The organism is Pseudomonas sp. BN414 (genome assembly GCF_029871275.1).
GTDB classification, from domain to species: domain Bacteria; phylum Pseudomonadota; class Gammaproteobacteria; order Pseudomonadales; family Pseudomonadaceae; genus Metapseudomonas; species Metapseudomonas resinovorans_C.
Genome location: NZ_SSOL01000017.1, coordinates 55,163 through 154,452, shown reverse-complemented (window position 1 = coordinate 154,452; position 99,290 = coordinate 55,163). Strand labels below are relative to the sequence as shown.

Annotated in this window: 86 protein-coding genes and 2 pseudogenes (1 of these 88 cut by a window edge); 34 read left to right on the top strand and 54 right to left on the bottom strand. The window is 59.2% G+C overall.

Going from position 1 to position 99,290, the window contains the following annotated elements:
* The 4 genes from E8E95_RS01005 to E8E95_RS00990 form a co-directional block, all read left to right on the top strand.
* The coding region (locus tag E8E95_RS01005) for an LLM class flavin-dependent oxidoreductase (protein WP_218649258.1) at positions 1-1,159 on the top strand (1,159 nt) is incomplete at its 5' end.
* Between the two features lie 62 nt (positions 1,160-1,221).
* Entirely contained in the window at positions 1,222-2,319 is a 1,098-nt protein-coding gene (locus E8E95_RS01000) for an LLM class flavin-dependent oxidoreductase (RefSeq protein ID WP_280347434.1), read from the top strand.
* 174 nt (positions 2,320-2,493) lie between these two features.
* Positions 2,494-3,288 carry an SDR family oxidoreductase gene (locus E8E95_RS00995; RefSeq protein WP_280283409.1) on the top strand — a complete coding sequence of 265 codons (795 nt, stop codon included), beginning with the start codon at positions 2,494-2,496 and terminating at the stop codon, positions 3,286-3,288.
* A gap of 306 nt (positions 3,289-3,594) precedes the next feature.
* Positions 3,595-4,545 (top strand): LysR family transcriptional regulator, encoded by a 951-nt coding sequence (locus E8E95_RS00990; RefSeq protein WP_280283410.1) that lies wholly within the window; start codon positions 3,595-3,597, stop codon positions 4,543-4,545.
* On the opposite strand, the gene E8E95_RS00985 is transcribed toward E8E95_RS00990, so the two are convergent.
* The 9 genes from E8E95_RS00985 to E8E95_RS00945 form a co-directional block, all read right to left on the bottom strand.
* A complete protein-coding gene (locus E8E95_RS00985; protein WP_280283512.1) occupies positions 4,527-5,192 on the bottom strand; it encodes a TetR/AcrR family transcriptional regulator in 666 nt (221 codons plus the stop codon). The two genes, E8E95_RS00990 and E8E95_RS00985, sit on opposite strands and share 19 nt — an antisense overlap.
* A gap of 160 nt (positions 5,193-5,352) precedes the next feature.
* Positions 5,353-6,504, bottom strand: a complete 1,152-nt coding sequence (locus tag E8E95_RS00980) for an acyl-CoA dehydrogenase family protein (RefSeq protein WP_280283411.1) — start codon at positions 6,502-6,504, stop codon at positions 5,353-5,355.
* Positions 6,505-6,540: 36 nt separating this feature from the next.
* Positions 6,541-7,641, bottom strand: coding sequence for an enoyl-CoA hydratase/isomerase family protein (locus E8E95_RS00975; protein ID WP_280347432.1), 1,101 nt, complete (start codon positions 7,639-7,641; stop codon positions 6,541-6,543).
* 2 nt (positions 7,642-7,643) lie between these two features.
* Positions 7,644-8,534 (bottom strand): 3-hydroxyisobutyrate dehydrogenase, encoded by an 891-nt coding sequence (gene mmsB / locus E8E95_RS00970; RefSeq protein ID WP_280283413.1) that lies wholly within the window; start codon positions 8,532-8,534, stop codon positions 7,644-7,646.
* 32 nt (positions 8,535-8,566) lie between these two features.
* The gene (locus E8E95_RS00965) at positions 8,567-9,340 is read right to left on the bottom strand and encodes an enoyl-CoA hydratase (RefSeq protein WP_280283414.1); all 774 of its coding nucleotides are present in this window, start codon (positions 9,338-9,340) and stop codon (positions 8,567-8,569) included.
* A gap of 48 nt (positions 9,341-9,388) precedes the next feature.
* Entirely contained in the window at positions 9,389-10,894 is a 1,506-nt protein-coding gene (locus E8E95_RS00960; RefSeq protein ID WP_280283415.1) for a CoA-acylating methylmalonate-semialdehyde dehydrogenase, read from the bottom strand.
* 46 nt (positions 10,895-10,940) lie between these two features.
* Positions 10,941-11,441, bottom strand: a complete 501-nt coding sequence (locus tag E8E95_RS00955) for a hypothetical protein (protein ID WP_280283416.1) — start codon at positions 11,439-11,441, stop codon at positions 10,941-10,943.
* A 439-nt stretch (positions 11,442-11,880) separates the two neighbouring features.
* Positions 11,881-13,212 carry a PAS domain-containing protein gene (locus E8E95_RS00950; RefSeq protein WP_280347430.1) on the bottom strand — a complete coding sequence of 444 codons (1,332 nt, stop codon included), beginning with the start codon at positions 13,210-13,212 and terminating at the stop codon, positions 11,881-11,883.
* Positions 13,213-13,278: 66 nt separating this feature from the next.
* On the bottom strand, positions 13,279-14,022 hold the full coding sequence (locus tag E8E95_RS00945) for a dienelactone hydrolase family protein (protein ID WP_280283418.1): 744 nt from the start codon (positions 14,020-14,022) through the stop codon (positions 13,279-13,281).
* 367 nt (positions 14,023-14,389) lie between these two features.
* Between E8E95_RS00945 and E8E95_RS00940 the strand changes: the two are divergent.
* A pseudogene (locus E8E95_RS00940) lies at positions 14,390-14,647 on the top strand (transposase); the annotation flags it as partial.
* A 529-nt stretch (positions 14,648-15,176) separates the two neighbouring features.
* On the opposite strand, the gene E8E95_RS00935 reads toward E8E95_RS00940, so the two are convergent.
* On the bottom strand, positions 15,177-15,785 hold the full coding sequence (locus E8E95_RS00935) for a TetR/AcrR family transcriptional regulator (RefSeq protein WP_280283419.1): 609 nt from the start codon (positions 15,783-15,785) through the stop codon (positions 15,177-15,179).
* Positions 15,786-16,090: 305 nt separating this feature from the next.
* Between E8E95_RS00935 and E8E95_RS00930 the strand changes: the two genes are divergently transcribed.
* The gene (locus E8E95_RS00930) at positions 16,091-17,227 is read left to right on the top strand and encodes an LLM class flavin-dependent oxidoreductase (RefSeq protein WP_280283420.1); all 1,137 of its coding nucleotides are present in this window, start codon (positions 16,091-16,093) and stop codon (positions 17,225-17,227) included.
* 238 nt (positions 17,228-17,465) lie between these two features.
* Here the strand turns inward: E8E95_RS00930 and E8E95_RS00925 are convergent, their stop codons facing one another.
* The 5 genes and pseudogenes from E8E95_RS00925 to E8E95_RS00905 all read right to left on the bottom strand — a co-directional run bounded on the left by E8E95_RS00925 (position 17,466) and on the right by E8E95_RS00905 (position 23,277).
* Positions 17,466-19,277: a GGDEF domain-containing protein gene (locus E8E95_RS00925; RefSeq protein ID WP_280283421.1), complete on the bottom strand. Its 1,812-nt coding sequence runs from the start codon at positions 19,275-19,277 to the stop codon at positions 17,466-17,468.
* Between the two features lie 431 nt (positions 19,278-19,708).
* Positions 19,709-19,912 (bottom strand): annotated as a pseudogene (locus tag E8E95_RS00920) (methyl-accepting chemotaxis protein); the annotation flags it as partial.
* A gap of 311 nt (positions 19,913-20,223) precedes the next feature.
* Positions 20,224-20,865 (bottom strand): hypothetical protein, encoded by a 642-nt coding sequence (locus tag E8E95_RS00915; RefSeq protein ID WP_280283422.1) that lies wholly within the window; start codon positions 20,863-20,865, stop codon positions 20,224-20,226.
* 1 nt (position 20,866) lies between these two features.
* Positions 20,867-22,102 carry a nucleotidyltransferase gene (locus tag E8E95_RS00910; RefSeq protein ID WP_280283423.1) on the bottom strand — a complete coding sequence of 412 codons (1,236 nt, stop codon included), beginning with the start codon at positions 22,100-22,102 and terminating at the stop codon, positions 20,867-20,869.
* A complete protein-coding gene (locus E8E95_RS00905) occupies positions 22,093-23,277 on the bottom strand; it encodes an SAVED domain-containing protein (RefSeq protein ID WP_280283424.1) in 1,185 nt (394 codons plus the stop codon). Before E8E95_RS00905 ends, E8E95_RS00910 begins: the two co-directional genes overlap by 10 nt.
* Before the next feature lie 266 nt (positions 23,278-23,543).
* Between E8E95_RS00905 and E8E95_RS00900 the strand changes: the two genes are divergently transcribed.
* Complete coding sequence (locus E8E95_RS00900) at positions 23,544-23,681, top strand: hypothetical protein (RefSeq protein ID WP_280347428.1); 138 nt, start codon at positions 23,544-23,546, stop codon at positions 23,679-23,681.
* Between the two features lie 283 nt (positions 23,682-23,964).
* Here the strand turns inward: E8E95_RS00900 and E8E95_RS00895 are convergent, their stop codons facing one another.
* The 7 genes from E8E95_RS00895 to E8E95_RS00865 form a co-directional block, all read right to left on the bottom strand.
* Positions 23,965-24,618 (bottom strand): TetR/AcrR family transcriptional regulator, encoded by a 654-nt coding sequence (locus tag E8E95_RS00895; protein ID WP_280347427.1) that lies wholly within the window; start codon positions 24,616-24,618, stop codon positions 23,965-23,967.
* Positions 24,619-24,795: 177 nt separating this feature from the next.
* Entirely contained in the window at positions 24,796-25,242 is a 447-nt protein-coding gene (locus tag E8E95_RS00890; protein WP_280347425.1) for a hypothetical protein, read from the bottom strand.
* A gap of 137 nt (positions 25,243-25,379) precedes the next feature.
* Positions 25,380-26,909 carry a DHA2 family efflux MFS transporter permease subunit gene (locus E8E95_RS00885; protein WP_280347423.1) on the bottom strand — a complete coding sequence of 510 codons (1,530 nt, stop codon included), beginning with the start codon at positions 26,907-26,909 and terminating at the stop codon, positions 25,380-25,382.
* A gap of 13 nt (positions 26,910-26,922) precedes the next feature.
* The gene (locus E8E95_RS00880) at positions 26,923-27,975 is read right to left on the bottom strand and encodes an HlyD family secretion protein (RefSeq protein WP_280347421.1); all 1,053 of its coding nucleotides are present in this window, start codon (positions 27,973-27,975) and stop codon (positions 26,923-26,925) included.
* An 8-nt stretch (positions 27,976-27,983) separates the two neighbouring features.
* A complete protein-coding gene (locus tag E8E95_RS00875; protein ID WP_280347418.1) occupies positions 27,984-28,409 on the bottom strand; it encodes a MarR family winged helix-turn-helix transcriptional regulator in 426 nt (141 codons plus the stop codon).
* 151 nt (positions 28,410-28,560) lie between these two features.
* On the bottom strand, positions 28,561-29,427 hold the full coding sequence (locus E8E95_RS00870; protein WP_280347416.1) for a cache domain-containing protein: 867 nt from the start codon (positions 29,425-29,427) through the stop codon (positions 28,561-28,563).
* A 29-nt stretch (positions 29,428-29,456) separates the two neighbouring features.
* Entirely contained in the window at positions 29,457-29,633 is a 177-nt protein-coding gene (locus E8E95_RS00865; protein WP_280347414.1) for a hypothetical protein, read from the bottom strand.
* A gap of 702 nt (positions 29,634-30,335) precedes the next feature.
* Between E8E95_RS00865 and E8E95_RS00860 the strand changes: the two genes are divergently transcribed.
* The 3 genes from E8E95_RS00860 to E8E95_RS00850 all read left to right on the top strand — a co-directional run bounded on the left by E8E95_RS00860 (position 30,336) and on the right by E8E95_RS00850 (position 34,730).
* Positions 30,336-31,958 carry a DUF1302 domain-containing protein gene (locus E8E95_RS00860; RefSeq protein WP_280347412.1) on the top strand — a complete coding sequence of 541 codons (1,623 nt, stop codon included), beginning with the start codon at positions 30,336-30,338 and terminating at the stop codon, positions 31,956-31,958.
* 24 nt (positions 31,959-31,982) lie between these two features.
* A complete protein-coding gene (locus E8E95_RS00855) occupies positions 31,983-33,350 on the top strand; it encodes a DUF1329 domain-containing protein (protein WP_280347410.1) in 1,368 nt (455 codons plus the stop codon).
* Positions 33,351-33,536: 186 nt separating this feature from the next.
* A complete protein-coding gene (locus E8E95_RS00850) occupies positions 33,537-34,730 on the top strand; it encodes an ABC transporter substrate-binding protein (RefSeq protein WP_280347408.1) in 1,194 nt (397 codons plus the stop codon).
* A 347-nt stretch (positions 34,731-35,077) separates the two neighbouring features.
* Here the strand turns inward: E8E95_RS00850 and E8E95_RS00845 are convergent, their stop codons facing one another.
* The 8 genes from E8E95_RS00845 to E8E95_RS00810 form a co-directional block, all read right to left on the bottom strand.
* The gene (locus E8E95_RS00845; RefSeq protein WP_280347406.1) at positions 35,078-37,609 is read right to left on the bottom strand and encodes an MMPL family transporter; all 2,532 of its coding nucleotides are present in this window, start codon (positions 37,607-37,609) and stop codon (positions 35,078-35,080) included.
* Positions 37,610-37,660: 51 nt separating this feature from the next.
* On the bottom strand, positions 37,661-38,725 hold the full coding sequence (locus E8E95_RS00840; RefSeq protein WP_280347403.1) for a YCF48-related protein: 1,065 nt from the start codon (positions 38,723-38,725) through the stop codon (positions 37,661-37,663).
* 171 nt (positions 38,726-38,896) lie between these two features.
* Complete coding sequence (gene lipA / locus E8E95_RS00835; RefSeq protein WP_280347401.1) at positions 38,897-39,871, bottom strand: lipoyl synthase; 975 nt, start codon at positions 39,869-39,871, stop codon at positions 38,897-38,899.
* Positions 39,872-39,916: 45 nt separating this feature from the next.
* Positions 39,917-40,702 carry an enoyl-CoA hydratase-related protein gene (locus E8E95_RS00830; protein WP_280347398.1) on the bottom strand — a complete coding sequence of 262 codons (786 nt, stop codon included), beginning with the start codon at positions 40,700-40,702 and terminating at the stop codon, positions 39,917-39,919.
* Between the two features lie 15 nt (positions 40,703-40,717).
* The gene (locus E8E95_RS00825) at positions 40,718-41,443 is read right to left on the bottom strand and encodes a TetR/AcrR family transcriptional regulator (RefSeq protein ID WP_280347396.1); all 726 of its coding nucleotides are present in this window, start codon (positions 41,441-41,443) and stop codon (positions 40,718-40,720) included.
* Positions 41,444-41,503: 60 nt separating this feature from the next.
* On the bottom strand, positions 41,504-42,748 hold the full coding sequence (locus E8E95_RS00820) for an FAD-dependent oxidoreductase (RefSeq protein ID WP_280347394.1): 1,245 nt from the start codon (positions 42,746-42,748) through the stop codon (positions 41,504-41,506).
* Positions 42,749-42,833: 85 nt separating this feature from the next.
* Complete coding sequence (locus tag E8E95_RS00815) at positions 42,834-43,061, bottom strand: lipoyl domain-containing protein (protein ID WP_280347392.1); 228 nt, start codon at positions 43,059-43,061, stop codon at positions 42,834-42,836.
* Entirely contained in the window at positions 43,058-45,031 is a 1,974-nt protein-coding gene (locus E8E95_RS00810; RefSeq protein WP_280347440.1) for an alpha-ketoacid dehydrogenase subunit alpha/beta, read from the bottom strand. Before E8E95_RS00810 ends, E8E95_RS00815 begins: the two co-directional genes overlap by 4 nt.
* Before the next feature lie 346 nt (positions 45,032-45,377).
* Here E8E95_RS00810 and E8E95_RS00805 point away from each other — a divergent pair, with 346 nt between their 5' ends.
* The 9 genes from E8E95_RS00805 to E8E95_RS00765 all read left to right on the top strand — a co-directional run bounded on the left by E8E95_RS00805 (position 45,378) and on the right by E8E95_RS00765 (position 54,365).
* Positions 45,378-46,736 (top strand): aromatic ring-hydroxylating dioxygenase subunit alpha, encoded by a 1,359-nt coding sequence (locus E8E95_RS00805; RefSeq protein WP_280347390.1) that lies wholly within the window; start codon positions 45,378-45,380, stop codon positions 46,734-46,736.
* 6 nt (positions 46,737-46,742) lie between these two features.
* On the top strand, positions 46,743-47,636 hold the full coding sequence (locus E8E95_RS00800; protein WP_280347388.1) for an enoyl-CoA hydratase/isomerase family protein: 894 nt from the start codon (positions 46,743-46,745) through the stop codon (positions 47,634-47,636).
* Positions 47,637-47,650: 14 nt separating this feature from the next.
* Positions 47,651-48,808 (top strand): acyl-CoA dehydrogenase family protein, encoded by a 1,158-nt coding sequence (locus E8E95_RS00795; RefSeq protein ID WP_280347386.1) that lies wholly within the window; start codon positions 47,651-47,653, stop codon positions 48,806-48,808.
* Positions 48,805-49,872 carry an acyl-CoA dehydrogenase family protein gene (locus E8E95_RS00790; protein WP_280347384.1) on the top strand — a complete coding sequence of 356 codons (1,068 nt, stop codon included), beginning with the start codon at positions 48,805-48,807 and terminating at the stop codon, positions 49,870-49,872. Before E8E95_RS00795 ends, E8E95_RS00790 begins: the two co-directional genes overlap by 4 nt.
* Before the next feature lie 12 nt (positions 49,873-49,884).
* Positions 49,885-50,667 (top strand): SDR family oxidoreductase, encoded by a 783-nt coding sequence (locus tag E8E95_RS00785; protein ID WP_280347382.1) that lies wholly within the window; start codon positions 49,885-49,887, stop codon positions 50,665-50,667.
* Between the two features lie 10 nt (positions 50,668-50,677).
* Positions 50,678-51,457, top strand: a complete 780-nt coding sequence (locus E8E95_RS00780; protein WP_280347380.1) for an enoyl-CoA hydratase/isomerase family protein — start codon at positions 50,678-50,680, stop codon at positions 51,455-51,457.
* On the top strand, positions 51,458-52,960 hold the full coding sequence (locus tag E8E95_RS00775) for a fatty acid--CoA ligase family protein (protein ID WP_280347379.1): 1,503 nt from the start codon (positions 51,458-51,460) through the stop codon (positions 52,958-52,960).
* Between the two features lie 44 nt (positions 52,961-53,004).
* Positions 53,005-53,847, top strand: a complete 843-nt coding sequence (locus tag E8E95_RS00770) for an SDR family oxidoreductase (RefSeq protein WP_280347378.1) — start codon at positions 53,005-53,007, stop codon at positions 53,845-53,847.
* Between the two features lie 125 nt (positions 53,848-53,972).
* Positions 53,973-54,365 (top strand): nuclear transport factor 2 family protein, encoded by a 393-nt coding sequence (locus tag E8E95_RS00765; RefSeq protein ID WP_280347377.1) that lies wholly within the window; start codon positions 53,973-53,975, stop codon positions 54,363-54,365.
* Positions 54,366-54,429: 64 nt separating this feature from the next.
* Here E8E95_RS00765 and E8E95_RS00760 read toward each other — a convergent pair whose 3' ends face one another.
* Positions 54,430-56,460 carry a methyl-accepting chemotaxis protein gene (locus E8E95_RS00760; RefSeq protein ID WP_280347375.1) on the bottom strand — a complete coding sequence of 677 codons (2,031 nt, stop codon included), beginning with the start codon at positions 56,458-56,460 and terminating at the stop codon, positions 54,430-54,432.
* 78 nt (positions 56,461-56,538) lie between these two features.
* Positions 56,539-57,333 carry an SDR family oxidoreductase gene (locus tag E8E95_RS00755; protein WP_280347373.1) on the bottom strand — a complete coding sequence of 265 codons (795 nt, stop codon included), beginning with the start codon at positions 57,331-57,333 and terminating at the stop codon, positions 56,539-56,541.
* A 91-nt stretch (positions 57,334-57,424) separates the two neighbouring features.
* Here E8E95_RS00755 and E8E95_RS00750 point away from each other — a divergent pair, with 91 nt between their 5' ends.
* A complete protein-coding gene (locus tag E8E95_RS00750) occupies positions 57,425-58,222 on the top strand; it encodes an SDR family NAD(P)-dependent oxidoreductase (protein WP_280347370.1) in 798 nt (265 codons plus the stop codon).
* A 1-nt stretch (position 58,223) separates the two neighbouring features.
* Here E8E95_RS00750 and E8E95_RS00745 read toward each other — a convergent pair whose 3' ends face one another.
* The 9 genes from E8E95_RS00745 to E8E95_RS00705 form a co-directional block, all read right to left on the bottom strand.
* Positions 58,224-59,705: an MFS transporter gene (locus E8E95_RS00745; protein ID WP_280347368.1), complete on the bottom strand. Its 1,482-nt coding sequence runs from the start codon at positions 59,703-59,705 to the stop codon at positions 58,224-58,226.
* Entirely contained in the window at positions 59,702-61,051 is a 1,350-nt protein-coding gene (locus E8E95_RS00740) for an MFS transporter (protein WP_280347366.1), read from the bottom strand. The genes E8E95_RS00745 and E8E95_RS00740 overlap by 4 nt, the downstream gene beginning before the upstream one ends.
* Before the next feature lie 39 nt (positions 61,052-61,090).
* Positions 61,091-62,410 carry an MFS transporter gene (locus E8E95_RS00735; RefSeq protein ID WP_280347364.1) on the bottom strand — a complete coding sequence of 440 codons (1,320 nt, stop codon included), beginning with the start codon at positions 62,408-62,410 and terminating at the stop codon, positions 61,091-61,093.
* A 106-nt stretch (positions 62,411-62,516) separates the two neighbouring features.
* A complete protein-coding gene (locus E8E95_RS00730) occupies positions 62,517-64,133 on the bottom strand; it encodes a GMC family oxidoreductase N-terminal domain-containing protein (RefSeq protein ID WP_280347362.1) in 1,617 nt (538 codons plus the stop codon).
* A 17-nt stretch (positions 64,134-64,150) separates the two neighbouring features.
* On the bottom strand, positions 64,151-65,638 hold the full coding sequence (locus tag E8E95_RS00725) for an aldehyde dehydrogenase (RefSeq protein ID WP_280347360.1): 1,488 nt from the start codon (positions 65,636-65,638) through the stop codon (positions 64,151-64,153).
* A gap of 50 nt (positions 65,639-65,688) precedes the next feature.
* Complete coding sequence (locus tag E8E95_RS00720) at positions 65,689-66,930, bottom strand: cytochrome P450 (RefSeq protein WP_280347358.1); 1,242 nt, start codon at positions 66,928-66,930, stop codon at positions 65,689-65,691.
* Positions 66,931-67,027: 97 nt separating this feature from the next.
* Positions 67,028-67,765: an enoyl-CoA hydratase/isomerase family protein gene (locus E8E95_RS00715; RefSeq protein WP_280347356.1), complete on the bottom strand. Its 738-nt coding sequence runs from the start codon at positions 67,763-67,765 to the stop codon at positions 67,028-67,030.
* Between the two features lie 9 nt (positions 67,766-67,774).
* Positions 67,775-68,560 (bottom strand): SDR family oxidoreductase, encoded by a 786-nt coding sequence (locus tag E8E95_RS00710; protein ID WP_280347355.1) that lies wholly within the window; start codon positions 68,558-68,560, stop codon positions 67,775-67,777.
* Complete coding sequence (locus E8E95_RS00705) at positions 68,557-69,336, bottom strand: glucose 1-dehydrogenase (RefSeq protein ID WP_280347353.1); 780 nt, start codon at positions 69,334-69,336, stop codon at positions 68,557-68,559. The genes E8E95_RS00710 and E8E95_RS00705 overlap by 4 nt, the downstream gene beginning before the upstream one ends.
* Before the next feature lie 238 nt (positions 69,337-69,574).
* Between E8E95_RS00705 and E8E95_RS00700 the strand changes: the two genes are divergently transcribed.
* From E8E95_RS00700 to E8E95_RS00680, 5 genes are all read left to right on the top strand, one after another.
* Positions 69,575-70,405, top strand: a complete 831-nt coding sequence (locus E8E95_RS00700; protein WP_280347351.1) for a GntR family transcriptional regulator — start codon at positions 69,575-69,577, stop codon at positions 70,403-70,405.
* Positions 70,406-71,328: 923 nt separating this feature from the next.
* Complete coding sequence (locus tag E8E95_RS00695; RefSeq protein ID WP_280347349.1) at positions 71,329-73,428, top strand: acetate--CoA ligase family protein; 2,100 nt, start codon at positions 71,329-71,331, stop codon at positions 73,426-73,428.
* Positions 73,429-73,442: 14 nt separating this feature from the next.
* Positions 73,443-74,567 (top strand): nitronate monooxygenase, encoded by a 1,125-nt coding sequence (locus E8E95_RS00690; RefSeq protein ID WP_280347347.1) that lies wholly within the window; start codon positions 73,443-73,445, stop codon positions 74,565-74,567.
* Between the two features lie 8 nt (positions 74,568-74,575).
* Positions 74,576-75,490, top strand: coding sequence for a hypothetical protein (locus E8E95_RS00685; RefSeq protein WP_280347345.1), 915 nt, complete (start codon positions 74,576-74,578; stop codon positions 75,488-75,490).
* Positions 75,491-75,598: 108 nt separating this feature from the next.
* Positions 75,599-75,817 (top strand): amidase family protein, encoded by a 219-nt coding sequence (locus E8E95_RS00680; protein WP_280347343.1) that lies wholly within the window; start codon positions 75,599-75,601, stop codon positions 75,815-75,817.
* A 437-nt stretch (positions 75,818-76,254) separates the two neighbouring features.
* Here E8E95_RS00680 and E8E95_RS00675 read toward each other — a convergent pair whose 3' ends face one another.
* Positions 76,255-77,043: a 2-oxo acid dehydrogenase subunit E2 gene (locus E8E95_RS00675; protein ID WP_280347341.1), complete on the bottom strand. Its 789-nt coding sequence runs from the start codon at positions 77,041-77,043 to the stop codon at positions 76,255-76,257.
* A 230-nt stretch (positions 77,044-77,273) separates the two neighbouring features.
* On the opposite strand from E8E95_RS00675, the gene E8E95_RS00670 reads away from it, so the two are divergent.
* The 4 genes from E8E95_RS00670 (at position 77,274) to E8E95_RS00655 (ending at position 80,990) form a co-directional block, all read left to right on the top strand.
* The gene (locus tag E8E95_RS00670; protein ID WP_280347339.1) at positions 77,274-77,408 is read left to right on the top strand and encodes a hypothetical protein; all 135 of its coding nucleotides are present in this window, start codon (positions 77,274-77,276) and stop codon (positions 77,406-77,408) included.
* A 284-nt stretch (positions 77,409-77,692) separates the two neighbouring features.
* Positions 77,693-78,793, top strand: a complete 1,101-nt coding sequence (locus E8E95_RS00665; protein ID WP_280347337.1) for a zinc-binding dehydrogenase — start codon at positions 77,693-77,695, stop codon at positions 78,791-78,793.
* A 214-nt stretch (positions 78,794-79,007) separates the two neighbouring features.
* The gene (locus E8E95_RS00660) at positions 79,008-80,156 is read left to right on the top strand and encodes a hypothetical protein (protein ID WP_280347335.1); all 1,149 of its coding nucleotides are present in this window, start codon (positions 79,008-79,010) and stop codon (positions 80,154-80,156) included.
* Positions 80,157-80,246: 90 nt separating this feature from the next.
* Entirely contained in the window at positions 80,247-80,990 is a 744-nt protein-coding gene (locus E8E95_RS00655; RefSeq protein WP_280347333.1) for an SDR family oxidoreductase, read from the top strand.
* A 166-nt stretch (positions 80,991-81,156) separates the two neighbouring features.
* Here E8E95_RS00655 and E8E95_RS00650 read toward each other — a convergent pair whose 3' ends face one another.
* Positions 81,157-81,864: a helix-turn-helix domain-containing protein gene (locus tag E8E95_RS00650; protein WP_280347331.1), complete on the bottom strand. Its 708-nt coding sequence runs from the start codon at positions 81,862-81,864 to the stop codon at positions 81,157-81,159.
* A gap of 298 nt (positions 81,865-82,162) precedes the next feature.
* Here E8E95_RS00650 and E8E95_RS00645 point away from each other — a divergent pair, with 298 nt between their 5' ends.
* Both E8E95_RS00645 and E8E95_RS00640 read left to right on the top strand, forming a co-directional pair.
* The gene (locus E8E95_RS00645; protein WP_280347438.1) at positions 82,163-83,026 is read left to right on the top strand and encodes an alpha/beta hydrolase; all 864 of its coding nucleotides are present in this window, start codon (positions 82,163-82,165) and stop codon (positions 83,024-83,026) included.
* 163 nt (positions 83,027-83,189) lie between these two features.
* Positions 83,190-84,821, top strand: a complete 1,632-nt coding sequence (locus E8E95_RS00640; protein WP_280347329.1) for an NAD(P)/FAD-dependent oxidoreductase — start codon at positions 83,190-83,192, stop codon at positions 84,819-84,821.
* Positions 84,822-85,303: 482 nt separating this feature from the next.
* On the opposite strand, the gene E8E95_RS00635 is transcribed toward E8E95_RS00640, so the two are convergent.
* Positions 85,304-86,794, bottom strand: a complete 1,491-nt coding sequence (locus E8E95_RS00635) for a hypothetical protein (protein ID WP_280347326.1) — start codon at positions 86,792-86,794, stop codon at positions 85,304-85,306.
* A gap of 85 nt (positions 86,795-86,879) precedes the next feature.
* Complete coding sequence (locus E8E95_RS00630; protein WP_280347324.1) at positions 86,880-88,349, bottom strand: aldehyde dehydrogenase family protein; 1,470 nt, start codon at positions 88,347-88,349, stop codon at positions 86,880-86,882.
* 105 nt (positions 88,350-88,454) lie between these two features.
* On the opposite strand from E8E95_RS00630, the gene E8E95_RS00625 reads away from it, so the two are divergent.
* Positions 88,455-89,228, top strand: a complete 774-nt coding sequence (locus tag E8E95_RS00625) for an enoyl-CoA hydratase-related protein (RefSeq protein WP_280347322.1) — start codon at positions 88,455-88,457, stop codon at positions 89,226-89,228.
* A gap of 43 nt (positions 89,229-89,271) precedes the next feature.
* Here the strand turns inward: E8E95_RS00625 and E8E95_RS00620 are convergent, their stop codons facing one another.
* Positions 89,272-91,452 carry an acyl-CoA dehydrogenase gene (locus E8E95_RS00620; RefSeq protein ID WP_280347320.1) on the bottom strand — a complete coding sequence of 727 codons (2,181 nt, stop codon included), beginning with the start codon at positions 91,450-91,452 and terminating at the stop codon, positions 89,272-89,274.
* 179 nt (positions 91,453-91,631) lie between these two features.
* On the opposite strand from E8E95_RS00620, the gene E8E95_RS00615 reads away from it, so the two are divergent.
* Positions 91,632-92,147, top strand: a complete 516-nt coding sequence (locus tag E8E95_RS00615) for a thioesterase family protein (RefSeq protein WP_280347318.1) — start codon at positions 91,632-91,634, stop codon at positions 92,145-92,147.
* Between the two features lie 349 nt (positions 92,148-92,496).
* Here E8E95_RS00615 and E8E95_RS00610 read toward each other — a convergent pair whose 3' ends face one another.
* From E8E95_RS00610 to E8E95_RS00575, 8 genes are all read right to left on the bottom strand, one after another.
* A complete protein-coding gene (locus tag E8E95_RS00610) occupies positions 92,497-92,622 on the bottom strand; it encodes a hypothetical protein (RefSeq protein WP_280347316.1) in 126 nt (41 codons plus the stop codon).
* Between the two features lie 137 nt (positions 92,623-92,759).
* The gene (locus tag E8E95_RS00605) at positions 92,760-93,026 is read right to left on the bottom strand and encodes a CoA transferase (protein ID WP_280347314.1); all 267 of its coding nucleotides are present in this window, start codon (positions 93,024-93,026) and stop codon (positions 92,760-92,762) included.
* 215 nt (positions 93,027-93,241) lie between these two features.
* Positions 93,242-94,189, bottom strand: coding sequence for an NADP-dependent oxidoreductase (locus tag E8E95_RS00600; RefSeq protein ID WP_280347312.1), 948 nt, complete (start codon positions 94,187-94,189; stop codon positions 93,242-93,244).
* A gap of 13 nt (positions 94,190-94,202) precedes the next feature.
* Positions 94,203-94,961 carry a hypothetical protein gene (locus tag E8E95_RS00595; protein WP_280347310.1) on the bottom strand — a complete coding sequence of 253 codons (759 nt, stop codon included), beginning with the start codon at positions 94,959-94,961 and terminating at the stop codon, positions 94,203-94,205.
* Between the two features lie 10 nt (positions 94,962-94,971).
* On the bottom strand, positions 94,972-95,820 hold the full coding sequence (locus E8E95_RS00590; RefSeq protein WP_280347308.1) for an SDR family oxidoreductase: 849 nt from the start codon (positions 95,818-95,820) through the stop codon (positions 94,972-94,974).
* 40 nt (positions 95,821-95,860) lie between these two features.
* Positions 95,861-97,105 carry a cytochrome P450 gene (locus tag E8E95_RS00585; protein ID WP_280347306.1) on the bottom strand — a complete coding sequence of 415 codons (1,245 nt, stop codon included), beginning with the start codon at positions 97,103-97,105 and terminating at the stop codon, positions 95,861-95,863.
* 133 nt (positions 97,106-97,238) lie between these two features.
* Positions 97,239-98,450, bottom strand: coding sequence for a CaiB/BaiF CoA-transferase family protein (locus tag E8E95_RS00580; RefSeq protein ID WP_280347304.1), 1,212 nt, complete (start codon positions 98,448-98,450; stop codon positions 97,239-97,241).
* Positions 98,451-98,467: 17 nt separating this feature from the next.
* Positions 98,468-98,788: a 2Fe-2S iron-sulfur cluster-binding protein gene (locus tag E8E95_RS00575; RefSeq protein WP_280347302.1), complete on the bottom strand. Its 321-nt coding sequence runs from the start codon at positions 98,786-98,788 to the stop codon at positions 98,468-98,470.
* A 294-nt stretch (positions 98,789-99,082) separates the two neighbouring features.
* Here E8E95_RS00575 and E8E95_RS00570 point away from each other — a divergent pair, with 294 nt between their 5' ends.
* Positions 99,083-99,290 carry the start of an acyl-CoA dehydrogenase family protein gene (locus tag E8E95_RS00570; RefSeq protein WP_280347300.1) on the top strand. It continues 947 nt past the right edge of the window, so the window shows 208 of its 1,155 coding nt (coding positions 1-208); it begins with the start codon at positions 99,083-99,085; its stop codon lies off the right edge, out of view.

Here is a 99,290-nt window from a genome sequence, read left to right as displayed (position 1 = left end):
CGCAATGAAGTTTCATTTGATGCAAACAGGTGTGATCGGTCGTCGTTATGAGCTGGAAGCGGGTATGGCTGGGCAGCGTCCTGAGTTGTATCAGCGCTTTCTATCCGAAGTGCGTGATTACGTTCGTCTGGCGGATGAGCTTGGTTATGCAGGCTATTGCCAGCCTGAGCATCACCTGCAGATCGAAGGTTTTGAGATCAACAACCATCCCGGCATGTTCAGTCTCTATGTGGGCCTGCATTCCAAGCGGATGAAGGCCGGCATCATGGGGTACACCCTGCCGACCCATAACCCGGTGCGTATCGCTGAAGAAATCGCCACCCTTGACCACATGCTCCAAGGGCGCCTGATGGTTGGTTTCACCCGTGGCTACCATGCGCGCTGGGTCGACTCCTATGCTGCGCGTCCGGGTGTCAGCGCCACTACGCCGGACAACGCCAAGGCCCGCGACGAGCAAGATGCGCTGAACCGCGAAGTCTTCGAGGAATCGCTGCAGGTCATCAAGAAGGCCTGGGCCAACGACGTGTTCAGCCACAAGGGCAAACACTGGGAGTTTCCGCCAAATGGCGGCTCTGCCGGTCACCCGGCCTATGCCAGCATGGGCAAGGGCATGGATGCAGATGGCATCGTGCGCCAGATCGGCATTGCGCCGAAGTGCTACCAGAGTCCCCACCCGAAAATTTACGGCGGCTTTGCCGGCAGCATGCGCACCGTCGACATGTGGGCCCGGGAAGGCGGCAAGCCAATCGTGCTGGCTTCCGACCTGGACTTCTGTGATGCCCTGTGGACCCGCTATGCCGATACCGCACGCCAGCACGAGCGGGAGGTTGCCCGTGAGGATGTTGCTGCCTGGGGTGGTTTCCTGATGCTGACCGATGACAAGGACAAGGCCAAGCAGTTGATGGCCGAGCACAAGTGGTTCTGGGACAAGTGGTTCATCCCGTTCGGCCAGAAAATGCCGAACGTGCTGATCGGCTCGGCTGACGAGATCGCCGATCAGATCGGCCGCGCCCACGACCGCCTGGGCTTCAACGAGCTGTTCCTGATGTTCGGTCAGGGTCACCTGGACCCGGAGCAGAACAACGAGGAACTGGAAAAGTTTGCCAGCCTGGTGGCTCCTCGCTTCGCGACCAAGGATGCCGAAGGCACGTTGGTTTAAGTGATTGCATGGCTGGTTTGCCTGGCAAGCCAGTCTGACAGGCTAAACAATAACAAGAGGTAATGACTATGCAATGCGGATTTTTCCATACTCCCTATAATCTTCCTCACCGCACTGCGCGGGAGATGTTCGATTGGTCTCTCAAGCTGGCACAAGTCTGTGATGAGGCGGGTTTTGCCGATTTCATGATCGGTGAGCATGCGACTCTGGCTTGGGAAAACATTCCCTGTCCGGAGATCATCATCGGTGCCGCAGCGCCGATCACCAAAAACATCCGTTTTGCGCCGATGGCGCACCTGCTGCCCTATCACAACCCGGCTAGTCTGGCGATTCAGGTTGGTTGGCTGTCACAGATTCTTGAAGGTCGCTATTTCCTTGGTGTGGCGCCCGGTGGACATCACACCGATGCCATCCTGCACGGTTTCGAAGGCATTGGCCCGCTGCAAGAGCAGATGTTTGAGGCGCTGGATCTTATGGAGAAGGTCTGGGCGCGCAAACCTTTCATGGAGAAGGGCAAGTTCTTCCAGGCCGGCTTCCCTGGGCCGGATACCATGCCCGAATATGATGTGGAGATCGCGGACAACAGCCCCTGGGGTGGCCGCGAGGCACTGGAAATTGCCGTTACCGGTCTGACCAAAAACTCCTCGTCGCTGAAGTGGGCCGGTGAGCGCAACTACAGCCCGATCTCCTTCTTCGGTGGTCATGAGGTTATGCGTTCTCATTACGACACTTGGGCCACAGCTATGCAGTCCAAGGGCTTTACTCCGGAAACGTCGCGCTTCCGTGTGACGCGGGAGATCTTCATTGCCGACTCCGATGCCGAGGCCCGCCGGCGCGCCAAGGCCAGTGGCATGGCCAAGACTTGGGAGCACTATCTGTTCCCGATCTACAAGAAGTTCAATCTGTTCCCAGGCATCATCGCGGATGCTGGTGTGGATATTGATCCCAGTCAGATAGATATGGACTTCCTTGCCGACCATGTCTGGCTCTGTGGTTCGCCGGAAACCGTGACGCGAAAGATCGAGGCAATGATCGAGCGCACTGGGGGTTGCGGTCAGGTCATCGTCAACTCGCATGACAATATCGACAACCCGGAACCCTATTTCGAGTCGCTGCAGCGACTGGCGCAAGAAGTGATACCCCGCGTCAAAACATCGTAAGAACGAAAGGCTAGGTGGTGGTCTCCTCCGCCTAGCTTTGCCAGTTCTAATCAAAGCAGGTCGCACTAAGGATCAAGTTGCGTTGTTTTTGCTGTATTGATCCGGCCGCAAATGGCTGCTGTTTGGCAGCCATTTCACATCTTGTAGTACTCAACTGACAAGGAGCTCAGATTTATGTCTTGGAATGACATATCTGGATTGTTTTCCGTCGCCGGAAAAACAGTATTGGTTACAGGTGGGGCCAAGGGCATCGGTGCAATGATTACCCGCTGTCTGGTAGCGGCAGGCTGCCGGGTGATGGTCGCTGGGCGCGACCGTGCTGCGGCAGACAGTCTGAACAATGAACTGGCAGAGTACGGGGGGTTCGAATTCATTGAGTGTGACCTTGTGCGCGATGATCATCTGGCCGATTTGTTTCGCACCGTGCAGGCCCGCTGCTCCCTGCTGGACGCGCTGGTTAACAATGCCGGTGTATTTCATGCGCCGCCACTGGGCTCTGTCACAGAGAAAAACTGGTCTGCGGTGATGAGCCTCAACCTGCAATCGCCGTTTCTCCTGATCCAGGCACTGTGTCCCCTGCTGGAGAAGGCCGGCACAGCTGACGATCCGGCGCGCATAATCAATATCGGTTCAGTGGGTGGCATTCTCGGAAAAAGTTTCGGGGGCGCCTATGCCTATGGTTGCAGCAAGGCTGCCATTCATCAGCTTAGCCGTACGCTGGCATCAGATTTACGTTCGCGGAACATCAACGTTAACGCCATTGCCCCGGGTTTTTTTCCAAGCGACCTGACCGCCGGGGTCATCGCTGATGCTGAAGTTGAGCGCGCAGTGTTGGATGGTATACCTGCTCATCGGTTTGGCAGTGCAACTGATATTGGCGGCACTGCCATCTATTTAATCTCCCGTGCAAGCGCCTATCTTACTGGGACGGTTATTCCCCTTGACGGTGGTCTGATAGTGGCCCCGTGAACCTTATACGGGGCGGTCAAGCGTTCGGATGGTCGAGCCCTAGTTCGGTAATGTGTGAGGGGGCGAGTCCCTGGCCTTGCCAAGAATACGGCGCAGCTAGTGATGCTGTTCAACGCCCTCAGAACATCTCAATCTGTTTGAACTCGCGTGTAGGTTCCCGCTGCGGCTGCCGCCGTTCGGTCGGACTTGATTTTTTGGTCTATATGGTGTAAAGGTTCTCTCTAGTCAACATAAGTGTTGATAAGGGAGGCGCGACTGCTGTCGGTCGTGCTAGCTAAGCCCCGATCGTGCGAACTGGAGGAAAATATGCCAAATCGCGCCAGCCTTGAGCGTCTAAATTGGGATGACCTGCGCTTTTTCTTAGAAGTGGCGCGCACCGGTACCGCCAGTGCTGCTTCTCGAAGGCTGGGCGTTGACTACACCACAGTCTCGCGTCGAATCCGTGTTCTGGAGCAGAACCTGGGTGCACTGCTATTCGAGAAATCTAGGTCTGCGGGTTTTGTGCTCACGCTCGAAGGGCAGCGCATGCTGAGTTACGCCGAGACTCTTGAAAGCACCCTACAGGCAGCCTGCGAGCAAGTTTCAGGCGCTGGCTTGGAACTGTCTGGGCATGTGCGTATCGGTTGCACTGAGGGATTCGGCTCCAGTTTCATTACTCAACATATGAGTCGATTCCAGGACCGCCATCCACACATCTCATTGGATATTCTCCCGGTGCCACACTTCGTGAGCTTGTCTAGGCGCGAGGCTGATATCGCTATCACGCTGGAGCGTCCGCAACGGGGGCCGTATGTCTGTTCTAAGCTTTGCGACTACCGTCTTCGCTTGTATGCCACTCCTGGGTACTTGGCCAATCATGCGCCGATTCTCAGCCTCGAAAGCTTGGCCGGGCACACGTTCATCTCCTACGTTGAAGACTTAGCCTTCAGCCCCAAGCTTCTCTACTTGAATGACCTTGTACCCGGAGCGGTACGCCAACTGCGTAGTACTAGTGTGATTGCTCATTACCATGCAGCGCTGGAGGGAAGAGCGCTTGCAATTCTTCCCTGCTTTCTAGCAGGACAGAATCAGGGTCTGTGCGAAGTTCTTCCGGGTGAGATCGAGGTAGTGCGGCAGTTCTGGATCTATTATAGCGAGGATCTACGTAAACTCCGCCGTATTACTCAGGTAGCCGAATATCTGCGGGGCTGCGTCGAGCTTAACCAGCCGCTACTGATGGGCGAGTCAACATCGATGAGCTATCTGCCACCGGTTTGAGCTACCGAGTTAGCTATACGCTGGGTGGCCTGGAGCACGCCTCGTATGGATCCAATAATCATTTCGCGTAGCATCTCAAACTTTGCCGTATTGCCAGTTGGTGCCTCTCCGAACCAAGCCGGTAACTGGTTAAGCTGTGAAACGATGCTAGCTAGGCCGGCACGTCGGAGCATGCATGCTGGCTCTCCAGTTAGTTGCTCCACGGTTTCTATTAGCACTGCCTCATAGAGTTGGCGCAACTTTAGGATCCGCTCCTGGTGATCGTTATTGAGGTAGTGTACGTCGTACTCCGCCAGACGGAAGTGTGCGCCCATACCGTTGTGTAGTTGGAGATGGGTTTCAGTGAGGAGAAGCAGTCGTGCTGTGGGGGAGACGTCCCGGTGGGTCAATTCCAGCGCGCCATCTAGCAACTGCTCATATAGTTCCTCGATTAGCTCGAACAGCAAGGCTTCTTTGCTTTCGATGTGGTTGTAGAGAGAGCCGGCACGAATGCCCATGAACTCTGCCAAATCGCGCATGCTAACTCGGCTATAGCCACGCTTAGCGAATAACTCCAGAGCTTTCTCACGTGTTTGGTGATAGCGTTTTGGGGAGCCAGTAGTACTTATAGTTTGGCTGAGAGTGGATGGCTGCAGCTCGTCAAACAAAGTAATGGACATGGACATTAGATCTTCATCGATGTGGCTACAGCTAACGTTGTTATTCGCCGCCAGAGGTACTGCTTCTAGCGACTCTTGGATATTTGTCATAATCGTGGGTGCATAGTTGGGGCGCTTGTGGGCACCGCTGAGGCGCCCACAAGAGGTTCTATAAAGTGTAATTAGCCATTTCCCGAGCGATCAGCAGCCGCTGCACTTCACTGGAGCCTTCGTAGATCTGGGTGATGCGCGCATCGCGGTAGTACTTCTCCACCGGGTAGTCCTCCAGGTAGCCGTAGCCGCCGTGGATCTGGATAGCGCTGGAGCACACCTGCTCGGCGATTTCCGAGGCGAACAGCTTGGCCTGGGACGCCTCCGAGAGGCAGGGCAGGCCGGCGCTCTTCAGGCGGGCGGCGTGGAGAATCATCAGCCGCGCGGCGTTGAGGCGGGTGTGCATGTCCGCCAACAGGTTGCCGATGCTCTGGTGCTCGATGATCGGCTTGCCGAACTGAACCCGCTCCCGCGCGTAGCCCAGCGCCGCCTCGAAGGCCGCACGGGCGATGCCGAGGGCCTGGGCGGCGATGCCGATGCGCCCGCCTTCGAGGTTGGACAGGGCGATGGCCAGGCCTTTGCCGCGCAGGCCCAGCAGGTTCTCTTCGGGGATGCGACAATCGCTCAGGGTGACGGCGCAGGTATCGGAGGCCTTGATCCCCATCTTGTGCTCGCTACGGTCCACCACGAAGCCGGGGGTGTCGGTGGGGACCAGGAAGGCGGAGAGGCCCTTCTTGCCCAGCTCCGGATCGGTCACGGCGAAGACGATGGCGAGCTTGGCACGCTTGCCATTGCTGACAAACTGTTTGGCGCCGTTCAGCACCCACTGGCCGTCCTTGAGCTCGGCGCGGGTGCGCAGGTTGTGCGCTTCCGAACCCGCCTGGGGTTCGGTGAGGCAGAAGCAACCGATGGCGGTTCCGCTGGCCAGCTGCGGCAGCCACAAGTCCTTCTGCGTCTGGCTTCCGTAGTTGAGGATGGGCCCGCAGCCCACGGAGTTGTGGATACTCATCAGGGCGCCGAGAGCACCGTCGCCGGCGGAGATTTCCTCCACCGCCAGGGCATAGGCCACATAGTCGATGTAGGTGCCGCCCCAGGTCTCGGGCACCACCATGCCGAGCAGGCCCAGTTCGCCCATCTGCCGCACCAGGTCGTCGTCGATCCAGCCGGCCTTTTCCCAGGCCTGCGCCTGAGGCGCGACTTCGGCGCGGGCGAAGTCCCGCGCCATGTCGCGGATCATGCGTTGTTCTTCGGTGAGTTCGATATCGTGCATTAAAGGTCTCCAGCGGATCGGTCGTGCCTGGCGCTATTAAGTTTCTGGCCGTTTAGCAGCTATTGCAGGGGTTCGACGGGTATGGAAGCCTGCAAAAAAGGCTTTCACCCGTTCATCCTGTAACTCCTCAAGGTTCGGTGGGTTCCAGCGTGGGTTTTTGTCCTTGTCGATGATCAGGGCGCGAATACCCTCTATCAGGTCGCCCTTGTCGAACCACTGGCGGTCAAGATGCAGCTCAAGATCGAAACAGTCAGCCAGACTAAGGCATCGACCGCAGCGCAGTAGCTTGAGGGTCACAGCCATGGCGAGGGGGGAATTTTTGTTGAGCAGGCGAAGCGTTTCCTCTGCCCAATCTTGTACACCGGGCCGGGTGTCGGACTGCAGCGCCGTGCGGATCTCCTTGAGATTGGGAAGTGAAAAAATTTCGTCGATAACTTGGCGATAGGCCTTCAGCTCCGATCCGGGAATGCGCTCGGTGGCTAGGCCGGCCAGCAGCTGGTGGAGGTTTTCCTGCGGCGCGTAGCTCCAGTGCAAGTTATCCAGCGCCCGGTCTAGTTCGACAATGCGCTCGCTCGGCAGACAGTAGTCGGCCAGTCCGGTGTAGAGGGCATCGGCGGCGCGCACCTGGCGGCCGGTGACGCCCAGGTAGACGCCCAGTTCACCGGGCAGGCGCGGCAGGAAGTAGCTGCCGCCTACATCCGGGAAGAAGCCGATGCCGACTTCCGGCATGCCCATCCGCGTGCGCTCGGTGATGACCCGCAACGAGGCGGACTGGGCCAGGCCCATGCCGCCGCCGAGGACGAAACCGTCCATCAGCGCCAGCACCGGCTTGGCGTAACCGTGCAGGTACTCGTCCAGGGCGTATTCCTCCTCGAGGAACAGCTCGTGCTGGTTGTCGCCGGCCGCATGGCTCTCGTAGAGCATGCGGATGTCGCCACCGGCACAGAAGGCCTTCTCGCCGGCACCACGGATCACCACTGCGACTATTTCCGGGTCCAGTTCCCAGGCCCAGAGGTGCCGATGAAGCAGGCGCACCATGGGCAGGGTCAGGGCGTTCAGCCCGTCCGGGCGGTTGAGGGTGAGGTGGCCGACGCGGTTGCGCACGCTGGCCAGGACCGGTGCCTCGTGCTCGCTCATGCTCAGGCTTCCCGACGGAACAGGTTGATGATCGCGGAGAAGTCCAGGCCGCCATGCCCCTGCAGGCTGAAGGTCTGGTAGAGCTGCTGGGCCGCGGCGCCGAGCACCACCGGCTGCTTCGCGTGGCGGGCAGCCTCGGTGGCCAGGCCCAGGTCCTTGAGCATCAGGTCGGTGCCGAAGCCGCCGCTGTAGCCGCGGGAGGCCGGTGCATTCTCCAGCACGCCGGGGAAGGGGTTGTTGATCTCCGAGCTCCAGCAGCGGCCGCTGGAGGTGTTGATGATGCCGGCCAGCACTTTAGCGTCCATGCCGAGGGAGACGCCCAGGGCCATGGCTTCGGCGACGCCGACCATGGAGATGCCCAGCAGCATGTTGTTGGCGATCTTGGCCACCTGGCCGTTGCCGGTGTCACCGCAGTGGACGATGTTCTTACCCATGGCGGCGAGCAGCAGGTGGGCCTGGTCGAAGGCGCTGACGGTGCCGCCGACCATGAAGGTCAGGGTGCCGGCTGCGGCGCCGCCAGTGCCACCGGAAACCGGCGCGTCGAGCATGGGATTGCCCTGGGCGGCAGCGGCCTTGGCCACTTCGCGGGCGCTGAGCGGGTCGATGGTGGAGCTGTCGATCAGCAGCACCCCCTGGCTGACGTTGGCCAGCAGGCCCTTGGCGCCCAGGTAGACATCCTTCACGTGGGCCGCGGTGGGCAGCATGGTGATGATTGCGGCGACGCCATCGCGGGCCAGCTCCGCCGGGCCGTTGGCGCTGCGGGCGCCGAGCTCCACGAGAGCGGCGGTGGCGATCGGCGAGGGATCAAACACGGTGAGGCTGTGGCCGGCCTTGAGCAGGTTGCGGGCCATGGGGCCGCCCATGTTGCCGAGGCCAAGGAATCCGATATGCATGTTGGCGTCCTCCAGAGGTCGGGCCAGAAATTTCAGCGGTGAATAAAGCGGGGAGCACGCTTTTCAACGAAGGCACTCATGCCTTCCCTTTGATCCGCGTTGGCAAAAGTGGAGTGGAATACTCGGCGCTCGAACCGGATACCTTCCGCCAAGCTGCCTTCGAAGGCGCGATTAACCGACTCCTTGATCAACATGGCTGCCGGCATAGATTTCTCTGCTATGGCTGCAGCGCTTTTCAGCGTTTCCTCGAGGAGGAGCTCAACCGGTAGTACGCGTGCAACCAAGCCAGCGCGCTCTGCCTCTTGGGCATCCATTTGTCGACCACTTAGGCACATCTCCATGGCCTTGGCCTTGCCAATGGCACGAGCCAAGCGTTGGGTTCCGCCGATCCCGGGTAAAACACCAAGGGTGATCTCTGGCAGGGCAAAACGAGCGTTGTCAGCTGCGTAGATGAAGTCGCACATCAGCGCCAGCTCGCAGCCGCCGCCCAGCGCATAGCCAGCAACAGCGGCGATCAGGGGTTTGCGCCGGGCTGCAATGCGATCTGCTGCAGAGAAGAAGTCATCAAGGAAAACTTGCGGATAGGCCATGTCGACCATTTCCTTGATGTCGGCGCCGGCCGCGAAGGCCTTGGAAGAACCGGTAATCACCATGCAACCGATGTTGGGATCGCTATCCAGGCCGTCTAATGCTCGGTTGATTTCGTCTATCAGATTGACGTTTAACGCATTGAGCGCTTTGGGTCGGTTTAGTGTAATCAGGCCAACGCGGCCATGGACTTCAACAAGTAGAGATTCGAATGCCATCTAGAGGTCTCCTGAATCAGGGGCGGTTCATAGCCCGCCCCTGAAGCCTCACTTGAGGGTAATGGTGGTGTTCACTGCGCCGCCGACATCGCTTTCGTCGAACCAGCGCTGGGTGATGGTCTTGGTCTGGGTGTAGAACAGCACGACCTGCTTGCCGTAGGGACCGAGGTCGCCCAGCTTGGAAGCGCGCGAACCGCTGAAGGAGAACAGCGGTACCGGCACCGGAATCGGTACGTTGATACCGACCTGGCCAACGTCGATTTCTTCCTGGAAGTGCCGTGCGGCGGCGCCGGAACGGGTGAACAGGGCGGTACCATTGCCGTTCGGGTTGGCATTGATGAAGGCGATGGCCTCGTCCAGGGTGGCGGCGTTCACCACGCAGAGCACCGGCCCGAAGATCTCTTCGCGGTAGATGGTCATCGAGGGGGTTACGCCGGAGAAGATGGTCGGGCCGACGAAGTTGCCTTCCTGGTAGCCGGGCACACTCGGGTTGCGGCCGTCCAGGACCAGCTTGGCGCCTTCCTCGATGCCGGTGGCGATCAGGCCGCTGATGCGGTCCAGCGCCGCGCAGGACACCACCGGGCCGATATCGGTACCCGGCTCGACGCCGGCATTGACCTTGAGGGTCTTGGCCTTTTCCACCAGCTCCGGCAGCCAGGTCTGCGCCTCGCCCACCAGGATCACCACCGGCAGGGCCATGCAGCGCTGGCCGGCGGCGCCGAAGGAAGCGCCTAGCAGGTTGTTCAGGGTCTGCTGCTTGTGGGCGTCGGGCAGGACGATGGCGTGGTTCTTGGCGCCCATCATGCATTGGGCGCGCTTGCCGTTCAGGGTGGCGCGGTTGTAGACGTGGGTGCCCACCTTGGTGGAGCCGACGAAGGACACGGCTTTGATGTCCGGGTGGTCGCAGATCAGGTTCACCGCATCGACGCCACCGTGGATCACGTTCAGCACGCCTTTCGGAATGCCGGCTTCCAGGGCCAGTTCGGCGAGGCGCATGGTCACCAGCGGGTCCTGCTCGGAGGGCTTGAGGACGAAGGTGTTGCCGCAGGCGATGGCCATGGGGAACATCCACAGCGGGATCATCGCTGGGAAGTTGAACGGGGTGATGCCGGCGCACACGCCGATCGGTTGCAGCAGGGTGTAGGTGTCCACGCCATTGGCCACGTTGTTGGCCAGCTCGCCCATCTGCAAGGTGCCGATGTTGGCCGCGTGCTCCACCACTTCCAGGCCACGGAACACGTCGCCTTCAGCATCCGGCAGGGTCTTGCCCTGTTCGGCGGTGAGCAAGGCGGCCAGCTCCTTCATGTTTTCGCGGATCAGCTGCTGGTACTTGAGGAAGATGCGGGCGCGGGCACCGATGGGGGTCTTGCGCCAGGTCTTGAAGGCTTCCTGGGCGGCGGCGACGGCAGCATTCATCTCATCCTGGGTGGCGAAGGGCACGCTGGCCAGGACTTCCTGGGTGGCTGGGTTGACCACGTCACGCCACTGGGTGGTTTTCGATTCAACAAATTCGCCGTTGATTAAGAGCTTTACTTTAGGAGTTGAAGCGCCCATGTATATGTTCCTGTGGGTGGTTTATAAAGAAGTTGATTGATCACTCTTACAGCCAGGTTTGACTTCGTGTACTTGGTAGAGAAGGGACTAGGTAAAAGGGGAGCGGTGAATCCGAGTAGGCCGGTAAGTTGTCGCTATCAATATAGCGATGAGGTTCGGCAATCGGCAGCACTTGTGAACGAAGGCTATTGTGATTGAGCTTTCCAAGGTCCGGAGACGTGACGAAGTTTGCTCGGAGAAGCAAGCCTAAAAGGCGCAGAGTGATCTTGGGCAGATATGGAAATTTCCACCCCCAAGTCAGCAGTCGTTGCTCATGAATGGAGGAGACCGTGCCTATCAGATGACCGATGACCTCATCTGCATAGGCGGCGAAGGCAGCTAAGGTACCTTGCAAAGGAATGGGGAGTTTTTTGAAGAATAGGGCGGCATCGGTGCTGAAAAGAAGGAATTCGTGCCATCCAATAGTCGTGCTCTCCATGCTGGAAAGGCCATCGCCGCGGTATTGCTTTGGATTACCCTGGGCACTATTAAGAGCTACGTCGCTCATGGCTGGTTCTCTTGTTGTTTTGCGTGGCCGGTACGTCATTCATCGACGAGCTAGCTGAATCGAGTATAGGGATGCAGGCATTTAGGATGAAATAAGCAAAAAAACCTGTGCGATGTGCATTAAAAAATACCCTGTCTGTAAATGCCGGTTGGGTGGCTCGATGCTATCCCTAAGCATGTGATGCGCTTAGATTGAAGGTCGCAGTCGATGTGATGAGTGAGTTTTGAGATTGCACAGCCAAGTGCTGGTTTTTTTTGGTGTTGGAGCGACGGTGTGCACCTTCGTCGTATAGTTTTGCGACATATGATTTATTCAGATAATTTGTTGTATAGGGTGCGCAATTTTGGCGCTAAGCAAGTCGCTAGCGTTGCTGTGATGCTTGGGGCGCCTTGTGGTAAAATTTTTACTGTTTCGGAATGTATTGCCCGTAAGAGGGGTTTTAATTGTTATTTTGCGTGGCAAGCATTTCGGCCGCCTGTTGAGTGGCCTCGCTTGTTCGTGTCGCAAGTTTTCGGACTTCATCAGCAACTACTGCAAATCCTCGTCCAGCCTCACCAGCGCGTGCGGCCTCAATTGCCGCATTGAGGGCGAGTAGATTTGTGCGGCTAGCGATGGCTTGGATAGCACTAACAATCTCGGTAAGCTTACTTAGGTTTCGTTCTATGAGTTTACCCTGCAGTTCCCGCTCCTCACGCAATTGTTCCTCTTGGTACTGGGAGTGCATGTCTACCAACGCTCCCGCTATCCGGAGCGGCTTTCCGTCAGTGCTTCGTAGTGTCTTGCAGCGGGAGCTGAACCAGCGATACTCGCCGCTTTTCAATTTTATCCGGTAGGTCGCCTCAAACGGGGTGCCACCGCTGCTGTCGTTTATGTGTGCGCCAAACAAATCGGACACATTTTGTCTGTCGTCTGGATGGATGCGAGAAACCCAGCTTTCGAGAACATTGGGAAATTCATCTGGATCTTCGAAACCAAGCATCTGAAGGAATTGTTGCGACCACCATAGGGGATTGTGAGGATTCAGTGGGTTGCCGCCTCTCACCTCCATATCCCAGAGGCCGTCGCTGATTATCTCCCTGGCAATCTCGAATCGCTCAAGCGTCCGCTCCAGTTCGCAATCACGTTCGCGCTGTACTTGTACGTCACGTATAGTGCCGGCCATGCGTATCAGTACACCTTTCGCGTCACGCCAGGCCCTTGCGTTTACCTCAACTTTTACATAATCGCCCGTGGCATTACGTAGTCGGTATTCAGTACGAAAAGTAACGTCGTCTCGGCTATCTTTCAGATATTTGCTCAATGCATCCGTTGTAGGTTTCAAATCTGCGGGATGTATGCGCTGAATCCAAGTTCCTAGTTGTACGGATAGATCATTTTCGTCATCCAGCCCAAGTAATGTGCGAAACCGTGTTGAGCACCAAAGGGAGTTATTTGGATTCACGGGGTCTCCATTTTTCACCGGAAGATCCCAAAGTCCTTCGTTGCTGGCTAGGCTAATTAGTTCGATGCGCTGATCGACATGAAATTTTTCGGTCGTGGTAGTGGTTTGCTGCTGAGTTAACGAAATTATCTGGCTGGCGAGGGCAATCTGTTGTTGCTGCTTATGATCTTGCGCTTGCACATGTTCGCGCAATGCGCGGTAAGCACGCTTAACTAGGGGAGGGGTAGTTAAATTCTCTTCTGGTGCGTTGGATGTGGAGTGTCCTTCCAGCGCATCAATTAGATGCATAAGGCATTCAGTTGTAGCTCTGCGGCTTTTAGATTTCAGCATGTGAGCGCCCGTTGCAATTAAGGTTGGTCGTCTTGTGCCTACTAAAAAATGATTACATTGTGGCTATTAAATAATAAGTGTCGTTTCAAGCAAGCCAAAAAGTTCGCGCCAATGGCGCTCGGCAGCTTCTTTCTTGAATTCTTGAAAGTCAGGTACGGCGAAACCGTGTAGGGCCCCTGCATAGGTTTCACATCGGTGATCTACGCCCGCCTCTAACAGCGCTTTCTCCAGACGCCTCGCCATTTGTGGTGAGTAGTAGTCGTCTCTATCGGCACTGGCGACATAGACTCGCGCCTTGATTGATGGCGCCAGTAAATGAGGGCTGGTTTCAGCATCCGTAGCAAGATTGCCTCCATGGAAGCTCGCTGCAGCCAAAATTCGATCCGGGTATGTGCCTGCAATGGAGAGAGAAATGCCACCACCCATGCAATATCCGGTTGTCCCGATATTGGGACTAGCAACATCGGTGCGGGTGTCCAAGTAGTCTATGAATGCCTGCGCATCTCGTGCCGCCTTGTGATTGTCCGTTGAGGCGAGGAGGTGGCCGATTGCGCCCATGACATCGCGGCTTCTGAAAATCTCTGCAGGCGCCAATGGCCCATAGCGGCCAGCTCGATAAAACAGGTCAGGTAGTAATACGACATAGCCGCCTTGTGCGAGCCGCCTAGCCATTTGGAACAATGTGGGACGGATGCCAAAGCCATCCATGCAAAAGATCACGGCGGGCCAGGGGCCCTGACCCTCTGGCTTGAAGATGTGCGCCTGACACTTGCCATCGTGTGTTTCTATTGAAACCTGTTCGTGATTCAAGGCGATGCAACCCTTGTTGTTATTTAATTGTCTGCATTCGAATCCGACCAACGCCAATTAACGCGTTGGTTCCAGGAATAGTGCCTTTAGCGAGCTTTTAAGGTGCTGCCGGAGAGCTGGATCAAATTGCTCGGGCAGGTTCGCTTACCATTCCGTTGAAGAGTTTTGCGACGACGGCCGCGTGTGGAATCTTCGTCGAGCACCCTAGCATCGACTTTCCTCCTTGGTCAACACGTGTGTTGATATGTGGCGCGTATCGAAGGGACGTGAACTCCGATCGTTGGCGGTGCTGGATGTGGGACGAAGCAGGCAGTCGATGGGGCCATTTCTTCGCATTTGCGTTGTACAAGGGCCATCGCTTCTCCGCGGCAACAGCCGTAAGGCGATCTTGCTGTTCTTCGAACTGCTCGGCGAGTGGTGCCAACAGTTCGAGTCAGTGGCTATGGACATGAACACCGCCTTCGATATGGAAGTGAGATGGCATTGCCCACGCGCGGAGGTGGTATGCGACCTGTTCTATGTCTTCGCCCGCTATGGCCGCGAGGTGCTCGACCGGATCCGCGTTGATCAGGCCAATGCCCTGTGCCATGACAAGCCGGCGCAACTAGTGGTCAAGGGCAGCCGCTAGTTGCCGCTGCGCAATCGGGAGATGCTAAAAGACAAGCAGGCTGCGCTGGTCGGCATGAAGCGCATCTTGAAACCGGAATGCTGTGCTAGCCACTCCTTAAGAGGGTGTAGACAAAATCAGGTAATCCATTGGTTCCTTCCCGAGGGCGAGCCGATGACCAGGGCTGGACGGCCGTCGAGAATTTCCGCGGAGAAACACCCACTTCTCGTTCAACTGGCCCTGACGCGCAAGCTTTCCAGTCAGGCTGAGTTAATGGAGCTTTTCTGGGCGGCAATCGGTATCGCCAGTCACCCAGCGACTTTAGGCCGTGCTGAAGTTAGCGGGATGGTGCGGGGCAAGCCCAAGCTCAGGCGTGAGTTCGAGCCACTGCCGCCACGCCGTTCGCGACGGCAAGATCCCGGTATCGACCAGTTTTAATACAATTGGCGTTACTGGCCGTGCCATGTAAGCGCTTAATCCATGATGAAAGTGCGCGCAGTAAAATAAAAAGTAAAACTATCCAGATGCTCAAAAGGTCCGTCTAAATCTATTGGATTTTATTTGAAAACAACGCGTTAAGGACTATATCCACCATCCTCTCTTGTAATGCTGGGTAACTTTCTTGCTCTTCATTTTTTTTGATGGATGTAAAGCAAGCTGTTCCCAGTGTACCTATCCATAATAATTGAACGGCTTCATGAGCGGGGCAATTCAGGACACCTTCTTCATTTAGCCGCGATAGGTCGTTCTCTACCGTGCGCAGCGTTTCCGCAACGGTAGCAGGAGGCTCGCCGGCTAGGATTTGTTGGATAACTATCCTGCACATAAGTGGCTCTTGATGAGCAAAGTGATTAAAAGCGCCCCAGCCGTTTCTCAACCCTTGCTGGGGGCCGCGCTCATTCGCTCCCTGTTGATAGGCTTCGGCTACTTGCACATAGGTTTCATCAATGGCAGCCCGGTGCAGCCCTGTCAGATCGCCGAAGTAATGATAGATCGTTGGTGCGCCGACCCCTGCCAGGGCGCAGATTGCGCGTGAGCTTGCCCCCTCGCGTCCCTCTGTACTCAGTAGGTGCCGAGCTACCTGCAGCAAGCGCTCCTTCACTTCGAGAGTGTCGCTGGGGCGATCCTTAATGCTGGGAGAAACCATCGATTTCATCTAATAAACCTGTGCATAAAACTCAATAAAATCCCTGAGCCGATTTGGGTTAATCCTGGTGGACAAAAGGTATCGTCAGGGTTCTTCCTCGTCGCTCCCGCTCGTGTGGTATTTGGCACCAGACACGATCTAGGAGCGCCAGGGGTCCAGCTTAGCGAATGCTGGGGTGACAAGCATTAAAAATTCATCAACGCGATGGTTGACTGGTCTCTATAACGCCGTTATAGTCGCCTCTGCTGGCACCTGCCGGCAGACAGAGGCTAATGCCTCCCTTGCCTATTCCCCATCTAGAGGAGACAACAATTATGGCAATGGAAACTGGTTTGATCTTTCATCCCTACATGCGTCCTGGCCGGACAGCCAAGCAGACCTTTGATTGGGGTATCCAGAGTGCCGTGCAGGCGGACAGCGTCGGTATCGATTCAATGATGATCTCCGAGCACGCCTCGCAAATCTGGGAAAACATCCCCAACCCTGAACTTTTAATCGCCGCTGCAGCCTTGCAAACCAAGAACATAAAGTTCGGGCCTATGGCCCACCTGCTGCCGCATCAGCATCCAGCAAAACTAGCGACCATGATCGGCTGGTTGTCACAGATTCTGGAAGGCCGTTACTTCCTCGGTATTGGTGCTGGCGCCTATCCGCAGGCCTCCTACATGCACGGAATTCGCAACGCCGGCCAGTCCAACACGGCTAGCGGTGGAGACGAAACCAAGGACCTGAACGACATGGTGCGAGAGTCGCTGTTTATCATGGAGAAGATCTGGAAGCGTGAGCCATTCTTCTATAAAGGTAAGTACTGGGATGCGGGGTATCCGGAAGAGCTTGAAGGTGCCGAGGGTGATGAACAGCATAAGTTGGCGGATTTCAGCCCTTGGGGGGCAAAGGCACCTGAGATCGCGGTAACCGGTTTCAGCTACAACTCGCCGTCCATGCGTCTGGCCGGTGAGCGCAACTTCAAGCCGGTTTCGATCTTTTCTGGTCTTGATGCATTGAAGAAACACTGGGAAGTCTATTCCGAAGCGGCCATTAAAGCGGGCCATACCCCGGAGCGTTCGCGTCATGCGGTATCCCACACTGTGTTTTGTGCTGAAACCGACAAGGAAGCCAAGCGCTTGGTGATGGAAGGACCGATCGGCTACTGCTTCCAGCACTACCTGATCCCCATCTGGCGTCGATTCGGCATGATGGATGGGTATGCCAAGGATGCAGGTATCGATCCGGCTAATGCTGATCTTGAGTTCTTGGTGGATCACGTCTTCCTGGTCGGTTCGCCAGATACCGTGAAGGAGAAGATCAATGCGCTGTTTGAAGCAACAGGTGGTTGGGGGACGCTACAGGTAGAAGCACATGATTACTATGATGATCCGGCGCCCTGGTTTCAGTCGCTAGAGTTGATCGCTAAAGAGGTCGCTCCCAAGATTGCGCTTCCTAATCGCTGAACCTAGCGCTAGCAGGCTATCCTAATCGTGTCCCCTGAGGCTTCGCTCAGGGGGCTTTTCGATTTGATGGACTGAGAGTTAAGAGCTACTTATTACCGCTCGAATTGTGGGCAATATCTTTATATCGAAACCATCCGGTTTCCAGAGTTGCGCCTTTCTTTCGAAAAAATTGCCACCTCTTCCGACTCTTCGGTCTCAGGGGGCAACGTCCCCTTTTCAAGCGACTTGGTTGTTACCTCTAAAATAACTTCCATTTAGAGTGCTCCAACCAATCTCCGAAAGCTTCCGCTGGCATTGGCGCTCCTATGTGGTAACCTTGAACTACATCGCACCCCATCTTCACGAGGCGCTCCCAAGCCTCTTGGTTTTCAACACCCTCAGCAATTACCTCTAAATTCAATCTGTGCGCTAACTCAATCGTAGAGTGAACAATAGCAGCTGCCTTCGGGTGCTCGGCCATTTGCTTAACGAAAGACTGATCGATCTTAATTGCATCTATCGGCAGATTTTGTAGGTAGCTCAAGCTGGAATAGCCAATTCCAAAATCATCGACAGCAAGCTGAACCCCTATTTCTTTCAATTTTCGCAGTGTTTCTAGCGCATTAGTTGGGTCCTCCATGAGCGCACTTTCAGTAACCTCAAACTGAATCCAATTCGACTTCGCCCCCCAAGTGGCCATCAACCCTTCGATCTTGGTGACTAGCCTAGTGTCGCATAAGTCTTGCGCCGAAAGATTTATGGACAATGGAATGTTTAAACCTGACTCATTCCATGCAAAGCATTGTCTAAATGCAGCTTCGAGAACCCAAAAGGTGAGTGTGGTAATCAGTCCGGTGAATTCAGCAAGTGTCACAAACTCGCTTGGAGGCACCATGCCTCTAACCGGATGCCGCCAACGCACTAGTGCCTCAGCTCCACATAGATGCGAGCAAGCTAAACTGAATTTAGGCTGGCAATAGAGTATTAGCTGGCCAAGCTTGATCGCTTCACGCAAGTCCGACGTCAGTAATAACCGGTTGGTGCATGCCTCATCAAGGCTATGCGCGAATACCACATAGTCGCGTCCTGTGCGCCTCGCCTCGGACATGGCAGCTCGTGCATGCCTAAATAATGCATCCGGCTCAACACCATGGCCGGGGAATAACGCAATTCCTATCGTCACCCTTGTATAGTGGGTTAGTCCAGAAGAGTCAGGCGCACAATGAAATAGTGTATTAAGCTTGTGCGCCATTTGAATAGCCAATTCTGCGTCCGCATGAGGATAAAGAATAGCAAATTCGGCCTCGCCTACGCGAGAAACAAATCCACTTGAGAGTATTGTCGCGCAGAGCTGGTTGGCGATCTCCTGTAGTAACTTGTCTCCCTGTATGTATCCAAAGGTGTCCTTGATTTCGTGATAATTTTTGGCCTTTAGAAGCAATACTGCGAGCGGGCGATTTTTCTCTCTGAGCTCTATAATGGCTGACTTGATTTTGTCATAAAACATCTCTCGATTAGGTAGTCCGGTAAGTGGGTCGTAGTAAGCCATTTGATGAATTTTTATTTCTGCAGCTTGATGCTTTGCACGTATGCGTAAATTTTCTATCCCGAACGCCAGATCATCAGCCAACTCACCTAACAAAGAAACTTCAGACTCATCAAATACGTCAGGTTCGGTAGCAGTGATGCACAGAGATCCTACGACAACTGAACCTACCCGTAATGGAAAGGCAGTAACCGATCCATAACCAAGACGAACCATGTCTTCGCGCCATTTAGCGTGGTCAGGGTCGGTAAGAAGGTTGCGGCCGACACAGGCTTTACCTGTAATGACAGCGATAGCTGCGGCTCCTCCCCTTTCTGGATTTGCCCACGAAAGCGAAATACTTTTAAAAAAATCAGCCTCCTGAAGGCTATGTGAAGAGCTGAGTGCATACGCCATATGGACTAGGGGATAGCCATCGTCGTTTAGCGCACTCCAAACACCGGCATAGCGATAATAGCCTTTTCCTACTATTACGCGGCACATGCCGTTCAGTAGTTCTTGCTCATTTGAGCAGCGCAGAAGCATACGATTGCCTGCACTAAGGGTCTCGAGCGTTCGGTTAAGTCGCTCCAGCTCCCGAAGACTGCAGCCTGCCTCCGCTGCCACTGAGGCACCATCTGCGCGAGTGTCTTTGCTAGGGGTAGCCATTAGAGATTGGCCCTAAGGGAATACACTCAGCTTAGACCCGTATGTGGCCCCTGCTACGTATCGATCGGCCGCCGCTCGTCATCAGCTTTCATTGCATCCGTAAAGACCTGGACTGGAGCAAGACCCCATTCTGTGCCAGGGACTACGCCGATGAATAGGGCGTGCGCCCATGACTTATCCACACCTAACCCCCCGGCGCGAACTGCGACTGCTTTGTCTGCTGGTCCCGTCGCGAACTCGCGAAGAGCGCTCCCTCCTGATCTTTGTCCTGCGAGCACTGCCACTCCGCTCGGATATCAAAGGTGGCTGACTTCGTCAGCCACTACTGCGAAGCCGCGTCCCTGCTCACCGGCGCGAGCCGCCTCGATAGCCGCGTTGAGTGCCAAAAGATTGGTCTGCTCGGCCACCATCTTGATGACGTCCAAGACTCCGCCAATGCGTTCACTGCTTTGGTGAAGGTCCCTGATTACATCAGTGGATGACTTCACGTCGTTCGCAAGGTGGCCAATTTGCTCCGCGCTTTGCCATTGCTCGGAAATATGTCATCACCGACGCTTCCATTTGCCCAGCAGGCATCTCAATGATGCCCAATTTGTAGAGTCGGAGAACAGTCAGTCTTGGAGTCGTAAGCTATCGTGTACCGCGAACTTTTCGGCGCCGGTGGCGAGCAGGGCGTAGGCCTTCAGGGTGGTGGTCACCTAGCGCGTGCGGGGTGCGGCAGGTTGCCCCGTCGTTACAGCCACTAGTTGCTGGATGATGCTGCTGCCCCCCTGGAAAGTTCAGACTCCGTGGTTGGTGGCCCATATCTCTAGAGGGTACCGGCCTAAATTTCTGCAAGTGTGTCCTTCAATAACCTCTTAGGAACAGCAACTCGGAGCGCTACCATTGTGTTGTGAGTTCGGCATTTCACTAACTTTCTGCCGCAGTTGCAGGGGCAGCGCTTCTTGTTTGCTAATCGTTTCTTTTGAATCAGAGTCTGGAGGTAGCGTTGCACCTCAGTCCTAGACGAGCAGCTGAATAGTTTGATGTAGTCCTCCACCAACCCCATGGCCCCATGTGCAAGTTCGCCAAGCTTGAATCTCTCGTGTCCCTTCTCGGCAAGCGATATTGCATAGAGAAATGGAATGACACATCGATCTATGAACTTGGCGAGCGTGAAGCTTTTGCCGAGAATCATGTGGAGTCGAATGGGGGCTCCAAGGCAAATGGTGCCGTTTGGATTGATATGGTGGTTGCCGTCGCTGGGTATTCTTCCTCCAATCTCATACACCTCTGGCAGTTGATCTTTGATCTGCTGCGAGATTTTGATATGCAGCTGAAAACTGTCGACTACCGTAGGGGACCCCTCGTATGAGGCAGAAAATCTCAGTCGGCCCTTGATATGGACACAGCCATCCTGAGATGGCTTAAGAGCCATCCCAGGTTGGCTGTGAAGGAAGGCCTCAAGATCGTCCAGCCGAGACATCTTAGTCGCGACCCCACGGGCGAGGCGCATCTTGGGGGATGTGCACATGTGGCGCCTGGATGATGCTGGCGGCATTCTGCAGGCCAACTTTGCTCTCCAGCGTTGTAGCGGAGAATCGGACACCCAACTTGTCTTCGAGCTGCTCAGACAGCTCGGTGCTGTTTACGAGATCGCCTAGTCGGGGGATGTCGATGGCTGCTTGGCGTACCCAGAGGTGGAAATTTTCCTTGAGATGGAGGCACTGTCCTTCGGGTGTGAACCAGCGATCGGCGAAATTCTCACTTGGGTTGGCAGGGTTCAGGACTTCATTGGAGTTTGATGCGCGGAAGTCGATAAGGCTCTGAAGCACCTGGTCCATTGCCCCGGCTAGGGCCGGACTGCCCGTATAGCCGCGCGCAGCAAGCGTCGTGATGATAATCGAGATCGGCTTGGACTCGGAATTTGCCTTGAACATCAGATCTCGATGTCGCTTGAGTAACTGGATGCAGCGTTGCAGGTGCGTTTTCCTGCGGTACAGAGGCACATCTTCAACCTGGGCGCGAGCTTCAACCAAGCCCATCAAACCCTCTCCCAGCTGGCGTGACTTGAACCACTCGATGTAGCCCTCGGGGTTGCTAACCTGCCAGCTCAGATCTCTGACTCTGTAGTTCGGCGCGCGGTCGTCGGTGATGTTCACCGAGTCGTCTGCTACCGTGCTGGCCAGGGCTTTATCTAGCCCCCGGCTCTCCAGTGCAGCAGTTAGCTGCTGCCTGTAGCCGAGATCAGTGGGAATGCAGGGCACGACATCCATGTGGAAGCTCAAGCCGTCCTGGTACTCAAGCCGCCAGCAACGGTGCTTTTCCTCAAGAGGGCAGGAGATACGGCGAGCCTCGCGGTAGCTCTCGAGCTCTTTCCCCACCATCTGCTTCAGGTTGTACTGACTGTGAGTCGCTTTGGTCACTCCTGTACGCAGTTTGCAAGCCAGATCGAGGTCATAGCTTTCACCATCGAGCAGCGGCCGGATGGCAGTGCCTAAGGCAAAGGACCCTTGGGCGAAAACATGCGGATCGTTAGCATCTATCGAGGACTCGGGGCGGCCGAACCATGCCCCCAGGTCTTGGTAGCGGCTGATCGCCTTTTCATAGGCACTTTCCGGGAGCTCCAGAGCTTCCACGGCCAGTTTGAGCGTCTTCTCGTAGCGGTCGGCAGCCATGTTCTCCACACTACCGCGCTTGGTCTGTTCGTTGCTCATGAGCATTGCTGGGCCTCCTGGGCATGCGGGCCCAAATGCAGTGTTGGCTTGAACTGGTTCTGGCTATCTCTATCCCGATCAAGGATCAGGTACGGATGCTGATGTTGCGTGGTGAGCAGGGCGCCAAACTCGATAGCAAGGGCGGCCGGAATCGCCGCAAAAACATGGATCGTTTTCGGGGTCTGAGCCTCGAGTTGGCTGAGATGTATCTGGAGCGCATCGCGGAACGCATGAATCACCCGCCGGTTCTGGACCATCGTGTAACTGGGCTCCGGAATGGTCAGCTCGGCGATGCGGGCGCCAGGTAGGGCTTCGTACACATCGCGATGCGGGATCTGGGCTGAGATGGACAGCACCAGCGCTAGCGGCGCATCGTCATCTGGTGGGGAAGTGAACAGAAACGCTGGCGGCTCAGCAGCTTGATCGGGCCAGCGCAGGCGATGCTCGCGATTGAAGGAAAAGAGCAGGCGTTTAGAGCGGTCGCCTATGGCCTGTCCCAATAGCATCAGCGCTGGAATGTCAGCCACACCCACCAAGGCCAGCGCAGGCGCGTCGCCATAGGCGCCCCCTCGGCGTTTCAGTTGCTGTTCCAAGTCGTGCTGGATGTCGTCCTTGATTTTCTGCCAATAGAACGTATCCCTGCCACGAGGTCCGGGAGGCGAGAACGTGATCTTGATGGGATGGTCGAAGGCCGTTAGTCCCTCGGAAGACATTGCAGTCAGCAGATCGCGAACGGAAATGTCATTGCTCGTTGCGAAATGCTGGCTCTGCACGATTACGGGTACTGCCCGGCCGCCATCGGGCGTTGTCGCAGCGAGGCGGATACGTTCGAGGTAGGCTTGATGCAGGCCACTCAAGTCATTTTCCGGGTAGCCATCCGCGTCACGATCAATCTTCTTGTGACAGCTTGGGCAGAGGAGCATGAGGTTGGCGCTGTCGTTGGTGAGCCCCTGCGCCTTTGCTTCGTCATGGTCCTTACGCCCCCGCGGACCTTGGGGGCTGGCCGGTAGGATGTGGGCTACCTCGCCCCACTTCATTGGCTTGCCTGCGCGGTAGTCGAATGTGAGATCGGTGCCGCATAGCTCGCAGTGACCGGCAGCCTGAGTCCAGACGATTCGTTTCGTTTCGTCGTTGGTGTCGTACCGCCCATTTGCGGGCTTGGTCTTTCCTTGTTCGTCCAATTCGGCGTACCCCCTGGTACATCGATGATCCTGGCTTGTGATGGCCAGACGGAATCAAACTGAGGTTGTAAGTTACACGGGAAGGTGACGGCTGCTTTTCCCCCAAGGCGGAACTGTCCCGCCAGTAAAAAAGGCCAGCGAGCAATGCTCGCCGGCCCTGTTGTTTACTCTTTGCTGCCCTCTATTCCTTCGGGGCCAATGGTCTCGACCTAACAGCGAAAGCCAGCCTTGGATGGCTGTCGCCGCTGCCTCCCCAGGCAGCGGCTATGCACCGTCTCGGTGCATTCGTTTCAACATTCAGTGAAAAAGTTTCAGTGTTTGTTGAAAAACTACGGCTGGCAGTTGCTATCGCTGCCAATAACAGCAGCTTCTTAATGGAAGAGACTCGTCCGCGTTGGCCATGATCTGCAGCAGATGATCGCGACAGCGTGGCGTTCTCTGTGTCAAACGGGGCCGGATTGAATGGGTTTTCGGGCATGGCGGTTTCCTCGATTTATTTGTATACGCGTATACTAATTAGCGAAAATCGTTACCGTCAACACCCTTTGCAGGATGGAGGAGATGTCAGGAGCCGCGGTGGTGGACAGTGATTCGATCAGGTCGGCTGGCGCGTCCGCAGTTGCGGCGTGGCAGTGGAGGCTTCAAGGCCGGGGGTTTACCGATTCGCAGCTGGAGTGGAAGAAGACATCAGGGGCGCCGATTGACGATCAGCAACTCGATCAGATCGGCGAGAAAGTCCACGGCCGCAACAACTGAAAAATCCATGTTGCGGGCAGCTTCAGTGGCACGGGCGAAAGTCGGATATTCGAGTTTATCTGGCGAGTGGCCTGGGACATCGCTAGCGTTGGCGCCGTCCCGGCGCTCGTTCATGTCGGCGAGAGCGCCGCGGTAGATCAGATGCGCAAGGTAAGTAACGCGAATCGCATCGGATTCATCTAGCCCGCGCTGCTTGAGACCAGAGAGCAGTCGCTCGACGCCGATGAAATTCCAGTCGGCTCGTGTCAACAGCGACGGAAAACGGGCAAGTTCCGGATGTTCGTGAAATAGGTCTTCGTAGAAGGTCGCACTACGATGGATGGTTTCACGCCAGTCGGATGGCGGTTTCTCCTCCCACGCTGCTCGATGCGTAGCGCTGAGTCGGCCGGCAATCAGAAGTTCGAGCTCCTCACGGTTACCGACGTGTTTGTACAGTGCCATCGGCGTCACGCTCAGGCGTTGCGCGACTGCGCGTAACGAAAGTTGCTCAGCCCCCTCGTCGTCAATGATCGCGATGGCTGCATCGACGATCTGCTCTGCGGTCAGTTTGGCTGGTCGGCCCACTCGCTTTTCGATTTTACTCATCGTCTCTGTAGGGCTTCGTTTCATTGCAACCTAGTTCGATGCTCATGACATACCGAACGCTCTGCACCATCGAGTGGCCGATACTAGCAAACTTCATGGCCACTCATTCGCCATGAGAACACGGTTACTGGAGACAAAGCCCTAGCGGATGATGGTCTCGGTTTCAGGGACGTGATGCTAGCCAATCTCCCCGCAGAAAATCTCTCGATTTCCGTCTGCTGGTCCCGTTCGCAGGACAATTGAGTACTGGCCTGAACGAAGCGTATCAAGGTCCACGTCGGCTCTGCGTGAGAGGGTCCAGCCCCGCTTACCGTCGTCTTTTTCAACCAGCACACGATCATTCATCGAATAGGCAGGAGCGGTGTCTGGATGCCTCTCGCAGGTGCCCGTGTAGATGTATGTGTAGATGTGGACTGGCCGCGTCGTTTCGCTAGGAACGCCGCTGATAAAAATCGACATGGAGGTGTCTTCGCCTGCAGCAGCCAGCGTGGCTTGGCCAATTTGCCCGGCATTCTGAGGGCTGGCGGTCAATCGCACATTGACTACTTGGCTATCGTCGATGGAGGTGCAACTGGCGAGGCATGTGAGAACTGTGATTAAGGGAGCATACAGTTTGTGCTTCATGGCTTGCCTCCCGTGCACGAGGCTTGCGGGTGGAGAACTGGCATGGTCATCGGGATGCTGGCTGCAGCAACTCGATGACTCATTCTCAAGTAAACGCCCAATTCCTGATCTTGTCTGCGCCCCGATCACTGGACTACTCAATCCATAACCAGCTCGGGCTTGCTTCTTCGGCCTGCGCGCAGAAACAGGGTCATAGGAATTGCTGCTAGGGTGATGAACATCATCAAACGGAAGTCCTGCAAATAGGCCAGCGTTGACGCTTGGCGCGTTACGTCTCGATCCAGCGTCATCAGTCCTGCAGGTGTATTGAGGTTGTAAGCGCCAGCCTGAACGGCCTGCTGAAGCGGCTGACTGAAGGGCGTCAGATAGCTTGAGAAGACCTCATGGTTGATTTGGGTTCGGTGACCCAGGTAGGTAATAACGATCGATATACCGATGCCGCTGCCCACATTGCGCAGCAAACTATATAGCGCCGTCCCGTCATTCCGGAAAGCCGGGGCAAGGGTGGAAAAGCTAATTGTCGTCAGTGGGGTGAAGATCAAGCCGAGACCAAAGCCCTGTATTACGCCCGAACGGATGAGCTCAGAGGTAGATGTCTCGGTCGTAAAAAGCGTCATGTCCCACAATGAGAGGCCAGTCAGTAGCAAGCCAGCGACGAGCAGCAGTCTTGGATCTACTCTGGCGATGAGTCGTCCCACCAGCAGCATCGCCAGCATGGTGCCCAGTCCTCGGGGCGCAAGTACGTAACCGACGTCGAGAACGGGGTACCCCATTAGGTTTTGCATGAAGGGTGGTAATAGCGCCATGGTGGCAAGCAGGACAATACCTACCAGAAAAATGAAGAAGAGCCCGACGCAAAAATTCCTATCCTTGAACAGCTTCGGGTTGATGAAAGGATCTTGGTGCGTCCAGGTGTGGACGATGAAAAGATAGAGACACAGCCCGGCCAGAAAGGCCTCCATCAAGATTTCACGACTGGCAAACCAGTCCAGCGATTCACCGCGGTCCAGCATCAACTGAAACGCGCCAATAGCGAGCGCCAGCAGCGAGAAGCCCAGCAGATCGAACTTCCTCGAGGTATCCATGATGGTTTCCTTCACGGAGGTCGCCATTCCCAGCCAGGCTAGAACGCCAAAAGGGAGATTGATGTAGAAGACCCAACGCCAGGAGTAGTACTCCGTCAGCCAGCCGCCCAGCGTCGGTCCGAGGATAGGGCCTACCATCACGCCGACTCCCCACATGGCCATGGCTGAACCGTGTTTTTCTCTAGGATAGGTATCCAGCAGGAGTGATTGGGATAAGGGCACCAGGCTGGCTCCGAAGATGCCCTGCAGGACTCGAAAGAGGACGATCTGCTCCAAGGTTTGCGCGGCACCGCAAAGCATGGACGTCAGGGTGAAGCCGATGATCGACCAGATGAAGATGCGCTTGCGCCCAAATCTTGATGCGAGAAACCCGGTGAGCGGCGTGAAAATCGCGGCTGCAATCACATATGAGGTCAGCACCCAGTTGATCTGCTCCTGGGTGGTTCCCATGGTTCCCTGCACGTGAGGGAGTGCGACGTTGGCAATGGTTGTGTCCAGCGCCTGCATGATGGTTGCTAGCATCACCGATAAGGTGATCACTCCGCGGCGAGAGTCATTCTGTTGGGGAAGAGGGGAGTCCATCGCGCATCTCCCGCTACAGCAGCAAATTGGACAAGCTACGACGATGATTCGTGTCGACCTCTACGATCGCACTCAGTCCTGCTCTCAGTGGCGGAGCCTCCGCCTGAGCTTCAAGGCGGATCCGAACTGGAATCCTTTGGCTCACTTTGACCCAGTTACCTGTCGCGTTCTGGGCTGGCAGGACCGAGAACTCAGAACCTGTCGCCGGACTGAGGCTCTCGACGACGCCGTTCCAGGATTTACTCGGATAGATGTCAAAACGCACCTCAACTCTCTGCCCCGGCTGCACATGCGTGAGGTCTTTCTCGGGAAAGTTCGCCTCGATCCAGAGATTGCCATCAACCACTAAGGTCATCGCGGTGGAGCCCGCTGACGCATACTGCCCAGGCTTTGGCAGATTGCTGACGCGACCTGGGAGAGGGGCGCGTACTTCCACTCGGGCTAGGTCCAGACGTGCTTGCTCGAGCTCGGCAAGTGCGGCGAGGTAACTCGGATGTTCCTCGATCGGCATGTTCACATCGCCGCCCAGTGACTCCGCGATGCGGGTCAGATCATGTTCCTTGGCAAGCTGCTCCTGTTCTGCGATCTGCTTGAGCTGTCGAGCTTCATCAAGCTTGGCGGCTGAGAGGAAGCCCTTTGATGCGAGGTTCTCCTGGCGCTGCCAATCCCGGGCAGAAAACTCAACACGGGTTCGCGTCAGCGCCAGCTCAGCCTTCTTCTCGTGATAGCTGGCCTTGAGTGAGGCAATGTCGGTACGAGTTTGGGCCAACTTGGCCTCAGCCTTGGCCGCGGCGATACGAAAGCTCGCCGGGTCTATCCGGAACAGCAGCTGCCCGGCCTGTACTTCCTGATTTTCCCTGGCCGACACTTCGAGAACGGTGCCCGAAACATCCGAACTTAGAGGCACTTTGTCCGCTTTCACGTAGGCATTGTCAGTCTCCACATAGCGACCGCCGTGGAGGTAGATGCCGATGGAGATTGCTATGACGCAGCATGGAGCTAACACCATCAGCACGAGGCGCCGGATCCGTTTTGATCTGATCGCGGAAATTGATTCGCTGTTCATCGTCTGCCTCAAGAGGAAAGATTGGTACGCACGCGTTGTAAGGCAGAGATCAGCGCCTGTGCTTCGTCCTCAGAGAGGTTGCGTAGCGCATCGATACGAGTCTGTTCGGCAACATGAGCGATCGTGGATAGCTCTGCGCCAGATTGCTGTCGCAGAAACAGAAGATGGGCTCGCCTATCACAAGGATCCCGGCGCCGCTCGACCAGACCAGCCTGTTCCAGTTGGTCGACCAGCCTGGCCAGAGTGATCGGCTTTATCTCGAGCATGTCTGCAAGATCTACCTGGCGACAGCCTTGGTTCTTCGACAGATAGACCAGGGTTCTTGCTTGGCTAAGGGTTAAGCTTTTATCTCGCAAGTGGCTTTCGAAGGAGCGCCGCATCAATTTGGCAACATCTGCGACCAGAAACCCCAGGCTGGCCATATCGGAACTCATGGCAAGGTATCCTCATAATAAGTATTGCTTACTATCTGCATGTGATTTTGCCTCACCGATCGTGTTCCCGGTGTTAGGAAAGTTCGTAAAGGAATGTCTTGGACGTGGTCAGGTGGCTACCTGAAGTTTGCGGGGCCAGGGTACTCGGACGTCATGGCCGTCCTTTGTAATAGCCGACAGCAACGATGAAGTTGCCCTCGCGCCTCATCAGCGTGTGTTTCAGCTCTTTGGCGCCCGTGACAGGGTTCCGCCATTCATAACTGGTTTCGCCTTCCTCCCGCCCTTGCACGGCGGAGAGGAGACGGGGGCCGATCAGTTCGCCATTCGCTCCCCGCAAGGAACTGACGTCATCGCCGACGAGCCGGTGATCCGCGCCATGGGCGACAAACGTATGGCTCTTCTCGTCAATGACAAACACATACAGATCGTCGCGATTGTAGAAGGCATCCAGGCGATTGATCTTCTCCAGGGTCGCATGCGTGTCGTGCCTCAGCGCGTCAACGGCATCATCGAGCAAACGGCGCGCTTCCTGAGGGGAGGAGCGGGGCATGTAGTAGCCGGCGGCAAATACTTTGTCCCCCACGCGCTGGAAGTACACGCGCTTTCGTTCGTGCTTGCCATCGCGCCAGTTCATCCAGTGGTACTCACGGCTATGAGTGACATCGTCTTCAGCGCTGGAGAGGGCGTCATTGAGCGCGGTTCTTAACTCATCGTCGAGCATGGGGCGAATATCTCGCCCGATGTAGATTGCCGAAGGCCCACCACTCGCCAGCATCACTCCTTGCGTGCTGACGACGTACACATAAGTGCTTGGTGTCGTGTAAGCGCCTTGCCGACTGAGCTGAGCAAGTACGGTATCGCCTTGTTTCCTGTATGCACTGACTGCCTTGGCAAGCAGTTCACGCGCTTGATTTGCCTCCACCTCGTAACCGCTAACCAGCTCGACGGCACCTGCGCCGAAAACAGGGCCGGTCATAGCTAGAAGGCAGGCAAAGCTGAGCGCGCTATGTTTGAACATGGAAATCCTTTGGCTGGCTGTAGGCGGAATCAGCGAAAAATATCGCCCAGGGATATGTGCATCGGGGGCGCACAGGCCGCATCGGTTTGATGGGGGCAGTAATCCTGCAAGGCTACGTGCCTGTCTGCGACGGTTGGTGCTGGCAATTCTGAACAGCCGACCAGTTGGTAGAACAGGCAGGTGAACAGCAGCATTTGTTTGCGCATGAGGAGGCCCTCGTTTTTTTTCTTGTTTTACTGCGCTGCCTCGAATCGGGCAGCATCAAGGGTAGCTGATGTAACCTAGTTACCTATGTAGATTAGGTTGTCCTTTCGGGCTCTGCAATAGCCACTTATCTTGTGTCGGATAAATGAACCCGGCTGGGAGCAACCGCTGAACGAGCGCTAGCCAGTATGGCGTTGTCGTGGTGGTTTCAATCCCGTTACGGGGCCGTGTGGTTGCAGGTTGGCATCGCCCCCCTTGTCGTGGAGAGGGGCGAGCCAAGCAGTTGCTCCTGGCTGATTGGCCAGGCGCGCATGCACGTGTGAGGAAGCAGCAAGCCTGCTGCAGTCCTCCGAAAATGAGCTTCATCTCACCGCTGGTGGCGGTGCCTCTACCGCAGAAGATGGCTGGAGGTAGGGTGACGAAGATAACGTAGTTATCTATCTTATGGCCTTCCTCCATTGTGTAGCAAGGGCATTTAGCCGTGGCACCACTGGTATAGATTTGCGGCGCCAGCATGGTGCCGTGACTGCCTATGGTTCGAGACGACGGAACCAGGGAAGCGAATGGAGAGGGGTGGGGTGCCGTCGAAGCGGACGAAGGGTGCAAGCAGAAAACGTTTTACAGATGCGATTTCCTGATGTAACTATGTTAACGTAGTTACCTAGGTAGCGACGCCCATGTTTGTAGAACAAGAACGAGACGACATGAAAATGACCGCACGCCAACACAAGCTCGCCATAAGCATTGCTGCAATCTGCGCCTCAATGACGGTAATCAGTCCGGCCTTCGCGATCGAGATCGACACCGGTAGCCCTGACTGGTCTGTTCGTTGGGACAACACCTTCCGCTACAACCTGCAGACCCGGGTAGAAGGTCGTGACCATCGCATCGGTGGAAACCCTGCTTTCGACGACGGTGATTACAAGTTCGATCGGGGCGACATTACCTCCAACCGCCTAGACGTCCTCAGTGAGTTGGAGGTTGGCTGGCGCAACACTCACGGCTTCCGTGTGTCCGCATCGGGATGGGTGGATCAGGCATACAACGACACGGATGTGGAGCAAAACCCCGCCCTCAAGAATGTTCCGTCCTCGTACTTCAACAACAAGTATTCGACGACTACCAAGCGTTTCTACCGTGGGCCGTCCGGCGAGATTCTTGATGCCTTCGTGTACGGCAACTTCGACATCGCCGAGATGCCGCTGTCTGTCAAAGCCGGTCAGCACGTCGTGTTCTGGGGGAACTCGATCTTTACTCAGTCGGGTATCGCTTACAGCCAGTCCCCAGTTGATGGTCGTAAAGGTGCAGCGACGCCTGGTACCGAGGTGCGTGAGCTTTTCCTGCCCTTGAACCAGATTTCTGCCACGATGCAGGTCAACGACAATCTTTCTGTGGCTGCCCAGTATTTCCTGGATTGGGAGCACGTTCGTTCGCCTGAGGGCGGTACTTTCCTCGGCCCCTCGGACTTTACTCTCGATGGTCCGGATCGCACTGGCGCTGGCTTGCCGTTCATTCGCGGTGATGCGCTGGAACCGGACGACAAGCGCGGCAACTGGGGTGTCAACGCGAAGTACAACTTCGTGGACTGGAACGCCACCACGGTAGGTCTCTACTACCGTGAATTCGATGAAAAGAACGGTCTCTGGCTGCTGCGTAATCCTACCAATCCGCTCCAGTATCGCGCCGTATTCCCCGAGAAGACCAAGCTCTACGGCCTGAGTGTGGACGCTACCATCGGTGTGTTCGCCGTCGGTGCCGAGTTTGCCTATCGCAAGAACGCGGGCCTCAACACCGTCGGCTTCGCCACTGCGAATGAAGGCGCCCGTGGCGATACCTACCACGTTGTCCTCAACACCATCTACGGCTTGACCCAAAACGCCATCTGGGACGCGGGTACGCTGTCCGCCGAATTGACCTACGACCATCTGATTGATGTCACCAAGAACGAGAATCTGTTCAACGGTGAGGACACTCGGAATTGCCCGCTCGGCAAATGGGCTGGTTGCGCTACGGATGACGCAATTGGCCTGGGTCTGCGTTTTGCCCCGCAGTGGTCGCAGATCATTCCCGGTGTAGACATGACCATTCCGGTCACTTACCAGGCCGGCCTGAAGGGAAACACGGCTGACTTCGGCGGCACCAACCAAGGCGCTGCGACCTATTCGATCGGTACGGAATTCAACATCCGCAACCAATGGACGGTCTCTCTGACCTATGCGGACTCCACAGCCCACATCTCTCGAAATGGGGCATCCTACTTTGGTAACGGTTCTTGGCAGACCACTGACCGCGGTCGTGTTGGCCTGACGGTCAAGACCAGCTTCTAACAATAACTAGAGGTAGTGTTCGTTATGAAAACCAAAGCTGCACTTTCCCTTGCGATACTGTCCGTGATGACCGTCGGGGCAAGCCACGCCACCGTGTCGTCGGAGGAAGTTGCCAAGCTCGGCACGAGCCTGACTGCCTGGGGCGCCGAGAAAGGCGGTAATGCCGATGGCACCATCCCTGAATACGCCGGTGGAATGACAAAGCCGCCGGCAAACTACCAGAACGGTACTGGCCGCTGGGTGGACCCGTTCCCGGATGAAAAGCCGCTCTTCACGATCGATGCGAAGAACGTGGCGCAATACGCCGATAAGCTGACTCCTGGCGCCCAGGAGCTCATTCGTCGCTGGCCGGATAGCTATCGCATCAATGTGTACCCGACTCACCGGACGTACCCACAGATGCCTGCGGAGCGAGCCGCTGCAACGGTAAAGAATGCGACCAACCCCGAATGCAAGACGACCGCCAACGGTGTTGGCCTGTCGGAAAGCTGCCTGGGAGGATTCCCGTTCCCGATCCCGAAGGATGGGTACGAGGTCATGTGGAACCACTCCGTAAGGGAGCGTGCGTTCGGCGGGTTCGAAGGGCGCGGTACTAACCTGGTGGTAGATGCCGCGGGCAACCTGGCGAACCCTCAGCAGTACTCGGTTTACACCAGCTACCCCTACTGGTCTGGGAACAAGGACTATTACTTCTACAGCGCTACCACCACGCTCTCGCCAGCGCGCGATTCCGGCAACAAGATCCTGTTGTGGTACCCGCTGCGCTATGACGAGAAAGACCAGCGCAGCTGGAGCTACTCGACTGGTCAGCGTCGTGTGCGCCTTGCCCCCGAGTTTTCCTATGACACACCCATCACTCCGCTGGGGGGGGTGCTGTACTTCGACGAGTCGAACATGTTCTCGGGGCGTATGGATCGCTTCGATTTCAAAGTGCTCGGCAAGAAAGAAATGTACGTACCCTACAACTCGTACAAGCAGGTGACCGCGCCGATCGATACCCTGATTGGCAAGAAACATGTCAATCCTGATGTAACCCGCTGGGAACTCCATCGCGTTTGGGTCGTTGAGGCGACGCTGAAAAACGGTATGCGCCACGCTGCCTCCAAGCGTAACTACTACGTAGATGAGGACAGCTGGAGCATTCTGGCGAGTGAAGGTTTCGATCAGTCGGGCAAAATCTTCCGCGTGCTGCTGGCGAATTTCGGCGCCAACTACATCTCCGGTGTGGGTGGGGTTGACTGGGCCTCGTCGATCGTCGGTTATGACTTGGCTCGCGGCGGCTACACCGCGGTGTCCAGCCAGGGTGATCCGAAGGCCTTCTTCAAACCCATCGATAAACTGCCGCCCAACGTATTCACGCCTGAAGCCATGGCTGGCCGGGGCGTTCGCTGATCCATCGCCTGGCGTGACCGCAGGAAGCAGCCACGCCAGGTTCCCGCTTCATCAATTGCTCCCTTTTCATGGCTACCGTTTTTGCACCGGCTTTCGAGCCGGTGTTTTTTTATCTGCTCTACGGCGGGCTGCTGTATCCAAAGGCATTCCATCGCTGGGAAAAGGGACGGACTTTCAAGGACAACCATGAAGAAGCTTTGGATGTTGATGCTGCTAACCGCCTTGGCCCCTGTCAGCCAGGCTGCTGAGCCAATAGTGATAGGACTCTCCTACCCGAAGTCTGGGGCTCAAAAGTGGTTGGGGTTGTCGCAAATGCGCGGTGCCCTGATGGCTGCGGACAAAATCAATGCAACAGGCGGATTACTGGGACGGCCCCTCGAGCTGCGCAGCCTGGATAGTGCCGGTAAGGCGAAAAAAGCTGTCGCCAATGTGGACGCGTTCCTGGACCAGGGCGCAGTTATGATTGTGGGCAGTGCAACCAGCGAAGAAGCAATTGCAGTAGGACAACGGGCCGAAGAGCGTGGAGTTCCATACTTCGTACCACTCGCTTACGGCAACGAGGTGACTTCGCGCTACGGACACTCGTACCTGTTCCGTGAGGGGCCAAGCGCACGCATGGCCAACAACGTATTGATGGAGTACCTCGGTACTCAAATGCCTAATCAGCGTTACTTCATCATCACTGGTGACGATGTCATCAGAAGTGGTGGGGTGGACTCTCTGGTGTCGGCGTCCCGGTCTGGGGAGGTTTCCAGTCCTGCGCACTATCGCGCAGCATTGAAGCTTGCCGCTGAAAGCGATGCGCAGATTCTCGTCTTGATGCTTTACGGCGAAGCCCTTACCGATGCCATGCGTATGGTGGAAAGGTTGCGACTCAAGGAACGCATGGCAGTCGTCGTCCCCAATCTGAGTGATGAGGCTGTGCTGCAAGCTGGTCCCACCGTAATGGAAGGGGTGATCGGGAGCACGCCCTGGACCTGGCGTTCGCCAGAAAGGGAGCAGAACGAGCAAGGCAAGGCCTTTGTCGATGCTTTCGTGAAGCAATACGGCGATTACCCGTCCAGTGTCGTTGCCTCAACCTACAGTGCAGTCATGCAATGGGCCGATGCAGTATCCCGCGCCAACACCACCAGCGCTGTTCCGGTCATCCAGGCACTGGAAGGGCATCGCTACCAACTGCTCAAGGACGAACAGGTTTGGCGCGCCTTGGATCACCAGAATATTCAGTCCATGTTTGTGGTGAAGGTTCGAAAGCGGGCCGACGTAATGCGCGACGAGCTGAAACAGGATTATTTCGAGGAGCTCTACTGGATGGAAAGCGAGGTCGCAGCGCCTACCGAAGCTGAAGTACGTTTAGAGCGATCACTGGGCACGCGCTAAGCGACTGAAGCGTTGGATCGCTGCGGAAGGACCGGACTCAGCCGGCGTCTGCAGCATCGTAAGTCCCCTTCGAAGTTCCTAAAGCGCGGATGGCCATATGCATTAGACGGCATAGTCGATGGCTTATGGCCTCCACGCATACCTCAAAGTCAGGTCGTGAGCATGACTTCGCCGCCCATCTGGCGGCTCTTGCTCGACCGAGATGCGTTTGCCCTGACGACCCGCGTTTCCATTTTGGGAGTTAGCTGGTCGATCTGATGACAAGAAAGGGAACGCTCAAGCCAACGTACGTGGACGAAAAAAAGGGCAGGGTAGCAATGCTACGCCTGCCCTTTTTAGTGGGCTCTTCAGTTGGGCTGTGGATTGGCCTCACAGCGTTTCTGATTACCGCTGGAGCAATGATGCTCCACTGTCGGATGCGGGGACACCTGGTCGAAATTAACGTCCTTAGCCGCTACCTTCCGGTCCTTGAGCAGGAAGTGCGATAGGGCGGGAATGAGTACCAACGCACCGAGCATGTTCCAGAGGAACATGAAGGTCAGCAGGATGCCCATGTCAGCTTGGAACTTGATGGGCGACCAGGCCCAGGTGACCACGCCTGCAGCCATCGTGATGCCGATGAGGGCGACCACCTTGCCGGTGAAGCCGAGGGCGAGCTCGTAAGATTCTGCCAATGTCGCGCCGAGACGCTGAGCGCGAATCTGCACGCTAAGCAGGTAAAGGGCGTAGTCGACGCCCACACCGACACCCAGGGCGATCACAGGTAGGGTTGCCACCTTGATCCCGATCCCGAGAAACACCATCAGCGCTTCACAGAGGAAGGAAGTGATCAGCAAGGGGACCATGGCCACAACTACGGCACGCCAGCTTCTGAACGTAATGAAGCAAAGCAGGATCACCGCCGCGTATAGCATCCCCAGGATCCGGTAGTTCGCCTCCTTAACGACGATATTGGTGGCAGCTTCGATACCTGCCGAGCCCGCTGCCAGGAGAAACTGGGTGTTCGGACTGTTGTGGGTGGCCGCAAAGGTTTCAACCGTGCGGCTCACCGCCGTCAACGTATCGGCTTTGTGGTCCTTCAGGTAGGCGATCATGGGCGTCACCGTACCATTGCCATTGATTGCCCCGGGGCTATCGACAATGGCTTGAGCAACCGCCTGGCTTACGGCGCTGGAGTTACGCGGGATGGTGCGCCACTTGGGATTGCCTTCGAATTGCCCAAAGGCAGTTTGTCGAATGCTATCCGGCAAGGAACTGGTAGCCAGCACTTCAGGTTGCTGCTTGAGTAGCCACGCCAAGCGGTCCTGCTCGACCAGTGATTGGAAGCTCGATACCCCATCCGGTGTGTTGGATTTGACGATCACCGCAAACTGGTCGCCGGAAAGTCCAAAGTGCTCGTTGATGTAGGCACTGTCCTGGTTGTACCGAGAGTCGGCGCGCAGTTCGGGGGCGCCTTTGTCCAGGTCACCCATCTTGAGGTACTTCAAGCTAACGGCGCATGCCGAGACGCCTACCGCAATTGACACTACCACCAGGGGGAGGGCAACGCGGCGCTCAGTGCAGCGGACGAGCAGCGACCAGAGGTTCACGCGCTTCTGGTGGGCTTTCTCCGCAGCCATGATGCTGCGCATGGCCGCTTTGGGGCTCACTCCCATGTAGGAAAGCGCGACCGGGATAAAGAATAGTTTGGTGAAGATCAGGATCAACACACCCAGGCTGGTGGTCAGCGCCAGGGTGCGGATCACGGGAATATCGATGATCATAAGGACGGCAAAGCCGACGACGTTGGCCAGCAGGGCTGTCAGCCCCGCCATGAACAACCGGCGGAAGGTGTAACGGGCCGCGACATACTTGTGGGTGCCCCTGCCGATGTCCTGCATTACCCCATTCATCTTCTGGGCGCCATGGGAAATGCCGATTGCGAACACCAAGAACGGTACGAGGATGGAGTAGGGGTTCAGGTCGTAGCCGAGCAGCTGCATGAGTCCCAGCAGCCATACCACTCCGCAGATCGAGGTCAGTACCAGCAGCGCAGTACTGCGTGCATCGCGGGTGTAAAGGAAGATGATCGCGGACGCGATGAGGGCCGAAAAGCCGAAGAACACAAAGACTTGTGTGAGGCCGCTGATGAGGTCGCCGGTGAGCTTCGCAAAGCCAATGATGTGAACCTTGTAGTTACCTTTGAGCTTTGCGTCCCCGCCGGCTTCGGGATGCTCGATGGGGTGGCGAATGTCACGCTCCAAGGTATCCGACAGTGCTTTGTAGTCGAGGACTTCATCTGTTTCGGGAATCTTGTCCAGCAATGGAACCATGATCATGCTCGACTTATAGTCCGAGCCGATCAAGCTGCCGCGAAGATTGGCTCGAATCGCATTGAGCTTGAACTTGTCGATGGATGCAGCGCTACCGTCATAGTCGAACGGCATCACCGGTCCGCCCTTGAATCCCTCTTCGGTGATTTCGGTCCAGCGCACAATCGGTGTCCAGACCGAGCGCATCAATGCGCGATCAACCCCCGGTGTGAGGAAGATCTTGTCATTGATACGTTTGACCACCTCCAGGTACTCGGGATCGAAGATATCGCCGTCTTTGGTTTCCACGACTACACGGATGGAGTTGCCGAGGCCCTTCAGTGAGTCCTTGTTCTCAAAGTAGTTTTTGATGAAGGGATGATTCTGCGGAATCATGTCGTCGAAGCTTGCATTGACTGTCAGCTGGGTCGCACGGTAGCCAAAGAAGATCGTGATGAGGGCGCAAATGATCAGAACCCAGATCCGATTGTTGAAAACCAGGCGCTCCAAACGATCACCCGAATTCTTGTCGAAGTCTTTCGGGTCTCGAATTACTGGTAGCGCGGTTTTGTGAGCATCTATGGCCACGGGGATACCTCATTCTTGTAATTGGACAAATAGCGGGAAATGCTCGGTGGATCAGGGGACGTGGCTGAGCGACTGCAAATTGGCGCCGGCCGTACCCACGATCACGACCTCATTCTTTTGTGCCTGAGCGATGCCGGTGAACATCGCGGGCCGCTCGACATTCAGCTTCTCAAAGGAAGAGTCGAGCGATCTGGCGCGCAGTAGTTGACCACCTTGGCTCACGACTAGAACTTGGTCGTCGTCGAGAATGGTCCCTCCGGTGATGGCGGTGTCGATGCCCGAGGCGGCGCGCTCCCAGGTAACGCCCTGGTCTCCGCTGCGGAAGAGGGACCCTCTCAAGCCGAATGCCAGGACCGCATGGTCTCTGGCAACTACACCGAAGAAACTACCGTTGTAGCCGGTGGCGAGCGCGCTGAAGTGATCACTGTCTTTGGGCTTCTTGAATACAATCCCGCGCTCGGAGGCGATATAGAGATCATCACCATCTAGGGCTATGGCATTCAGATGCAGGGCATCCGGATTGTCGACCAGCTCCATCTGGGGAACCCAGGACTTGCCACCGTCGGCGGTGTACATGATCTGATTGAAGGTTCCAACTACGTAGCCGTGCATGTCGTCCTTGAACGCGACATCCAGCCAGGGTTGCTCAGGGCCACCCTCTGTATTCAGGCGGACATCCTCGATGTACTTCTGGGCGGATTCATCGCCACGCTTTAGCTGACCTTCGTAGTACTCAAGCATCAGTGGACCGACGTCGCGCCCATCCAGTTGCTTAGTCCAGGTTGCACCAGCATCCACGGAATGCAGAATTACGCCGCCGTGCCCGACGGCCCAGCCCTTGGTCGCTGTGGGAAAGCTTAGTGCAGTCAGATCGATATCGACGGGGGTGCTTGCCTGATGCCAGGACACCCCTTTGTCGTCCGAGTACACGATATGGCCACGCCAACCAACAGCAACCAGCCGCTCACCCGCCTGGGCAACATCCAGAAGCTGTGTGCTGGCCGCCATTGGTGACATGGCTGCGTGACTGTCGAGCGGATCCTTGTATTCGGCGAAGGCGTGAACGGGGAGGGCGACAAGCAAGGCTGCAAGGAGAGCGGAACGGGTTGAGATCATGGCGATTCTTCTTGTTTTAACATGGATAACTAAGTTACATACTTTACCAAAAGCGGCGCGATGTAAATGCTTCTGATCGGAAGATTAGGGGAGCTTCCAGAGCGCCAAGCCGCAGCGCAGACGATGCGGCATTGTCCCGTCGGACATTCTGGCTGCGACGATCGCTCTCAGTTAGCGACTGTGGTGACCAAGCGCCTGCTGGTCGGCGTGGTAAGAGGAGCGCACCAAGGGGCCCGCGGCGACGTTCTTGAACCCCATTTCGGCACCTTTTTCGGCGAACCACGAAAAGACGTCGGGATGAACGAAACGCTGTACCGGAAGGTGATTGCGCGACGGCTGCAGGTACTGGCCGAGGGTCAGCATATCGATCTCGTGTTCACGCATACGCTGCATGACTTCGAGCACTTCGTCGTCGGTCTCGCCCAGGCCAAGCATCAGCCCGGATTTCGTTGGCACGTGGGGAACGCGCTTTTTGAAGTTCTGCAGCAGGTCCAGCGACCACTCAAAATCCGACCCTGGTCGCACTGCCTTGTACAGGCGCGGCACGGTTTCTAGGTTGTGGTTGAACACATCCGGCGGTTCCTGCTCGGTGATGGCGAGCGCCACGTCCATGCGTCCTCGATAGTCCGGTACCAGGGTTTCCAGTTGGATACCTGGTGACAATTCGCGGATCTCACGCAAGCAGTCGACGAAGTGCCGGGCGCCACCGTCGCGGAGGTCATCGCGGTCCACTGAGGTGATGACCACGTACTTCAAACGCAGGTCGGCAATAGCTACGGCTAGATTTTTCGGTTCGTCTGGGTCCAGAGGTTTCGGTCGGCCGTGGCCGACATCGCAGAAGGGGCAGCGACGGGTACAAATATCACCCATGATCATGAAGGTGGCGGTACCTCCGGAGAAGCACTCACCCAGGTTCGGGCAGGAGGCCTCTTCGCAAACGCTGTGCAGCTTGTGCTTACGCAGCAATTGCTTGATCCGCTCCACTTCGGGAGACGCCGATACGCGCGCGCGGATCCAGTCCGGTTTCTTCGGCGGCTCCTCGGTTGGAAGGATCTTCACCGGAATGCGCGCCACCTTCTCTGCGCCGCGAAGTTTCACGCCGGTTTCCACTTTGGTCGGCTTGCTGGTGAGCTCGGATGTATTCATCTGCATGCCTATCAAGTGCGTCCAGTGAGTGCCTCGGGCACCGCGTTAGCGGCCGCTGAACGAAGGCTTCTGCTTGTTCAGGAAAGCGTTTATGCCCGCCGTGAAGTCGCTGGATTGAGCGCAGGCACAAAAGCTGTCGCGCTCGGCATCCAGGTGTTGCTTGAGGTTTTGCTGGAGCGAGTCCCGAACCAGGCGCTTGGTCTGTCCGAGGGCAAAGGTAGGGGCCTTGGCTAGCTTCTGAACCATGGACTCACAGGCCTTGCTGAACTGCTCGACAGGGTGCACTTGATTGATCAGTCGCAGCTGCAGGGCCTCTGCGGCATCGAAGGGCTCGCTGAGTAACAGCAGTTCGAGGCTCTTGTTCAGGCCTACCAGTCGAGGGAGGTGCCAGGAGGCCGAAGCGTCTGGGCTCGTCCCGATGCCGGTGTAGGCTAGGTTGAAGCGCGTGCCCTCGGCGGCAAGGACGAAGTCGGACGCCAGGGCCAGGCTGACGCCGGCTCCGGCGACCACGCCGTGGACGGCGGCGATGACGGGTACGGGTAGCCGGGTCATGACCTCGATGCCTTCGTGCAGGGGATCGATCAGACGGCGGGCTTTCTCGGGCGTGGCACCGTCCAGATAGCTCAGGTCGCCACCTGCGCAGAAGGCCCGGCCGCGTCCATTGATGACGACGACGCGCACATCATCATTGCCCTGGATTTCCAGCATGGCTTGCAGGAAGCCCTGAGCGAGCTCTACGGTCATGGCGTTTAGCGCATCGGGCCGGTTCAGGCTGACTCGCGCAATCGATCCGTCGATTTCTAGTACAACGCTGCGGATTTCTGCTCCCATGGGTATTCGTCCTATTCAAGTAGCGGGATTCAAGGAAGGCGTCGCGAGTGCCAGTACTACGGCATTCTTGTCGAGGGGCGGATTGCCTTGCGGGATCGAGGTGAGTGACGCCTTTGACTGCAGGGCGCCATAGAGGGCGCCCAGTGCCATGTCGATCAGTAGCGTGCTGCGATTGGTGCAGGACAGGGGGCTCTTCTCCAGCCAGGCCGGCAGGTTGTTGAGGATGGCGACCAGTACCGGAGGGACGGCGCTTTTCAACGCTGCACTTTCTGCGCTCAGCAGGTACCCCAGCAGGGTGGAAAGGTGTTCCTCGTACTGGCGGCGAAGCAGAATGATTTCTTCCTGATGTGGCTCGCTAAGGCTGTGGAATTCGTGCTCGGCTAGTCGGAAGTGCTGGCTCTTGTCTTCGTGCAGCTTGAGATGCGCCTGCATCAGCTGGACCATGGCCGTTTCCGGCCGATCACGGTTGACTCGGAACGGTACGACCAGGTCCAGGAGATCTAGATAGATCGACTCGATCAGCTCGAAGAGCAACTGCTCCTTACCTTCGATATGGTTGTAGATGGAGCCGGGACTGATGCCTAGCCTTAAGGCCAGGTCACGCATGCTGACATTGCTGAAGCCGCGATCGGCGAACAGTTCAAGGGCGATGCTGCGAGTCAGGTTGTAGCGTGAGTCGTGCCGTTGGGGCGGTGATTCTGCGGCAACCTCAGTGCTCGATGGGGCTAATGCGTGAGGCATGCTTTTCTCCTGACAGCAACTGCGTCGTGCGTGAAACTTGGAACGACCCGCCGGAGCGGGTCAGGCTTTCGCCTCGGCAATGAGGGTTTTGAACGGAACTGACTCGTCGGCCAGCACCGCCGGATTCAACCGGGCACTTTCGGCGACCAGTTTCTTGGAGAGCATGAACTCCTGGGGCTTGTTGACCGCATCGACGGATAGCAGATGGCCGTCCCTGAAGTAGAACACTGCGAAGGAACGGGTAGCTGGATTTTCCAGGTCACCGCGCACAACGAACTCATCGAAGCCCGCGGAGAGACCCACCATTTGAAGCTTCAGATCGTATTGGTCGGACCAGAACCAGGGCACCGAGCGGTAAGGCACCTTGTTGCCGAGCAGCGTGTTGGCGGCAACCTTGCCTTGCTCCATGGCATTGGGGACGGACTCGAGACGGATCCGGCGGCCCAGGTACTCGCTGGGGTGATTGGTGCAGTCGCCGGCGGCGACGATGTCCGGGTCGGATGTGCAGGTGTATTCGTCTACCAGGATGCCGTTGTCTACGGCCAGGCCGGCGGCCTCCGCGAGTTCGGTGTTGGCGATCAGGCCAATGCCGACCACCACGAGATCCGCCTCGATGCGGCTGCCGTCGGTCAGGTGCACATGAGTAATCAGCTCATCGCCTTCGAGCGCCGCCACCTGGGCGCCGGTGCGTAGATCGACGCCGGCATCACGGTGTACGCGTTCGAAGAATGCGGACACTTCAGGAATAGTCACTCGGGCCAGCACGCGGGGCAGGCCCTCAAGGACTGTCACCCTGAGTCCGAGCTTCTGGGCAACAGCGGCAGTTTCCAGGCCGATGAAGCCGCCGCCGATGATGACCATGCGGGCGCCCAGCGTGGCACGCTCGCGAATGCGTTCGATGTCGTCGATGGTGCGCAGCAGGAAGACGTTGGGCCGGTCGGCACCTTCCAGCGGCAGCGGACGCGCCCGGCCACCGGTGGCGAGGACTAGCTTGTGATAGGGGATGGTGCGGCCATCGTCGAGGCTGACACGCTTGTGCTCGCGGTCGATACCCGTGGCGCGGACGCCACCGATGAACTCGATCCCCGCCTTTTCCAGGCTGGCGGCGGGCACGACATAAAGCTCTTCCGCGCTGACAGTGCCGGCGAAGTAGGCCTTGGACAGAGGCGGGCGTCGATAGGGTACGTGGGGCTCGTCGCCGATCATAGTCACGCGGCCGGTGTAGCCGAGTTTGCGTAGTTCGCTCGCGACCTCGCCGCCGGCCTGTCCGGCGCCAAGAATGACGATACCTGCATCTTCGCTCATGTTGCCTCCAGGCAATCCTTACTGCTTATCGCGTTCTTGTTCTGATTTCCGCCCCCGACCGGCGCCGGGGGGGAGGGTATAGCTATCAGTCGATGCGACCGACCAGGTGGCCGATGGGGAAAATCTCGCCGGCCGAGACCAGGATGGTAAGTACGCCGCTGGCCGGAGACTCCACATCAAGGACCGACTTGTCGCTTTCGATTGAGTAGATCACGTCGCCTTCGGCAACCGTGGCGCCGTTCTCGGCGATCCATTCGACCAGTTGCACTTCGGATACGGCATCACCAGCGGCGGGGATTCTGAGTTCAGTCATTTCATGATTTCCTGAGTGGCTTTTACGATGGCGTCAGCGCCTTTGTAGTGGAGTCCGAGCAGGCCCACGTGCTTCGGAACCGGGGCGTATGCGCCGGCGATTCGTTGCACAGGAGCCTTGAGCTTGCCGAAGAGCTCCTGGTGGAGCAGGGCGGAGATTTCGGCGGCCGGCCCCATGAAATCGGTGGCTCGATGCGCAATGACGGCGCGGCCGGTCTTGGCGACTGATTCGAGAATGGTTTGTCCATCCAGTGGCACCAAGCTGCGCAGGTCGATGACCTCGGCGCTGATCCCTTGGCTGGCCAGAGCATCGGCGGCCTTGAGGGCGTCACCCACGGCCGGGCCATAGGAAATGATCGACACGTCGCTGCCTTCCCGGCGAATGGCTGCCAGCCCCAGGGGGATGCGGTATTCGCCTTCGGGCATTTCCGAGGTACCGAACAGGTTCAGCATGGAGTGGATTAGCACTACCGGGTCCGGATCGAAGATCGCGGAGAGTAGGAGGCCCTTGGCATCGGTCGGGTTGTTCGGGTAGCAGACCTTGAGGCCGGGCGTATGCATCAGCCAGGCTTCGGTGGATTGCGAGTGCTGGGCACCGTTGCCGGCGCCGACCAGGGTCATCATGGTCATCGGCACGGACATCTGGCCGCCGGTCATGTAACGGGCCTTGGCGGCGTGGTTGATCATCTGGTCCATCGCAACCGGCAGGAAGTCCATCATCAGTAGTTCGCCAACGGGCTTCATGCCGGCGAGACCGGCGCCGACGCAAGCGCCGAAGATGCCTTGCTCGGCAATGGGAGTGGAACGGACGCGATCACCGAAACGAGTAGACAGGCCACGGCTAATGCCGACGACGCCGCTGGCCGGATCGGCGATGTCCTCACCCAGCATGATTACCTGCTTGTCCTGCTCCATGGCGATTGTGAGCGCTTCATTGAAGGCATCGCGCATGGTGGCCTTGCGCATCGGGCCAGTGGGTACGGGGGCCGCTTGCGGGCGAACACGGCTGATGGGTTGGAACGTGGGGTCCTGGTAGACGTCGCTGACCACATCGGCTTCGCTGAACGGAGCAACCGGGGTTTCCAGGACGGTCGAGATATCCCGCGTAACCTCCTCCGCAACGCCTGCTTCAAGGGCCTCCACATCGGTCTCGCTGGCATGGCCCTCGGCAATCAACTGGGCGCGCAGCGCCAGGATCGGATCGCGGGCCTTCTCGGCCGCCAACTCTTCCTGGTTCATATAGGCGCCCGCATCGGCGAAATAATGGCCGCTCAAGCGGTAGGTGACGGATTCGACAAAGGTCGGACCATTGCCACTGCGAGCTCGTTCGATCGCTTCATTGAACACGTTGGCCAGGGCTTGAGGGTCGCGGCCGCTCACGGTCACGCCGGGCATACGGTAACCGTCCGCACGCTCTGCCAGTTTTTCCAGTACCGAGTATTCGGACAGCGGGGTGGACTCGGCCCAGCCGTTGTTATGGCAGACGAAAATGATCGGCAGCTTCCAGAGGGAGGCGAACAGCATCGCTTCATGGACCGCACCAATGCTGGTGGCGCCGTCGCCGAAGCTGACGGTGACCACTTTGCCGGTCTTTTGCAGTTGGGAAGCGAGCGCGAGGCCGACGCCGACCGGGGCGCTGGAACCTACGATGCCAGTGGTCATCATCAGGCCAAGGTCTTCACGTGCTACGCCCATGCCGCCGCCCTTGCCGCCACAGACGCCGGAGGAATGGCCAATGCATTCGGCAAGCAGTTCGCGCAGCGGCAGGCCGCGGGCGAGGGTATCCGCCAGGCCACGATAGATGGTGACCATCTGGTCTTCGCTGCTAAGGCATTGGGCAAGTACTGAAGGGGCGAGCTCCTGGCCTGTCACTGGGTAGAAGCTGAAGGAAATCTTGCCAGCACGAAGCTGCTTGGCAATCGCCTGCTCGGCCGCGCGAATGAGAGCAACACGTCGATAGATCGCCTTCATTTCTGGGGAGGCAAGGGGGACCTTTTGCTGGGTAGTGGGCGTCGACACGCGGTTATCTCCTATCGGTAGCGGCTAGGTTTTGTGATTCGAGGGCGCCCGGTTGCGGGGTCGGCCTGAAACCTGTGAGAGGTAAAATACCTTCACTGATTTAACTTGTATACCTAATTTATCTATCTCTCTTCAAGGCGACTGGTTGCGGGGCGCCCAGATCCTTCCCTTCCAATGGCATGTCAGCGCAAATGGCTTGTGCTGTATAACTTAGTTAACTATATTTGCTACGTCAGTCATTTGAACGCGAAAGACAGTGGTCTGCCCGCCTGGGGGGGGGCGGCTTCTAGGAGGGAAAATGTCCAGCAGTGAAAAAACAAAAGAACCCACGCTCGGCATGCGCATGGCGGAAGATTCGGGGCGCCCCGTCGAGGGGGCGTTCGCCACCCGCTCCACGTTCGACATGGGCACCGATGACCTGCCCGTGGAGCGCTACATCTCGCGGCAGTTCCATGAGCGTGAAATGCAGGGGTTGTGGTCGCGGGTCTGGCAGATGGCCTGCCATGAAGGCGACATTCCGGAAGTCGGCGACTACATCACCTACGAGATCGGCAATCGCTCGTTCATCGTGGTGCGCACCGCTCCCGACGAGATCAAGTCCTACCCCAATGCCTGCCTGCACCGCGCCATGCGTCTGGTCAAAGGGCAGGGCAAGGCCGGTGCCTTCACCTGCCCGTTCCATGGCTGGTCCTGGGAGCTGGATGGCTGCAGCCGCCGGATCACTGAGGATTGGGATTTTCCGCAGACCTGCGAACGCAACATGAATCTACCCGAAGCCAAGGTCGGGACCTGGGGCGGCTTCGTCTTCATCAATCCGGATGCGGAGAACGCGGAGCCGTTTGAGGACTGGATCGGGGTGCTCCCGGACCACTTCAGCCGCCTGCCGCTGGAAGACTTCCGCGTTGCCGTACACGTGGCGCGCATCGTGCCGGGGAACTGGAAGGTGGCGATGGAGGCTTTCATCGAGTCCTACCACGTAATGCCGACCCATCCTCAGTCCGTGCCGGTATCTGAGTACGCAGAGACGCAGTACGACATTTTCGATCGCAACGTCAGCCGTCTGGCTACCGTATCGGTCGCGCAGGCCTCGGGCAGCACCAGGAAGATGTCCCAGCAGGAGTTCGCCGACTACGCAGCCAAGGGCACCGGTCGCGAACCGATTCAGGTGCCTGAGGGCATGACCTACCGCAGCGCTCTGGCCGACCAGCGTCGCCAGGCTGCCGCGGCGGCGATGGGCAAGTCGCTGGATCACCTGAACGATGTCGAGCTGCTCGATGCGATCGAGTATTTCCTCTTCCCGAACTTCATGCCCTGGTATGGCATGGGGCTGCCGATCGTCTACCGCTTCCGCCCCAATCGCGACCGCCACGACAGCTGCATCATGGAGGTCTACGTGATGACGCCGCGTGCCCTGTCGGAGCCCATGCCGAAGACGCCCGAAGTGCTGTGGTTGCCGGAGGACAAACCCTTCGTCGATTGCCCGGCTCTGGGACGCCTGGCGCCGATCTTCGACCAGGACTACGAAAACATCGAAGGCGTCTGGGTCGGCCTCCAGTCGACCGTGAAGAAAGGTCTGGTTCTGGCCAAGTACCAGGAAGCGCGCATTCGCCATTACCACCGTCGTATCGACGACTTCATCAATGCTCAAGAGAAGTAGAACGCCATGAACACCACGCCTGAAAGCACCGAGGAAGATCTCTCCCAGAGCATCCTGTATGAGGTCATCGATGGCCACATTGCCCGTATCACGCTCAACCGTCCGCACCGCAAGAACGCCATCCTGACGCCGGACATGAACGACATGCTGTCCGAAGCCTTCACCAAGGCCCAGGACGATGACGAGATCAAGGTCATCATCCTGGCCGGCAACGGCAGCGACTTCTGCTCGGGCGAAGACACCAAGAAGATGCCGGTGGAGGCTTTCGGCCTTAAGAAGGGCGGGCGTCTCGGCCAGTCCAAGCGTATGCGCGGTATCCGCAAACTGCTCGACAGTACCCTCACTGGCACCGTTTGGGGCGACAAAGTGGTGATCCTCGCCGCCCAGGGCGCAGTGCTCGGCCAGGGTTTCTCCTTCGCAATGACGGCCGACATCCTGATTCTTTCCGAAGACGCCTATGTAGCGCGTCGCCAGAGCCGTATCGGTTTTGCCGGATTCGAAACCCAGTTGCCGATGACCATGCTCCGCCTCGGTCTGAATCGCGGCATGGAGATCTTGCTGACCGGCCGCAAGATGAGCGCCCAGGAGCTGAAGGAGTGGGGTGTGGCCAACTCGGTAGTGCCCCGCGAGAAGCTCGAGGACGAAGCCCTTCGTTATGCCCGCGCGGTGGCTGCCCACAGCACCGACAACCTGATGCTCGGCAAGCGTGCTCTGCAGCAGTACTTCCATGGTCTGGGTGTTGGTGCGTTCCTCAATTTCGCGACCGTGGGGCACCCGCTGTTCTCCAACGTGGTGTGGCGCGAAGACGAGATCAACTTCCTGAAAGAACGTGACCGCGTGGGTGGACGCCAGGCGATGCAGAACCTCAACAAGGTCTGGGATGACCTGGGCTTCGACTGAGGCGGATCGACACCATGGAACTGAATTACGGACCAGAACACGACGAGTACCGCGAGCAGATTCGCGACTTCCTTCGCAGTGAGTGGAAGGAGGGCGCGAACGTAGCTGAGTTTCGTCAGAAGGCCATCGATGCGGGTTACCTGTACCGAGGTATTCCCAAGCGCTTCGGCGGCTCAGAGCAACCCTCGGATGTGATTCGCGCGCGGATCATTGCCGAGGAGTTCGCAACGGCCAAGGCCCCGGGCGAGATCAAGGGTAACGGCGTGCAGATGCTGGTGCCCACCTTGCTGGAGCGCGGCGCCGAGTGGCAAAAGGAACGCTTCATCGCCAAGACCCTGACCGGTGAATACCGTTGGGCTCAGGGCTTCAGCGAGCCGGGCTCGGGTAGCGACCTGGCCAGCCTGCGCACACGCGGCGAGCTCCGAGATGGGCAGTGGGTGATCAACGGGCAGAAGGTCTGGACGTCCTACGCCAAGGACTGCCAGTACATGTTCGCGTTGATTCGCACCGAGCCGGAGGCGAGCAAGCACCAGGGTATTTCCTATCTGCTACTCGACCTCGACCAGCCGGGTATCGACATCCGGCCGATGAAACAGATCAACGGGGGCAATGACTTCAACGAAGTCTTCTTCACCGATGCAGTGACCCCGGAGAACTGGATCGTCGGTGAGCGTGGTGAGGGCTGGAGCGTCTCCAAATCCCTGCTCAAGCACGAGCGCAACATGCTCGGCGGGATCGATCGCTCCGAGTCGCTGTTCGACAGCTTGCTTGGCCTGGCGAAGCGGACCGTGAAGAACGGTGCGCCGGCAATCAAGGACCCCTGGGTCCGCGACCGTCTGGCGTCTCTCAAGGCTGAGTTGGAGGTACAGCGGTGCTCCAGTTACATCCAGATGAGTCGTGAGTTGGCCGGGGAGGGCGGTGGCCTCCTGCAGATGATGAACAAGCTTGGCCAGTCCAACTACGCCGCGGCAGTGGCGGAGGTGGCGAATGCCATTCTCGAGGACGAGGGTCTGATTTCCCCCATCGGCAACCGCCGTCCGGGCAACGAGCGCTGGGTGAATCAGTACATGAACTCCTTGGCGGCGGCGATTGCCGGCGGCACTTCGAATATCCAGCGCAACATCATTGCCGAGCGTGGCCTCGGCTTGCCGCGGGAGAGCAGTCAAGAATGAGGTTCGATCTAGACGAACAGCAGCGGGCCTTCCAGGACGCGGTGGTGGATTACCTGCGTGCTGAATGCCCCATGAACCGGGCCCTGGCGCCCCATGAGAACGGTGAACCCGATTTCGCGCTCTGGCGCGGCCTGATGGAATTGGGTATCGGCGGCATGGTGGTGCCGGAAGAGTACGGCGGCCTTGGCCTTGGGCTGCTGGATCTGGCCGTGGTGGCCGAACCTGTCGGTCGCTACGCGATGCCCGGCCCCTTCTTCGAGCACGCCCTGGCGACCCTGGCGATCACTATCGCTGGTACTGATGAGCAAAAGGCCAGGTGGCTGCCCGCGCTGGTCACCGGCGAGCTGCGTGCCACTGTGGCATTCGCCGAAGCGAAGGGGGAATGGACGGCGGATTCCTGGAGCCTCGATGGCGACGGCGAGCTTTCCGGCCGCAAGCAGTACGTTCTGCATGCCGAAGGGGTCGATCTGATCCTGGTTGGCCTGAAGGGCGGAGCCCTGGGTGTCGTGGAAGGCAATGCCGCCGGTGTCGAACTCACCCCGGTACCCTCAACTGATGCCGGGCGAACCTTGGCGCATGTGGCCTTCAACCAGGTTAGGTTCGAGCGCCTGGCACTGGCCGCTGGCGAAAACGTGGTAGATGCCGGCTTGATCCTGCTGGCTGCCGATGCTTTCGGCGGTGCTTCCCATTCTGTTCATCTCGCCGTGGAGTACTCCAAGGAGCGTGAGCAGTTCGGCCAGGCGATCGGCGCATTCCAGGCGGTGAAACACCAGTTGGCCGACATGGCGCTGATGGTGGAGCCCTGCATAGGTCTCTACTGGTACGCCGCTCACATGTTCGACACCGCCCCGGTCGCGGCCCACGAAGCCGCGGCGCTGGCGAAGGCGCACATCACAGAGGTCTACCCGAAGATCACCCGGCGCATGATCGAGGCCCACGGTGGCATTGGTTATACCTGGGAATACGGCGCACATGTCTGGCTCAAGCGCGCTCTGTTCGATCAGGCCTACCTGGGCATGCCCCAGTCACACCGTGCGCGTATCGCCACCATGTCCGGTTGGTAAAAGGGGTTTCACATGACAGGCAAGACCGTATTCATTTCCGGCGGCACCAGCGGCATCAATCTGGGCATCGCCAAAGGCTTCGCCGCCCAGGGCGACAAGGTCCTTGTGTTCGGCCGCGATCCGGCCAAGGCGGAAGCCGCTGCGCAGGAGATCCGTGAGGAAACCGGCGGCATCGCCATGGCTGGTAGCGCCGATGTGCGGGACATGGCTGCCATCCGCACGCTGTTCGAACAAGCAACTGAGGCCCTGGGCGCTCCCAGTGTGGTCATTGCCGGCGCGGCCGGCAATTTCATGTCGCCTGCCGTAGGCATTTCCGCGAATGGCTTCAAGACGGTGGTAGATATCGACCTACTGGGCACTTACAACGTCTTCCGCGCGGCCTACGACTTCGTGGTCAAACCCGGCGCTTCGCTGATCGCGATCACCGCGCCGCAAGCAGTGCAACCGCTCCCTCAGCAGGTGCACGTATGCGCCGCCAAGGCGGGGGTGAACATGGTGGTCAAGGTGCTTGCGATGGAGTGGGGCCAGGCTGGCATTCGCGTCAACGCCATCTCCCCCGGCCCCATTCGCGGTACCGAAGGAGTCGAGCGCATGGCACCGACCGAGGAAGACAAAATCAAGTGGAGCGCCCACACGGCGCTGCGCCGTTTCGGCAATCCTAGTGACATCGCCCAAGCGGCAATCTTCCTGTCGTCCTCCAACGGCAGCTACATCACCGGAACCATTCTGGATTGCGACGGCGGTATGAAGCTGGGTGATGCCAGCGGTGACTTCATCACGCCGCCCCAACGTTGAGGACATGACCATGACCGAGCTCATTCAATTCGAAGTGGGTGACGATCACGTCGCCACCATCACCCTCAATCGCGCCGACAAGATGAACGCCATCAACGCCGAGATGATGGTTGAGATCAAACGCCTGTGGAACGTGGTACGCGACGAAGATCATATCCACGCCGTGGTGTTTCGTGCCGACGGCAACCGCGCCTTTTCCACGGGCCTGGATCGCGTCCAAGGCTTCAAGTATCCCGACAATATCTGGAACAAGCCGGACCCGGGCGAGAGCCTTGATCCAAAGCACCACAAGGTCTGGAAACCTGTGATCTGCGCGGTCAGCGGCATGTGCGCCGGCGGCGCGTTCTATGTCGTTGGAGGTTCGGACGTGGTGATCGCCTCGGAAGACGCGACCTTCTTTGACCCCCACGTTGACTTCGGTCTGGTGGCAGCGCTGGAGCCGATCAGCATGGCGCGACGCATGCCCCTGGGCGAAATCCTGCGGGTATCGCTGATGGGAGTCGAAGAGCGGATGAGCGCACAACGTGCCCACCAGATCGGTCTTGTCAGCGAACTGGTGCCCCATGAGGAACTCTGGGCTCGCGCTCACAAGGTGGCCGCGATCATCGCCTCCAAGCCTTCGGTTTCCACCCAGGGCACCGTCCGGGCCATCTGGGAATCCCTGGATATGGGTCGGTCCCAGGCTATGGCGCGTGGTCTGAGCTACACGCAACTGGGCAATCCCCTAGGTATCCCCCAGGTGGAAAACATGCTGCAGAGCGGCAAGCGTAAAGGTTACGAGGTTCGCTGAATGTCTGGGATCGCCGAACACATCATTCGCGCCACGGAAGCCGGCGCCTCGCTGGTTGCCATCGATTTTGACGGCCAGTCCCTCAGTTGGCGGGCCCTGGCCGATGCCATCTCTGAGCTGAATGTACTGCTCGCAGAGGCGGGTCTCGGCAAGGATGCCGTGATCGGCCTACTGGGTCGCAATCGGCCGGAGCAACTGGGCAGCTTCATCTCGATATTGGGAGCGGACCGTGGCCTGTTGCTGATTAACGCCATTCGACCTGCTCATATGGTGGCTGAGGAAGTGGCCGGCCTGGAGCTTGGTTGCCTTATCGGCAGTCGAGCAGACTTGGCTGCGGATGTCGTTTCCGCGGGACAGGCTTCCGGCACCTTGGTGCTGGCGGTCGAGGTCGTGGCCGGCCGGATTGTCTTCGAGGAGCTGATGCCGCTGCGCGCCCGCAGATTCCGACTACGCGAAGCGAACACTCTGATCGAGATACAGACCAGCGGTACAACTGGTGCACCTAAACGTATCCCCGTATCAGAGCGCACCATTAGCGCCTCGCTGCGCGATGGCGTGCGCAGCGCCAAGGGCACGGTGGAGAACTTCGAGCTGAAGCCGCAATCCTCGCCGACCCTAATGTTCAGCCCGCTGGTGCATACCAGCGGCACCTTCAACACCCTGATGTCGGTGTTCGAGGTCCGGCCGATCGTGCTGTTCGAGAAATTCGATGCTGAACGTTATCGCCAGGCCCTGGTGAAGTACCGTCCCAAGTTCGCACCGCTGCCGCCTACCGCCATCAAGATGATGGTGGACAGTGATGCGACTCGCGAAGACTTCTCCAGCGTTCGCGCGGTTCGCGCAGGCACTGCCCCGTTGTCCGTGGAGTTGCAGCAGGCATTCGAAGAGAAGTTTGGCGTGCCTGTGCTGACCACCTACGGTGCGACCGAGTTCATGGGCGTGGTGACCAGTTGGACCCTTGAGGATCACCAGAACTTCGCGCAAAGCAAGCGCGGGAGCGTGGGACGTGTGTCCAAGGGCGTGCAGTTACGCATCGTCGATCCCGCCACCCGCGAAGAGGTGGCCCAGGGTGAGCAGGGCATTCTCGAAGCCAAGCTGGACCGGATCGATGGTAGCAAGGACTGGATCGCTACCACTGACCTGGCCAGGCTGGATGCCGATGGCTTCCTCTACATCGTCGGACGTGCGGACGACGCCATCATTCGCGGTGGCTTCAAGGTCATGGCGGGCAAGGTGGCTGACGTGATCAAGCTCTATCCGGGGGTCTTCGATGCCATTGTCCTAGGCGTTGCGGATGAGCGGCTGGGGGAGGTGCCTGTAGCTGTGGTCGAGGCTTATCCAGGGGTTGATCTCGACGTGTCGGCGATCAAGCTGTTTGCAAAGGACAACCTCTCTCCGTATGAGGTGCCGGTTCGTTTGCATGTTGTGAAAAGCCTGCCTCGTACCGTCTCGGACAAGATCAGCCGCCCGGCGGTGAAGGAACTGTTGGCGAAGCTTTCCTGAACATCAACGTCCGGAGCTATCAGTTGCCGGTGAGGAGTCACGCAATGCTGGATCTGAATGGAAAAGTGGCATTCATCAGTGGTGGTGCCGGCGGCATCGGTAGTGCTATGGCCCGAGAACTGTTGCAGGCTGGCGCTCGTGTCGCTCTCGGCGATATCGACCTGGATAGGGCCAAGATGGTTGCCGCCGAGCTCGGGAGTGCCGACCAAGTCATCGCCGTCGAACTGGATGTGACCGATCCGAATAGTTGGGCGAGTGCCCGGGACGCTGCAGAAGCGGCCCTCGGGCCCTGCGACATTCTCTGTAGCAATGCGGGGGTGTCATTCACGGGCACGCTCGACGAGATAAAGCCGGAAGCCTGGCGCTGGGTATACGAAGTCAACCTGTTCGCCTCCCTGCATGCTGTGCAGACCTTCCTGCCAAACATGAAAGCGCGTGGTCAGGAGGGGTATGTGCTGCTGGTGGCGTCCATCACGGCCCTGCATCCATTCGCCACGCAAGGTGCCTATACCAGTAGCAAGGCGGCACTGCTCAATTTCGCCAAGGTTCTGGAGCTGGAACTAGAGGGCGGTCCCATTGGCGTCTCGGTGCTTTGTCCGGGTATCGTCGCCACCCAGATCCGTGCCAATGCCATTCAGGCAAGGCCGGACGCCTTGCGGGAGGAGAGAGGGGCTGCCAGTAATCTGTCCGCCCAGTTGGGCATGGCCCCGGAGCACGTTGGTCGAGCGGCTATCGCGGGTATGCGCGAAAGACAATTCTACATTTTCCCGCACGTCGACTACCGGCCATACATTTCCGCCGACTACGACGACATGCTGGCGGCCATGCAGGCATCAGCGGATCCCGACTACCGAGAGCCTACTCAACTGCTTAGCCCCTCGCCTTGATGATGCGCAGTGTGTACGGCAACGGCGCTTCACGTAGCCACCAACTTGTCTGGTCGATTCGATGTGCCGGAGGAAATGGCGTGCTGAGTGGCAGGCGAATGGACTAATCGATAGGAAACGATGCAATGGATACCTTGCTCAAGCTGGCGGCAGAAAGCGATGTTCGCAACTTGATTGCCGAGTACGCGCACAAGGCGGACGACGGGGACGCAGTGGGTTTCGCCCTGCTATTCAGCCCAGACGGCACGCTGGAAATCGGTGAACACCGGCTCGTTGGCCGTCAAGCGATCCAGGAATGGCTGCCCACTACTTTGCGACAGGGGGCGCTGCGCCACCTCATGACCAACGTCCATATCGTCATCGAGTCGGCCGACTCGGCGCGCTCTAGCCTCGATCTTCTGCTGCTGAAGCAGGTTGAGGGCGAATGGAAAATCAGGATGACCTCGCGCTACGAGGATCGCTTGGTCAACGTCGGTGGCGGCTGGCTATTCCAGTACCGCCACATCCTGATGCGCTGAACTCAAGACGTGAAAAAAAGCCCCGTGAGCTTGTACTTCCGGGGCTTTTTCGTGGGCTGAAGGATCAGACCTGAAACGCGCCGATCAGTGACTTGAGTTGCGACACTTGCAGATTGAGCTGCTGGCTCGCCTGTTCCGTGCGATTGGCGCCTTCCGCGGTGCGCTCGCCCGAGGCGTTGATTTGCACGATGCTGCGATCGATTTCGTGTGCGACAGCGGTCTGTTGTTCCGCCGCCGCGGAGATCTGCTGATTCTGATCGACGATGTTGTTCACCAGATCTAGGATGTGGGCCAGGGCGTGCTGCATCTGGTCCGAATGGGTCACCGTCGTTTCCGCCATGGTGTTGCTGCTGCTCATGGCGCTGACCGCTTCGCCGACGCCACCCTGGACCTTGGCGATCATTTCCTCGATCTCTTCCGTGGATTGCCGGGTGCGCTTGGCCAGGCTCCGAACCTCATCGGCGACAACTGCGAATCCCCGGCCTTGCTCGCCGGCCCGGGCTGCCTCGATCGCTGCATTGAGTGCGAGAAGGTTGGTTTGTTCGGCGATTCCACGAATGACTTCCAACACCTGGCTGATCGCCTGGCTGTCGCTGGCCAACTGATTGATCACGCGTACCGAGTGGTCGATCTCAGCAGCCAGCGCCCTGATGCTGTCCACCTGCACACTGAGAAGCTCTTTCCCACCCACGGTTTCGCGATTCACATCCTGTGCATTACTGACGGCTGCCGCGGCGCTGCGCGCGACTTCCTGAACTGTGGCGGCCATCTGGTTCATGGCAGTTGCTACCTGCTCGATCTGATCTCGCTGTGCCGAGACCTCCTGGTTGCTGTGGCTGGAGACATTGGCCACCTGGCCGGCTTGATGTTCAACTGCAGCGATGGTCTGGCCGACGCGCTCGATCAGGTCGTGGACCTTGGCGATGGATACATTGAACACCCGGCTCAAATCACCCAGTTCGTCCCGACTGACGGTGGGTACACTGACGGTCATGTCACCCGCAGCGACGTCGTCCATCACCTCGCTCAGACCGCGCAAGGTCCTGCGAATGGAGGTATAGAATCCGCTGGCGAGATAAATGATGACCAGCAAGGTGATTGCCAGTGCACTCAACAACAGGATCATCTTCTGGCGATCCTTGGCCAGGCGGGCATCGAGCCGGTCTTCCAGGTAGGAGAGGGCGGCCAGATTGAACCGCTGGCCCTTGTCCATCTCTTCGCCGATCGACTGGAACAGGCTTTGCCAACTTGTTGCGAAGTCGGCCGCCAGCAGTACTTTGCTCTCCACCAGGGCGATTGTGGCGCTGATCGAGGATCGGGAGTCCGCCATGGGGCCCTCGAGCGCTGAACGGGCGCCCTCGTGCTCTTCCATCAGCCGCGCCAGTTTTGCCGTGAAGTTCTCATCCAGCCTCTCCAGTTGACTCAATTGCGACTGCACAAGGTCGCCGTCGGCCGAACCCAGCATACCTACCGCCAGTGCTGATGATGCCAAGACACGAACCAGGTTCAGCGACGAATCGATCTCGCCTCCCTGCACCGTCATGATCCCGCTGATGTCTCGCACCACGACTTGCTCATCGATGCTCAGCCGGCTGCTGGCTGCGATCGAGTCGATCAGAAGCTGGGCATTGGCCAGCTGTTTCTGCACCGTGTCGCGCTTCGTAGCCTGAAGGCCGTCAGCCTTGAGCGACTGCATGGCGGTGAGGATTTCTGCATGCAGGCCCGTCAGACCGAACCCATCCAGGCCCATATGCTCCGGGCCGACCATACCCTGCAGAGAGCTGACGATTTGTCCCTCGAGTTGGGCTATGCGCTGGTTGATGTCGCTGTTCTGGATGGTAAGGGGTGCCTTGCTCCGGATTGCCATCAGGCTTTCCAGGTCCATGAGTGACCGGCGTATCTGCAGGCTGTCCTTGAGCAGGGTGAGGCTATTGCGTTCCGTTCGGGTCGCGGTGAATTGCTCGTATGCCGTGTGGACGAGTGAGCCACTGGTAGCGAGCAGGGCGATGGTGAAGAGGGCACTGATCAGGCTGAACTTCATGCCGAAGCTCATGCGGTTCATAAGGCGAATGGCGGGGTTGATCAGCGTTTCCATGGCATTCTCTTGTTGTTCTTGCGTGAGTCTGTGAACGACGGCGCGAGCCTGTGTGGCGAATGATTGCGAGCGGGAGGGTTAGTGCATGTACAGCCCGCCATTCACGTGCAAAGACTGGCCCGTCACGGCGTCGGACAGTGGCGAGGCGAAGAACAGGAGGGTACGGGCGTACTCTTCCGTGGACGGGATGTAGCGAAGCGCCGCCTGCTCGCTGACCAGGCGAAGCTCGTGCTCAGGCGTTGTGCCATTCTGCTCGGCGCGGGTCTCCATGACCGTCCTGACCTGTGGCCCCCACATGAATCCCGGGTGCATCGAGTTGACCCGGATGCCGTACTCCCCGAGCTCCATGGCAATGGCACGGGTCATGCGCTGGAGTGCGATTTTCGAGCCGGCATAGGCCTCGCTGCCCGGCAGGACTCTCTCCGCCGTCATGGTGTTGATCATGACGATCCGGCCGCTGCGCCGTTCCACCATGCCGCGCGCCACCGCCCGGGTCAGCTGCAGGGTGGCAAAGACATTGATTTCGAAGCAGTCACGGTAGTTGGACAGGTCCGGCTGCGAATCCAGCAGGGTGGTTCGTTGGGGCCAATCGCCCCGGTAGGCAATGTTGATCAGGGTGTCGATTCGGCCGAGTTGCTCTATGGCCAAGGCAACCGTGCGTTCGCAATCCTCGAGCGAAGCGATGTCGCACACCAGTGACAGGCACCGGCGACCCTTCGCGCGGACCTCCTCGGCGATGCGTTCGATGTGCTCAGTTCGGCGCGCGGTGATGACGAGATCGGCGCCGTGCTCGGCGAACAGCAGGGCGGTGTCACGCCCCAGGCCTTCACCCACGCCTGAGAGCAATACCACCTGGTTGTTTAGTAGCGTCATAGCCAAATCCTCCGGTTACACATGGTTATCTAGGTAATATATATTATATATGTTGTGTGCCTATCAATGGCCGAGAAACCGAGAGGACTGCATGGAAATTAAAGCGGGACAAGTCGCGGTGGTAACCGGAGCGGCTTCCGGGATCGGCCTGGCATTGTCAGAGGCCTTTGCAAGGCGTGGAGTGTGCGTCGCCATGCTGGATGTCGAGCGAGAGGCGCTGGATCGGGCCGCGGAGACGCTGGGCCTGGAAGGGGAAACACTGCCCGTGTTGTGCGACGTGAGCGACCGCGATGCACTGGAGAAGGCGCGAGATGCTGTACTGGAGCGCTTCGGCCGGGTCGATATCCTCTGCAACAATGCCGGTGTCGTGGTGCCTTTCGGCCCTCTATGGACGATCGACGCGGCTGACTGGGAGTGGATCCTCGAGGTGAACCTACGAGGCGTCTTCAACGGCCTGAGCGTCTTCACGCCTTTGCTTGTTGCCCAAGACAGCGGATACGTCGTGACGACTGCTTCGATGGCCGGCGTTTCGACGATTGCCGGCAATGCCGCCTACAACGCCACCAAGCATGCCTCCGTGTCGCTGACGGAAACGCTGGATGCGGATTTGCGTGCGGCGGGCAGCCAGGTGGGAGTGACGGTTCTGTGTTGCGGGCTGGTACGCACGCGCATTCGAGAAGCTGCGCGTAATCGCCCAGATCACGCGGGTGCCCGCGTCCAGGTGCCCGAGGCGGCCGAGCGAGCCAGTGGAGCGGGGCACATCGAGCCAGAGGAGGTGGCAGAGCAGGTGATGGACGCCATTCGGAAGCGTCAGCTCTATCTCTTCACCAACCCCGGCTCGGAAGCGCGCGTGCGAGCGCGGGTCGATCGTCTATTGGCCGATTTCTGACTCAGTGCTGGCCTGCTTGGAGCTCTGCCTCGTGTGTTTCCCGGGGCCTGACCGGTCTGGGCAATAGCCAGGCGGCGACCAGGGCGATCACACTGCACGCCACCAGGAACAGGAATGCCAGCCGGTAGGCATTGGCACTCGGCATCGGTATTCCTTCGCCTGGTGGGCTCACCATGGAACTGGCCAGGAGCATCGCCAATATCTGACTGCCCAGCGCTGCGGTTGTGCTCCGGCAGACTTGGGCCAGACCCATGGCCTCGCTGGTGCGGTTCGCCGGTGTGGCAATGACGACCTGATTGCTCGCCGCGCTGAACAGTACAGTGATGCCGAAGCTGAAGATGATGACTGTGGCCAGCAGCACTGACATCGAATTCAAGGTCACCAGGGGTGGTAACCAGGCCACCAGGACCATGGCGCCACCGACGAGCATCGCGGCTCGTGCGCCGTACCGGGCAGCAAGCAGCCCGGCGACGGGCCCCGCAAAGAAGCCCATGAAGGTGGCGGGTTGCTTGAGCAACGACGCCGTCATTGCGCTGAGGCCAAGGCCGGCACCGGTCCATTCTGGTTGCTGAGCGAGGCCAAGGATCACCGAGGCTCCGATCATCGGGCCAAGTCCGATTGCCGCGAACACTAGGTTGGCCAGCAGAATCCTTCGTTCGGTAAAGAGGCGCACATTGATCAGGGGGTGGGGGTGGCGCAGCTCATGGCGAATCCACAGTGCCAGCAGAACCAGGCTGGCGAGCAGGACCCCGCCGCTTTTAAGCTGTAGCCAGCCTGACTTGGCCAGGGTCAATGACAGCATCAACCCGGAAATGGCGGGTACGAAGAGAGCGCCACCCAGCACGTCCAGCGGTTCCTTTTCGCTTTGCGTGACGGACGTCGGCACGCAGGTCCACACCGCGACGAAACCGATAGCGGCCAGCAATGCGCTGAAATAGAACATGGCATGCCAGTCGAACTGGTCGATGATGGCTCCGGCAATCAGGAACGCCAGACCGGAGCTGACGCCCATGACACCGCCCATGACCCCGATGTTAAATGACAGGGTTTTGGGCTCCATGTTCTCTCGCATCAAGCCCAGGCATAGGGGCAGTACGGCACCCGTCACACCTTGTAGGGTGCGGCCGAGAATGACACCAGCAAGGTCGGTCGAAACAGCACTGATTAGCGAGCCACATGTTGCGATGGCCAGCACGATCATCAGCATTCGTCGCCGGCCGTAGATGTCGCCCAGTCGCGCGAACAAGGCGACACTGCCTGCCGCGACGACGAAGAAACTGGAGAGCACCCAGCTGACGGCCGTCGGGTCGCCGAAGGCCCGATTGAGGGTCGGCAGTGCCACGAAGGCCATGCTGACTTCGAAAGTGCTGGTGATCTCGGCGATAGCCAGAGCCGTCATGAGCAGCCAGACGGGGATCCGGGGTCGGGTCTTCATGGTGGTTGTTCTCTTCTGCAGATAATGCTCCCTACGGGAGCGGGTCATGGCCGGGTCTTCACTGGCCCGATCTTGAAGATGAAGTACAGCGACGACAGAGTGATCAGCCCACTTACGACTATCGCCTGGGAAATCGAAGCGGTGTCCGGATGGTCTCCGCTGGTGAACTGCATCAGCACGGTCACGCCCGTCAGGCCGAGAACCTGAAAGCTCTGCTGGCCGATGGCTGCGAGCGTTGTCGCCGCCCCCGTGTCCTCGGGCGCCACGCCTTGAAAGATCATTACGGCGGTGGTGCTGGCCACGAGAGAGCGGAAGAACCCGAAGGAGAGCATCAAGGCGCCAATCCATAAGTGAGAGGAGGAGGGCGATAGGAAGGCGCAACCGACGAAGGAGAACACGGTGCCGACGGTGCCGAGGGTCATGACGCAACGGCTGCCGTACAAATCGACCCAGCGATAGGTAAAGGGCTTTGTGAGCAATGAGCCGATGGCGATCATGACGATGAGGACGCCGGTGACCGATGGTGAGATGCCCAGACCCGATTGCAGTAGCAGCGATAGCAGGAAGGGGGCGGCGTTCATCAGAAGCCGTAAACAAAGATCGGTGCAGAGGGCGCGGCGGAACAGTGCGACCCGGAATAGCGGCAGCTTAAGCAAGGCGTGTTCGTGGCGCCGGGCGTGGCCGATGGCGAGCGCCCCCAATAGCAGGCCCAGCCCCACCGCCAGGGCGCCGATGGCCCATTCCGCTCTGGACAGGGCGATCAGCCCGAAGACCAGAACCAGTAGCGCCAAGCTGGTGATCAGCATCCCGAGCGGGTCGATTCTGCGAGGCGAGGACTCGCGAAAGTTGTCCAACAGCAGGTGTATCGCGAGCATGCTCGCCAGCCCCAGCGGCAAGTTGATCAGGAAGATCCAACGCCAGCTTGCATACTCCACCACCAGTCCGCCGATCAGCGGGCCTAGCATGGGACCGAGCAAGGCGGGTAGTACGAAGGTGGTGTAGGCCTGTACCCGCTCCTCGGCCGGGAAGGTGCGCATTATCACCAGGCGGCCCACCGGCAGCAGCAGCGCCCCGGCGGCGCCCTCGATAAAGCGTGCCGCCAGCAGGGCCGGCAGCGAGGTGGACACTGCGCAGGCCGCTGAGGCGACGACGAACAGCAAGATGCCTGCCTGGAAAACGTTGCGCCCACCAAACCGGTCAGCCAGCCAGCCGCAGGGCGGAACCGCCGCGGCGGCGCCGAGTAGGTAGGCCGAGATGGTGGCCGAGACAGCCAGCATGTCGCGGTCTAGGTCAGCGGCAATCGCGGGCAACGCGACGGCAATCGACGTGGCGTCGAGTGTCTGAAGCAACACGGCAATGCCCAGGATCCAGGGCGTCAGGTTAGCGTGGCGCATAGGGTTGCACCGCCGCGTTCAGGGCGTCTTGCGGCTGGCTCATGCCGGGCTGTGCTCGTAGGCAGGTTGGCCACGCCCATTGCGGATCAGGAGCGTGGAGCGGGCGATGAATGCCAGGCCGATCAGGCTAAACAGCGAGGAGGCGAACATACCGTAGGCAATGGCGTGGGTGCCCGCCCAACCAGCCAGATGGTCATTAAACATGCCGAGCAGTAGCACTCCAAGGCCATAGGAACCGAAGTTGAAGGCCACCAGCAGAATTGAAAGCGTCGTGCCACGCATGGCCGGTGGGCACAGGGTGGTGATCACGCTGTAGCCGGTTCCCAGGTAGAACTGCGCGAAGCAGGCCAGCAGGGAGATCAGTACCACCACGGTCGTTGTGCTGGGGTCTGTCAGGAAGGTGAGGGCGGCGAAGAGGATCGACAGGGTGATGCCCAGCAGGGGGCTGAGTAGCTTGCGCCACTCCTCCCGACGACCGAGGTAATCGGCAAGAAAGCCCGCGCCTGCAGCCCCAGCAGAACCACACAAACCCAGGGCAAGGGAGGCTGCCAACCCTGCTTGCTGGATGCTCATCCCGTGAACACGCATGAGAAAGCTTGGCGTCCAGACGGTGATGACAGCAGGCAGAACCGTGCAAAACACCATTGCCAGTAGCATGTTGAACAAGGCCCGATCCCGCCAGATGTGCACTAGCACGGCCGAGAGTGGGATCGAATCCTGATACGGACTGGGTGGGTCGTAGCGGCCGCGCTGGGGCTCTCGAATTGTCAGCAGCAGGAGTAGCGCGACCAGTAGACCTGGTAGAACCGCTATGAAAAACGCCGCACGCCAGCCGTAGCTGGCTGCGATGTAACCACCCAGACCGAGTGCTAGAAAGGCACCAATGGGCGGGCCCAGGGAATACAGCCCCATGGCGGTAGCGCGCAACCTGCGTGGGAAGGTATCGCAGATGATGGACAGGCTAAGGGGGGAGAATCCTGCTTCGAATGCTCCTACGCCGATGCGCGAGAGGAATAGCAGGAAGACCGTCGTTGCTAACCCCGCGATACCGGTCATCAGGCTCCAGGCGATGATCAGCGCTACCAGCAGGTTCCTGCGGTTCACCCGGTCCCCGAGCATGCCGATGGGAATGCAAGCCAGTGCGAAAGGGACGGTGGTGGCCAACCCAGCGAGCAGGCTCACCGTTGTGTCACTGATGCCGAACTCGGCTTTGATGGGTTCGATCAGCACCGAGATGATCTGCTTGTCCAGTGAGTAAACGACATAGCCACAGATCAACAGCAACAAGACGTACCACTGGGAGTGCGCTTCTTTTATCTCTTCAACTGCCTGCTCAGTTGCTGGTTCGTCGGTTCGCATCGTGCGTCCTCTTCGATTTCCCGTAGTCGTGGAAGAGCCCGCTGATCAAGCAGCGTGCCGGTCAATTGGAAACGTCAGGCGGGCCCTAGATGCTGCCCGCGCGAAATCATGCCGGCGAGCCGGCGCGTTCACTCTTGATGAGGTCTGCCGCTTTCTCGGCAATCATCACGGTGGGAGCATGGGTATTGGCCGAGACAAGGCGAGGCATGACGGACGCATCCACCACGCGTAGGCCTATGAGTCCGTGGACTCGCAGGGCGGCATCGACGACGCTGGACGCAGGATCGATACCCATGCGACAGCTGCCCACCGGGTGGTAGGCGGAAGCGCCTGCGGCGCGAATGTAGGTCGTCAGCGCCTCATCGCTCTCGGCCATGGCCCCGGGCGCGGTTTCCTCTGCGCGGATGTCGTCCAGTGCCGGCTGAGCGATGATTTCCCGGCAGAGACGAAGCCCAGCGATGGTGGCTTTCAGGTCTCGCTCATCCGCCAGGAAGTTGGTAACGATCTCGGGTGCGGCGTCGGCGTTATTGCTGCGGATATGCACATGGCCACGGCTGTTCGGGTGGCAGACATTCATGCCAAGCATCATGGCCGCATCAGGGTTCTGCACCACGGTCTTGCGCACGGGGTCACGAACAAAGCTAAGCGGCATGCCCATGAATTGCAGGCCGATTTCCTCCCCCTCGACCTCCACGCTACCGTGCCCACAGATTTGCGTCGGGGTGCCGTTCATATGGCCGCGTTTGAAAAGCAGGTAGTTCGCTGCGTTCACCGCCGCGCGCCAGCCGCTCAACTCGGCGCCCATGCCACGGATGCCCTTCAGGGCCTGCACGATGAAGACCAGGAAGTGGTCCTGCAGGTATTCACCCACCGCCGGCAGGTCCTTGACCATCTCGATGCCGAGATCGCGCAGTCGGGCGGTCTGTCCTACGCCGGAGAGTTCCAGCAGTTGCGGCGAGCCAATGGCACCGGCGCTGAGAATGATCTCCTTGCCATGGGCGATGCAGGTCTGCCCAGCCTGGTGGTACTGCACGCCCACGGCTTGTTGCCCTTCGAACAGGACGCGCTCCGCCTTGGCATGGGTTTCGACGCGAAGGTTCGGTCGATCCATGACTGGTTCGAGATAGGCCGCTGCCGAACCGCAACGACGACCATTGTGGTAGAAAACTTGGGACTGGCCGATGCCGGAGGCGTGGCTGCCATTGTAGTCGTCGGTGCTGCCTACCCGGGACTGGCCCGCGGCTTCGACGATTCGCGCGCTCAGGGGGTGGAAGTTGGGCGCCGGGTTGACCTTCACCGGGCCGAACTCACCACGACGCCACGGCGAGTTGCCACAGTAGTGCTCCAGCTTGCGCAGGTACGGCTCGACACTCACCCAATCCCAGCCCACTAGACCTTCGGCGGCCCAGGCCTCGTAGTCTTCTTTCAGGCCGCGCACATAGAGCATGGCATTGATGGAACTGGAGCCACCCAGCAGCTTCCCCCGCGGGTAAGGCATCTGCCGGCCATTGAGATGAGGCTCCTTACTCGTCTCGTAGCACCAGTCGTAGCGTGGTTTGTTTAGCATCAGGGCGAAGCCGAACGCCAGGCGAACCTTGAGGCTCACTGCGTCGCCCCCGGCTTCCAGTAGCAGGACCCGACAATTCGGGTCCCTGCTCAGGCGGTTGGCCAGCACGCAGCCAGCCGATCCACCGCCGACAATCACGTAATCGTATTGTTCCACTTCGGATTCCCTTCCCTTCAGCCGCTGATGGACTTGGGGGCATCCGCCATGAACACAACCTTTGTTTCCTGGTACGACGCCAGGCCTTCGGGTCCACCATCCCGGCCGATACCCGAGTGCTTGAAGCCACCGAAGGGGAAGTTCGGATCATAGGTCCAGGTGTTGTGGGTCATGTTTCCCGCTCGTATCTGGCGGCAGACACGGTAGGCGCGTTCTGGATCGCTGGTGTACACCGCACCGTTGAGACCGTAGGCCGTGTCGTTGCCAATGCGTATCGCATCTTCCTCGCCTTTGTGCTTGATCAGTACGGCGACCGGCCCAAAGATCTCCTCGCGGGCGATGACCATGTCATTGGTGCCGGAGAACAGAGTGGGGGCAACGAAGTAGCCGATATCCAGGTCGCTCGGACGGCCACCGCCGGTGATCAAGCGGGCACCTTCGCTCTTGCCTTGTTGCACATATCCCATGACCTTGTCGTACTGGCGCTTCATGGCGATGGGGCCGTAGGCCGTTTGCGGGTCGAGAGGATCGCCCACCTTGAGAGCTTTCAGGCCGGCGCTGATAGCCTCGGCGAATTCGTCGTGGCGATGTTCGGGAACAATGATTCGGGTGAGGCCGGCGCACATCTGTCCGGCGTTTATGGTGAAGTGGGGAATCAGGTTGGGGACGACCTGCTCGGGATCTATGTCGTCCAGGATGACGGCGGGGGATTTGCCTCCCAGCTCCAGGCTGACGCGAGCCAGGCGGTCGCCACACACGGAGGCGATATGGCGCCCCGCCGCGGTGGATCCGATCAGACTGACCTTGTCGACGTCGGGGTGACGCACGAGATGGTCACCGACTTCGCGGCCAGCCGGAACGAAGTTGAACACGCCGGGCGGGATGCCAGCTTCTTCCAGGCACTCGGCAATTTGCCAGGCGAAGAGCGGGGTTTCCGGAGCGGGCTTGAGTATCACTGAGCAGCCGGCCGCAAGGGCAGGAGCGATGATTTTGCAGGACAGGGAGGCCGGGGCGTTCCAGGGCGTGATAGCGGCGACGACACCGACGGGCTCCTTCACCACTATGCCCACACCGTTACCACGGCTTTGCGGGCGCACCTCTTCGAACTTGCCGTTCAATGCCAGGCTACCGTAGTAGCTGAACAGGCCAAAGGGTGCGAAACCACCCGGGCCTGCCAGGCTTACCGCGCAGCCCATCTCGGCGGTCCAGCTCTTGCTGAACTCGCCAGCGCGACGTTTCATGATTTCTGCAACCTGGAGCAGCTTGGCGCCACGCTCTGCATAGGTCATGCGCGCCCAAGGGCCGAACTCGAAGGCACGGCGGGCAGCGTTGACGGCCTTGTTGATATCGGCAACAGATGCCTCGGGTACGCGGGCAATAACCTGTTCATTGGCGGGGTAAATGACTTCCAGGCGCTTGTCGCCAGTGGGCAGTACCCACTGCCCGTCGATGTAGAACGCTTCGGGATGAGCCAGCGTGAAGAAGTCCGTGTAGTTGTTCAGCATGACGTTTACCTTTGCTCACGAGCCTGATTGTTGTTATTGCCAGTTACGAGCTACGCCTTGGTGATCTCGACCATCAGTTGGCGAATGCCGTAGGCGATGAAGTGGGGCTGGCGGACTACGTTTTCCTCGCCTTCGGCAAGTCGAATCAATGTCGATTGCGCCAGAATGCGCGTCAGCGCTGTGCGCATCTCGCTGCGCGCCAACTGATTGCCGATACAGAAGTGAATGCCGTGGCCGAAAGCCAGGTGCTGAGTCGCGGCCTTGCGATTTACGTCAACTTTGTCTGCGTCCTGATACTGCTGCGGGTCGCGATTCCCTGCTCCCCAACGCAGGTCCAGGACGGTGCCTTTTGGAATCGGTGTTTCGCCTACCTGGGTGTCCTGGGTGGCTATTCGGAAGAGGCCTTGCAGGGGGGCGTCAAGGCGCAATACCTCCTCGCAGTAGTTGCGGACCAGCTGCGGGTTGGCACGCAGCTCGTTCTGTAGTGCGGGATCTTGGGCCAGACGGAGGATGGCGGCCGTGATGGCATTGGTGGTGGTTTCGTTGCCGGCAACCAGTAGTTGCTGAAGTATGGAAACCAACTCGCGCTCGCTCATGAGCTCACCATCGAGTTGCATATTGGCGAGGTCACTGAGCAGGGTGTTCGACGGATCCTTGCGTGCTTCCCGGATCATACCCGCGAAGAATTGCTGCATCTCAATGACACGCTTCGCCACATTGATCAGTTGCTCTTCGTTCAGCCCCTGATTGGCTTGCTCCAACAGGGCATCCGACCAGCGTTTGAAATCGCTGCTGCGCTCCGGTGGAACCCCGAGCTGTTCGGCAATCATGCGGATAGGTAGCGGAATGGAGAATGCCCTGACGAAGTCGAAGGGACCTTGCGGAAAAGCCTCAATCAGCGAGTTGGTGACCGAGAGGATGCTTTCTTCCGCTGCCCGAACCCGAAGCGCATTGAAGGCCTTGTCGACCAGCGAGCGGTAGCGAGTGTGGGAGGGTTGATCGTTTGTTACCAGGGTGTCGAGGTGCTCAAAGCCTTCGGCCTTGAACATGGCGCCGATCTTTTGGTTGAGCTCGGCGGAACGACTGCCCAACTGCCCGGTGCGGTTGGAGTACGTCTGGGGATCGTCGGCAATCGCCCGGATGTCTGCATAGCGGGTGACCACGTAGAACTTAGTCAACGGGTCTTGATAGATGGCTTTCTCGTCACGAATGGCATCGTAGGTGGCGAAGGGGCAAACCATCGTCTCGGGCGTGGCCATTGACAGCGCGCAGGTGGCCTTATCCTGTTCCATGTTCGATCCTCTTGTTCTTATCGTTGATCGTTGAGCTGGATACTCCGACGGGATACCTGGTTTGCCCGGCAAGTGAACCCCTTTACACATTGATGCCTTAGCGGCGGAGCAGGGTCTGCGTCATCTCCTCGAAGCCTGGGGCAGTGATGAAGCCCGTCTGGAACTCCAGCGCGGAACGCAGGTGATCATCCGGATCAGTTATGGTCGCCAGACGAGTCACCGCTTTTAGGGGCTCACGTGGGAAAGCGGCTAGTTTGGTCGCCATCTCCAAGGCAGCATCTCGGGCGCTTTCGCAAGCGATGGCCAATCCCCAGCGTTCAGCCGTCGGCCCATCTACTTTGTCGGCCTGCAACAGACGCCACAGCGCCTGTTGGCCGCCGCGGCGAATGACGTAATGGGTGCCGCCAGTCGCTGGAATCAGTCCAGCCTTGATCCAGCCCTGGGCAATCCAGCCCTGGCTGCCAATGAAGGTTGCGCTACCGGCAAGCGCCAGGTCACAACCAAAGCCCACGGCTGCACCATCGACGGCCGCAATGAGCGGCACGGGGCATTCTCGAATTGCGCGAAACACGCCCTGGAACTCACCGTAGATGGTGGTTTTCACAGCGTCGGCACCCTGCTTGGCCAGGCGTACGATCTCCGGGAGATTGCCGCCGGCGCAGAACGCCTTGCCATTCGCCGACATCACGATGGCTGCGATGCTGTCGTCAGCATTTGCCGCTTCGAGCGCCAGACGAAGTTCGCGGCCTTCGGTCGGCCCCAGTGCATTTCGGACCTCGGGCCAATCGAGCGTGATCTCGACCACGTCGCCGTGACGTTGGGTTTGAACCGGCATGTGTACTCCTCAGGAAATGGAAAAGCCGCCATCGACGATGAGTGTCTGGCCAGTGATGTAGCCGCCTGCTGCGCTAACGAGCATCAGAATCGGCCCGGCAACTTCGTTGGCATGGGCTGCGCGCCCGAGCAGAATTCGACCAGGCGTAAGCAGCGGGCCTGACGGTGATGTATGGCTGGCCGGCTTGGGTTTGGGGTCCAGCGGCGCCACTGCGCCCGGCAAGATGGAGTTGACCAGGATGTTGTCGCCGGCAAACTCGAGCGCTGCGGATTGGGTAATCGAATCCAGCGCGGCCTTCGAGGCGTTGTAGGTCACCTGATGATGGACAGCGGTGCGTATCCCGCCGATGGAGGAGATGTTGACGATTCGACCGCCGTTGCCCGCCTCACGCATCAGCAGGGCTGCTTCTCGAAGTACCACGAAGCAACCCCAGACATTGACCTTCTGCATGTCCTGCCATTGGGCTTCCGTGACGCTTTGAAGCGCGTAGCGGGGATAGATGCCTGCGTTGTTGATGAGGATGTCCAGTCGGCCACAGCTTTCGTTGACGCCCTGAAACAAGGCACGAATCGAGTCATCGTTGGCCAGATCGAAGCCAACGGCGAAGCTGTTGTTACCCAGCTCCTCGGCCACTGCTCGCGCTCCCGGCAAGTCTTTGTCGGCGACTACGACCTTCGCCCCGGCTGCGGCCAGGAGGCGCGCGGTGGCTTTACCGATGCCAGACGCTGCGCCGGTGACGACGGCGACCTTGCCGGCCAGCTCAAAAAGTTCGGGGAGCGCGCTGGCCTGACTCATGACAACAGCAACCCGCCGCCTTCCACCACGATCATTTGGCCCGTGACCCGGCGCGCAGCCGGAGATGCGAAGTAAGCGACTGCGGTGGCAATGTCGACGGGGTCGTTCTTGCCCAGCGGGATGAGTGCTTCGCGACGGCGTTTCTCTTCGCCGATCTTCGGGTCGATGGCGCCTGAACTGTGTGCCAGGTTGGTTTCAGTGGTGGTGGGGCCGGGCGCTACACAGTTGACAGTGATGCCGAACTCACCCAGCTCCAGAGCCGCTGCTTTAGCCAGCATGGGGATGGCCGATTTGCTGGTGCAGTATGCCGCCGCACGCCTGTAGGGCTTGCATGCTGCGGTAGAGGCGATGGCGATGATTCGACCACCATGGCCTTGGGCGATCATGGCTTCAGCTGCGGACTGGATGCAGAACAGATTGCCGCGGATGTTGATGTCCATATAGGCGTCCCAATCCTCGGAGGTGAGCTCGAGGATGGGTTTCATCACCTTCGACCAGCCCGCATTGTTGACGAAGATATCGAGCTTCCCGAAGCGGGAAACGGTTTCCCGGACCGCGGCATCCACTGATGCGCGATCGGTGACATCAAGCCGCACGTGTGCCACCGGGTGCCCTGCGGCAACGAGCTCCGCAGTGGTGGTTTCCACGCGGTCACTGATGTCGGTCAGCATCACTTTCGCGCCGCGTTTCAGCAGCTCTTCGGTTATCGCACGTCCCAGGCCGTAGCTTGCGCCAGTTACCAGGGCCACCTGGCCTGCCAGTTCAGGTTCAGTCACGCTGCATCCTCGCTTATTTGGCTAACCTCGTTAGCTATGTTTGCAATGTAGTGCTAAACAAGGTGGGATGCAATAGAGGTTGGCGTGCGATCCAATCAGGCGTTTGAGACCTTTCTGATGGGGCAGTGGGCGCTGAGTGCAGGAAATTCAGGGCCTTGGCTTGGTATAGTTAGATAAACAACTGGCTAAGTTATCTACTACGTGACATAGTCACGGTAACGTGTTTCAGGAGATTACGATGGCAAGAAAGGCCAGCGACAATGGCGGCGACAGCGTGCTGATGTCCTCGATCGGGGACGACCTGCGTCTTCCCAAGCTTTCACACATGGTGGCAGGGCGGCTGCGCGATCAGATCGCTTCCGGCAATCTCAAGGCTGGCTCGATGCTGCAGCCGGAGAGCAAGTTGCTGGAGTTGTTCAACGTCTCGCGACCAACCTTGCGCGAGGCGCTGCGCATCCTGGAGGCCGAAGGGCTGATCAGCATCGGGCGCGGCATGCGTTCGGGGGCTACGATTCTGGGGCCCAGCATCCAAAAGGTCGCTCAGTATGCGAACTTCATGCTTGCTGCCGACGGCGTCACCATGCGTGACCTGCACCAGGCGCGGATGTTCTTCGAGCCCGGTGTTATTCGTTCGCTGAAAGGGCACAGTGCAGCGCTGAAAGGTGCGTGCGAAGAGTTGAGAGCATGCGTGACCTATCTCCAGAAAGCCCTGGAAGAGAAGCAGTATGTCGAGATCGTCACCGGCACCAACCGCTTCCACGATCTGTTGGCGCGCGCATCGGGTAACAAGACCATCGCGATGCTGCTGAGTGTGCTGCAGACCATTTCTCACGGCATCTATTCGATCAACCTCACCGAGCACGGTGATTCGGCGGAGGCCTTGCACAAGAACATGGCCAAGACGGTCTCGGGCTACGACGCCCTGTGCAATCTGCTGGAGAAGGGCAAGGTGGATGAGGCGGCTGCCTTCTGGCAGCGCTACATGGAGCGCGCCCTTGACTTCCTCGATCGAACCAAACTGGGTGAGCGCAAGCTGATTTCCAACTCTGTGACTGCCGGGCCTGCCTGACTTCTGATGAGGACGGGTGGTGGCGCGTGCCACGCACCCGTTTCGTTACATCCATCGGTGTGTCTGTTTGTTTTAATCTAAATGTGCTGCTGCGGTCTCTTCCGATACCGCAGACCATTCCTCATGTGCTCCAACCCCGCAAAGAATCCATGCAGATCCTCTGGTGTGGGGGCGCAATCATCCAGCTCTGCTGGCTCCCGCGTCATTCATTTCAGTCCTTGAAATTAGTTGGGATCCCTCGTAGGCCAATGTCCGCCCCTGTACTTGAAGCCCTTCGCTGGCATTGGCTGGCGATGACTCTGACTGTGGAAATTGGCGCTGTCGATGCGCCGCTCAGTACCAGCGACTTCGTCGAGGTGCTGCAGGGGCGATATCTATCCTGAGCGTGAGCTTTATGGCCACGTTGGTGCCGGCGTTGCTCCGCTTTGCCAGTCCCGGCGCCCCAACGCGTCCATGGACATTCGTCATGCTGGTGAAGTACGTCGGTATGTCGCGGGCCAGATTTGTCAAGAATCTCCTCGTCCACATCTGTCCGGCGTAGATGCGGCACGTGGCGACAATGCACCATCGATCTGGCGCGGCATTGCTTCGATCCCACTCGCTGCTGATGGCGAGATAGCTTGCCGGACTAGCTATATATCGGAATCTTCGTTCCCTCGTACTTGCTTCCAGCGATACGGCATAACTCCAAAGAACCTTTACCTAGCTGGTGGAAACAGACGATCAGACGAGCGCCGCGCGGGAACCACATGCGCAGTGCTTTCCGCGTTTCTCCTGCTCTGGAGTGTGAGCTCCGACCGGTTGGGTGCCGAATTCCGAGTATGGTTCGCAGCCATGCCACCGCCCACTGCACGCTTGATTTGTTCGGATTAGGGGTCTATAACTTAGCTAACTAATTTATCTAATAAGAAGGTGCGTCGGTAATGGAACTGGAGAAGCTGTTTCGGCCTCGCTCTGTCGCAATCATCGGCGCGTCTGACAAGAACCCCTGGTCGGCCCTGGTAGCCAAGAGTCTCCAGGCGCTTAATTTTGACGGCTCCGTGCACCTGGTGAACCGTCGGGGGACGGACGCCCTGAGCAAGAAGACCGTCCAGTCTTGCAGCGAGCTTCGCAATGTGGACGCCGCGTTCATTGCAGTGCCTGCTGTTGCCCTGCTTGATGCGATCGAGGATATGGCGGCCGGCGGTATCCGGTTCGGTGCAGTGGTAACTTCAGGCTTTGCCGAGACAGGCGAAGAGGGGGCGGTCGAGCAGGCTCGGATCTTCGAGCGCGCGCGCGAGCTCGGCATTACCCTGATTGGGCCCAACAGCCTCGGCTTCTCGAATTTCGTCGACAACGTCTCGCTCTCCGCCATTCCGATCAAACTGCCGACTCTGGAAAGCCCGCGCGTCGGTCTGGTCAGTCAGAGCGGTGCTACGGCGGCCATGATTAGCGCTTTTGCCCATCAGCAGGGCGTCAGCCTCAGCTACTCGATTGCCATGGGTAACGAGGCCATGGTGGACATGGCCGATGTCATCCAGTTCCTAGTGGACGATCAGGCCACGCGCGCCATTGCGGTGTTCGCGGAGTCGATTCGCGACCCGCAACGTTTCGAGTCGGCTGCCCGTGCTGCTGTCTGCGCCGGCAAGCCCATCGTCATTCTGAAAATCGGTACCGGTGAGCTCACGGCTACCGTTGCCCAAGCGCACACTGGCGCTCTGGTCGGGGATGACCGGGTGTTCCAGGCGGTCTGCGATGCCTACAACATCGTCCGGGTCTCGTCCCTGGAAGACTTGGTCGTCACTGCGGATCTGCTGGCCGCCACTGGCCCCATCGATACAAGCAAAGGCTTCGCGCTGGTTTCCCCGTCCGGTGGTGCTTGCGAGATTTTTGCCGACCGGGGCGAGGAAGCGGGAATTTCGTTCCCGCAGTTTGCCCCTGTGACACTCGAATCTCTGTCGCGACTGCTTCCGGATTTCGGGACCGCTCACAACCCCTTGGACGTCACCGGGGCAGTGATGCGCAACCCGGAAATCTATTCCGGCGCCATCAAGGCGCTGAGCCAGGACCCCGGTATAGGCTTCATTGGAGTGGTGGTCGAGATACCGTCGTCACCAGAAACTGCGTCGCCCATGTCGGCAGGTTATATGCGCGAGGTCTCCCAGGGCTTCCTTGCCTCCGGGGCACGCGGTTGCCTCATCCAGCAGATCCTCAAGCCGGTGACCGCCTATGGCCTCGACCTTCTCAAGGCCAATGACCTGCCGGCATTAACCGGGGGGATAGATCATGCCGTGCGCGCCATTGGCAATCTCTATCAGTGGTCGCGGAATCAAGGGTGTGAACTGCCCGCCGAGCGGTCCCGGTCGACCGCTAGCCAGGTCAAACCAGGCACGGAACGCGAAACCCTGGCGTTTCTGGATTCGGTCGGGGTGCCGGTCATTCCACAGCGAGTCGTCAGCTGCCGCGCCGACGCCGAAGCGGCGGCACAGGCGCTCGAGGGGCCGCTGGTGCTCAAGATTCTGTCCCCTGACATCCAGCACAAAACCGAAGTCGGCGGCGTGCTACTCAACCTGGTCGGGCTTGAGGCGGTAGGCGAGGGCTTCGACCGCATCATGGGCAATGTTCAGACGGCCAAGCCGAACGCCCGCATCGAGGGTGTCATCGTCTCGCCCATGCGTCAGGGTGGCGTCGAGTTGTTGGTGGGCGTGGCGCGCGACCCGGTCTGGGGGCTGGTGCTGGCGGTGGGGCTTGGCGGTGTCTGGGTCGAATTGCTGGGAGATACGCAGCTTCGCTTGCTGCCTGTGTCGGCGGACGAGGCCAAGGGCATGCTCTGCAGCTTGAAGGCCCACAAGCTGCTCACCGGGTACCGCGGCGCCAAGCCGGCCGATCTGGATGAACTCTCCCGTGTCATTGCAAGGATCGGTGATGCCGCGCTGGCACTTGGCGGCGAACTGGATGCCCTGGAAATCAATCCGCTGCGTGTCGATGGTGCTGCCGTCGAGGCCCTCGATGCCCTCGCCATCTGGCGTGCCAAACAACAATAAGCAGAGGTGGCTCCATGAATAACGAACTGTGCCGCATGACCGGCGCCGAGTTTCCCCTTTTCGCCTTCAGTCACTGCCGAGATGTCGTGGCTGCGGTCAGCCGTGCTGGTGGTTTTGGCGTGCTCGGTGGCAGCAGCTTCACGCCCGAAAGTCTGAAGATGGAGTTGGAATGGATCGATGCCCATGTCGATGGCAAACCCTACGGCATCGACATCCTTATTCCCGAGCACCAGGCCGTTTCCTCGGACATCAGCTTCGAAGAGCTGGTGGAGAGAATTCCGACCAGGCATCGCGACTTCGTGGTGGAACTGCTCGCCAGGCACGACGTAAAGATCGCCCCGGAAAACGTCATCAATCGCCGTCGTCCGCCGACCTTGTCGGATGTAGGCGAAGCTCTGATGGACGTAGCCTTCCAGCATCCGATCCGATTGATTGCGAACGCCCTCGGCATTGCGCCGAAATCCATGATCGACCGTGGTCGTAAACATGGCGTGCCGGTGGCGGCCCTGGTCGGCGCGAAGGAACACGCCATTCGCCAGGTCAACGCTGGCGTTGACATCATCGTGGCCCAAGGGGGCGAAGCCGGCGGACATTGCGGTGAGGTCTCGACCCTGGTGCTGGTGCCCGAAGTCATTCGTGCGATCAAGCCCATTCGCGACGTCCCCGTACTGGCCGCGGGCGGCATCATGACCGGTCAGCAGATGGCCGGCTGCATGGCTATGGGAGCCCAAGGTGCCTGGACCGGTTCGATCTGGCTGGCCACTACCGAAGCGGAAACCAGCGAGACATTTCGCGAAAAAATGGTGCAGGCGACTTCGCGGGATACCGTCCGCTCCAGCGCGCGAACTGGCAAACCCTGCCGTCAATTGCGCTCTGCCTGGCACGATGCCTGGGAAGGGCCGGACAGCCCGGGAGCCCTGCCCATGCCGCTTATGCCCATGCTTAGCAATCAGCCCCTGGCTGCCGTTGATCGCGCGGCGGACGCCGGGAACCCACTGGCGCGTGAGCTGGTTACCTATTTTGTGGGGCAGGGCGTCGGTCTGGTCGACAGCATCCGCTCCTCGCGGGAAGTGGTGGAGACTTTCAAACTTGAATTCGCCGATGCATTCGGTGAGCTGTGTACGGCATTGGAAGAATAGGGGGAAACATGAACGCTCTGAATCTCGCCGCCCTGGAGAGTTTCTATGTGGGGGGCGCACTGCGTCAGGTGCAGCATCGGATTTTTGGGACGGAGACCCAAGTGTCAGGGGCGATGTATGTGCAGCGCCTGGTTCCCCAGGAACGCCACTTCCCGTTTCCTGTCATATTCGTTCACGGTGGTATGCACTCCGGTGTCACCTGGGAAACAACGCCGGATGGCCGGGAAGGATGGCAAACGCTCTTCGTGCGCGCCGGCTTCGAAACCTTGGTGATCGACCAGGCCTGGCGCGGCCGTTCGGCACCGGACCTGACCGGACTGAACCCTTTCGTGGAAGAAGCGGAACCTGTTGGATCGGCATTCACCTGCGGCCTTGAGATGGGCGAACGCTTCGCGCGCGGTGGTGGACGCTTTCCGCTTTCTCAATCCCACTGCTATGGCGCACAACTGTGGCCTGACTTTGGTGTTCCGGGCGCTATCGCCGGTGGTACGCCCGGGCGCAGTGACCCCAGGGCACTGGCGCCCTTGCTGGAACTCATCGATATGCTCGGCAAGGTCGTATTGATCACCCATTCCCAAGGTGGGCATCTAGGCTGGACGGCGGCGCTCAACAGGCCGTGCAAGGTCATGGCGATCGCCTCGGTCGAGCCGGCGCAGACATGTCCCGGCCTGGATGACCCTGAGTTCCCGGAAATCCCCGTGCGCCTGATCTGGGGCGACAACCTGCCGCCTGAAGGTGGCACCTTGACGCTCCGCGATGTGGCGCAGGCGAGAGCATTGTCGGGACAGTCGCCGAATATCAGTCTGGACTACCTTCCTGAGGAGGGTATCCATGGAAATGGCCACATGCTGATGATGGAAGACAACAACGACGTCATTGCCGCTCGTGTGATCGACTGGTTATTGAGCACTCGGTTCGAGTGAACTGGTGAAAAAGGGCCGCGAGAGATCGCGGCCCTTTTTTTGGCGTTCTCTGGGGCTGCGACATGCATGACGATTCATTGGCATCTCACACTGCACAGGATGATTTTTTTGACGCTGAACGCCATCGCCCAGGCCGAACTGCTCAGGCGCGATGATGTGTCACCACGGGAGCTGGCGGAGGCCGCTATCCGACGGATTGAGCGCGTAAATCCCCAGCTGAACGCCAACATTGAATGCCAGTTCGACAAGGCGTTGCGGAGGGCGGAAGCCAAGGATCTGAGCGGCCTCTCAAGGGCGCTCCCGTATTGGTTAAGGATGTGGTCGTAGCCGGAGCGGCGAACTACCTGGCCAGCCAACTCCTGGCCGATCTCGATATTCGCTCGGACGCAACCGACGAGTTCGTCCGGCGCGCAGAAAATGCCGGCATGATCGTTGTCGGACGTACCAATGTGCCGGAATTACTCAGTGCGCCGACAACCGATTCGAGACTGCATGGGCCAGCTCGCAACCCTCTGAGATCTAATCCCGCTCGACGGGGCTTCCAGTGGAGGCTCAGCGGCGGCAGTGGCGGCTTCGCTCCCATGGTCAACTTGAAAATACCTGCCCCTGGCAGCAGCGCCTGCCGCCGATCCATGCCTGATGTCGCGTCCCGTCCCTGTGTTGAGCGCAGCACGCAAAAAAGAAGCGGCTGGAGCCTGAACTCGTAGCCGCTTTCGGGAATAAAAAGACCTCGCATCGAAAAGCGATGCGAGGTTTCCTGCGTATTACGCAGCGCTCAAAGCTTCGGGTTGTTCGATCAGGCGCTTGAAGGCCGCGAAGACTTGCGCGGCCACGGCGCCATCCACTGCGCGATGGTCGACCGAGACGGTGACGTTCATCAGGGTGCCGACCTCGACTTGGCCGGCATTCGCGACTACCTGCTCCTTGCCCGCTCCGATGGCGAAAATCATCGATTGTGGCGGGTTGATGATGGCGCTGAATTCCTCGACGCCGAACATCCCCAGGTTGGAAACGGTGACGGTACCGCCCTGATATTCATGCGGCTTGAGTCTGCCGGCGCGTGCACGGGAAGCCAGTTCCTGAATCTCGCTGGCGATTTCCTGCGGCTGCTTCTGCTCGACGTTGCGGACGATCGGGGTGACCAGGCCGCGCGGTGTGGCAACGGCAACGGCCACGTCGACCTGTTGGTGCTTGAGCATGGCCTTCTCGCCCCAAGACACGTTGGCGTCCGGGACCTCACGCAGGGCGAGGGCAACGGCGCGGACGATGAGATCGTTGACGGATGTTTTGACTTCGGCCTTTGCGTTGATGCGTTTGCGTAGTGAGAGCAGGGCGTCGATTCGGCAGGCGCCCTTCACATAGAAATGCGGGACCTGTTGCTTCGATTCGGTGAGCCGACGGGCAATGGTCATGCGCGTCATGCTGTGGGGCACGCTATCCGGTACGGCGGTCGGTGCCAGTTCGTCCTTAGTTTCGGTTCTCGTCGGGACGCTTTTGTCCGCCTGAGCCTTGGGCACCTCGCCGCCGGCCGGAGACTCGACTTCTTTGCTCATTGTTGCAGGTCCTCGATGCTGTCGCTTTCTAATCAAACTTATATAACTATTATATCTACGTTTCAAGAGGTGATGTTCGTTGATCCGGTCAGAGGAAATCCACTTGACATAGGTACCTAGGTTAACTACGTTTGGCTCGACTCAGGCGAGAACGACTCGCTTGACGCTATAGCCGCATGGCGCATGACCGGCGCCTCGGAAAAACAAGAACTTCCGCCTGGAGCTCGCTCATGCCCCGGTTCGATCACATGCCTCACACGGTGGAGTGCCCGCTGAAACGTTGGAGTCGGCCGTGGTTGTCGAAAGTCATCCAGCAGGGCGTTCGTATCTTCCTCGCCACCATGGCGCACACGGCGCAGCGGTGACTGCTCGGTACTTGATCGCCGATGCATGACCGGGGCGTAGGAGGCATGCCAGCAGCGACCAGAGGCAGAGGTTCGGTTATCGGCTTTGCCAAGGATGTTCGTCGTGGTTACCAAAAGAACGACTTGGTTCTCCGAGCCGTGTGAGCCGAGGGTAACCAGGCTCTTGGCGGGCTGCTCGACTATCTCTAGTGAGCGGCTCCAGTGCTGCTCCCTACATTTAGAACCACCAGCTGGCCGGCTATTGGCCTACGCCACTAAGACCAACAAGAACAGGAGTTGTACCCATGCCCACTCAGGTTAAAGCGGCCGTTGCCTTTGCTCCGAACGAACCTCTGCAGATTCGCGAAGTGACCCTTGCCGATCCCGGCCCTGGTGAGGTCCTGGTCAAGCTGAAGGCCACTGGTCTCTGTCATTCGGATCTGAGTGCGCTCGAGGGCAAGATTCCCCAATCCTTCCCTGTGGTGCTGGGGCATGAGGGGGTTGGTGATGTAGTTGCAGTGGGAGAGGGCGTCAGCGAGTTCTCGGTTGGCGATCGGGTCATTCCGTATCTGGTTCCCGATTGTGGCGAATGTGCATTCTGCAAATCCGGACGCACCAATCTCTGCGTGCAGATGTTGGTGCGCCGCCAGTCCACGAAAACCCCGTTCTCGCTAGATGGCCAACCGATTGCCTCCTACATGGGGCTCGGCACCTTCGCCGAAATGACCGTCGTGCCGGTCGACAGCTTGGTCAAGGTGAGCGAGGAAGCGCGGACCGACCATGCTTGCTGCATCGCCTGCGGAGTAACAACCGGATTGGGTGCGGCCATGATTACCGCCAAAGTCACGCCGGGATCGTCAGTGGCTGTGTTTGGCACAGGCGGCGTGGGTCTCAGCGTGATCCAGGGGGCGAAGATCGCCGGCGCCTCGCGCATCATCGCGATCGACACCAATCCCGCGAAAGCCGAGGTGGCGAACAAGGTCGGAGCGACTGATTTCATCAACCCGAAGGCTGTCGAGAGCGTCGTTGCCGAAGTTCAGAAGCTTACTGGCATGGGCGTGGATTTCGCGTTCGAGTGCGTCGGGGTTCCCGCATTGGCCCGTCAGGCCCTGGAGAGCACTAACCCCGCATGGGGACTCTCGGTATGCGTCGGTGTAATTCCGACAGGTCAGGAGCTCAGCACCGTTCCCTTCACGCTGATGAGCGGCCGCAAGTGGACCGGCTCGCTGATGGGTGGCGCCAAGCGCCAAGATGTTGCCCGATTCGTCGACATGTATGTGGAAGGCCAATACAACCTGGACGATCTGGTTTCCCATCACCTCGAACTCAACGAGATAAACCAAGGCTTCGACATGATGCGCAATGGCGAGGCCGTGCGTTCGGTCGTGGTCTACTCGGCCGAGTGATACGTCCGGAGCTTCCATCGCTGAGGCCGTCGCTGTCGCATATTCCGGCAGCCGCGGGCGGCGATCTCGCGCGTGGGTGGCGCCTGCAATCAGCAGCCGATAGCCCATTGTGCGGGCAGTACTGACGATTAATGCTTACATGGTTACCCAAGTTGACGTAGTATAAATTGTTGCGCTACCGTCAGCGGCTATTACAAGTAGAGGATGTACGGACATGAGCAACGCTTGTTTTACCTCCGACCAATTGCGTGAGCTGACCCGCTTCAAGGTGGAGGTTCATGACCCGCGCTATGTTGTAGAGCCCATTGTCACGGGTGGCGAGTTCCTCTATGACCCGCAAGTTTTCTGGGATTGGCGTGAAGATTGCGCCTGGGGACAGCCCGACGGCTCCATTCTCATCTCGGAAATCGGTGGCCAGCCCCAGGCAGAAACCGACTGGTCGATGGGGCATGGCGGGCTTTACCGTTTGCATGCAGACAATCGCTGGGAAACCCTGATGGCGCCAGGCGTGGGGCGGCAGGCAGGCGTGTTTCGTCCGATCATCGCCCCTGCGGACTGGGGTGACTGGGGCAATCACATCTTCTTCTGCAGCCAGGTTGTGCCCCATCGCCGCGGCGCAGTGATGGATCACATGATCTATTGTCTGGCACCGGGTGAAAGCATTCCGTATCCGTTCGCCATCGCGCCACGCTCAGGCAAGGAGCAGATTTCAGGGGCGCTACTGCCGGGTGTGTTCGGCCGCAAGGGCACGCCGGAAGAAGGGCTCCTGCTTATCTTCTCCATGCACAACAGCACCATCTACGCCGTGCGGCCGGATGGGTCAGTCAGCCCCTGGCTGGTGATGGATGGAGAGCAAGGCCCAGGCCCGGTCATGCCTTATCGCCTGTTCTATGCAGACCCACAGGTAGTGGGTGAAGAGAACATGCTGGTGCTCGAAGGAAAATGGAGCACCAACTTCGGCGGTGAACAGACTCATGAGTTCCGCACCGCTCACTACCGCATCGCCAATGGCACCGTCCATTCGCAGCCTATCGAGGCTCTGCAGGGCGGTGCCACCCTGCGCGCGCCCAAGGGTTTTGGTCCGCTGGCGGGTGAGGCGTTCCGTCCTGAGTATGCGGGCTTCATGTCCTCCGTGCATTGGGCCGAAGGAGATTCCAGTGCGGCGCTGCCCTATACCACCTCCATCATTCATCGTGACGCCGAAGGGAAGGAGCATGTGTTTGCTTCCAATATCCAGGCGGGGCAGAACCTAATCGGTTTCGCCGGCGACCGGATGATCGTGACGAACATGGGCCATAGCTATTCCTCGGGCAACTTCAAGTATCCCGACGGCGCGGTGTTCGCCATTCGCTACGTTGGCTGACAGGCAGTACATGCCTTCTGGGCGGACCGGGTGATCCCACCCGGTCTTGCCCTGTCGCCCTGTCGCGCTGTCCTCGGCAAGGAGTGCTCCATGCAGGAAACGAAAAAAGCACTCGCGCTAGGCGGCAAGGTCGCCCTTATCACCGGCGCTTTGCGGGGTATCGGTGCTGCCATCGCAGAGCTGTTCGAGTCGCAGGGTGCGACGGTCGTGGTGGCGGACATAGCCGTCAGCGAGGAGCGCCATGAACGGGGCCGCCTGCTGCTCCCGCTGGATGTGAGCGAGCCCGAGTCCTGGTCGCGGGCGGTGGCGAGCACCCTGAGGGATTTCGGCCGGTTGGATATCCTGGTTAATTCTGCGGGCATCTTCACCGTCGCGGCGATCGAGGATGAAACCCCCGAACGCTACATGCGCATGGTCCGGACCAATCAGTTGGGTGTTTTTCTGGGCATGCAGGCCGTGTTCGAGCCGTTGCGCGCTGCGGGCAGTGGCAGCATCGTCAACCTGTCCTCGGCTGCTGGCCTGACCGGGACGCCGAGAACCATCGGCTATTCGGCGACCAAGTGGGCTGTGCGTGGCATGACTAAGGTGGCGGCGATCGAGTTCGCGCCTTACAACATCCGGGTCAATTCCATCCATCCTTCAGCGGTGGCCACGCCCATGCTGGGTGACATGGCGGCGAACGCTGGCAAAAGTACCCCGATGGGGCGCGTGGCGCTGCCGGAGGAAGTAGCCGAACTCGCGCTGTTTCTAGCGAGCGATGCCAGTCGCTACAGCACCGGCTCCGAATTCGTCTGTGATGGAGGTCTGACTGCCGGTCCGGTGCTCAAGTCCTGAGGGGCTGAGCTTTGTTGGTTAAGCCTGGGCAGGGGGGGGCGTCCTCGCGACCGCAGTCGCACTCTGCCTTATTACATCGCTTGATAGGGAGCGCTCTGCGGCGTTCACTCCATTTCGATTCCTGTACGGCCCCGAGATGGAATGCAAGCTGACCTCCGCCGTCACGTCAGCGTGTATCCGCGTTCCGTTCGACCGCATTGATAGAGAGTTGCTGTTCTATCCGGTTAAGCCGGGCGATGACTTCCGCCATGCCGTTGTCGCGACAGGCGAGCAGGGCAGGCATGACGAAATCGCTGACGTAGGCGAGCACTTCGGAGAAATCGTTTGACCATGGCGGCGGCAACTGGCGAATGGAACTCGCATTGCGAACCAGCCATTCGGCCATCTTCTCCGCGCTCACGTCCGAGCGGAAGCAGCCTTCGCGCTGGCCCGCCTGCAAGAGTGGGAGCAATGGGCCGGCCAGAAGCTGCCTGGCTTCATTCGTATTGACGACCATGTTGGACAGCCGCATGAGATCGCCGCTTTCCTCGATCATCCGCAGGATCGGCGGGTCGAAGTCGCGGCCGGACATACGCGCCACCACCAGGGCCACCCGTGCCGCCACCGACATATCTGTGCCGTCGTTTTCCTTGACGGCTGCCGCGAACAGATCGCGCGCGGAACGAACCGCCAGCTCAACGGTTACGCCGTCTATGCCAGTGAAGTGGCGATAGAAGGTTCCGCGCGAAACGCCTGCTTCCTGCAGGACGTCCTCCACGCGGGTGCCGCGCAAGCCGAGTTGCTCGAAACACTTCATCGCGGCTGAAAGGATCAGTTCGCGGCTTCCGGCGGCTCGCCGTGGCTCGGTGGGATTTTCGGTCGCTTCTCTATACATATTGTCTTCTTTGTATTGATGTGTGGGTATTTTTTGGCGTATATGTATATACGCAAGCTGCATTTTGTCCAATTAATAGGTGTACTAAAAGGCCATTTTGTTCATTTTTTGGTGCTCGGGTCCCTCGTTTGGGCGATGGGCAGTTCGAGCGCTCCATCTTCCAGGTAGGGGCCTCGCCGGTCACCCGGGTCTCGTCCCACCGTCACTTCGATAAGGATTGCCAAGTATGCCTCTAGACTCATCCAGCGCCGCTTTGGCGGAGCTCTTTGCAAAGGCACGAACCAAGCCATTGAGCGAGATGACCGCGCTGGAGGTCCGCGAAGGAGCCTCCAAGTTGCGGGCAATGTATGGGCAGGGGCCGGAGATGGGCAACGTCCATGCGGTGGTCATGGGCAGCGGCGACGAGACCATCGAAGCCCGTCTACTCATACCCCAGTCGGCTCCGAAGGCGCTGATGGTCTATTTTCACGGCGGTGGTTGGGTCACCGGGCACATTGACGATTTTGACGTTCTGGCGCGCAAGCTGGCACAGCGCAGCAGTTGTGCTGTGCTGCTGGTGAACTATCGCCTGGCTCCGGAGCATCGCTTTCCCGCTGCAATCGACGACGCGACGAATGCGCTGCATTGGGCAGCTTCCGAAGGGCAGGAGCTGCTCGGAGCGAGCGCGCCGTTGCCGCTCATCGTGGCCGGCGACAGCGCGGGTGGAAACATCGCCGCCGTAGTGGCGCGTCGGGCCCGGGAGCAGGGGCAGCCGGAGATTGCGGCCCAAGTGCTGCTCTATCCGGTTACCGATGCCGACTTCGAGCGGCCTTCCTATCTCGACCCGCAACTGCAGCCGCTTTTGACGGGCGAAATGATGCGCTGGTACTGGGATCACTACCTGCCCGACTCCTCGCAACGCCAGCATCCGGACGCCTCTCCGCTTCTGGCGGAGGATCTGCATGGGCTACCGGCGACCCTGCTAATCACTGCGGAATACGATCCACTGCGCGATGAAGGCGAAGCCTATGCGGCTCGACTGGTCGCGGCCGGCGTGCCGACGCAGTTCGAGCGATACGCGGGACAGTTCCACGGTTTCGTCTCGTTCGTGAACATGCTTCCAGGAAGCGCTGCCGCCATCGAGCACATCGGGCGCTTCATCGACCATCGGTTGGAATGTTGATTTTGCTGCTCGGCCATGGGGAGTCGCTATGCACGTAAGCGGCCGAGCAGCTTTTTCCTCCCCTTATCCGCGCCGTCCTGGCTCGGTACGAAGAAGCCTGACGGCCAGTGCCGCGGGCTGTTCATTTCTTTAGCCCATCTCAATTCATCAGGACCGTCAGACCATGTCCGAGCAACTCTCTTCCAACCCGAAATCGAACACGCCTGGCCAGGTCGACGCCGTAGTCGTCGGCGCTGGCTTCGCCGGTCTCTACATGCTGTACAAGCTGCGAGGCCTCGGCCTGCGTGTCCAGGTGTTCGAAGCGAACGCCGATGTAGGCGGTACTTGGTATGCGAACCGCTACCCCGGCTTGCGTTGCGATGCCGAGAGCGTGGAGTACTCTTATTCGTGGTCCGATGAGCTGCAGCAGGATTGGTGCTGGAGCGAGCGCTTCGCGACCCAGCCGGAAATCCTGAGCTACATCCGCCACGTCGCCGAGCGTTTCGACCTGCGACGCCACATCCAATTCGGTACGCGCGTCACCTCGGCCAGCTTCGACGAGGCCGCCGGCCGCTGGGACGTGGTTACCGACGAGGGCAATGCAGTGAGCGCCCGCTACTTCATCATGGCCAGCGGCTGTCTGTCCTCCGCACGCCTGCCTCACATCGAGGGTCTCGATACCTTCGAGGGCGACTGTTACCACACTGTCGACTGGCCCAAGGCGGGCGTCGACTTCAGGGGCAAACGAGTGGGCATCATCGGTACGGGCTCGACCGGCGTTCAGCTCATCCCAGTTGCCGCCCAGCAAGCCGATCATCTGTACATATTCCAGCGTACGCCTGCTTATGTAGTGCCGGCTCGCAACGCTCCGCTCGATGCCAAGTATGTCGGCAAGATCAAGGCCAACTACGTTGCGATTCGGGCTGCGGCGCGCCAGCAGGGCCTGGGGTTGTACCCACGCCCGACCGAATCGGCGCTAGAGGTCAGTCCCGAAAAACGGGAGCAGGCTTTCGAACACCAGTGGACCGTCGGTGGGCCGCAGTTCATGTTCACCTACAAGGACATGCTGGCCAGCAGGGAGGCCAACCAGTACGCGGTGGACTTCCTTCATCGCAAGATCCGTAGCATCGTCACCCGGCCCGAAGTCGCGGATGAACTCTGCTCCCACGATTACCCGGTGGGCGCCAAGCGTATCTGCGTCGGCACCGACTACTACGAAACTTACAACCGCGACAACGTCACTCTGGTCAACGTACGCAAGTCACCCATCGCCGCTATCGTGCCGAAGGGCATCCGTACACAAGACCGTGAGTTTGAGCTCGATGCGCTCGTCTTCGCCACCGGGTACGACGCCATGACCGGCGCGTTGCTCGACGTCGACATTCGCGGTCGAGGAGGACGGCGCCTGGCGGAAAAGTGGGCGGCCGGTCCACTGAACTACCTGGGTGTCTCGGTCTCCGAGTTCCCAAACTTCTTCATGATCACCGGGCCTGGCAGTCCGTCTGTATTCTCCAACGTCGTGCTCTCGATCGAGCAGCACGTCGACTGGGTGGCCGATTGTGTAAGTCATATGCAGGACAACGGCTGGTCGCGTGTGGAGGTCAAGGAACAGGCGGTGGTCGACTGGGTGGATCACGTCAACCAGGTGGCGAATTCGACTTTGATCCCGCAAGCCAACTCCTGGTACGTCGGCGCAAACATCCCGGGCAAGCCGCGGGTATTCATGCCGTACGTGGGCGGTGTAGGGCCCTTCCGCAAGAAGTGCGATGCGGAGGCTGAGAGCGGCTACTCCAGCTTCGAGTTCACGATAGCCTGAAGAGGGCCAAGAAAACTCGTCCCAACCCGCTGCTGATCGTGAGCAAGCCTGCGATACCCGACTCCATCGGGGATCCCGCTTACTCCTTCTACGCACTTGTCCTGGGCCACGTTCCGCGTGGCCTGGGCGTCGGGGCAGATTGCCACAGCAGTGGAGTCTGTCGGTGGCTTGTAGGTTTCGGATCGTGGTCTTGATGGTGCCAAATACGGCATCGAGGACTGCGTGGAATTGACGTACGAATGTCTAGCCAGAACTGGTCTGCAATCGTCCACAACGAAGGCAAGTGGAGACCTAGGATCACGGCATCTGCATCCGTGGCATGAAAGCCACTGGTATCGAGATAGATACCAGTAATTGGCGGTAATGAGTCTCTGGTCCGAGATCGCCCCGCAGGGCGGCACATCAAATCGATGTCCGCCCTGGTGGCGTACGGGGAGGGTGACTACAAGGGGACAGCCGATTCGCCCCGGATGCCTGGATGTCTACGGCGCCAGTACCTCGATCTGAAACCGGAGCAGTCCCTTTTCCCCGCTCGTGATATAGCCGCCGCGACCGATGGGGTCCTGGCCCAGCAGCAGGTTGATCGCTGCTGCATCATCGCCCGGTACCAGGGCGATGACTCGTTCTCCAGAGGGAGTACGGGCCACGACGGGAGCCTGCGAGGGGACTCCGCTACGGTCATAGATAACGGTGAAACTCTCGATTGTCGCGCTACCCTCGTAGCTTTCCAGTAGAGGTGGCTGCGGTCCCGCAGCAGCATCCGCATCGGCTTGCACATCAAGCATCTGCGGCGGCTTTCGAGGCGGGGTGGTGGCCAGCACGACGGCGGCATGCTTGGTCACGAACTCGCCCTGACCATAGATCAGGGCAGTCTGTCCCTTGCGGTCACGCAGTTCGCGAACGGCGGCAGCCAGCGCATGGGTCATGTAGTTGTTTGCCGGACCGCCGAAGAAGGTCAGGCCACCTGCCAGGCTCAGCTGCTTCTCCAAAGAAAAACCGAGCGTGCGGCGAGCCATCTTTGGGACGGTGGGGAAGCAGCTGTAGAACTCCACCAGGTCGACCTCAGATGGCTGCAGATCGGATTGCGCGAGCGTACTGTGCAGGACCGCGTCCTGGGCGGTGCTGCAATCGAAGCGATCCCGCACCAGGAAATCCTTTGGCTCGTTGGCGCGGGCACCACTCCAGATGTAGATGATCTGGTTCGGCGAGATTCCAGCGGCCCGCGCTCGCCCCAGGCTAGTCACGAGTATGGCGCTCGCCTGGTTTACTAGCGGATTGGCGACCATCAGCTTGCGATACGGGTAGGCGATCATCCGATTGCTGTCGCTGTCCTCGATGATCTGTTCGGCGCTATGGAATTTGCCAAGCCAGGCCGCCGAGTTGCGCGAAGCAGTGTCTGCATTTCGGCTCCAGATGTACCCCGACTCCTGCTGTGCCTGTTCGAAGGTCTGACCCCAGGCATGGCGGGTGGCGTTCTCGTAAAGCGGATAGACGTTGGTGGGTTGCACCAGGCCATAGCGGGCGGCATGGGCTGTCACGAAGTCCAGGGCGGTCAGTTGCCTGGCGTTCGGATCCACTGGGCCCCAACTGAGGGAAATTCCATCTTGGGCTGCCCGTGCGCGCGTGCGCATAGCTTCAGCGCCACAGATGAGGGCGACCTTCGAGGTCCCGGCCGCGATTCGCTCCGCCGCTTCACCGAGCAATCGTACGGGCTTTTCTCCGCCGGCAATGCTTTCCTCGGCGCGATCGGGAGAAATTCCCAGGTCGCTCGCAAGTAATTGTCCGATTTTGTCGTACTGGCAACTCATGATTGCCACAACGTCGATCGAATCGACCTGTTGCAATAGGTCCACTGTCTCGGCGCCGGCGAGTCTTGCAGCTTCAACCAGCAGTGCACGGGGTTCGTGGAGGTTGTCGCGATCGATGCATTCACCGATGCCGACGATCACGGGTATGCGCTGAGGATCGATCATCCCGCCATTCCTTCTTGTTGGGGAGGGGCATTGACTGACGACGCGCTAAAGCGGCTGCCAGCAGGGGTGCTGGCAGCCGCCAGTGTTACAGCATGGTGTAAACGGACTTAGTCTCGAGGAACGGGGCGATACCTTCGAAACCGGATTCGCGGCCCCAGCCCGATTGCTTGAAGCCACCGAACGGCATGGCTTTGTCGAGGATGCCGTAGCAGTTGATCCAGACATTGCCGGCGCGAATCAGTTTAGCGGCGCGGTGGGCCGTCCCGACATTGCTGGTGTAGATACCCGACCCCAGGCCGTAGGGGGTAGCATTGGCGAGCGCTTCCAGCTCTTCGAGTCCGTCGAAGGGCATCGCGGTAACCACCGGCCCGAAGATCTCTTCCTCGGCGATACGGATGGCCTTGCGATCACGGTTGGCAAACACAGTGGGGGTGACGAAGAAGCCCTTGTCGCCATGTCGCTGGCCGCCGCATACGAGTTCGGCGCCTTCGCCCACACCGCTTTCCACGTAGGACAGGACGCGCGCCATCTGCTGCGCGGAAACCAGCGGCCCCATCTGGGTCTGGGGGTCCAGGCCGCTGCCCAGACGCATTGCGGCGCCCACCTTGGCAACGCCTTCGATCACTTTGTCGAAAATATTGCGCTGGATGTAGAGGCGAGACCCTGCAAAGCAGACCTGGCCGCTATTGGCGAAGATGGCCATGGCCGCACCGGTGATGGCTTTGTCCAAGTCGGCATCATCGAAGATGAACAGGGGAGACTTGCCACCTAGTTCCAGGGTCACGCGCTTAAGGTTGCTGTCAGCCGATGCATGGACCAGCTTCTTGCCTACGGCGGTCGAGCCGGTGAAGGTCAGCTTGTCGATATCGGGATGATCGGACATCGCCTGGCCGGCGACATGGCCGTAACCGTTCACGATGTTGATCAGGCCCTTGGGGAACAGCTTCCATTCGTCCAGCAGCTCACCCAGCCGCACCGCAGAGAGCGGGGTTTGTTCCGCCGGCTTGCAGACAATGCTGCAACCCGCAGCAATGGCTGGGGCGATTTTGTTGATGAGTACGCCGAGCGGGGCATTCCATGGGGTGATGGAGCCCACGACGCCAACCGGCTCCGATTGGGTATAGGCATGGATTTCCCTTCCGTTGCCGGAAATTTCGGCGGTCTGGCCATGCAGCTTGGTGACCATGCCTGCGTAGTAGCGGACGCCGTTGACCAGACTGGACACCGTGGCCTTGGCGAACATGAGCGGCATGCCGTTGTCGCGTACTTCCAGCTCGGCGAGCTCGTCGACGTGGGCGGCAATACGATCAGCGAAGGTCCAGATGGTGTTGGCCCGATCGTGGGCGCTCAGCTGGCGCCAGGAACGGGAGTCGAAGCAGTCACGCGCCGCCTGCACCGCCAGGTTGATGTCTTCGGAAGTACCAGCCGCCACCTCGCCAATTCGTTCTCCGTTGGCCGGATCGACGACCTCGATCGCTTCGGTGCTGGTGGAGGCCACGAATTCGCCGCCAATATAGTGCCGACGGCTTCGGTCGGCTTGTGCGTGATTTGACATTGCAACCTCCTATCTAACGTAGTTAACTATATTCACTTATTAAACCATAGTGACATAGCGAAGGGCTGGCAAGCCATATCGCACGTCGAAAACAGGAGATGGTTGATGGGCGACGTTCAGATTTCGCGGGTGGGGGACCACGTGCTGCTGGTGAAACTCAACCGGCCAGAAAAGCGCAACGCCATCAACGGCGCTATCGCTCAGGGAATAGGACAGGCCGTCAGGACGGCGGAGGAAGATCCGCAGATCCGTGCGGTAGTACTGTCGTCCTCGGGTGACCAAAGCTTCTGTGCGGGCGCGGACCTGGCAGAGGTAGCCGCAGGCAACCATGCGGCTCTGTTGACCAAGGAAGGCGGTTTTGCCGGCATCATCGAGGCGCGCCGCACCAAGCCTTGGATCGTCGCTGTGGATGCCCCGGCATTTGGTGGTGGTGTGGAAATATGCCTGGCTTGCGATCTTCTGGTTGCCAGTGAGATCGCCAGCTTCGGGCTGCCCGAAGTTAAGCGCGGCATCATTGCCGGTGGCGGTGGGGTATTCCGCCTGCCGCGCCGCATCCCAGCGGCCGTGGCGTATGAAATGCTCCTGCTCGGTGATTCAATTTCTTCGAAACGTGCCTACGAGTTGGGGCTGGTGAATCGCCTGGTGGCCGCTGGTGAAGCCGAGGCTGAAGCACTGAGAATGGCTGTGCAGATTGCCGAGTGCGCGCCCATCGCCGTTCAGCAGAGCCTGCGGGTGGCCAGGCTCGCAGGAGACCCGGATGAAACCGAGCTGTTCGCGGCCATGCGCGAAGCCGGCAAGCTCGTGCGTGAAAGCGCCGACGCCAAAGAGGGCACGCGTGCCTTCCTCGAGCGCCGCAAGCCGGTCTGGACCGGCCGCTGAGAAAACGCCCGGCTACGGCAGGTAGTCGCGTCCGGGCGGGCGTTCAGCGTGGCAGGCCGAGCCCGCGCCGGGCAATCAGCGTGCGCTGAATCTCTGCGGTGCCGCCGGCAATGACTGCCATGATTGAGGCGCGCACATGCTGCTCGATCGCGCCGCCGATGGGAGCCATCGAGCTCTTTTCCGACAAGGTCGCACGGGTACCGAACAACTCCAGAGCGGTTTCGCCGAGGCGTTCGGCGAAGTCCCCCGTGAAAAGCTTGCTGATGGCACCTTCCACCAGTGCCGGATCCCCTTTCTGCAGCAACTGAACGGAGCGCATTGCCAGTAGCCGGGCGGCCTGCAAATCGGCGGCCAAGGCACCGAGGCGATCCAGGATGACGGGGTCGCCGCCGCGATCCTGCAAGGCACAGGCGATGCTTTCCAGAAGGCCTTTCAGCCGTGCGACGCTCCCGCCCATGAGTACACGCTCCGAGGCAAGAGCTGACGTAAGCACTTGCCAGCCGCCGTTGAGCTCGCCCACCAGGTTGCTCGCCGGTATTCGGACTTCGTCGTAGGAGACCGTCGAGAACGTCCGCCCGTAGAGCGCCATGCTGGGGTTGATATCCACGCCTGGAGTATCGGTCGGTACGATGAACAGACTGATGCCGGCGTGCTTCGGACTCGCGTGGGGATCGGTGCGGGCGGCGAGAAAAACATGGGTGGCCGTTTCTGCCAGGGTGGTCCAGAGCTTCTGGCCTGTGATCACGTATTCGTCGCCATCCCGAACCGCACGTGTAAGTAGGGATACGAGGTCGGAACCTGCTTGCGGCTCGCTGTAGCCGAGGCAGAAGCGCGCCTCACCACTGGCGATCAGCGGCAGGAATTGGTCCTGTAGGAGCTGGGAACCGAACTTGATCAAGGCCGGTGCGATGAGCCAGCTACCTGCCTGGGAAAGGGCTACGGGAGCACCTGATCCATACATCTCCTCGACGAACGCAAGCTGCTCCAGCGGCGAAAGACTCAGGCCGCCATGGGATTTAGGCCAGTTCACTGTAAGCCAGCCTTGTTTGCCCAGTTCGCGGATGAAGGCTGGATCCGAATCACGCTCGGCAAAGGGACGTCTTTGGGCAGCCTCTCGGGCTTCGGTACTCCAGTGTTGCCCCAACCAGGCGCGGACGTCATCGCGCAAGCGCTCGGCGTCAGGGTTGCTTTGCAGAGAAGGGGGTGAATGTTCGTTGCCCAGCAGCTGCCTGCCAAGGAAAAGGCGGGCTGCCGGGGCGCCACCGAAGCGAAGCATATCGGCGTGAATACGGCGGAAGTGCCGCGGTAGCTCGTGTTCCTCCGCATAGCCGATGGCACCAAATGCGTGATGCAGCTCCAGTGCGACCTTGCGCAGACCGGGGCTGGCCAGGGCGAGAAGGGCGGCTGTCTCGAAGGCTCCTCCGCCTGACTCGAGGGCACTGGCACTGTTCTCCATCATCAGTTCGCAGACATCCAGGGTCACGGCACAGTCCGCCAGCTTGTGCTGAATTGCCTGAAAGCGCCCGATGGGCTGGCCGAACTGTTCCCGTAACTTCGCGTAGTCAACGGCCATCTCCAGGCCTCTGCGCGCGGCGCCACAGGCGCGCGCGCAGAGCATCAGGCGAGCGAGCATCGCCGCCGACTCGGCGGAGGCGGGGCTGAGCGGTATTGCGCGGCAGGCAACGCCATTCAGTGTCACGCCAACCAAAGCAGGCACTGCGAAGCCTGGCGCGGCTTCTGCAATGAGTTCGGTGGCCCGCAAGTCGACTAGCACCGCCTGTTGCCCGTCGTCGGCCAGTGCTAGCAGGTGAGTGGCCGTGGACCAGTCTTCGATCCCGAAAAGCGAGCCGCTGGCGGTTCCATCCTCTATACGCAGGGAGCCCGCCTGGATGTCGCCATCGAAAGCTCCAAAAGCCACGGCAACACGCATCGCCCCCGAGACGACAGCGTCCGCCTCGGAGCCGCTCAGGAGCATTCCGGCAATCGCCGCGCCCAGCAGCGGGATTGGAGCAGCGGCTCTGCCGCATTCACTCGAGATCATGGCGAGGTCAGCAGGGGAGAGCATCTCAGCAACACCGTTCTCGCAGAGCTCGCTCCAGAGCCTGATCAGCTCATCCGGCGATTCGCTCCGGGCTACAGCGTCCGCTATGGGCCAGGTGTGGCCAAGGACTGTCCTTAAGGCCTGGCGAAGTTCTTGTCTCTCTTCGAAAGTCGTCTGCGTCATGGTTTGGCTCTTCTTGTTCTGGGGTGGTGATGGGCCTGCGTTCTGCGAACACGTGGTCGCGCTGTAGGAGACAAAGTAAACCTAGATTACTTAGTATTCTATATTGCTAACTGGCTGCATCAGTTCCGCGCAGATGGGGCGGAGCCGGTGGGGCAGATCGTGTTCAATGAGGAAATGGCATGAGTAGTGAGCAAGTGTTGATTCCACCGCTGCCGGAGGTATTGCCGATCGAGTCGATGGAGGCCGTGGTGGGCGAGGCGTTTATCGATCTGAATGGTCACATGGGGGCCGCCAATTACTACCTGGTCTTCCAGCAGGCCCTACCCGCGCTATTTCGGCCTTTGGGCTTTGGCCCGCCATACAGGCTGCGCGGACTCACTGTCTTTCAGCGGCAAGCACATATCTCCTACGAGAGAGAGTTGCGCCTGGGAGATTCCATCTCAATTCGCAGTTGGCTCATTGGCTTTGACGAGCGGTCCTTTCAGCACTACCACGAGATGCGCAAGGGGAAGGACGGACCCCTGGTCGCGACCATTGAGTACCTCAGTACGAGCGTGGACTTCACGACGAGGCGCTCGGCACCTTTTCCCGAAGATGTGAGGATGCGTCTGCAAACTTTGGTCGAGCGGTTCAGCCGAGTGGAGCGTACTGGGCAAGTGGGGCGCAGCATTGCGCTGAGAGCCCGACAGGCCTAGTCCCAACTGGCATCCTGATGCTCCGGGTAAGTTGCTGACCAATGGCTAACTGGGTGTTTCAGGAGAGCGATCTCCGGTGGGTCCTTTCCCATGGACGACGCGTGGAAGTGGCGCGGGTTGTACGCAATTGGGGGGGAGCATCGAGAAGCCTACGGTGACATACGTGTTGAGGTAGGCTCTGCGGGGCTTCTTCTACTTGACGTTCTTCCAAGCTGGGGGCTCTCCTTCGTGCCCGACAGGTTGTGGATGTGCACGGCGTCGACCTGCATGGCCGGTAATACGATGACGGGGCCGGTCAGCTCCGCGGAAGAATGGGGGCGACAGCCAGGCAGGGCTTCCTTGGGCAGGATCAGATCGCGCCTTTGGCCGACACCCCTTTGATCTGTTTGTCGCTGTAGGCGAGCGCTTGGCCAAGAACCTGCTGCGTATGCTGGCCGGTGGTCGGAGGTTTGGTAAGGATGTCGACTGGGGTCATCGATAGCTCCATTGGGCTCTTCACAAGCGGACCTTACCTACAGTGGGGGGACACTCCGAAGAACAGCACGCTGATGCAACTGCGCGCACTCGACCGGTAGATCGGCGCGACCAGTACACCCCTGGCGACCAAAGTCGTCAAACAGTTGCTGGGCATCGCGCTGCTTGATCTTCCCTTCGAGGATCGACACCTGCAGGTCCTGGTGTTGTCACCCGATCCTTGCGCACGGCAAAGCGCGGATCTTCCTTCAACTCTTCCTGGCCAAGTGCATCGCACATCTTGCCGTAGTGCACTTCGGCACCGGCCTGGATATTCAGGTAGCAGCCCGCGAACTCGAACACTTGCGCGGGGGCACGAGTCGGACGTAATTTTGCCGGGAAGGTAGGAGATCGTGCGGGCACCATCGCCGAAATCCGTCAGCGGTCGACCGGTCGTCTACGACGAGCTGCTGAAATCGTCGAGTGTCGTCTGCACCTGATCATCAGAGGTGTGGGCAAGCGCTAAATTGGCGCCGGTGTGGGCGAGGACTTTGGCGTAGGCTCGAACCATACTGGTAATGCCGTCAGTGACGATCGCGTTTATTGCCGCTGAACTTATTGATGCAGTGCCCTTTCGAACGCTATCGGTTCGGAGTTGGCACGACGATGAACTTTTCGCCGTTCGCACCGCCGAGCAGAACCCGGTGCGCGTCCGCCGTTTCGTGAAGTGGGACAGTGCGTATGGGCGGCGGCTGCAGCTTTCCGTCTTGCATGAGCCTTGCGACTTCTGCGAGCGTGCTTGGCTCAGGCCGAAAAGCAAAGGGTACGAAGTTAAGGTTCTGACGGGTGAACGACGCTGGCGGAAGCGGCACAATGCTAATCACGTGACCGCCCTCTGCCAGGGCCATTTCCCATTGACTGACGACCTGAGGCCCAACCGTATCGAGCAGGCAGTCGAATTCGCCGGCGAGCACCGTACTGCGCGCTGAATCAGTTTCAACATGTTGCGCGCCGAGCGACTTGGCCTCGTCTCGCTGTTGCGGTAACACGACAGCCGTGACATCGAGCCCTCTGGCCAGGGCCGCTGCTACGGCGGCTCGGCCCACGCTGCCGAGGGCACCGAGAACGAGCATCCGCCGACAGGAGCCGAGCGATAGCGCCTTATCGACCAACTGAAAGCCGGTCACGCTCGGCAGCATGCCGGCAGCTGCCTGGACGGGGTCCAGGCCGTTCGGCAGTCTGATCAGCGTGTTGGCTTCTGCGACTGCGTATTCCGCGTAGCCGCCGTCGGACAGCACCGACAGAATGCCCATGAGTCTTTCACCGATCTCGAAGTGCACAGCCTCTTCACCCCGTTCAACGACCTCGCCGATTACGTCGACCCCTGGTGTGTAGGGTAGTTGTCGCGGAAAACGCGCGGCCAGGTGTCCCGATCGGAACCAGGCATCCAGGGGGTTAACACCACAAGCCAGCACCTTCAGAAGTACTTGGCCCGGTTGAGGTGTGGGCACTGGAACCTCAGCCACCTTCAGTACCTTCTCGTCCCCGTACTCGGCGACGCGCACGGCCTTCATCGATTTCGTTACCATTTCGGTTTCCTCTTCAGTTCCATGTGATGCCCAACTGCTCTGTGGTGGCCGACGACTTTTCGGCGCGCTGGCGTGCGGCTTCTTCGATTGCGAGCGCATCTTGCGATGCGTTCAGTACATGGTCGCGCGTCAGGTAGGGTCCCATCGGGTCGAAGCAACTGACGCGACGTGAATTGAGCTCGAGCCGGTCGGGGACGTGGCGCCACGCCTCTAAAGCACTGCGCAGATCTTCGACACGCCAGAGCGCGACGTGCGAAAAGGCGGGGTCGAACTTGAACATCTGCCCGTACTGCTCGAATCGCAGCAGGGTGCCTGATACGTGGCCGTCGGTCCGGAGCAAATCGGGCAGCCGGACACTGGCATACCAGTCTTCGAACGCTGCTCGCTGCGATTCGGGCACGTTCAACTGCTCGAGGATGAGCGGCTGGTCGTCCGAAGTGAGGTGGGTCGGCTGCAGCGTTCTCGACGCTACCGGATAGTAGTAGCCGTTGATCACGTTCGCTTTGTCGTGCGCATGAGTCACGACCATGCGCCGCGTCCCCATTGCGTCCCGATGCTCACGTGAAAGCAGCACCGGGTCGAAAGTGTCGTAGAGGGTGAAGTAGCGATGGGGCGGTTCTTCGATCTGCACCGGTGAGGCAACGAGACGCTGCACCCGGATCGAACCAGCGAAGCGCATCACGTCGCGGATGTGAACGTTCGTGTACCAGTCGTTGAAATCATCATCGCGATTTTGCACCGGGTTGATTAGAACGGTGAGCACTGCTTGCATGAGTTCTCCTTCAGTTGAGTTCCGAGCCGGCCCGGCCGCGCCACACAAGAGCCTGGAAGCGATCACCTCCGAAGTCGGTTCTGCGGACCACGTTGCCGGTGAATTCCGACCGGCACTGGGCCAGGTGGACGATTGCGGGCACTATCGTCGAGGAGGCGGCAAACTGTTGCATGCGCTCCTCGTCTGGCAATCCTTGGCGCACTTCCTTCGCGCCGGACCGCGCCCGATAGCGGGTCAGCCAATCGGCGTTCTGGCGGCTGCCGTCCGAGAGCAGCGCCATGGGGCGGATTGCGTTGACCGCTATGTTCGACACGAGCAGCTCTTTCGCAAGACCACGTGTGAACTGCTCGATGCCAGCCTTTGCTACGGCGTACGCCACATTGCCCATCGAGTCGTAGCCCGCGTCGCCGCCAGTCGACGACATATTGATGATGCTTCCGCCACCGCTCGCGGCCATGTGTCGCGCGGCGAATCGCGCGCAGAGGAAGCTGCCGTTGATGTGGGTGTCGATTGTTTCGCGCCAACGGTCGAGCTCTATGTCGGTCGCGTCGAAACCGGGGAAATAGAGGCCCGCGTTGTTCATCAGAATATCGAGCCGGCCGAACGTCCTGGCCGCTTGGTCGATCGCGGCCTCCACGGCCAGGGCGTCGCGGACGTCGCAGCTGAGGGCAAGCGCCGTGCCGCCCTCCTGCTCGATCTGCCGCGCGGTTTCCCGCGCGGTACCTGGCCCGTCCTCTTCGCTTCGTCCCGTCAGCGCGACGCGAGCTCCGGCGCGTGCCAGGCCCAGGCTGATGGCGCGTCCGATGCCCTTGCTACCGCCAGTGACGAATGCCACTCTTCCTTGCAGATGGTTATTCATCTACACACTGCCTTCAGACGTCGCAATTTTGATGCTTGCCTCAGACTGGTTCCCACGACAGCCACAGTTCCGAGAGCACCAGTACCATGCTCGAGTTCTGCTGCGGCACGGTACCGGGTTTAACCCGGAACTCGGGCATGCGCTTGAACCACTCTTCCAACCAGACGAGCATCTCCTTCTTGGCGAGGATCGAGCCGGGGCAGCGGTGCGGACCATTGCCGAACGTAGCGTGGGGGATCGGTGCCGGTCGGTCGAAGTCGATCTTCATCGGGTTGGGTACGGTCGCATCGTCCAGGCCGTAGAGATAGCTGAACTGCTGGATCTGGTCGCCTTCTTTGAGTTGCACGCCGAGGAAGTCCATGTCTCGAGTCACCAGCCGAGCGGTCAGCGAGACGCCGTGACGGCGGATCAGCTCTTCTGCCGCGTGGGGGATGATCGATGGATCCTCGCGCAGGCGGCGCTGGAGCTCGGGGTCCTGTGCCAGCGACAGGCAGCAGAAGCCCATCAGGTTCTTCACTGTGTCCAGCCCGCCGGACAGCAGCAGTGTGAGCATGCCGACAGCTACGTCGTGGGGGATCTGCTCGCCATCCACCTTCGAGTTGAGGATCTTGGTGATCAGGTCGTCGCGCGGGTTCTTCTCGCGCTCGGAGACAGCATCCTCGATATAGCTCTTCAGTGCCATGCGTGCATGATGGATTTTTGTGGGATCCGGCGAGCGTGCGATCTCACTGGCGGGCGGCAGGAGGCGTTCCCGGTCTTCCAGCGGAAGATCCATCATGGTCAGGAACACCACGATCGGCAGGACCGAGGTGAACTCCGAGACGAACTCGCACTCGCCCTTGTCCTTGAAGCCCTCGATGAGATCGACGGCGAACTTGCGCACCATGTCCTCGGCGGCCTGTACTACCTTCGGCGAGAAGGCCGGGGAAATCAGGATGCGCCACTTTGCATGCTCAGGCGGGTCCTTTTCCATCGGCGGCGCGGGGAACGGGCGGGGGTTGTTCGGTACCAGGGCCGCGCGCATCGAGAAACTGACGGCGTCATTCTGCACCGCCAAGATGTCCTCGCCGCGGGTGACCATCCAGTACCCGCCGTGACGGGGTGTCCAGAAGATGCGTGGCTTCTCCTGCTGGATTTTTTTCCATGCGGCGTGGGGGCTTTCCTTCGCGCCTGGCAGATTGAAGATGTCCACGTCATAGACCAGCTCCGGCGGTACATGCGCTGGCGGGTCGGTCAGCTCTGGGTACGTCCTGTACAGCGGTTTTTCAGGGGAGGCTGAAGTCATCTGGATACCTCGGTTGGTAATTGTTGTAGTAGGGGGGTTATCCCGTTTTTGTATGGGGTCTCTCGTGGGCGAAACCGCGCGCTCTACGGAAGAATGAGAGCGGCAGCCAGGCAGGGCTGCCGCATGGTCTGGATCAGATCGCGCCTTTGGCCGACAGCGCCTGGATCTGTTCGTCGCTGTAGCCGAGCACCTGGCCAAGCACCTGCTGCGTATGCTGGCCGATGGTCGGCGGAGCAGTGAAAGAATCGACCGGCGTCTTCGACAGTCTCATCGGGCTCTTCACGAGAGGTACCTTGCCGACGGTGGGGTGGGGCACCTCGAAGAACAGTTCTCGGTGTTGCACCTGCGGATCCTCGACCACCTCGTTGGCACGGTAGATCGGTGCGACCACCACGCCTCTGGCGACCAGCTCGTCGAACAGTTCCCGGGTACCGCGCTGCTTGATCTTCTCTTCGAGGATTGACACCAACAGATCCTGGTGAATGACTCGGTCCTTGCGCACGGCAAAGCGCGGATCTTCCTTCAGCTCTTCCAGGCCAAGGGCGTCGCACAGTTTGCGGTAGTGCACTTCGGCGCCGGCCTGGATGTTCAGGTAGCCGTCGGCGCACTCGAACACCTGCGCTGGGCACGAGCCGGGCGACTTGGTCCCGAGGCGTTCGGGGATCTTGCCCTCCAGGGTCCACTCGATGGTGCGGGGCGCCATCGCCGCGATGCCGACATCGAGCAGCGCCAGATCGATGTATTGGCCGCCACCACCGGCATCGCGGTGGCGCAGGGCGGCGAGGATGGCGACGGTGGCATAGAGCCCGGTCATTTCATCGATGATGAATACCCCGACCCGCTGCGGGCCGCCGTCCGGCTCGCCGGTAACCGCCATCATGCCGCTCATCCCCTGGAACGCGGCGTCATAGCCGGGGCGTTTGGCGTAGGGGCCGCTCTGGCCGAAGCCTGTGATCGAGCAGTAGATGAGTTGCGGATTGATCTTCACCAGGCTGTCGTAGTCCAGACCGTAGCGCGCAAGGTCGCCGACCTTGTAGTTCTCGATCAGCACGTCGGACTCGGCTGCCAGGTTGCGGATGATCTCCTGACCTTCCGGCGTGGTGATATCCACGGTGACCGACCGCTTGTTGCGGTTGGAGCACAAGTAGTGACCGGACTCGGGGGTCTGCTGACCGTTCGCATCCACGGCATAGGAAGGGCCATAGCTACGCATGTCGTCGCCGACGCCGGGACGCTCCACCTTGATCACGTCGGCGCCCAAGTCGCCCAGGGTCTGGCCGCACCAGGGAGCAGAAACGATCCGCCCCATTTCCAGTACGCGCAAGCCTGCGAGTGATTTGGACATCATCAACTCCTAGCTAATCAGTACTGGGATGCCGGGATGTGAATCACCAGGCCGTCCATGTCTTCGGAAACCACGACCTGGCAAGACAGGCGGCTGTTAGGGCGAGCATCGACGGCGCACTCGACCATGACCAGCTCTTCATCGGACGGAGATGGAAGTCGATTGGTCCATTCTTCATCTACATAGCAGTGGCAGGTGGCGCAACTCAGGCAGCCACCACACTCAGCGGTCAGGCCTTCGACGCCGCTGGCCAGCGCGGCCTTCATCAGCGAGTCGCCATTCTTTGCATCGACTTCGATGCTCTTGCCGGTGTGTTCAATGAAGGTAATTCGGGCCATTGCTGCCTGCTCCTCGAGTTTTTGTTGGGGCCTGGCGCCACGAACGGGGCGCCAAGGTCTTCTACGGGATTGGCCTCGGGGCTGTGCTGTCCCTGAGGCTTGTGTGGATAATAGTCAACTTATATACCTAAGTTTGTCAACTCGTCGTCACAGTACTCCTGGTTCACTGGGCAGTCCGATGCGAATGCGTCTATCTAGGTGCTTTCATTTCTTAGGTGCGTAGGCCTAGGCAGGTGTGCATGCACACATCTATACTAACTAGGTTAACGACGTTATCTACATACTGGAGGGGCCATGAATTTCTATCCTGGCGACGAGGAGAACCGCTACCGCGACCAGATGCGGGAGCTGGCTGACAGTTATGGCTGGCCGGAAATGAAAGCGCTGCGGGAAGAAATCGAGGGCTTGGCAATCGAGCGTTACTCGATGACCTTCCAGCGCCAATTGGCGGCGCGTGGGCTGATTGGACTCACTTGGCCCAAGCCCTATGGACAGGAAGCCC

Coding starts and splice junctions, on each gene's coding strand:
- E8E95_RS01000 (WP_280347434.1), top strand. CDS start 1,222: ATGACTATGCAATGCGGATTTTTCCATACTCCCTATAATCTTCCTCAC.
- E8E95_RS00995 (WP_280283409.1), top strand. CDS start 2,494: ATGTCTTGGAATGACATATCTGGATTGTTTTCCGTCGCCGGAAAAACA.
- E8E95_RS00990 (WP_280283410.1), top strand. CDS start 3,595: ATGCCAAATCGCGCCAGCCTTGAGCGTCTAAATTGGGATGACCTGCGC.
- E8E95_RS00980 (WP_280283411.1), bottom strand. CDS start 6,504: ATGCACGATATCGAACTCACCGAAGAACAACGCATGATCCGCGACATG.
- E8E95_RS00975 (WP_280347432.1), bottom strand. CDS start 7,641: ATGAGCGAGCACGAGGCACCGGTCCTGGCCAGCGTGCGCAACCGCGTC.
- mmsB (WP_280283413.1), bottom strand. CDS start 8,534: ATGCATATCGGATTCCTTGGCCTCGGCAACATGGGCGGCCCCATGGCC.
- E8E95_RS00965 (WP_280283414.1), bottom strand. CDS start 9,340: ATGGCATTCGAATCTCTACTTGTTGAAGTCCATGGCCGCGTTGGCCTG.
- E8E95_RS00960 (WP_280283415.1), bottom strand. CDS start 10,894: ATGGGCGCTTCAACTCCTAAAGTAAAGCTCTTAATCAACGGCGAATTT.
- E8E95_RS00955 (WP_280283416.1), bottom strand. CDS start 11,441: ATGAGCGACGTAGCTCTTAATAGTGCCCAGGGTAATCCAAAGCAATAC.
- E8E95_RS00950 (WP_280347430.1), bottom strand. CDS start 13,212: ATGCTGAAATCTAAAAGCCGCAGAGCTACAACTGAATGCCTTATGCAT.
- E8E95_RS00935 (WP_280283419.1), bottom strand. CDS start 15,785: ATGAAATCGATGGTTTCTCCCAGCATTAAGGATCGCCCCAGCGACACT.
- E8E95_RS00930 (WP_280283420.1), top strand. CDS start 16,091: ATGGCAATGGAAACTGGTTTGATCTTTCATCCCTACATGCGTCCTGGC.
- E8E95_RS00925 (WP_280283421.1), bottom strand. CDS start 19,277: ATGCTTCTGCGCTGCTCAAATGAGCAAGAACTACTGAACGGCATGTGC.
- E8E95_RS00915 (WP_280283422.1), bottom strand. CDS start 20,865: ATGTCTCGGCTGGACGATCTTGAGGCCTTCCTTCACAGCCAACCTGGG.
- E8E95_RS00910 (WP_280283423.1), bottom strand. CDS start 22,102: ATGCTCATGAGCAACGAACAGACCAAGCGCGGTAGTGTGGAGAACATG.
- E8E95_RS00900 (WP_280347428.1), top strand. CDS start 23,544: ATGCACCGTCTCGGTGCATTCGTTTCAACATTCAGTGAAAAAGTTTCA.
- E8E95_RS00895 (WP_280347427.1), bottom strand. CDS start 24,618: ATGAGTAAAATCGAAAAGCGAGTGGGCCGACCAGCCAAACTGACCGCA.
- E8E95_RS00890 (WP_280347425.1), bottom strand. CDS start 25,242: ATGAAGCACAAACTGTATGCTCCCTTAATCACAGTTCTCACATGCCTC.
- E8E95_RS00885 (WP_280347423.1), bottom strand. CDS start 26,909: ATGGACTCCCCTCTTCCCCAACAGAATGACTCTCGCCGCGGAGTGATC.
- E8E95_RS00880 (WP_280347421.1), bottom strand. CDS start 27,975: ATGAACAGCGAATCAATTTCCGCGATCAGATCAAAACGGATCCGGCGC.
- E8E95_RS00875 (WP_280347418.1), bottom strand. CDS start 28,409: ATGAGTTCCGATATGGCCAGCCTGGGGTTTCTGGTCGCAGATGTTGCC.
- E8E95_RS00870 (WP_280347416.1), bottom strand. CDS start 29,427: ATGTTCAAACATAGCGCGCTCAGCTTTGCCTGCCTTCTAGCTATGACC.
- E8E95_RS00865 (WP_280347414.1), bottom strand. CDS start 29,633: ATGCGCAAACAAATGCTGCTGTTCACCTGCCTGTTCTACCAACTGGTC.
- E8E95_RS00860 (WP_280347412.1), top strand. CDS start 30,336: ATGAAAATGACCGCACGCCAACACAAGCTCGCCATAAGCATTGCTGCA.
- E8E95_RS00855 (WP_280347410.1), top strand. CDS start 31,983: ATGAAAACCAAAGCTGCACTTTCCCTTGCGATACTGTCCGTGATGACC.
- E8E95_RS00850 (WP_280347408.1), top strand. CDS start 33,537: ATGAAGAAGCTTTGGATGTTGATGCTGCTAACCGCCTTGGCCCCTGTC.
- E8E95_RS00840 (WP_280347403.1), bottom strand. CDS start 38,725: ATGATCTCAACCCGTTCCGCTCTCCTTGCAGCCTTGCTTGTCGCCCTC.
- lipA (WP_280347401.1), bottom strand. CDS start 39,871: ATGAATACATCCGAGCTCACCAGCAAGCCGACCAAAGTGGAAACCGGC.
- E8E95_RS00830 (WP_280347398.1), bottom strand. CDS start 40,702: ATGGGAGCAGAAATCCGCAGCGTTGTACTAGAAATCGACGGATCGATT.
- E8E95_RS00825 (WP_280347396.1), bottom strand. CDS start 41,443: ATGCCTCACGCATTAGCCCCATCGAGCACTGAGGTTGCCGCAGAATCA.
- E8E95_RS00820 (WP_280347394.1), bottom strand. CDS start 42,748: ATGAGCGAAGATGCAGGTATCGTCATTCTTGGCGCCGGACAGGCCGGC.
- E8E95_RS00815 (WP_280347392.1), bottom strand. CDS start 43,061: ATGACTGAACTCAGAATCCCCGCCGCTGGTGATGCCGTATCCGAAGTG.
- E8E95_RS00810 (WP_280347440.1), bottom strand. CDS start 45,031: ATGAAGGCGATCTATCGACGTGTTGCTCTCATTCGCGCGGCCGAGCAG.
- E8E95_RS00805 (WP_280347390.1), top strand. CDS start 45,378: ATGTCCAGCAGTGAAAAAACAAAAGAACCCACGCTCGGCATGCGCATG.
- E8E95_RS00800 (WP_280347388.1), top strand. CDS start 46,743: ATGAACACCACGCCTGAAAGCACCGAGGAAGATCTCTCCCAGAGCATC.
- E8E95_RS00795 (WP_280347386.1), top strand. CDS start 47,651: ATGGAACTGAATTACGGACCAGAACACGACGAGTACCGCGAGCAGATT.
- E8E95_RS00790 (WP_280347384.1), top strand. CDS start 48,805: ATGAGGTTCGATCTAGACGAACAGCAGCGGGCCTTCCAGGACGCGGTG.
- E8E95_RS00785 (WP_280347382.1), top strand. CDS start 49,885: ATGACAGGCAAGACCGTATTCATTTCCGGCGGCACCAGCGGCATCAAT.
- E8E95_RS00780 (WP_280347380.1), top strand. CDS start 50,678: ATGACCGAGCTCATTCAATTCGAAGTGGGTGACGATCACGTCGCCACC.
- E8E95_RS00775 (WP_280347379.1), top strand. CDS start 51,458: ATGTCTGGGATCGCCGAACACATCATTCGCGCCACGGAAGCCGGCGCC.
- E8E95_RS00770 (WP_280347378.1), top strand. CDS start 53,005: ATGCTGGATCTGAATGGAAAAGTGGCATTCATCAGTGGTGGTGCCGGC.
- E8E95_RS00765 (WP_280347377.1), top strand. CDS start 53,973: ATGGATACCTTGCTCAAGCTGGCGGCAGAAAGCGATGTTCGCAACTTG.
- E8E95_RS00760 (WP_280347375.1), bottom strand. CDS start 56,460: ATGGAAACGCTGATCAACCCCGCCATTCGCCTTATGAACCGCATGAGC.
- E8E95_RS00755 (WP_280347373.1), bottom strand. CDS start 57,333: ATGACGCTACTAAACAACCAGGTGGTATTGCTCTCAGGCGTGGGTGAA.
- E8E95_RS00750 (WP_280347370.1), top strand. CDS start 57,425: ATGGAAATTAAAGCGGGACAAGTCGCGGTGGTAACCGGAGCGGCTTCC.
- E8E95_RS00745 (WP_280347368.1), bottom strand. CDS start 59,705: ATGACCCGCTCCCGTAGGGAGCATTATCTGCAGAAGAGAACAACCACC.
- E8E95_RS00740 (WP_280347366.1), bottom strand. CDS start 61,051: ATGCGCCACGCTAACCTGACGCCCTGGATCCTGGGCATTGCCGTGTTG.
- E8E95_RS00735 (WP_280347364.1), bottom strand. CDS start 62,410: ATGCGAACCGACGAACCAGCAACTGAGCAGGCAGTTGAAGAGATAAAA.
- E8E95_RS00725 (WP_280347360.1), bottom strand. CDS start 65,638: ATGCTGAACAACTACACGGACTTCTTCACGCTGGCTCATCCCGAAGCG.
- E8E95_RS00720 (WP_280347358.1), bottom strand. CDS start 66,930: ATGGAACAGGATAAGGCCACCTGCGCGCTGTCAATGGCCACGCCCGAG.
- E8E95_RS00715 (WP_280347356.1), bottom strand. CDS start 67,765: ATGCCGGTTCAAACCCAACGTCACGGCGACGTGGTCGAGATCACGCTC.
- E8E95_RS00710 (WP_280347355.1), bottom strand. CDS start 68,560: ATGAGTCAGGCCAGCGCGCTCCCCGAACTTTTTGAGCTGGCCGGCAAG.
- E8E95_RS00700 (WP_280347351.1), top strand. CDS start 69,575: ATGGCAAGAAAGGCCAGCGACAATGGCGGCGACAGCGTGCTGATGTCC.
- E8E95_RS00695 (WP_280347349.1), top strand. CDS start 71,329: ATGGAACTGGAGAAGCTGTTTCGGCCTCGCTCTGTCGCAATCATCGGC.
- E8E95_RS00690 (WP_280347347.1), top strand. CDS start 73,443: ATGAATAACGAACTGTGCCGCATGACCGGCGCCGAGTTTCCCCTTTTC.
- E8E95_RS00685 (WP_280347345.1), top strand. CDS start 74,576: ATGAACGCTCTGAATCTCGCCGCCCTGGAGAGTTTCTATGTGGGGGGC.
- E8E95_RS00675 (WP_280347341.1), bottom strand. CDS start 77,043: ATGAGCAAAGAAGTCGAGTCTCCGGCCGGCGGCGAGGTGCCCAAGGCT.
- E8E95_RS00670 (WP_280347339.1), top strand. CDS start 77,274: ATGCCCCGGTTCGATCACATGCCTCACACGGTGGAGTGCCCGCTGAAA.
- E8E95_RS00665 (WP_280347337.1), top strand. CDS start 77,693: ATGCCCACTCAGGTTAAAGCGGCCGTTGCCTTTGCTCCGAACGAACCT.
- E8E95_RS00660 (WP_280347335.1), top strand. CDS start 79,008: ATGAGCAACGCTTGTTTTACCTCCGACCAATTGCGTGAGCTGACCCGC.
- E8E95_RS00655 (WP_280347333.1), top strand. CDS start 80,247: ATGCAGGAAACGAAAAAAGCACTCGCGCTAGGCGGCAAGGTCGCCCTT.
- E8E95_RS00650 (WP_280347331.1), bottom strand. CDS start 81,864: ATGTATAGAGAAGCGACCGAAAATCCCACCGAGCCACGGCGAGCCGCC.
- E8E95_RS00645 (WP_280347438.1), top strand. CDS start 82,163: ATGACCGCGCTGGAGGTCCGCGAAGGAGCCTCCAAGTTGCGGGCAATG.
- E8E95_RS00640 (WP_280347329.1), top strand. CDS start 83,190: ATGTCCGAGCAACTCTCTTCCAACCCGAAATCGAACACGCCTGGCCAG.
- E8E95_RS00635 (WP_280347326.1), bottom strand. CDS start 86,794: ATGATCGATCCTCAGCGCATACCCGTGATCGTCGGCATCGGTGAATGC.
- E8E95_RS00630 (WP_280347324.1), bottom strand. CDS start 88,349: ATGTCAAATCACGCACAAGCCGACCGAAGCCGTCGGCACTATATTGGC.
- E8E95_RS00625 (WP_280347322.1), top strand. CDS start 88,455: ATGGGCGACGTTCAGATTTCGCGGGTGGGGGACCACGTGCTGCTGGTG.
- E8E95_RS00620 (WP_280347320.1), bottom strand. CDS start 91,452: ATGACGCAGACGACTTTCGAAGAGAGACAAGAACTTCGCCAGGCCTTA.
- E8E95_RS00615 (WP_280347318.1), top strand. CDS start 91,632: ATGAGTAGTGAGCAAGTGTTGATTCCACCGCTGCCGGAGGTATTGCCG.
- E8E95_RS00610 (WP_280347316.1), bottom strand. CDS start 92,622: ATGACCCCAGTCGACATCCTTACCAAACCTCCGACCACCGGCCAGCAT.
- E8E95_RS00605 (WP_280347314.1), bottom strand. CDS start 93,026: ATGGTGCCCGCACGATCTCCTACCTTCCCGGCAAAATTACGTCCGACT.
- E8E95_RS00600 (WP_280347312.1), bottom strand. CDS start 94,189: ATGGTAACGAAATCGATGAAGGCCGTGCGCGTCGCCGAGTACGGGGAC.
- E8E95_RS00595 (WP_280347310.1), bottom strand. CDS start 94,961: ATGCAAGCAGTGCTCACCGTTCTAATCAACCCGGTGCAAAATCGCGAT.
- E8E95_RS00590 (WP_280347308.1), bottom strand. CDS start 95,820: ATGAATAACCATCTGCAAGGAAGAGTGGCATTCGTCACTGGCGGTAGC.
- E8E95_RS00585 (WP_280347306.1), bottom strand. CDS start 97,105: ATGACTTCAGCCTCCCCTGAAAAACCGCTGTACAGGACGTACCCAGAG.
- E8E95_RS00580 (WP_280347304.1), bottom strand. CDS start 98,450: ATGTCCAAATCACTCGCAGGCTTGCGCGTACTGGAAATGGGGCGGATC.
- E8E95_RS00575 (WP_280347302.1), bottom strand. CDS start 98,788: ATGGCCCGAATTACCTTCATTGAACACACCGGCAAGAGCATCGAAGTC.